The sequence below is a fragment of the Chryseobacterium sp. Y16C genome (genome assembly GCF_022488405.1).
In the GTDB taxonomy this organism is placed as follows: Bacteria; Bacteroidota; Bacteroidia; order Flavobacteriales; family Weeksellaceae; genus Chryseobacterium; species Chryseobacterium geocarposphaerae.
In genome coordinates this window covers 1,383,035-1,498,377 of the sequence record NZ_CP092711.1, presented here as the reverse complement: position 1 = coordinate 1,498,377, position 115,343 = coordinate 1,383,035, and the positions used below count along the sequence as shown (strand labels likewise).

Here is a 115,343-nt window from a genome sequence, read left to right as displayed (position 1 = left end):
ATTAAAGAAGGCGAAGTATTAATAAAAGTAAAAGCCATCAGCATCAATCCGGTAGATGTGAAAAGCCGCGCAGGAAAAGGTGTTTATGGAAGAATCAAAACAGAAAATCCATTGATTTTAGGATGGGATATTTCAGGAATTATAGAAGAAACTAAAAGTTCAGACTTTAAAGTAGACGATGAGGTTTTCGGAATGGTTAATTTCCCCGGACACGGAAAAGCATATGCAGAATATGTCGCAGCTCCGGCCAATCAACTGGCTTTAAAACCTAAAAATATCTCTTTTGAAGACGCTGCAGCTTCCACTTTGGTTGCGCTTACGGCCTATCAGGCTTTGGTTCACAATGCGAAAATTCAGGAAGGGCAGAACGTTTTGGTTCACGCGGCTTCAGGTGGAGTGGGACATATCGCTGTACAGATAGCCAAACATTTGGGAGCGAAAGTAACGGGAACTTCTTCCGCAAAAAATAAGGATTTTGTCCTGAGTTTAGGCGCAGATTCACATATCGATTATCACGGTTTCGACTGGAAATCAGCAGGCAGAACTTTTGATTTTGTGTTGGATACGATTGGCGGCGACAACATCGACCATTCTCTTGAAGTGACGAGAGAAGGCGGTTCCATCATCAGTATTCCGACAGGTTTGAATGAGCAGGTGACATCAAAAGCAGAATCTAAAGGCGTAAAAGGTTATTTCATTCTCGTGCAATCCAGCGGTGAAGATATGAAACATATTGCTTCTTTACTGGAAAGCGGTGCTGTAAAACCTCACGTTTCAAAGGTTTTTCCTTTCGAGCAAATGAGAGAAGCACATCTGGAACAGGAAACGGGCAGAACAGTTGGTAAAATCGTGGTGACTTTGTAAGGTCATAATTTTTATTTGACTACGTTGAACCACTTTGTTAGGTTTGGGCAACTAATCCGCCTTCCACTCCCGCTTTTTTCTTTTTTCAAAAGAAAAAGAGCTCCGTTCAAGTCAGGTTGCTGCAATTCTACGTTTTAAAAACTAACAATAAAATCATCAAAAATGAACTTAAAAAATATAGCAGTACTGGCAATGGTATTGGTTTCCTTGGCCGCCTGCAAAAAATCTCCGAATCAGGCTAATACAAAGTATGAGAATGAAATTTCAAAAGAAAAAAATGCACAGTTAGAAGAGGTTTTCTCAGACAGCACATATCAGTTAACGGGTGTTGCGGTGGCAAAAAATAACAGGGTCTTTGTGAATTATCCTTATTGGCTGGACACACATTCTTATTCCGTGATTGAGGTTAAAGACGGAAAACCGGTTCCTTATCCTGATGCGGAATGGAACAGCTTCAAAAAAGGCGAAGACGGACAAAACAAATTTGTAACGGTACAGTCTGTAGTTGCCGATGACAAAGGATTTCTTTGGGTGGTAGACGCCGCAGGAATCGGACTTGGAAAAGTTTACCAACACAGCAGTAAAGTGGTTAAAATCAATTTAGCCAACAATAAAATTGAGAAAATCTACAGATTTCCTGAAAATGTGGTGAGCGAAGATGTTTACATCAATGATATCCGCGTGGATAATGAAAATGGTTTTGCGTATTTAAGCAATTCAAATACAGGCGGAATCGTGGTTTTGAATATTAATACAGGAGATTCAAGATTGGTTTTAACCAATTCTCCATCCGTGAAATCTGACCCGAACTACCATTTCTCACCTTTAGGTACAGAACTTAAAAAAGGCGACGGTTCTTTGCTGAAAGTGAATTCAGATGGTATTGCGCTGACTCCCGATAATCAATATCTATACTACAAACCGCTTACAGATAACCGTTTGTACAGAATTAAAACCGATTTGTTGAGAGATTTTAAAACTAATGAAGCTGTTTTAAACAAAAGTGTAGAAGATTTAGGGAAATTTATCACCACAGACGGGATGATTTTCGATAAAAAAGGAAACCTGTATTTGGGAGATTTGGAGAAAAATTCAATCGTGAAAATTACTCCGGATCTGAAAATGCAGACGATTATAAAAGATGATGAAAAACTGATCTGGCCGGACAGTTACAGTATTTCTGATGATGGATATTTATACATTTCCAATTCTCAGATTCAGCTGATGCCTTGGTTTCACAATGGGAAAGAACAGTTTAAAAAGCCTTTTAAAGTGTTTAGAATTAAAATTTAAAATCCAATCAATTCAATTACAAAAATGAAGAATCTATTATTAATGATGACTATGCTGTTTGCCAAAAACTTTAAAAATTGATCTGTTTGAAATATAGTTTCTTGCACTAAAGTATATCATTATCTTATTTTGTATCTTTAAAAAATTCAGGCAAACCATTTGGATTTTGCAGTTACATATAACCTAAAAGAAACGAAATAATAATGATACAACAGGAATTTGCGTACAATGCAAAGAAAATCTTAGAGTCAGATGACAATGTTATTGGCTTAGCTGTAGTAGGTTCCTGGCTTACTGATGAAATAGACCAATTTTCGGATTTAGACCTTATTCTTGTCACCGAACAGAAAATTTCTAACGATAAAAATGTAATGCTTGAATATGCAAAAAAATTGGGAAACTTTTTGTCGGGGTTTACAGGAGAGCATGTCGGTGAGCCAAGATTACTGATATGCCTGTATGATGATCCTCTTTTACATGTGGATATAAAGTTTTTAACCCTTGAAGAATTTGAAAGCCGTATTGAATCTCCGGTTCTTCTCATTGACAAAGGTGAAAAACTTGCGAACATCATTCATCATACGGAAGCCAGGTTTCCCTATCCGGATTATCAGTGGATCGAAGATCGTTTTTGGACATGGATCCATTATGTACTGTTGAAAATTGGGCGTGGAGAATATTTTGAAGCTTACGATTTTATGGGATTTCTGCGCAGTATTGTTTTCGGACCATTACTCCATATCAAGAATGGGAATTTACCTCGCGGTGTGAGAAAAGTGGAAACTACTTTAGAAACTTCAGACTTTGAAAAATTAAAGCTTACCATTCCAAGTTATGAAAGACAGTCATTATTGCAAAGCCTTAGAGACGGAGTGTTATTATATAAACATTTAAGAACAGAACTTTTTGACAGTAAGGTAAATTTGCAAATCAACACTGAAGAAAAAGTGATGAGGTATTTTGAAGAATTGGAAAATGAACATAGGTAGTCAAAAACACCTTATAAAACCATGCATTACAAAAAGATAAAACCTCACAGAGAATTAGAGCCTTTTATCCATTTTTATTGGGAATTGAAAGGAAATGAGATAGAAAAACAGTGGGAGCGGGTTTTTCCGGATGGCTGTGCAGGTGTACTCATAAATTTAGGAAATACATGCTTGACGGATAACGGTTCATTTTCAATGGAATTTGGAAAAACCTATGTCGTAGGTGCCATGAATTCTTTCAAAGACAGCATTATTGACAGGGATACTCATTTACTGGGCGTGTGTCTAAAACCTGCAACTTTTGCCAATTTCTATTATTATGCTTCACAAAATGAATTAACAAACGATACTGTTGAATTTGAAAAATCCAATTCTTTTAATATCGATAAAACATTGGATAATCCATTCAATTATTTTGATTTGTTCTTTGCTGAGAGACTAAAGAGTAAAAATATCCGGCTGAAGTCAACACTTGAAGATATACATTCAGCAAACGGAAAGTTAAGCATTGATGAGGTAGCCAAAAGAAATTTTACAACAGTAAGACAGCTTGAACGGAATTTTAAAAAGCTGATCGGATTATCACCCAAAGAATATTCAAATATTATCCGCTTTCAGCATGCATTGCAGTTGATTAAAAATTCAGGTCAAAACCGCAACTTATTGGATATTGCATTTGAATGCGGCTATTATGATCATTCGCATCTTAGTAATGACATCAAGCGAAATACCGGACTTACACCATCCTTGCTTTAATTTGTCGCATTTTTACAAAGTACGGGTAGTTGTGTAAAAGTAAATTTGCAGAAATATTAAAATTAAAATCATGCGAAAATTATCACTTTTCATTGCTATGAGTTTAGATGGCTACATAGCAAAACCAAATGATGACCTAAGCTTTTTGAAAATTGTAGAAAAAGAAGGCGAAGATTACGGTTACGCGGACTTCAATTCCCAAATTGATACAATAATTATCGGCAGAAAAACCTATGATTATGTACTTAAGGAAATCGGCTCGTCTCACTATGACAATGGTCAAAGGGATGTTTACGTTATCACAGGAACCGAAAGACCAAAAGTAGGCAGAACGACTTTCTATACAGGAGATATAACAGAATTAATCAACCATCTAAAGTCCGGAAAAGGAAAAAATATATATTGTGACGGTGGTGCCCAAATTATAAATGAACTACTGAAACATCAACTGATCGACGAGTTTACAATTTCGGTGATCCCGATTTTATTAGGTGGCGGAACAAGGCTTTTTAAAGACGGAAGACCGGAACAGGCGCTTGAATTCATTACGGCAAAAACATTTGAAACAGGATTGGTGCAGCTGAAATATAAACGAAGAAAATAATTAATTTTCTAAGAGGGAAAATTCCGCAGAAGTGTAAAATTTTTAAGAATTTAATCTATATTTAAGTATCTAAATTTAGTACATGCTTAAAAACTTTGAATTTTATCTTTTCTTGGTTTTCTTAATTACCATGCTCATCATGCTGGCCAATAAGATTAAAGTTGCATATCCGGTTTTACTGGTGTTGGCAGGGCTTGTTATAAGTTTTATTCCCGGAGTACCACTCATTAAGATAGAACCCGAATTATTATTTATCATTTTTTTGCCCCCGTTACTGTATGAAGCGGCATGGTCGACCTCTTGGAAGGAGCTTTGGCGATGGCGCAGGATTATTTTCAGCTTTGCTTTCGTAGTGGTTTTCTTTACCGCACTTTCAGTTGCTGTTTTTGCCAATTATTTTATTCCGGGATTTTCTCTTGCTCTTGGTTTTTTGTTGGGAGGTATTGTTTCGCCACCGGATGCAGTGAGCGCCGGAGCAATTTTAAAGTTTGTAAAAGTTCCGAAAAGGCTGGCTTCCATCCTGGAAGGCGAAAGTTTACTGAATGATGCTTCTTCTTTGATCATTTTCCGGTTTGCGATGATTGCTGCTGCAACCGGACAGTTTGTCTGGCATGAAGCGACCGGAAGCTTTGTATGGATGTGCTTCGGAGGTTTGGGAATCGGACTTGGGATTGCATATGTTTTTTTGAAAATGCATAAAATATTGCCTACTGATCCCAATATAGATATACTGCTGACCTTTATTGCACCATTCTCCATGTATCTGGCGGCAGAACAGCTTCATGCATCCGGAGTTCTGGCAGTGGTCACTGGCGGACTATTTCTTTCTTACCGCAGTCATGATTTTTTAAGCAGTGCGTCGCGAATACGTACGGTAACCGTTTGGGAAAGTTTTTGTTTCCTGTTGAACGGTATTGTTTTCATGCTCATCGGTTTAGACCTGCCGGAAATTGTTTCAGGCTTGGGCGACACAGATATTTATACTGCCATTGGTTACGGAATTGCAGTTACCGTAGTGCTTATTATTGTCAGGATTTTAGCAGGGTACGGAGCGCTGATTACAACCTTAATTATGAGAAATTTCATTACCGTTGCCGATCCGCAATCACCTGGGTGGCAAACGCCTTTAATTATTGGATGGACCGGAATGAGAGGGGTGGTTTCTTTAGCAGCGGCGCTTTCCATTCCCCTGACTTTAGATGATGGCTCTCCGTTCCCACAAAGAAATATGATTCTTTTTATTACGTTTATCGTGATTCTGTTAACGCTGCTTTTACAGGGGCTTACTCTTCCTTTTTTACTTAAAAGATTTCCGCCGGTAGACAGGGATTTCAGAAGAAGTGCAAAAGAGATAGATTATGACATTCTAAACAATCTGGCAAAAGTAGCCATTGATAAAATCCGAAGTGACTATGCTGATAAAGTAGAAAGTTTTCCGGCGTTAAAAGATCAATTACAAAAATATGAGAATCAATTGAGCAGTTCTGAAATTATTCTGAATTATGAGGAATACAGACGTATTTATATTGACATTCTCGACACTCAAAGAAGCTGGCTTATTAACAAAAACCGTGAAGAACTCTTACTGGATGAAAATATCATCAGGAAGCATCTGAGACTATTGGATTTGCAGGAGGAAAGACTGAATATGAAAGGTTGATACTGTTGAAATATTATTTTAAGTTTTGAATTAAAAGGAGTCCGTCTCACAACTCGTGATAACGGACTTTTTTTGATTTTATTAATCCTCATTTCAGAGAAAAGTTTTCTAATAAACGATTCTCAGACTGAACCATCAGATTTTAGAAATACATTTTTGTGTATTTTATTCTGTCACTTTTAGGTGCTGTATTTTTCCGTCAGTAATTTCAAAATGAAATTTTAAAATAATTGGACTGCCCGGAAATGTTCCTGAAATTTTTGCTGACAAAATATTTTCTTTCTCATCATAATCTACCGGCTCCATTGTGGCTTTATAATCTTTATTGGATTTGTCAATCCATTGTTCGATTTCTTTTCTCCCTGTATGGGTTTTACCTTCATCAAAAACTACGGCTGTTTCTGCAAAACATTGTGCATAAGCAGCACTATCAAAATTATTCTGTGTTTTTACTAACTCGTTGATCACATTTGGTAAGTTCATATTTTCTATTTTTTAAATGATTATTAAATGGTTGGTACTGTTCCGCCATCGATTACATATTCTGTTCCTGTTAAATAACTGGCTCTTGGTGAAACCAGGAAGCCTACAAATTCGGCTACTTCGGCAGGTTCAGCAGGTCTTCCGAAAGGAATTCCTCCCAATGCATCCATTACACCTTGTTGCGCTTCTTCTACTGTACTGTTCGAATTTCTTGCAATTTCGCCCAGCCAGGCTTCCGATGCTGTCGTATTGATCCAGCCCGGCGAAACCGTCAGTACACGAACACCTTTAGGAGTAACTTCGTTCGATAAGCTTTTGCTGTAGTTTCTCAATGCTGCTTTTGCAGCTGCGTAAGGCAAAGTGGAATCATATAAAGGAAGTTTACCTTGGATAGAAGCGATGTGAATAATAACACCCGTTTTTCGCTCGATCATTTGCGGTAAAAATCCCCTGTCCAGCCGAACCGGAGCCAAAAGATTAGCCTGTAGTGTTGATTCCCAATCTTCATCATTAAGTGCGGCAAACCCGCCTGCCGGAGTAGATGATCCTCCAAGGTTGTTAACCAGGATATCCAGTTTTCCGTAGCTTGAAAGCACTTCGCTGATTACTTTTTGGGTGCCTTCTGCTGTACTCAGATCAGCTGAAATGAAATGCAGATTACTGTTTTCTTGTTCAGGGGTATTTCTTGCGGTAATAATAACCGTTGCGCCAGCTTGTAGCAGTCTATCTGCAATGGCTTTACCTGCTCCTTTTGTACCTCCTGTCACCAATGCAATTTTGCCAGATAGTTCATTGTTGTAATTAAATTGTTCCATTTTTTAGATTTGTTTTATAGGACAAAATTGGGGTATAAAAACAGTTCATACAAGTACGGAATTACGATTCAGATAGGGATAAATTATTCCCCTATTGTACAAATCGGAACATACGCTTACTTTTACATTATGTATGAGAGAAAAATAATTCCGAATCTGAATTGTGGTCTTGACCTGATTGGTGAAGTGCTGTACGGCAAATGGAAAATCCGTCTTCTTTGGTTTATTTATCAGGGACATAAAAGACCGAGCGAATTGCAGCGTAAAATTCCGGATGCATCGCGAAGGGTTTTAAATATCCAGCTAAAAGAGTTGGAAGACCATGAGCTGGTTACGAAGAAAATTTATCCTGTCGTACCGCCAAAAGTAGAATATAGCTTGACTGAGTTTGGTGAAAGTCTGATTCCTGTTGTAGGTGCTTTGGGACAGTGGGGAGATCAGCATGAAGAACGGTTAAGACGGGTAATTTTACAAAGAATAGGTGGAGAATAGGATGATTCCAATTAGTAATATGGCTGGAAATAGTAAATTTGCGTATATAAACTGAATATATGCCTACACCACAAGAAATTCAAAATGTTTTTTCTCCATTTTATAATGCTGAGACCAATATATGGGAGCGTTTTTCAGAAAAAATAGAGGTCAGAGAATTTCAGAAAAATGAGGTCATAAAAGATTATCAGAGTGTAGAAAAATATTTGAATATTGTAGCCAAAGGTTCTGTCGGCTTATTCGTTTGGAACGGGAAAAAAGATATCTGCATCAATTTGCTGTATGAAAACAGTTTTATGAGCGATTATTTTTCTTTCCTCAAACAACAACCTTCAGGTATTAAAACACAGGCATTGGAAGACTGTACTTTATGGTCGATCAGCTATCCAGACCTTAATGAGCTCTATTCTCGTAATGAAACAGGATTAAGGATTGGCAAAGCGATCCCCGAAATATTGTTCCTGCGAAAACAACAGGATCAGATCAACCTTCTGACCCTTAGTCCGGAAGAACGTTACCTCAATCTCATCAGCCAGCGCCCCGAAATTTTCCAGCGTACACCTCTCAAAATAATAGCTTCTTACCTGGGATTAACTGCGGAAAGTCTTAGCCGCCTCAGAAAAAGAATTACCGGGAAGTAAAACTTACCCATCGTCAAGTGGATTTATCTTTCTTATAATTAATTTTGGATGATTCTAATTCAAAAACTATGAAAGAAAGAAAACGACTTGGAAGCATTATCGTTTTTTATGCTATTGCCATTCTGTTTCGCTTTTTGGCGGTGAAAACCAATCTGCTCGATTTTACCGATAACGAATTTATAAAAATTTTACTCCGTGGGATTGGTCCTGCTATTGGTGCTTTTGTTTCGGTTAAGTTGTTTAATATTACCTTAAAGCTTTCCCTGAAAGGAAATTATCGAAACATATTTTTGCCTTTTCTTGTTTTCTGGATTGTTCCGGTCTTGCTGATTGGAACAGTCAGCTATATTCAGCAGGGACAATTTCCTTTTGTGCTGCTTTCCACAGTTTTGGTGTATGGTTTATTGGAAGAGATCGGTTGGCGCGGATTTTTGCAGGAACAATTAAAAGATCTGCCGAAACTTCAAAGCATCATCTTTATCGCCGTTTTATGGTTTATCTGGCATCTGAATTTTGAATTTACTACTCCCAATATGATTTTTCTTGGTGTATTGTTTTTAGGTACATGGGGAATCGGCAAAGTATATAGTAAAACCTATTCATTACTGGCTGTAGCCGGATTTCATTCGCTGAATAATTTTTTCAGAAATGGCCTTCATGAGACTGAATTGATCTTAATTGTAATTTTACTTGCCATTTGGATAGGCTTTATTATTAGATATGAGTCTTATAAGAAATATCAGGATATACAATAATATAAATACTGTGGATATGCATAAAAAACTGCTTTTAACCAGCGTTCTTCTTTTATTATTGGTCAAAATTTCCGGGCAATCAAAAGAAAAGATAATCGATGATTATTTCAATGCATTGGTTAAAAATCAACAATTCAGTGGCAATGTTTTAGTGGTTGATAACAATAAGATTGCGTACGAAAGATCTTTCGGGTTTTCAGATTACGTAACCAAAAAACCCAATACACCTGATATTACCTTTCCCATTGCCAGTATCTCAAAAATATTTACAGCAACTGCTATTTTGCAGCTCAAGGAAAAGGGTTTACTGAAAATAACAGATCCTGTTACGGAGTATCTGTCGGGATTTCCTTACCCGGAAATAAAGATCAGACATTTGCTTTCACATACCTCCGGATTGCCGCCTTACAATGCTTTTTTTGACAAAGAACAAAAAGAAAATCCGGATAAAGTTTTCACCAACGAAGATTTTCTTCCGGGAGTTATTGCAAACAAACAACCACTCGTTTATCAACCGGGCGAAAAAGGAAATTATGATAATATCAACTATCTTATTCTGGCTTTGATTGTTGAAAAAGTCTCGGGAATATCTTATGAAAAATACATTAAAAGAAATATTCTTAGACCGGCAAAGATGAAAGAAACTGTGCTTTTCCCTTTACCTGAGCAATTCAACAGAGCTGAAATAAAAAATTTTGCATTTCCTCACATCTATCTTCATTTGTATGATGATAATCCTGTTAAATCCAATTCAATTCCTTATGTGAAAGGATACTGGCATTCTTATGCTTTCAGAGGGTTCGCCGATTATATAAGTACGATCCGGGATTTATGGAAATTTGACAAAGCACTTTATAATAACACTTTGCTAAAACAAGAGACTCTGGAAGAAGCATTTGTCCCGGTAAAATTAAACAACGGGAAAAATAATCCCGATGAATTCGGATTAGGCTGGGAAATTGAAAAAGATTCTACAATGGGAAAATTGGTGTACCACAGTGGGGCAGCAATGGGACTGAGCTCCAATATTCTCAGAAACGTCACCAAACATCAAACCGTCATCCTGTTTGACAATGCTCATTTCAATGCCCACGAAAATGCTACAAAAGTTATGATGCTTCTGAACCGCAAAAAAGTGGATACACCCAAAAAAAATATTGCCAAGATCTATGGAAATATTTTACTTAACAAAGGGGCAACAGAAGCGAGAGAAACATTGGAAAGTTTAAGAAAAGATACGCTTAATTATTACCTCATTGAGAATGAAATGAATACACTAGGATATGATTTTATGGGGAATAGTAATCCTTATCATTTGCCGGAAAAACATTTCTACAAACAAGCTGTTGAAACATTAAAAACAAATGTTGATCTCTTCCCCAACAGCTGGAATGCCTATGATAGTTATGCGGAAGCACTTCTGGAAGACGGACAAAAAGAAGAAGCTATCAAAATGTATCAAAAGTCTGTTGAACTCAATCCCGATAACGAAAACGGGAAAAAAGTATTGGAAGGACTTTTGAGAAAGAAAAATTAACTCATATTAAACTTAAATCTTTTTGTAGAGCCTGACAATGATACATCTATCAAAACAAGGAAATTATTTTGTCAAACCGGCATTAATAATTATGCTATTGATAATTATGCTATTGATAATTTCAACGCTAAATTTATTTGGACAGACAAAGGAATTTAAACCTGAGCGAAAATATCCGGCAGATAGCTTACGTCAATGGACAACAGGATTAATGGATGAGATCAGCAAAAAACATCCCGGATTCTACAGATATACAGACAAGGAAAAATTTGGATTTTTAATTGATTCCACTCGACAGAGCATTCAGGATTCTTTGACCCAACTGCAATATTACAGAAAATTGAAACCTTTGTTTGCTAAGATCGGGTGCCTCCATACCGGAATTGAGCTGCCGGAAGAATCCAAGACTTCTATTAATGCTTCCAATACTTTGTTGCCGTTAGAAATTTTCGTAAATGCCAAGAATCAGAAGGTATTAATCTCAAAGAATTACTCTGAAAATAAAGATATTAAACGGGGTGTAGAATTGGTTTCAATTAATGGAACTCCGATTTCAGCGATATTAAATAAATTGCTCGATGCTATTCCATCAGACGGATATAACCAAACGGAAAAAATTCTTTTGCTGAATTACAGATTTCCATTTTGGTATCAGGAAATAATAGATGAGCCAAAAGTTTTTAAAGTGGTTGTGAGATCAGAAGGCATTGATCAGACCTTTGAGCTAAATGGAGCTTTCAAAGATGTTTTTCCTCCTTTAGAACAGCTTGAAAAGAACTATGATTTGCCACTTGAGTTTGAGGTGAAAAATGGTATAGCTATTTTAAAAATTCATTCCTTTGCCGATACTTCAATAAAGCAAAGCGGGCAGAATTTTAAGAAATTTATCAAGGAAGTATTCCAGACCTTACAACAGCAGAATATTAAGGATCTTATCATTGATGTACGCAACAATACTGGAGGGACAGATGATAATGCTGCTTTGCTAACCTCTTTCTTCTTCGACAAGACGTTCAGATACTGGGATAAGATTGAAGTTACAGAAGCTGTCGCAAAAGAGATTAAAGGTGTCAATAAGATGTTCTACAAAAAACCTGAAGAAAATAACGGATTGTATCTCTGGAAAAAATCATGGATCACAAAAGAATTCGATTACTACGAACCACAAGAACCTGCCAAGATGAATTTTAAAGGGAATAACTATCTTTTAACCAACGGTCTTTGCCTTTCATCCTGTGCTGATTTTACGGCAGTAATGTCACATAACAAAAAAGCTTTAGTGATCGGGCAGGAAACGGGTGGTGGTTATCAGGGAAATACAAGCGGAATGCTGAGCAGGGCTAAAATTCCTACCGGGCTGGTTATTACTATACCTTTGCAGAAATACACCAATGCAGTTGATCTGAATAAAAACTTCGGCCGCGGCACAATACCGGATCACGAAACAGCAACTACATTCGGAAATTGGATCAATAAGGAAGATGTGGAACTGGATTATACCATTCAATTAATTAATAGAAATTGATTGAATTTAGATCAGGCAAAACATATACGGGCAAACCGAAATGTAATAGTTCTAAAATAATAATTGTCTTAATTATAAACTAAAATTCACACAATCAATTTCTTATTCTGAGGCGGTAAAATGTTGAAAGATTTATATAAGTGAAATTAATTAATCAAAAAAAAATAATATGAAACAATTAACAAACATTCTACTTATTGGGTTCTTCTTACTGACAGTAATATTAATGCAGGCTCAGAAAAAACCGAGTCGGCTAATCAATGATTTTATGAAGGTTGAAGGAAACTGGACAGGTCGATTAATCTATCTGGATTACAGCTCCGGAAAACCTTATACGATGTCTGCGGATCTTGAGATAAAAAGAATTTCCAACACCAATGAATTCCTTTTCGATCACACTTATCCCAAAGAAAAAAGTGCGAATAAGACCGATACTCTTTCTATTTCAAAAGATGGGCAATACATCGGTAAAGAAAAGCTGGTTTCCAGGACAAAACTTTCCAACGGCGATATAAGAATCATAACTGAAAAAGAAGGCAAGGATGGAAACGATGGTAAGAAAGCAACCATAAGACAGACTTACATATTAGGCAATACGTCTTTATCCACACAGAAAGATGTCCTTTTTTCCGGAGAAACTGCATGGATTAAAAGACATGAATATGTTTACAAAAAACAGCGTAATTAACCTAAGCTCAGAAAGTTTATCAATGGTTTTAAAAACGGACAGTAAATGATACAGAAAAACATTTTGAATGGCTTATTCATTTTCATTGGACAACTTTTTTTTTGCTCAAAATAATGAGCCGCCAAAGATTGACAGTTTAAAGAAAATAGAAGTTGTAAACAGCATTTGTAATTCGCTGATCAATAATTATGTTTTCCCTGACAAGGCAAAAATGATGACAGACTTTTGAAGCAACAAACTCAAAACAATATATTTAGGTCTGTCACAAACCCCAACCAATTCGCCAATGAGATTCAAAAAGCACTTCGTTCAGTAAATGAAGACAATCATTTGCGAATTGAATATAATCCCCGATTAGAAAAAGACATCATAAAATTTCTTGCAAATAAAAAAGGGTCAAATGCAATTTTAGCAGACCAAATTAAAAAAGATGAAAAACAAAATTTCTATTTTAAAAAGTTAGAAATTATGCCTTCAAATATGGGCTACATAGAATTTACAAACTTCGCTGTTCTCAGTCCTTCTGCAAGAAAAACAGTACATTCAGCAATGCAGTTTATTTCCCATACTGACGGATTGATCATTGATCTAAGAAATAATTTCGGAGGTAACGGTGAAATGTTAGGTGAAATTCTAAGTTACTTTTTTCCTACAAAAACTTACACAGGGAAAACCTATAACAGAATCGAAAATAAATGGACAGATTCTTATATTGAAAATAAAAAGGAAATAACAAATGGTTTAAAATTAGGAATGCCTTTATATATTCTAACAAGCAGGAGAACCTTTTCGGCTGCTGAAAGTTTTGCTTACACTTTACAAAGTATGAAAAAGGCTGTTATCATTGGAAATACATCAAGAGGCGGTGCTCATGCAACAAGAAGTTTCAGCATGGGAAATGGCTTTGTAGCATTTATTCCATATTCACGTGAAGAAAATGTTATCACTAAAACCGATTGGGAAGGTGTTGGCGTAATTCCGGACATTGAAACAGAAGAGCAAAATTGTATTTTGACCGCTCAAAATCACTTCCTGAATCAAAAATTACTGACCGAAAAAGATGAAAATGAGAAAAGGAAAATTAACTGGTAAATCAATTTTAATAAATCAAAATCTTCAAATGTAATCATCAATCCAACAGAATTAACAAAGTTAATCGGGCGATTTCAGGAATTTGAAATTACTCTTTCGGAGAATCAATTGATGTTTAGAGACACCAATCAAAAAAGTAACGAACCAAGAAAAGCAATAGCTATAACAGCTAATTTATTCCAGATAGACACTGATTATCAAGTAGAGTTTATAACGAATAGCAACAATGTATGTAATGCTATTAAAATGTATTGGGATGATGGGTATGAAGAAACGATCAATAGGACAAAATAAAATGAAACCAGCTATTATTACATCCAGTACAAATCTTTAAGCTAAGAAATTCTTACATCTATAAATAATACAGTCTAGGGTTTATATGAAACATTTTTATTTTATCTTCTGTTTAATAGTAATGGGGTGTCAGAGTACGAGTCAGACTCCGGATGAAGTGATTAATAACTATTACCGGAAAGGAAAGTTCAATGGAAGCATATTAATCGCTCAAAATGATAAAGTCATTATAGATACCGTTTTCGGCTACCGGGATTTGGATCAAAAAGTGGAGCTGACAAAAGAAACCCCGTTTTATATTGCCTCATTAAGTAAACCCTTCACTGCCATTGCAATTTTTCAACTGGCGGAAAAAAGACTTCTTTCACTCGATGATGATGCCGTAAAGTTTGTTGACGATATTCCTTCCTATGCCCATCATATTACCATAAAGCAATTGCTGAATCATACCTCAGGAATAAGAGATTATGAAAATAGACTTACAAAAAAAGATTTGATCAATAATGAGGTTATCCATTGGCTTCAAAATCAGGACGGATTAGCCTTCAAACCCGGAACAAAATTTCAATATAGCAATTCCGGTTACATTATCCTGTCTTTAATTATCGAAAAGATTTCCGGAGTTTCCTATGCCCGATTTTTGAAAGAAAATATCTTTGATCTCCTACAAATGCATCATACCACAGTTTTTGAATCAAATACAGTCATTCCCGATAAAGCTATAGGATATAACAAGGATAAAAAAGTGGATGACTATTCCATTCTTACCACAGGAGACGGGGGTATTTATGCTACGGCGGAAGACCTTTACGAATTGGACAAGGCACTAAGAACCAATCAACTATTATCAGAAGAAAGCACTAAATTACTTTATCAGACTCCTCCCATTCTGGAAGACGGTACCCATTCTGAATATGGATCGGGCTGGTTTATCGAGAAATCTGACGGTTCGATGATTGCTCAACATACGGGTGGATTGGCCGGTTTCAGAAGCCTGTTCTGGAGAGATCTGAAAAACGGGAATACGATCATTGCATTGACCAATCAAGGGCATGTCTTTCCTGTATTTGATTTTCTGAACGATATAAAAAAGACTTTGAAATAATGGAACCGAAGTAAGAATAGTCCCTTCTGATATAAAAAATGGCGTCAACTGAAGGTAGTTGACGCCAACATGGTTATTTTATATAACCTAAATCTTGAAGTTCTTTAAAACAATGTTTATTCTCGTCCATGTGTTTAATTCATTGCTATAAACTTGAACTTAAATAATTGACAGGATGTCCCGTAGTAATCCCAAAGCTGTAGGTTTGAATTACCATCCATGGTACAGTTGGGAATATCCCAACCACGTGTGGCATCTACCTTTGACAGGATTTTGTAATAACCATTGGAGACAGCAACTACCTGCCACGCCTGCGCATCATTAGTATAGTTCTGCCAAAGCCGGATTGATGTTCCCAGTGTATTGCTATTACTAGTCAGGTCAATGCAACGATTGGAAGCACTCGCTTTAGATACAAAACGCCAGTAGCCATTGCCGGCATCAATAGCAACCCAGCGCTGTGCATTAGCCCCATTTCTTGTCCATGGTCTTAGTACTGCGCCATTGGCGTCTTCTCCATTTTTTAGATCGAGTACTTTGTTGGCATCGGTCTGGAACTCGATCTCGTAAATACCATTATTGACCAGACTGCTGGTGGTATTACAGTTTCCAACAGGATAGTTAGAGGACGCGTATTGCTGAAACCATTGTTTGACCGGGGCGGCACAAGCTTCCCAATCATTGTTGAAGGCTGTTCCGGCATTGGGGTCACCTTTGTGGAGCAGATCATCCGGGGCAAGGACATTCCAGCTCACATTGCCTGATTGATCCACGATATATTTTAAATTTGCGCCAAATCCGTTTCCTCCCGCAGTACCGGTTGTACCAATACCGAAAGTGCCATATCCCTGCGGAGCCCAGTCAGTCTCTGTAATGGCGATTGGTGCAATGTCTGCGATTGGTTTAACATTGATATTCCATGCATTTTGAAAGGATTGATAATTGTTGACACCACCCCAGTAACCAGGATAAATGTGAACAGCATAGCCTATATTTCCCCCTGTGATCTGATTATTGACATAGCCCTGATAGTGTGATTGCCATCCCGTACCTGGTATCCAGCAAACATTATTCGCTCCGTTGTTACGAATAATGTTAACTAAAGGCTGGAAGAAGTTTTTAAGTGCTGCAAAATGTTCGTTACCCGTAGATCCCCATGTGCCGTTTGTTCCCAGGATTTCAACAGGTTCATTAGCTAATTCGAACATTACATTGTCAGCGTTCTTTAGACCCGGATGTTGTGACAAAAAGGTCCATACGGTTTTAAGGTAGCTATGATAAGCATCGTTCACAGCAATACGATTTGGACATACGCCTGGCGGACGCAGGATGACATACATTCCCAGACTGCGGGCATGGTTGATCAGTGGAATGATCACCTGATCCGTATAGGTGACCAGACGGTTATAATTGAATCTTGAGATATCGTTCTCAGGAATAGCCGGTCCGGGATCATTGGTCCAATACGGATCGATATGAAGACGGATGTAATTGAGATACCAGCCATCGGTAGGGTTGCTGAGTTTGTCCATGACAGCTTTGTTATAATTCAAAGCCCCCTGAACATTATAATTATCCCAGGTACAGTAGCCGGAATTGGCGCCATATTGACACCCGTTAAACCAAGGGCTAGGTGTTATGGCAACCCCATGTAAGACAACGTTATTGCCGCACGGATCTTTGAGGTATCTGCCTCCGACATGCAGAGTTGGTGTTGCCGCCAATGCTCTTGCACCGGTACCTAGATTTGTTTCAGGTTCTTCCATTAAACTTTTTTCTTCCAGCGTAGAGCAGCTGGAAAGAATGATTAACAGAAAGGCTAGGAGCCACATTTTGTTTGTTCTCATAATTAAATATTTAAAGGTGATTAATGATGTCGTTTTTAGCTATCAGTTTCCTGGCTTTTATCCTTGTGAACATGATAATAATTGATTACCCGTTTTATAAAAAAGTATAATCCTTAAGATTTTCTTGGGGCAACTGTGATGTAGAATATAAATATCTTTCTGTGAGATTACTTTCGGAGTAAATATTTTTGAAAATGTAAACAAATGATATGTTTGTTGAATTTTTAATTTTCATTTGATTTATCTATTAGTTTTGCATAAATATATGTAAATTATTAAATATAAATTAAATTTTTGTTAAAAATTAACAAATGGAATCAATATCATAAATGGAGTAATTAACAAATGGTTGTAATGCTATGTACTAAAAAGAAAATAGGAGAATCTTATCATATTTTTACTTTGTCTGAAGTTTTCCGTCATTGGCTCAAAAAATCATAAAAATAGCTTTGATTAAAAAAAAGAAGCTTCAAAAATTTCATGCAATTAGATACGAACAGAGATTCTGTTACATATTTCGGGAATTGAGATACTTTTTCTTGTGTGCGTTGTTGGAAATTTGCATTATAAAAATCCAGCATTATGTCACTGATCAAATCAAATCTTTGAATCTATTTTAGATTTTGCGCTTTCTACTAAAAACAACGCCAATACAAAAAGTATTGGCGTTGTCAAACAATGAAATATTAAATATCCCTAATTCCTGAATATCATTTCTCGCAATACAGTCAAATTAGGTCGTTCTGATAATTGAAATGATGTATTAGTTTTTAGGCTTTAGATCTTCAAACTTTTCATCCGCAGGTAGAATGTGCTGAACTTTTTCAACCACTAATTCTTTCGGAACAGAGAATTCTGCTGTTTGTTTGATGTCTAAAGAAGAAGCTCCGACAAATACTTTGTAATTTCCGGCTTCTGCAACCCACGCAGATTTTGCGGTTTCAAATGATGCTAAATCTTTCGGATTTAATACCAAAGTAATGGTTTGGGATTCTCCAGGTTTCAGATCTTTGGTTTTAGCATAAGCTTTCAATTCAGATTTTGGTTTGTCGATATTTTTCCCCGGAGCTGAAAGATACAATTCAACGACTTCTTTTCCGGTAACTTTTCCGGTATTTTTTACATCAAAAGTTATTTCTAATTGGTTATTAAAAGTCTTTGAGTTCGTTTTAATATTTGAATACGCAAAATCCGTGTAAGATTTCCCAAAACCGAATTCATACGAAGGTTTTACGCCAAACGTGTTAAAATAACGGTAACCAACATACACCCCTTCCTGATACGTCACATCTTTCGGATTATCTGCAGGAACTCCCGGGAAATTCTTTGCCGAAGCGTGATCTGCGTAATTCACAGGGAAAGTCATCGTTAGTTTTCCGGAAGGATTTACCTTTCCTGAAATCACATCTGCAACGGAATGTCCGCCTTCCTGACCCGGTTGCCAAGCTAATAAAATAGCATCGACTTTATCCTTCCACGAAGCGGTTTCGATAACCCCGCCGATATTTAAAATCACAACCACTTTTTTCCCTTTGGCGTGGAAAGCTTTCGAGATTTTATCCAGCATTTCGATTTCTTCCGTCGCCAGATTGAAATCATTATCAACAACTCTGTCACCGCCTTCTCCTGAGTTTCTTCCCAACGTCACGAAAGCGATTTCCGAAGTTTCTGCTTTTTTAGCATAGAACGCATCATCCAGTTTCATTTCGGGAAGTCTTTCTGGTAAAGCCAAAATTCCTTTTGCTTTTCTTCTTTCTTTTTCGGCGGCTACTTCTTTTTCAGCGTGTGGTTGGTATAAATCAACCAATTCTTTGTCTAATTTGTAACCTGCCGCATTCAAACCTTCCAAAAGAGAAACCGTGTGCTTGTTATTTACGCTTCCGCTTCCTGTTCCGCCCGTAATCCACGCATAGGAAGTCACTCCGAATAATGAAACTTCTTTCTGCTTGTTATCAAAAGGCAAAGTATTTTGTTCGTTTTTAAGCAAAACCATTCCTTCTGTTGCAGCGTTTCTGGTTACTTCCGCATGTTCTGCAAGATTAGGTTTGTCGCTGTATTGGTGTCGGGCAAAAGTTGGTGTTTTGAATACATATTCCAGGATTCTTTTCACATTAAGGTTGGCAACTTCCTGAGATACTTTCCCTGACTCTAAAGCCGCCAATAAAACTTTTTTCTGCGCTGGAATTCCCGGCATCAGAAGGTCGTTTCCTGCGTTCATCTGCTTGACAACATCAGAAATTCCGCCGCTTCTGATGGATTCAAATCCCGGGAAACCACCGAACCAGTCGGTCATTACAATGCCTTTGAAACCCCATTCGTTTCTCAAAACCTGAGTTAATAAATCTTTTGAATCTGATGTGTAAACGCCGTTCACTTTGTTGTAAGATGACATTACGGTCCAGGGCTGAGATTCTTTAACAGCGATTTCGAAATTTCTCAAATACAATTCTCTCATCGCTCTTTCAGAAACGTGGGCATTGATTGTTAAACGGTTGGTTTCTTCATTATTCGCAGCGAAATGTTTGATGGAAGTTCCCACACCCTGAGACTGGATTCCGTTTACAATAGAGGCAGCCGTTTTTCCTGAAATCAAAGGGTCTTCAGAATAATATTCGAAGTTTCTGCCGTTCAATGGATTTCTTTGAATGTTTAAAGCCGGCGCTAAAAGTACGTCCACACCATATTCTTTCACCTCATTTCCCATTGCTTTTCCAACCTGCTCCAAAAGTGTTTTATTCCAGGTCGAAGCCAACGCTGTTCCCACAGGAAAAGCGGTTGCATAATACGTTTTTGAATCATTCGGTCTTGTTGGCGCAATTCTCAAACCGGCAGGTCCGTCTGCAACCACCGTCGCAGGAATTCCGAAACGGTCGAAATTCGCTGTTCCACCCGCCGCTCCGGGAACCAAACCCTGCTTTGAATCTCCGACAGGTCCGGTCAGAACTTCAATTCCGGGCATTCCTGTTCCGATCAGAAGATTTACTTTTTCTTCGTTGGTCATTTGCTTGATGATGGCATCAATTCTTTTGTCAACGGATAATCTTGTATCTTCCCAGATATCGAGTTTACCGTTTTTGTTGAGGTCTTTGAATATCTTTCCGCCAACGGTAACCGTCGGATTATTTTGGGCCTTTGCAAAAGGCGAAGCTGCTAATAAAGCCAGGAACAATCCTGCGAACTTTGCTTTTTTCGAAAGCATCAGCAAAGTAGTTTCGTTCTTGTTCATAATATGTTTTACTTTTTGTTATTATTGAGGATTTCTGAAATTACGGCAGAAAGCTGTGCAGGCACAACTACTGCCGTAAAAAGAAACTATATGATTGATTTTTTGATTAAAATGTTATAAAAACTTATGAAACCGTAACCAATCCAAATACACATCCGACCATTTATCAACAGGAAGGTTCTGTTTTCCCATTCCGAAACCGTGACCGCCCTTTTCATAAATGTGAAGTTCAGCAGGCTGCTTTGCATCGTGCCATTTGGTGTACAGTAAAATAGATTTCGGAGCCAGTTTTAATTGGTCATCGTCTGCTGCGCAAATGAACAAAGGCAATTTTTGTTCAGGAACCTGATAACCTAAAACCACGTCACTAGGACCGCCGTAGATGGAAGCTGCAAAATTTGGAATGGTAGAAGCATCTTCGCTGTGAAGTACACTTTCCAGAATCACACTTGCACCCGCTGAAAAGCCGATAACACCCAATTTTTCTGGATTTACATTGAGTTGAGCTGCGTTTTTTCTGATGTAAGAAATGGCAGTTTTAATATCATTTCCTGCCATCACTTTGATCGGAGCTGTTTTGGCATCAAAAGCTGGTCTGTCTTTGATGTTTTCCATCATTTCACGAGCCGGATCGCCGGTTTTGGTTTCGAGCAAACGATATTTTAAAACAACTGCCGTAATTCCTTTTTCCTGAAGAATTTTGGCTAAATCTCTTCCTTCTTTATTAATGGAAAGACTCTGAAATCCGCCACCGGGAGCGATTACGATTACTGTTCCGTTGGCTTTTGCCTTTGGCGCTTCGTAGATTTCTATTGCCGGAGCGGAAACATTGTACACCAGATGAGTTTTGAATAAATCTGAGTCCATTTCTTTTTCAGAATACGTCCAGTTTTCTGATCCCGGAGCTTTTCCCTGGTACAATGGAATTGATTTTTGTGCGTTAATGGTAGTTAAACCAAAAATTAATGCACTTGATATAATAAATTTTTTCATTTTTAAATTGTTTGATTTGTAAAAATTTTAACGCAAAGAGCGCAAAGTTTTTTTGATTATTAAACTGTTTTCAAGTTCGCAAAGGCGTTAGCACTCAGCTAAGACGATAGTAATTTCACAGTTAGTTTGTCATTCCGTAGGAATCTCAATAATGATTGTAAAATTCTATGCTTAGATTCCTACGGAATGACAAAACCGTGTTTTTTTATATTGTCACGTTTTTTATGCTGAATCCGCAGCCCGACTTGAGCGGAAATCCTTTTTTGCTTATACAAAAGTTCTATTTAATCTGAAATCGTCCTGCAAAAAAGATTGGGAGCGGAAGGCAGAAATAGCTGCCCAAACCTAACATAATGGTTCGACGTAGTCAAATATTTATTTTATTTAAATAATTGCGGAACAAATTCATTTAAATACGTTCTCCAATTGCTCCACGTGTGACCGCCTTCGGACTCTACGTATTGATATCTGAAATTCATTTTATCGAGCTTCTGACGGTATTCTGCTACATTTTTGTATAGAAAATCGGTCTTTCCGATGGCAATCCAGTACAGTTTGTACGAGTTACTTTGCTGAGTTTTTAGTTTTTGATCTAAATTCTGATAAACCGGGCTTTTCTTTTCGTCTGGCGGAAGAATTGCAGGAGAAAAAAGCCCTACATAATCGAAGGTTTTCGGCTGATTGGCAGAGATGTATAACGAGTGGAAACCGCCCATCGAAAGTCCTGCAATTGCACGGTTTTTGGCATCAGCTTTTACGTGGTAATTGGATTCTGTGAAATTTATAATCTCTTTAAAATACGTTTCCATATCGCCACTGAAAATATCCGGTGTCCTCATATCGATTTTATAAAAACCTTTCGAAGATTCGCCCGGCGCTGCAGAATTGCTTGTATGACCGTTTGGCATTACAACAATCATGGGTTTTGCTTTTCCCTGGGCAATTAAATTATCTAAAATCTGAGAAGCTCTACCTAAAGTCATCCACGCTTCTTCGTCGCCACCCATTCCGTGAAGCAAATACAAAACAGGGAATTTTTCTTTCGAGTTTTCGTAACCTGGAGGTGTATAAACTGTTAATCTGCGATCTTCTTTCAGTCCGTCTGATTTGTACCATCTTTTGGAAACCGTTCCGTGCGGCACATTCTGAACTTTATAATTTTCGGATTGTTTTCCGTCAACTAAAAACATACTCATCACCGAGGAAACATCCCGAACCTGATAAGAATTGTTCGGGTCGCTGGCTTTCACGCCATCCACAACGAATGAATACGTGTATAAATCGGGTGTGAAATCATTTTTAGTAAACGACCAAACACCGTCTTTGTCTTTCTGCAAATCCACGGAACCCGGATCCATTCCTTGTGAAGGAAACCAGTTTCCCTGAAGCTTTACGCTCTTCACATTAGGTGCCAATAATCGAAACGTAATATTTTTTCCATTGATTTCGGGAGAAATTAAATTTTTCTTTCCGCTGAAATCAAGGCTTTCCTGGGCAAACATTAATGAACCAAGCATCATTGAATAAATTGTGTATCTGATTTTCATATTATATTGTTTTTTTATTTTTTTAGCCACAAAAGTTTTTTAACACATTAGATTTAAGTTTAAAATGTTGAAAATATTGGAACACAAAAGTTTTGAGAATCTTTGATTTGCAGTTTTGTGAACTTTTTCGGAGTATTAATTATAGCTTTAAATCTTTTGTGACTTTATGGTTATTAAAAGACAGTTGTTAATTCAAAAATAAAATTCTGAGCCTGTACAATACAGACTCAGAATTATCAATTATTTTTTATATTTCTCAGTTCTCGCATCTTTAATGACGCCAGACCAGTTCATTCCGTATCCGAAATCATAGTTGTGACCTTCGGAATCTTTATGCGTTTCCATATCGTAAGGCACGTCTTCTTTCTGCTTTTCAACGGTCGCCATATTCGCAGGCATCTGAAGCGGAAGCAATCCTGAAGGTTCGTATTTTCCGGTTACAATATCCACAACGGCTTGATTCGATACATTAAAATTCATTAAAATCGCATCAGCGTGCTTTTCAAATTCATTGAAAACCATCGGTTTTGAAGCCGTTACAGAAACAATCACAGGTTTTCCCTTCATTGCTTTGTATGCATTTTCTATGGCTAATAAATCTGTGAAATTGGTTGCTGTCGAAGTTTTGTTTTTAAATGTTCTGTCGTGTACATTGGGTGCAACAACAGGATCTCCCGCTGCAATACTTTTTTCACGGGCTTCCGTTGCTGTATAAGTTTGATATTGAAGAGAAATCGGAACATAGCCGTTTCCGCCTTCTGCCGCATCAATATCGCTGTAACCACCTTCTTCACTGTGCGGACTTTTCACAAAAACTAAGGCAAAATCAGCTTTTGAAGGATCTTCGGTTACGTTATAATGTTTCTTCACTTTTTCGATATCAACAGGATACTCTAAAGACGGAGCCGTGTAAACTCCCCACCAGTTGAACGTCGCCGGAGAATATCTCTTCGGAATGTAAACCGTTTTTCTTTCTTTAATCGGAAGAATGTTGGCTTTGTTTTTCAACAGTACGATAGATTTTACCTGAGCTTCGTAGCCTGCTTTCATAAATTCAGGATTACCAACGATTTTCTTGGTTTCTTCAACATTGACATAAGGATTTTCAAACAATCCTGTTCTGAAGAAATTTCTCAGCAAACGGACTGCAGACTGCTCAAATTTAGCGCGATATGCTTTTTCGCCATGCTCTTTCACGCCCATTTGATAGGCTTCCAAAACAGGCCCTTTATCATTATTTCCTCCGAATTGGTCAACTCCGGCTTCCAACACCTTATAATGACGTTCCGCAATGGAAAGTTTTTCAGCACCCCAAGGTTTTCCGGCAAATCCGCCTGGCGTTTTTGGTTCGTCTGCTGTAATCAACCAGTCGGTACAAACTACACCATCATATTTATATTTTCCACGAAGTAAGTCTGTGATTAAATATTTGCTGTAACCGTTTCCAACATTTTCGCCGTTCTTAGTATCCTGATTAAAGCTAATCGTGTAATAAGGCATCACTGCAGAAGCTTCTTTAGTTCCGCCAGCTAATTTGAAAGCACCTTCTGTAAAAGGTTTTATGTGATTTTGGAAATTATTTCCCGGATAAACCGCGAATTTTCCCATTGCCCAGTGACCATCACGACCACCTTCTTCAGGTCCGCCTCCCGGCCAGTGTTTTACCATTGCATTTACACTTTTGTTTCCCCAACCATTTTTATTTCCGATGGTCGTTTGGAAACCGTCGATGTAACCTCTTGCCATATCTGCCGTCAATTCAGGACTTTCGGAAAAAACGTAAGCGATTCTGTACCAACGCGGTTCTGTTCCTAAGTCGATTTGAGGTGATAAAGCCGTTGAAATTCCTAATGCTCTGTATTCCTGAGCGGCAATATTTCCGAATTTTTTAACCAATTCCGGGTCGAATGTTGCGCCCATTGCCAAACCATCCGGCCAAAGAGAAATCTGTCCGCCGGCTCCTTCATTAAATTCGGCTGTTACGGTTGCGGAATGTCTCGGGTCTGTACTGTTGTTCGCAGGAATTCCCAATCCCAAACCTTCAATATAAGCCTGAATATTGTTACTCCATTGTGCTGCAATTGCAGGAGATTCAACCGTTGTTACCAAAACGTGACGAAGGTTGTCTTCTTTTAAAAATTTCTTTTGTTGGTCTGTTAAATCAGAGGCTTTTGCGCCGCTTTCTTTATAAAATTTGCCGTTATATTTTCCTGCTCTTATGCCATCTGGAGGTGCAGGAACCGATTGATGACCACTATACAACATCAAACCTGCAATCTGCTCGACCGTCATTTTTGAAGCTAAATCTTTTGCTCTTTCGTCAACCGGAAGTCTCCAGTCTTCGTATTTGTCGAGTTTTCCGTTTTTATTTAAATCCTTGAATTTATTTCCGCCAACTGTCAGAATCTTCACTCCTGAATCTGAGGAATATCCCAAAACAGGACCTTTAGAATTTGTAACTGTCTGAATGTTTTGCGAAAATGCTGTTATTCCCAAAAATAATGCAGCAACATTTAAAACCGTTCTTTTCATTGTTTATATTTTAGAAATTAAAGCTTACTGAGAATTGTCCCGTTAAAGGCATAATGTATGTCCCTGTTAACAGTTTTCCGTAATATGGACTTGCGTCGGTAATTAATTCAGCACCGTTGATGGTTCCGCTGGCTCCTCTTTGGTTCAGGAAGTTGATGACCGTTGCACCAATGTTGATATTTTTGTTAACTGTATAACTTACCCCTCCGAATGTTTCCCATCTTGGAGCGAAGTATAAGGCATTCGTAAGGTTCGCATATTGTTTTGAGAAATACCTGAAACTTGCCCAGAACCTCCATTTGTCAATAGAATAACTAGGGTCGATTTCCATCAATACTTTAGCAACGCCTAACACATTGTTATCACTGTAATTATAGTCTTTTCCGAAGGCATTGAAATTAAATTTCTTATAAACCGGATTTTGGAACGTCACGAGATAATGTAAATTAAATCCTTTGAATGGTTTTAAAACAAAATCCGTCGTCCAGCCCAAAGTCTGAATATCGTAATAAACCGTTGTAGTCTGTGCCTGAGAACTGTTGGCAGGATTTACAAGGTTGTACCGGTTCAGGTTGTTGTTCTTTTTAAGATAAGTTGCCTGGGAAATCAATTGAATCCAGTTGGTATTCCAGAAAACCCCGAATGCTCCCAACGGACTTTTAATTTTATTAGTGTTCGGTTCAAAAGCTTGTGAATAACTCTCCAACCTTCTGTTTTCTTCAGTATACAAGAAGTTGGCTAAAACTCCAAAGTTCTTAGTAATGTTATATGTGGCATTCAAACTTCCTGCGATCTGGAAGAAACTTTGACTGATATGGTTGAACTGACTCGGGTCTGTAAAGCTGAAACCAACAGTTCTCGGCGTCAAAGAATATTCTCCGTCAAGGATGTGGTTTCTCAAATGTAAACCATAACTCAGATTAAAGTTGTCGGTAACTTTCCATTCATCCGTACCATACAGTGAAAGTTTGTTTTCTGTTCCACTATGGTATTCTCCACCTGCATTGTAGTTGTAGAATCCATCAGCATCCGTATTTGGACCAATTAGTCTCTGAGGCTGTGGTTCAACACTCTGGAAGAAAAAAGTACGGTTGGATGTGAATTTGTCAACATGATAGTATTGTTCCAATACTCCCAATGTCACGTTATGATTCCCTAGCTGTTTATTCAAAGAAAAACGACCGGCAACACTGGTAATCGGAGTTTCTGGTGTGTACATCCCCAAAATAGTTCCTACTTGTCCAGTATAAGGTTGCCCGTTTGAAGCCAGAGTATATCCTGCTGTAGAATTAGCATTGAAAATACTTAAAGGAATCATATTGGCCATCTTCACTTTTGAAAAATGAGCCCTCGTAGAGAATTTGAAATTCCATCCGTTGTCTAAAAGATAATTACCGAAAACATCAATATTGTGAGATGTTGACCTGTTATCTTTGCCACTCATGGACGCCCAATAAGATTCTCCCGTAAGAATATCTTTAATTTTCATCTGCCCGTCTCTTACCACATAGGAATCTCTACCAATTTTGAAATTATCAAGTTCTGTTACTTTCCCATTTTCGCCGTATTGGAAAACTGCATAATTGGTTATGCTGTAAGAATCCGCATATTTGTATAAAACTGAGATTTTACCTTTATCATTATTGAAATATTTGGTGACACCTGCCCTGAAAATCTTTGTTTCATCAGCATTTCTTGCAAAGCCTAGTTTGTACGTACTTGGGTCAAAGTTGGCAAAAGCACCCACTGTATAAGTCCAGCCGTTTTTGGAAATCGGTCCGGAAGCATTAACATCTCCCTGCAGCCACCCAAAAGTACTTGTTGTGAATTTTCCTTTTAATTTGAAATCCTTGGTTCCAGTTTGGGAATAAGAATTCACCGCAAAACCAAGGTCGCCCATTGTATTAGCCAGCTGGTCCATTTTCAACAATCCGGTTTTCTCTAAACCTACACTTTGTCTCCATGTTTTATTGGGTAACTCAGGCCAGAAAAAATAAACCACGGGAAGGTCGTTTTCAAGGATCGTTATTCCTCCAACGGTTGATGGCAGACCGATATTCACGTCTCTTGGACTTGTATTGTTGGCCGCATTTAACATTACATTTCTGTTATTATCTTCTTTGGTGGTAACAGTCTTTACGCCTTCTCCACCTTTTGTAGCAGTATTCACAGCATTTTTCACTGCCAGGCTATCGACCTGTTGCCCGAACGCCCCACTGAACGAAAGCAGCAGTCCCAATGCGGAAATTTTCAGTTTTGGATTTTTCATAATTATCAATCAATCTATTATTAAAGTTTAATTTTTACAAGGAGATATAGAATTACATATGCAGTATCTTAAATAATTGATTTTTAGCATCATAAATAATGGTTTCTACAAGGATTATATCTGGTAGGGGAGTGATATTTTCATATAAATATTGGTTGCTTCATTAGGAAGCAACCAATATTACATTCTTTTTTTGATACGGCCAAAAAAAATGTTAGGAAAAATTAACAATCGTGTATTTTATTGATTATTAGTTTTTTATATGCTGTTTTTGTTGCGAATACTGTTGGAAAGCTTTGGAAATATTAAAAAATCGTAAACTGAACATTACCCAAAAATAGAATCTGGAGGCGCAAATTTTGGTTCTTGCTAAATATGATCTTAAATTTGTTCCAGTCAAACAATAGAAAATAGATGAATCCCCATAAGCAGATCTTAGAGAAATCAGTTGAGTCCTATGAGCTATATTTACCACATATTTCCATCGATACAGTTATTTTCGGCTTTAGCGAAAATGAGCTTAAGGTACTTGCGATTAAGATGAAATTTAACCAGCAATGGTTTCTTCCCGGTGGTTATCTTCAAAAGAAAGAGCATATAGATGATGCTGCTGTGAGAATTCTTTCCCAGCGTGCTGGGGTAACCAATATATTTCTGGAGGAGTTTGCGGTATTCGGAAAGTATGGACGAAGCGAAGATTTTTTTGCGGATTATGAAGACAGTTTGTGGCATAAGCAAAGATTTGTTTCCATTGGGTATTATGCACTGGTCAACTATCATAATGTTTCTCCCAAAGCAGATGAAATGAGTGAAGAATTTGACTGGCTGGATGTTAACAATCTGGACCAATATAGTATTACCATGGACCATAAGGAAATTATCCAAAAAGCGCTCTTGACTCTGAGAGAGCGTATCACTTATAAACCTATAGGGTACAATCTGTTGCCAGAGAAATTTACGATGACGGAACTGCAAAAGTTGTATGAAACGATATTGGGAAGGAGTCTTAACCGGGGTAATTTTTATAGAAAGATCAAAAATATGGGAATCTTAACAAAATTAAACGAACTGCGTACGGGTGGTGCTCATAAAGCACAGGAGCTATATTCTTTTGATAAGGAAAATTATGAAAAGGCACTGCAGGACGGGGTCAATAGCTGGTAACTAAAATAAGTACAAAAAAATTAAGATTTTCATAGAAGTTCCATGAGGTTCTATAATTGATTGTACATCCTTTTACTTTATTTTTAACTCACTGGGTCTCATATTTGTCAGTTGCTGAAAATTATTACTGAACGCTGATATGTTTGAATAACCAACTTCATATGCGATTTCGGTAATATTCAGATCCGTATCTTTTATTAATTCCATGGCGCGGATTATCCGGAGCATTTTTAATATTTTGCTATTTATCTAACCAAGTTTTCGATAACAATAGCAGAGGCGCCACCACCACCATTGCATATGGCAGCTACTCCATATTTCCCTTTTTCTTGCTGTAGTACATTTAGAAGTGTCACAATAATCCTTGCGCCGGAAGCTCCTATTGGATGGCCTAAAGCAACGGCCCCTCCGTAAACATTAATTTTTTCTATATCTAATCCTAAAATTTTTTGATTGGAAAGAATAACAGAAGCATAAGCTTCATTGATTTCAAAATAACTGATATCCGCAATATTTAAGTTTGCTTGTTTCAAAGCTTTGGGAATCGCAATGGACGGTGTGGTCGTAAACCACTCTGGAGCTTGGGCTGCATCGGCATATGATACAATTTTAGCCAATGGTTGTAAATTATATTTCAATACGGCATCTTCAGAAGCAAGTAATAAAGCTGCCGCACCATCATTCAAATTGCTCGAATTAGCGGCAGTAAGTAGTCCGTCTTCTTCAAAAACAGGTTTTAGCTGAGCTACTTTTTCTGGAATTAACTTATAAATATCTTCATCTTTATCTATGATAACAGTTTCTTTCTTTTCCTGAATAGTTACTATAGCAAGCTCATTCTTGAGCTTACCCTGTTCTGTGGCTTTTTGTGCATTTTCATAAGAGCGTAATGCATACGCATCAATTTCTTGTCTGGTATGTCCATACTTTTTAATTCCTAATTCAGCTGCACTTCCCATATGAAAATCATTATACACGTCCCATAATCCATCTTTGGTCATACCATCGATAAGACTAACATTCCCTAACTTTGTACCTTTCCGCAAAAATGCATAATGGGGTACATTACTCATGCTTTCCATACCGCCTGTCACTACAATGTTCTCCAGTCCGGTTTGGATTTGTTGCGCTCCCAGCATTGTTGCCTTCATTCCTGATGCACACACTTTATTTACAGTGGTAGCGTCTTTTTCATAAGGGATTTTTGAAAAAATTGCAGCTTGTCTGGCCGGGGACTGTCCAACTCCTGCGCTCAACACATTTCCCATATAAATACTGTCAATCCATTCAGGATGGAATGCAATACTCTTCAGCGCATTTTCGATGGCGATACTTCCTAATTGCGTAGCGGTATATCCTGATAAATTACCTAATAGGCTGCCTATAGGAGTTCGTTTAGCGGATACGATAAATACATCTTTCATAAATTTTATATTTTGGAATATACTGATCAGTATATTGATATTTATAATTTTCTATCCAGTTTATTTTGAAGTGAATCTAATATGTACAAATATAGCAAAAATATACCAATCGGTATTTTATTTTATTTATATTTGCAAGCAATTAAAGTTTTATTTTTAGAAATCAGGAGAAACAATGAGTTTAAAAAGATATAGTTGTTGGGAAATATATTGCTCTTATTAACAGTGTTTTAGAGGAATGTATTACTTTTAAAATTAAATAATCCAAATATTTACAAATAGATGCATCAAGAATTAACATATTGTTAAACAAGAATTACAAGGGGTATTTTTTTTAATATTAATATACTGATCGGTATATTTTAAAATTGCTAAAAAATGAAAAAAAGATATATAGATAGTAGTTAATGAGTTTAACGCGTTACTTAAAGTCACCGAAACCTTCAATAATACATAAATAAATTATTGAGGGCCACAACAATTAAAAACCTTATACTGAAGATGACCGCTATTTTATACTAATTATAGCCTGTTTTATATATCATCAACAGTATAACCAAGAATAACTATAAAAATAATTTATGAATGATCTCTTAAAATTAACGATCGAGGCACATGGTGGTCTTGAAAACTGGAACAAATTTAATAACATATCGGCACATCTAAAAGTTGATGGGCTAACCTGGATCAGGAAACAACAACCGGGAATCATAAATGATACGTATGTTTCTGTAAGTACCAAAAAGCAATCAGTATCTTTTCAGCCGGTTTATGCGGATTGGAAAACATCGTTTGAACCAGACCATGTCGCTGCTTTAACACTGAATAATGAAATAATTGAGGAACTTTCAAATCCCAGACAGTCATTTATTAATCACAAGAGGGAAACACCTTGGACGCGCTTACAGGCATTTTATTTTGCAAGCTATGCCATATGGATTTACTTCAACGCACCGTTTTGCTTTGCAAATCCTGCTTTTGAGGTAACAGAAATTGATCCTTGGGAAGAAGATGGCGAAGCATTCCGTAGACTGAGGGTTATTTTTCCTGAAGCAGTCGAAAGCCACAGCCGTATTCAGACATTTTATATCGACAAAAATGGTCTAATACGTAGGCATGATTATAATGTGGAAATTTCTGAGAATGTGGCAAGTGCTCACTATCTGTATGATTATATAGAGGTACAGGGGATAAAATTTCCGAGCAAAAGACAGGTATTTATTCGTAATTATGATAATACAAGTCTTCAGCCTGAGCCGGTTCTGGTAGTTGTAAATGTGGTGGATGTTGCTCTTGAGTAGTTCGCAAAAAGCTTCTTCACAACTACATACAATAATAAAAATCATAACTATTTTCAAGGATTTTTTTTAAGATTAAATATACCGATCGGTATATTTAATCTTAAAAAGGAAAAATATAAAAAATGAATCGAATACTCTTGATTATTACCGTAATATCGGCAGCTATTATGGAATTGATTGATACATCCATTGTCAACGTGGCCATCAATCATATGAGCGGAAGTCTGGGAGCAACCTTGGAAGATACTTCGTGGGTTGTGACTTCTTATGGCATCGCAAATGTTATCATTATCCCGATGACAGGTTTTCTTGTAAATAATCTGGGACGCAGAAATTACTATATTGGTTCTCTTGTGCTGTTTACATTTTGTTCTTTTATGTGTGGGAATGCTTCCGGTATATGGGAACTGGTAGCTTTTCGCTTTTTCCAGGGTATCGGTGGAGGTGCATTACTCTCTGTTTCTGCAACAGTTGTTTACGAATGCTTTCCGAAAGAAAAACAAAATATAGCGAGCGCCCTATTTGGTATCGGTGTTTTTATCGGACCAACGATTGGACCAACGCTTGGCGGAAACATAATTGATAACTATTCCTGGGAATGGATTTTTTATATTAATATTCCTATCGGTATTATCACTGCTGTTATCTGTTATCGGATACTTCCTGAATCTCCAACAAGAAAAAAGATAAAAGAAATAGATTGGATGGGAATCATATTACTGATCATAGGAGTCGGTTCTTTACAGACCATTCTGGAACGTGGAGAAACAGAAGATTGGTTTGAAACCCGCTATATTACGATACTTGCGGTTACTGCATTTATTTCACTTCTTCTTTTTGTTTACAGGGAGCTTACAACTGCATACCCTGTCGTCAAGTTATCAATTTTAAAATCCCCTTCATTAAGTATTTCCGCATTGCTCACCTTTATTACCGGTATGGGGATGTTTACTTCTATTTATCTTACTCCTGTATTTGCTCAGAGGCTCTTACAGTTTACACCATCAATGGCTGGTTTAATGCTCCTTCCCGGATCTATTATTGCCGTATTTGCCTTAATTATTACAGGGCGCGTGCTACAGAAAGGTGTGCCACCTGCAATAATTGTACTTATTGGTTTCTGTTGCTTCATCTACTTCAATTGGTCAATGTCCAAGGTAACTTTAGAGGTTTCATTCGCTACAATTTCTGTTAATTTAATTTTCAGGGCACTGGGAATGGCATTACTGACTGTTCCTCTTTCTACGCTTGCTATTTCTTCATTAAGACCCGAAGATATACCGCAGGGAACAGCAATAAATAATATGATGAGACAGCTGGGAGGATCTTTTGGCATTTCTATTATCAATACTTTTATTGTCAGAAGAATGGCTCAACACAGGTCAGATCTGGTTTCAAACATTACATACACCAACAATTCAGTGGTAGAAAGACTGAATAAGTATACATCCCTTTTTCAAAGTAAAGGTTTTAGCCTAGGTGATGCGCACCATAGAGCCATCGGACTAATGGATGCGATTGTTCAGAAACAAGTTTTCATTTTAAGTTATATCGATGCTTATCTTTTTATCGGGGCGGCATTTGGTTTGGCATTACCGCTATTGTTATTTTTCTCCAGGAAGAATGGTAATAAAAAATTAGTGATTGCATCAACAGACCATTAATGAAATTTAATCTTAAAAAAATAAAATTATAAACAAAAATAACATAGTCATAGTCCCAAAAAGTACAAGAAGAAATGCTTACAAATTACTTATCTATTATCTGATTAAATGAAAATTTTTGTCCTCAGGATAAAAGAATCAGCAATTATAAATGTTTCTTCTTGTTACTTTTAAATCAAATTAAATAAGAATTGCAAAGCTTATTTTTATAAAGCAATTTCTTGTAGACTAAATTTTTTCAATATAATTTTTAGTATTTAGGTCCTTTAGATTAAATCGTAAAATAATTATTTATCTTTTGCGTTCTCGATTTTTTCTATCATTCTTTCAGCATTACCGTTGGTTCCGCCAAGACTGATTGCTTTCTTATAACTTTCTAAGGCCAAATCATATTGCTTATTGGTAAAATAAGCCTCTCCCAAACTATCGAAAAGATTAGCATCTTTAGGAAACTCGTTGATAGCCAATTTAAATATGGTTATGGATTCATTAATTTTTCCAACTCTTAATAATTCATATCCTAACTTATTAAGTTCTCCCGGATTTTCAAAGCTATATTCATTTTTAGCATTTTTCTTGAGTAAAAAGTAGGTTTCCATCGCTTTATTTACATCGTTGAGTGATTCCTTTCTTATCGTTTGATAAATAGATTTTTTAGGAATTTCGTACTCCTTTCCTAACATCAGATTATAAATAATATGTCCTAAATCCCAAACTCTATTCAGATTATTGGACACTAGAATTATTGTGATATTGTTTTTTAAATCGTTTAAAAAAATGGATTCAAATTTATACGATACACCATTGTGCCTTTGTAGCTCTTCTTTTTCAAAGTATCTGCCAAGCGATCCACCTTCGTCTTTTGCATATGGATTATTCAGTAAAGTCTGAAAGGATTCTTGGGATATTAATCGGTTAGAATTCATTGCTTCAATCCATTTATAAAGATCATTAATATCCACCCAAAGCCATCCGCTTACAAATTGCATTTCAGGGCATTTAACATTGTCAAAATCATAACAAGACGTTCGGTTTTTATATCCCGATTTGGGATCAAAGACCGAATTGGTCATTTTCAAAGGCTCAATTATATTTTTAGAAACAAATTTCTCAAATGACATTCCGGTAACCTTTTCAATGATTCTTCTTTGTAAAAAGACATTGCTATTGTCATACTTGTAACCAGTCCCCGGCTCAAAGAGTAAACTATCATTATTTCTCAAAATATTCCAAGCCTCTTCATCATTCTTAGGTGCAATTGGGTCGATTCGAGGAATGCCGCTCGCATAATTAATAAGATGTCTTACAGTAACTTTTTCAGACCATTTTGGTAACCCTAAATTAAATTTAGAAATAGGATCATCAAGATCAAGTAGTCTACGTTCCACCAAAATCATAATAGCAACCGCATTAAATTCTTTTGCTATAGAACCTATATTAAATATTGATTTGTTGTTTAAAGGCGTTTGTCTAGTTTCGTCAGTAAATCCAAATGATTTTTGATAGATGATTTTATTATTTTTAGCGATAAGCACGTTCCCGTTAAATAATCCCCTTTCGTAGGATTTTGCCATAACAGAATCAATTTGATTGATTAATTTTTTGTTTGTTTTATCAACTTTGATATCTGTTTTTGTTTGCTTAGCGAATCGGATATTTTTTGCACTTTTTTGAGAAAAGGTATGTATTGAAAAAAGACAAAGAATGATTACAAATATATTTTTCATTAGTAATTTTTGAGTTTGATTTTACGATTATTTGCTGCAAAAATGCATCAGAATGCATTAATACGCGACCGATTAAAAAAAATCGAACTCATTTTTTGAAAATAATTTATTTTACAAAGCCTGTTTTCTAAAATCAGTCGGTGTTTTTCCTGTGTATTTTTTAAAAGAAGTATTAAATGAAGATTTGGAATTAAAACCAACTTGGTACAAAATTTCCAAAACAGTCAGTTCTTTTTGAGAGGGATCTTTAAGGATTTGCATTGCTTTTTCAATTCTATATTCATTAACAAAATCAAAAAAATGTTTATCCATATACAAGTTGATCAGAGTAGACAAATCTTTGACAGGCATTTTTACCTGCTCCGACAAATCCTGAATCGTTAATGAAGAATCCAAATAAGGTTCTTTTTCCACCATGAAGCTTTTTAAAAGTTCAATTTCCTTATTTTTTTCATCAACGATTACCGTGCTGGTTTTTTGTTTCGGAACAGCTTCTGTAATTGGTTTTAGGTCTGAATTTACTCCTCGGAAAAACTCAGGATTGTTTAACGCAACAAACAGATACCAACAGGTACAGAATAAAAATGCAAACCCATCAAGCGTTACGATCCAGGCTCGAATCTCACCCGGGCCCAATATAAAAGTAACCAGCCATCTTATAAGGACTATGAAATGTATGACATAATATAGAATTGTTATTTTGTAAAGTGCGTGAAGTGAAGAAATATTGGGGTTTGTATAATTCTCAAGATAGACCGTTTTGGATTTTCTAATCACAAGAAATGAAGCAATAAAATAGGCCTGAAACAGGAATTCGAACAGAAAGTAAAAAAACTGCGTTATAGGCATTTCATAGATGTCATTTATAAAGCGTATTTTCGAGACTCTGTCTACTGAATAAATTCCCCACATTAAGTACAAATTGTAAGCAACAAAAGGAATCACATGCAATAAATGTTTCGGTTTTAATCGAAAATTTGTATAACAAACAGACAACACATAGAGATAAAATGTTGCCGGAACCAGATAGACAATGCTCCAGCGAAAAGCCTCGAGGTTGATATGGTTTATTGGGAAATCTCGCGTCAAAAATTTGACTGCATCTACGGCATTGGCAAAAAGAAAGAAAGCAAGAAGCCAGTTTGAAAGTCTGTGCTTAGATTTTACGGTAATCAAAAACAGGGCAAGCAAAAATACCATGAAAATCCCAATAGCGGAAACGAGATGCAGAAAGTTGAGCTTGTCCATTGTTTTTAATAGAATACAAATTTAATTCTTATCCAATTTAAATATTGGGGGTTTTATCAATTTTTGTTGTCTGGTAGAATATTAACTTTCAAGAGTCTGATTTGTCCCATTGTGAGTATACACTCGGAAAGGAAGCTTTTTGACAGAATAAAAATGGCGCTACTTGTCTTGAAGTAGTGTTATTGGTTTTTTGGTAATCAAGACGAGCATATCTTCAAACACTTGGTTCGATTAAGTCAAATCAAAAATGAATTATATCCCTCAATTTTATTAAACAAATTCTCGTAGCTTATTGTTTAATACAATTTAATTTTCAAAACTGTTAGCATCCAATATTGGATGGAATAGTAAGTTTTTAATTGGCTGTTTCGGTCTTGTACCCATAACCGAAGAAATATCGAAACATTGGGTGCAAGATTTGGAAAGAATTTTAGAAATTAATAATCATTTTTATAATGAAAGGCATTGATGTATAAACTAGTTAAAACAGTAACATATACAGCAACAGTACTCTAAGTAAAACAATAAATTTTATATGAGCCCTCAATACGAGAAAGTGTTGAGGGCTTTCTATTTGAATCGTATGAATATGCCGTGTAGTTATTTTACTACACGAACTTCCATATTCCACTACAAAGAAACTTTTTTCACCGCTGTAGATTTGTAATATCAAAAGAGAACAATTCAACAAGAATAAAAATTAAAAATAATATCATCATGAAAAAACAAATCGTAATTGCAGCCTTAACTTTCTAGCCACCATATTAGGAACTAGCAATGTTCAGGCTCAGAAGACATATACCCAAGCAGTAACTTATACAGCAACAGCTTTATAATTACTGAGTTTTAATAAAATTATTTATTTTTTAAATCAGATATATTATGGAAAAAAATGAAAGTATAGTAACAGAGTGCTTCAAATGTGGAACACGTTATAAGAACTATTTTAAAGCATCACCCTGCTGTAAATCAATTATGTTGAAAGTAGATGAAAATGGAAGCCGTACAAATATAACTTTTCTCAGCTCATTATCATTATCACGTTCAGAATTTATTAAAGTAAGTAGATAATAGAATAGTATATAAAGCATATCTGCTGGGATTAAATAGTATCAAAAGGTTAATTTTATTTGTTAGCAAGCTGTTGGCTTAAAAGATCTGCAGCTTCCACATCCGGAATCAGGATGTCAGCAAAATTTATTTCCTGACTGAAAAGTAAATATTTTTCATATTAATATTTTGTGATTTGGTGTTTCAAAGGTTTCCTATAGGAGGCCTTTGATTTTGTATGTATTGATACCAATATGGAGAAAATTCAAAATCTTAATACATCACACCAAACATTCCTTTATCCAAAACTCCTCAAAAAATACTCTTAAACGGAACACCGGTTTTGGATCGGGGATTGAACGTACAATACACTATACCAGCTGCAGATGCTCAAAGTTTGGTTGGAAAGGAAAATACCACTTACTCTATTAATATTTATTATAGCTTTACCGCAATTTAACGATACTTTTTGAAGATAATATACTCTAAAATCAGTCATAGGAACAGAATTAGAGACCTAATTGATCAGGAAAAAATATTTTCCTGTTTTTAATTTATCAGTTTGTGTGCTGCCAGATAACTAACATAACTTCGCATTGTAAGTACGGCGAAGAATATGCCTATCTTTTTGTTCCAGTAATTAGTCTTTTTTTCAGAAGTATGCTCAGATGTTACCACTTTCTATAGGATAATCAGAGCCGTCCGTCTCTCGGGATCAAATTAAAAAATAGTTTTGGAAAAGACAAGCGAATTACCTATTATTGCATTGATGGCATTAAATCATCTTTATGAGAAAAAAATGTCTCCGAACATGAATATCAGGGATTTTATTAACCTTAATAACCATACTTTAAAAAATAGTAGTTGGTTTTTTAAGCATTAATACTACATTTATGGGTAATTTTGTCAACGAATTGCAAGCAAAAATCGAAAGACTGGAAAACGAAATCAATTTCAAAAACGGACTGATCTCGATATTGTCTCATGATTCAAAAGAAATGTTTGGAACATTTTTGTTGCTTATAGAAGAGCTAGAGCAAAAGAACATAAGTGAGGAAGATTTTTTTAAATTGTTGCCCCAGATAAAAAGAGATGCCCAAAAGAATCTGCAAACTGTTCAGGACAGTGTTACCTGGCTAAAAGCACAGTACGGGGAATTTAAGATTAAACCCGTTAAAATTATGGTGACGGATCTTTTTCACTATTTAGAAGAAAGATATGCAGCTAAATTAAAAGAAAAAAATATTAATTTTTATTTTAAAGGAGAGCACAATGCATTTCTTGCGGGCGATCGAGTGTTACTCGAATATGTTTTAGACAAAATATTTAACAATGCAGTAAAATACTCTCTGCCTGGACAAGATATATATTTACAAGCCATTACGAAAGATGATCAGGTGGAACTTTCTTTGATTGATTTCGGAACGGGAATGAATGAAAAATATTTATCTGAGATTTACACTTATAACATTCCTATATTCCTGGGAACTGCCGGTGAGAAAGGAGTTGGGTTAAGTTTGAAAATTGTAAAAAATTTTATATCCTTGCTGCATGGAGACATCCAAATCATTTCCGCTGAAAGTAAAGGTACTACGGTTTCCCTATTTTTACGTAAATTTATAGAATGATGGATTCAAAAATAAACGTTCATATTGCTGTAGCAGATGATCATGGTATTGTCCGGATGGGTTTGATACAAACAATCAAACGACTCATGCCTAATGCCATAATTTTTGAAGTAGAGGATTATAAATCGTTGTACAAACTCATTCTGAAAGAAGAATTGGATCTGGCCATTATGGACGTTAATATGCCTAATGGTACTGTTCACGAAGCAATAGATTATATAAAAATTCACCGACCTGAACTAAAAATTCTAATATTTTCTTCACAGGATGAAGAATTGTATGGGATACGCTACCTAAAAATGGGTGCTGGTGGTTATCTAAGCAAACAAAGCTCTGCTGAAGTAATTGAAATTGCTCTAACTGCGATGTTCAGTAAGGGTCGATATGTTAGTGATAGTATAAAAGAAGCTATTTTTTTAGAATCATTAATTGGTACTGGTAAAAATTCTCCCTTTGAAGCACTATCAGACCGCGAATTGCAAATTGCCAATAAGCTTGCGGAAGGTCTTCCTCTTAAAGAAATTTCTAATCAATTGAATCTCCATTCATCGACAATCAGTACTTATAAAAATAGGTTGTTTGAGAAGCTGAAAATACGATCCATACCCGAATTGGTAGAGATTCTTAGGCTGTATAATCAGTAGAGATTCTATCAAAAAAAATTGATGTGATTCGATCATATTTATGTACTATGCTGCTTTTTTTTCACCTTTCTGGTCCTGCTACAGAGCTGAAATCAGTTCTAAGTGATGACCCATTGGCATTCGAAACTGAAATTTTTTGAAGTCGTGATGAATATTTGATATAGCTTCCAAAACCTCTGGCTTATTTGGAATCGAGAATAAAAAAATACCTCCAATTTAAATTGGAGGTATTTGACTTTTGTGACCTTAACGAGCGTATCTTCAAACACTTTTATAGATGATTTGGTTAGATTAAGTCAAATTAAAAATGAATTATAGCCCACCATTTTATCAAGCAAATTCTGTTAAACTTTTTGTTTAATGTAATTTAATAAGCGAAAATTTTAGAAATTAGTATTTAAATAGTAAGTGTTTATTTGGCTGTTGCGGTCTTTTAATCATAACCAAATAAATATCGAAATATTTAATGGAAGATTTGGAAAAAGGCTTGAAAAAAGAAAAAAGGTGAATGGCTATCTATCAGTATCCTTATTTATTTTCACTTTCTTCGCACAACCTGTATTTAATATATTTGTTAATTTTATACCATAAAGTAAAATAAATTTTTGCTGTTTATACTATTTAATTAATAACAATGAAAACAAAATTATTCTTATTGTTTCTTATCTTTAGTACTGTTTTTTTTTTATTCTCAGGAAAATCCCACAAAAAAACAAATCGACAGTATAACCACTGCTCTCCGCTAATCAAACTTCTGATTACATGACCGATTGGGCAACTGGAATTTTCGGAAAAGAACACACTACAGAAATTGCAGAGCTAGTATCAAAATATTCAAAATATAATTTGATGAGAAAGCCGGAAGTACAGGATCCGAGTATTTTCAGTTTTGTCAATTACCACGAAGCCGAAAAGGTACAAAAGAGGTGGCAGGATCTTACCGCAAGAGCAGAAGCTTTGGAAAAGGAAATGCCGAAAGAGGCTTTGGATGCTTATTATCAACTAGTGCTTTATCCTGTTAAAGCTTCAGCTGGTGTGGCAGAGATTTATCTGGCAGCAGGACGTAATAATCTTTATGCTAAGCAAGGTCGGGTAAGTGCTAATGATTATGCCAATCGTGCCCGCGAACTTTTTGAGCTGGATAAAAAACTGAGCACCCGTTACAATGATTCTATTGCTGGCGGCAAATGGAAAAATATGATGAGCGACGTACATTTGGGTTACCAACACTGGTCGATGCCGAAGGAGAATAGTTTGCCTCCACTTGATGAGGTTACCCTGTTGGCTTCACCTTCATTGGGTGTTGCAGTGGAAGGTAGTACAAATGCTTGGCCAGGAACAGAAGGAAAAGCAGAGCTGCCCCAATTTGACATTCTTGACAAGCAGCATTATTATATCGACATCTTTAACCGTGGAAAAGGGCTACTAAACTTTACAGCCAAAGCGGATAAACCGTGGATCAGATTAAGTAATGCTAAAGGAAGCACAGAAACCGAACAACGCCTATATGTAGATATCGACTGGAAAAAAGCTCCTGAAGGCAAAGGAAGCGGCTTGATTGAAATTAATCAGAATAATACTAAAGTACCGGTAGTTATAAATACGTTGAAAAAAGTGACACCAGCAGGCAAAACTGATTATTATGGTGGATTTTCCGGTGAGTTTTCTATTCCCGCGAATAAATTCAGTTTAAAGATAGCAGGTGATAATGCAGAATGGATCGTATTGCCTGGCTTGGGAAGAGCTGAAGCCTGTATGGGTATTTATCCTACAACAGCACCAAGCTCAACCCCTGAAAAGACACCTCGATTGGAGTATCAGATTTTTCTGCCTGAGTCCGGTTCCACAACAGTATTGCTTGGAATTCTACCAACTCAGGATATCAACCCGGGCGGCGGATTAAGAATAGCGGTTTCTATTGATAACGGTGACCCTGTTATACTCGATGCCAGAAAGGGATACCACGATGAATTTAAAGAGTATACAGCTGAGAATCTCAGCCGTTCAAAAAACCTCAAACCACTGCCGGATTTCGGTCATAATTACGCTCTAATTTCCCGTGAAAAGCCCCGCCGTACTGAAGTATTTGATAACCAGCGTTGCTGGATGCAGCACTGGATGTGAAAAAAGCGGGTATTCATACTTTGAAAATTTATATGATCGATCCTGAAGTCGTATTGGAGCGTATTATAGTTAACCCTAATGATAAGTACCCAAGTTATCTTGGAGCGCCCGAGAGAAATTGATTAACTGATGGTTTATTCTAATAGTTCAGAAACTTTCTAAGATTTAAGTTAAATGGCGCCATCCTTCTTCACTTGGCGCCGTTTGTCTGTTTGTGCTCCCCATACGAGCATATCTTCCAACACTTTTATTTATGATTTCCTTCGTTTGAGCCAAATCAAAAAGGAATTAGTAATTCCGATTTTAATATTTAAATACTTCTAGTTGTAAAGTTTTTTGCAAATTACTTTTTTAGTAAATGTAATAATCCAATATAAACAAAAAAGATTTTATTGTTATGATTTGTTATATTTAAATACCGTACGGTACTTTTAATCAATTTACTACATTCGGGCTGCTTGAAAATTCTTTGTAAGTATACACATTGTAAGGATAGATTTTCTTTGCCAGTATTTTAGAAATAACACTACTGATGAATAAAGGAAACAGCAATAGATATCCAGACGGTACGATACTGGAAATAATAAACATGGCAGTAAGAGGGGCATGAATAGCTGCGGAAAGCATGGCAGCGGCTCCAAATAACGCAAAGTTAATAACCACAAGATGGGTACCTAAATAATGGTTGCAGAATTGGGCAAAAAATACCCCTAAAAATGCACCTGTAACAATACTCGGGGCAAATACACCGCCGTCACCGCCTGCGCCGAGAGTGAGGGAAGCCGCCAATGGCTTTATGAAGATGAGCAAAACCAGAGGAATTAAATATGCGAGATTAACAATGTCGTACGAACTACATTCGAGGATTTTACCAAGTCCGTGATAACTATCACCATATAAAGCCGGAAGAAAAAATATAAATACCCCAACAGTTATGGCACCTAAATTTACGCGGATGAAATTGTTGTTAATCCCACCAAAAAAAGTTTTTGCGTAGATGACAATTTTTGTAAAATAAAGGGCAAATATACCTCCGATTAAACTTAGTATCACAGCAAAAGGTATGGATTGCCACCGCCAGTCCTGTACCTTAAATGTAAATAGTGGATTTGAGTCATAAAAATGTACAAATAGATGAGCTACAATCATCGAACTTATTCCACTGATCAGTAAGGTTTTATTGTATTTACGTGCAATAACTTCAAATGCAAATAGAAAACCGCCCAACGCACTTCCAAAGAGTACGGTTACACCCGCTATAATACCTGCACATATCAGCTCCGTTTTGTAGGCCCATGCACTATGCAAATGTTTGTAGGCCTGATTACCAACTGTTGCGGTGGCAACTACTGTTGATACTTCGACTCCTGTAGATCCTCCAAAAATCACCGTTAAAAAGCCATTAATGCAATGAGAAGGTATTTTAAAAAAAGGAAGATGATCATTTCTTGTTTCCAGGGTTGTATATATTTCTTTAATTCCTTTATTTTTTCTGTTCTGAAAGAAATATTTACGTAGGAAATAGATTGCTGTAATGCCTACACTTGGTAAAAAGATTAACAATTTGTTTTCCGTGGTTATAATTTCTTCAAAGAGGTATTCCTGTACCTGTCCTGTCAAATGTTTTAAAGTATAAGATATAAGACAACAGATAATACTAACGATAATAGATATCCCGATTAATTTGACATAGCTGGATCTTATTATTTTCTTTCTGTACGCTGTATTGCCTTGCATAACTATTTTAGTTTTAAAGAAGATGTAAAGGTAATGGTTATTTTTTGAAATAGTAAAAGTTGCTTGTTACTATATACTACCTGTTTTTATTATAGTTTAATCATGCTTTTATTTAAACAATCCAAATGAAATTTAAATAATTCATTGATTCATAAACTGAAGGTCCAACCGATCAAGGCAACGATATACTTAATTTTTTGTTTTAGTTATCAATTCTGTCTGTTTGCAACGTTGGAATTTTAGATAACTGTTAAAAATGGATGTTTTTTAATTTTGTGACGGATGAAAAAATTGCACATTTAGTTAGCTTCTTTAATTTTAGTCTTGAATAATACACACTATTAAATAAAGAAAAACTAAATTAGTTGTACAAAGAAATTGTTATGCCTAAAAACGATTCAATTACATTAAATAGAATGGATTACAGCAGTGGGATTGCTGTTGGTATTTGGAATGGATCTACACCAGGTATTATAAAAGCACTTTCACCTCACAGGCACGACCATTATACTTGCATGCTAATCGAAGCTGGTCAGCTTGAAGTTGTATTTGATTTTAAGCATTTAACAATGCCGGTGGGGACACTTTTTATCTCTCCTCCTGGACAAGTTCATCAGATTCTAGAGACTCTTAGCGCAACCGGTTGTTATCTGTCTTTTGAAAGCCGTCATATCGGTAGAACGGCACAAACCAGATTGGATAATTTGTTAGAGGAAACCTTGATTATCGCTCTCTCTAATAATGAGCGTGATTGGTTTAGAACAATCTTTGATTCAATGATGAAATTACAAGATCTGAACGATAGCGCTTACAGGCAAGTTGAAGAACCATTGCTTTCAGCTTTTATTGAACAGGCAGTTTTATGCTACAAACGCCAATCATTCATTAATTCCGAAATTATCAGTCTACGTTCTATCAGTCTCACGAAGGAATTCAGGAATCTTGTAAAATCACATTTCTGGAGTATAAAGCGTCCATCTGAATTTGCAGAAATGCTTAATATAACTGTTGGACATCTAAGCGATACAGTAAAAAAAGTAACTGGTTTATCCGCTTCCGAACATATACAAAAGGAAGTGATGAATGAAGCGCAAAGATTGCTCTACTATACGGAAATAAGCATCAAGGAAATTTCCTATCAGCTAGGATATCAAGATACCAAATATTTCATCAGGCTGTTTAGTAAAAATGCAGGTTTTTCACCAAGTGAATATCGGAAGAAATACGCTAAAAATTCAGACCAAACCTTTCATTAAGATTGTTCCTTATTTTGTCCACCTTTTACCTTAATTTGTGAGTGGCGTTGCATATGCCAATTGCTCAATTTTGTAAGACAAAAAATTACTTCTAAAGAAAATTTAAGTCTTATGATTGGACAGAATTTTGTTGAAAGCTCATTATTCTCATTGTCAAAAACTCCCGAGGGAATAGTCGACTCTTTTCTTGCTCATATGAATTCTTTCCATACGGAGACTATGCTTCGTTTCTATGAGGAAGATGCAATCTTTATTAATGATAACGGTGAGCCTCGGAGAGGAAGATTGGAGATTGCGCGAGAATTGGACTGCTTCTTTAAATTCGGATTGCCAATCAAAATTACAACAAGGAATGTTTATGTAGATGGTAATCTAGCATCACTAATCTTGGACTGGAATATAGCAGGTATTGCGAATAATGGTGAAAAAATATGTATGCGAGGAACATCTAATGATTATGCTAAAAGAGGAACCGATGGATATTGGAGATATTGGTTTGAAAATCCCTTTGGTGTTCAAGTGCGTAGCTTATTTTAAAAACTTTACAATATTAAATAAATCAGATATGAAAATTTTAGTAGTAGGGGGTACAGGTCTAACAGGGAGGCTTGTAACTAACAAATTGGAAAAACTTGGTCATAAAGTAGTAATTGGTTCGTCATCACAAGGTGTAAATATCCTTACTGGTGAAGGGCTTCAGGAAGCATTGACCGGAACTGAAATAGTAATCGATCTATCAAATTCATCTTCTCCCGAAGGAGAAAATGCACTTCAATTTTTTGAGACTGCGGGAAAAAATCTTGTCAAAGCAGAATTGAATGCTAGTGTTAAGCATCATATCGTTCTATCAATTGTAGGAACAGATGATGCATTGGAAATCGGTTATCTTAGAGCAAAAAAACTTCAAGAGGATACTATTAAAAACTCAGGTATACCTTACACTATAATTAGGTCAACACAATTTCACGAACATGTGGAAGCCATCATCCAGGTTCAGGGAGAAGGGGATAAAGTTTTTGTTTCGAACTTAGACTATCAACCAATTGCACTTGATGATGTTGCCGAGTTCATAGTACAATTTTCTTTGGAAGAACCTAAAAATAACACCATTGAAATTGCAGGACCAAGACGAGGCAAAATGGAGGCTTTTGTCTCTGAGTATATTCAAATTACCGGTCAGGATAAAAAAGTGATTATAGACAATGAAAATAAGTATATGCATTTTGTTGTTCCTACTTCACTTTTAGTCCCCGCTGGTCAGTACTCCGTTGGTCAGGTACTTTTTGAGGATTGGGCACTTGAAACATTTAAAAGCTAAACCTTTAAGTATATACTTTAGCTTTCGATAATTCTAAAATTTAAATGCAGATCTAGTTGGTCTGCATTTTTAATTAAAATGGTAAGCTGAACTTTATGGAAAATATTTTCTAGGAAACTTTGATTAAGCTTGAAGAATTGTTTTGAGTTTTTAAGTCAAAAGCAAAGTTTCACCTTTGGAAATCAGGAAATGGTTTAATTAAGATTTTGAAAATTATTTTTGTTTTCGGATACGGCTCAAAGTTTCTTTTGTAATTCCCAGATACGATGCATGCAGGATGAGTTTTAAATAGATTATTGTAACGCTCAACTGCAGGCAGGCTAATTGCATTGTTAACGCGGTTTTGCATTGCAATTCCGTGGTTCATGTCCAGTCGTTTTGTCAATTCATTGAAAGCAGTAACTTTTGTCATTTCTTTAATGCCTTCTTGCGAAATCATCAGTATTTCGGTGTCTTCATAAGCTTCAATGTTATAAATAGTAGGTTTCATGATAAAGCAATAAGTTATTTAAGTTCCGCATATGACCTGCTGCAAAAGGAAAATCCGAAAAGTGAGAAAATATTTTATGCAAAGGCAAACGTCTTGAGCAGTTTTGCCAACATTTACTTAGACAAAAACGAACCCAGAAATGCTGCCAAAAAGGTATTTGAAGAAGTACAGAGTGGAAGCGAGATTAAGAATACTGAAGAGCAAAAGAGATTTCAATATTTAAACTATTCCAATCTCAGCAATATCTATTCTCAGCTGGATGTAGATTCGGCTTATCGTTATGCGATGGCATCGATGCGGTTAAAAGCTAAAAATTTTCTGGACGATCAGTCTATGATGATTAATTACTCAGTCATTGGACTTTATTTTAAGAAAAAGAAAAATTATCAAGCCGCCATTTCTAATTTTCACAAAGCTCTTTATGTCAATAAGATCAATGGTACCGATCTCAATAAGAATGCAGTTTATAAGTTAATATAAGCCGAAACAATTTCTCATTCTTTTATTTAAAATCATTCTTAATGAAATATTTCATAATTTTGATATTGTGAAAAAGCTGATTTCCATATTGTTATTATCATTCTATTTGGTTTCTACAACCGAACTGTATCAGCTTTTGAAAATGCCGCTTCTTATTGAGCATTATATTCAGCATAAAAATCTGAGTCCTGAAATGTCACTTACTGCATTTCTGAAGACTCATTATGATCATCCTGTGAAAGACAGTGACCACGATCAGGACCAGAAATTGCCTTTTGTTTCACATGCAAACCTGTTATCTGTGGTTTTCACTATTAATCCTTCCTTAGATTTTCATTGTATAGGGAAAGTATTTAGCCCTATCGAGATCAAAAAGGTCTTTTATAAGAGTGCTCTTTACAATAAAGAAATCCTCAATTCTATCTGGCAGCCGCCAAGATTCTGTCAATCTTAATCTGTTTTCTCAGTCATTTTTTGATTGGGAAGGTATTCTGTTTCCTTATAGGTGTTTACATGAAATGTAGATACTTGGGGTTACGTTTTAGGATACCAGAATTTCATTACAATAATTAAGATAATCAATCATTATGCTTACAAAAATCATTGAGTTTTCTGTAAAGAATAAACTCATTATTGCATTGTTGATGTTGGGTCTTATCGGAATAGGCTCCTATCAGGTCACCAAACTGCCTATAGATGCTGTTCCGGATATCACTAATAATCAGGTACAGATTATTACAATGGCCCCGTCTTTTGGTGCAACAGATATAGAACGGCTTGTTACTTTTCCTATAGAACAGGCCAACAATAATATTTCAGGATTAAAGGAAATCAGGAGCTTTTCCAGATTTGGACTATCGCTGGTCACCATTGTCTTTGAAGATGATGTTGATATCTACTGGGCCAGGCAGCAGGTTGCTGAAAGGCTCCAGCAGGTACAGGCTGTTATCCCACAGGGAATAGGAAATCCCCAGCTTGGTCCCATTTCTACAGGACTTGGCGAAATTTTCCAATATGTCGTAAGACCTGAAAAGGGATATGAAAAAAAATACAATATCACAGAGCTTCGTACTATCCAGGATTGGGTTGTAAGAAGACAGCTGCTGGGAGTAAAGGGAGTAGCGGAAGTCAGCAGTTTTGGCGGTAAGCTGAAACAGTATGAGATTGCCGTAAATCCAGACAAGCTTAATGCCTATGGAATAACGATCAATGATATATTTGATGCGTTACAGGCAAATAATCAGAATACCGGAGGTGCCTATATTGAAAAAGGGCCTACCGTTTTATACATCAGAAGTGAAGGCTTGGTAGGAAGTATTGAAGAAATCAACAATATTTCTATTGCAACAAAAACAAATACTGTTCCTCTGTTCATAAGAGATATTGCTGAAGTGAAACCAGGTTTTGCCACCCGTTATGGAGCCATGACCTTTAATGACCAGGGAGAAGTTTCAGGAGCTGTGGTGATGATGCTTAAAGGTGAAAACAGTAATCAGGTTATAAAAAATGTAAAAGAAAAAATTACCCAGATTCAGAAAACACTTCCTAAAGGAGTTGTCATAGAACCCTTTCTGGATCGTACCAAAATGGTAAATAATGCTATTGGAACGGTAGAAAAGAACCTTACTGAAGGAGCCCTGATCGTAGTCTTTGTACTGGTCCTGTTTTTAGGAAATGTCCGCGCCGGGCTTTTGGTAGCCTCAGTAATTCCACTGGCTATGCTGTTTGCGATCTGCATGATGAACCTTTTTGGAGTCAGCGGGAACCTTATGAGCCTTGGGGCTTTGGATTTCGGGCTTATTATTGATGGGGCAGTTATTATTGTGGAATCTGTTCTGCATCAGTTTACCCATAATTCAAAATTCAAAAGAGTATTTTCTGTGGGCAAAACAGAAATGGATGCTTTAGTTACTGATTCTGCCGGAAAGATGATGAACAGTGCTGTTTTTGGACAGATTATTATTCTGATTGTTTATCTGCCAATTCTTACCCTGCAGGGAATTGAAGGGAAAATGTTCAAACCCATGGCACAGACCGTAGCTTTTGCACTGCTTGGAGCATTTTTACTTTCATTGACCTATATTCCGATGATGAGTGCGGTATTGCTGAGAAAAAGAAGCAATAAACCTACTTTATCAGACAGAATGATGAAAAAGGTAGAGAAGATCTATCTTGCAGTTTTGCTCAAACTTCTCAGAGTACCTAAAATAGTTTTTGGGGTAGTGGCAGTCTTATTTATAACAGCCGTTTTCATTTTATCCAAAATGGGAGGTGAATTTATTCCTTCCCTTGAAGAAGGAGATTTTGCCGTAGACACAAGAGTGCTTCCGGGAAGTAATTTGACCACAACAATTGAGAGTACCCAAAAAGCGGCACACATTCTCAAATCCCGATTTCCTGAGGTGCAGAAGGTCGTTACAAAGATCGGAAGCGGGGAAGTGCCTACAGACCCAATGCCGATGGATGCTTCGGATATGATGGTTATCCTGAAAGATAAAAAAGAATGGACCTCTGCCTCTACTTTTCCCGAATTAGCGGATAAAATGGGGAAACAGCTTCAGGAAGTACCCGGAATTACAGCCAGCTTTCAATATCCTGTGCAGATGCGTTTTAATGAATTGATGACCGGAGCAAGACAGGATGTAGTAGTGAAAATTTTTGGTGATGATCTGGATGTTCTTGCCCAGAATGCTCAGAAACTTGGTGAAATTATAGAAACTGTTGAAGGAACACAGAATCTTTACATCGAACCTATTTCCGGGATGCCTCAAGTAATTATAGAATACAACCGCCCTTTAATTGCCCAGTACCACCTATCTGTTGCAGATATTAACAGAATTGTCAATACGGCATTTGCCGGACAAAGTACAGGGCTGGTGTTTGAAGGTGAAAAACGCTTCGAAATGGTAGTACGCCTGGATACCAAAGACCGGAAAAATGTTACCGATATTAAGAATCTTTTGGTTCCCACACCTTTTGGAAATCAGATTCCGCTGTCTCAGCTTGCCAAAGTGGAAGTGAAGAATGGTCCCAACCAGATTCAGAGAGAAAATGCCCAAAGAAGAATTGTTGTAGGTTTTAATATAAAGGACAGGGATGTACAAAGCATTGTTGAAGAGCTGCAGGGAAAAGTAGATCAGAAAATGAAGCTCCCTACGGGTTACTATATGACCTATGGAGGATCTTTTGAGAACCTCAACAATGCCAAACAGCGCCTCATGATTGCGGTTCCTATTGCACTTGCACTTATTTTTGTAATGCTGTTTTTTGCATTTAAATCTGTAAAGGAAAGCTTACTTATTTATACTGCAATTCCTCTTTCCATCATTGGAGGAGTATTTTTTCTGGCTCTGAGAGGAATGCCTTTCAGTATCAGTGCCGGAGTAGGATTTATTGCGCTTTTCGGAGTAGCTGTACTGAACGGAATTGTTTTAATATCTGAGTTTAACCGTCTTTACAAAAGCGGAATGAGAAATATTGTAAGAATTGTTATTGACGGAGGAGAATCACGTCTCCGCCCGGTCCTTATGACTGCCTTTGTTGCTTCGCTGGGCTTTATCCCGATGGCATTGAGTAACGGGGCCGGAGCCGAAGTACAGCGGCCACTGGCTACAGTTGTTATCGGAGGATTAATAGTGGCAACTTTCCTTACTCTGTTTGTTTTACCATTGCTTTATGTAAATATTGAAAAAGGAATCAAAATGAAAAAAATGAAAAACAGAAATATAGCTTCCGTATTGGTATTTTTATTCTGTTTTATTGGACTTGAAGTAAAATCCCAAACCCCTGTTACTTTGGAGGAAGCCGTTGATGTAGCTTTGAAAAATAACCGGATTATTAAAAATGAAAAATTAAAATCTGAGTATTCAAAGGAACTTATCAGATCATCATCAGATATTCCTCAGACAGGAGTTACGATGGATTATGGCCAAATCAACAGTGCCCTGACAGATATGAAATTCGGTATTTCTCAGAATATAGCATTTCCTACTGTATATAAAAAACAAAAGAATCTTTATACGGAAGAATGGAAAAAGTCTCTGCTGAATGTTTCCCTTAAAGAATATGAGCTAAAGAAAGCCGTAAGCCTTACTTTTTATAATATTCTCTACTGGAAAGAAAAAGAAAAGCTTCTGCAGGAAACATTAAAGCTGTATACCGACTTTCTGGATAAAGCAAGCATTCGTCTGAAAGCAGGAGAAAGTAATATTTTAGAAAAAACAACTGCTTCCAACCAGAAATCTGCTATTGAAATCCAGCTGACGCAATTGAATCAGGAGCTTTCAGTTTTGAAATATCAGCTGCAATGGCTTTTGAATACTGAAACAGATTTTGTTCCTGAAGATAAAAAGTTATTTAGCGGAGGACTTAAAGAAGAGCTTAATTCACATCCTGTAATCCAGGTATTGCAGCAGCAGAAAAAAGTTTCCGAACAGCAGACAGCTCTTGAAAAAGCTAAGCTGCTTCCGGGGTTGCAGCTTGCTTACAATCTTAACAGTTTTAAAGGAACGGGGGCGGATGACAAAGTGTACGGCTCTGCACCACAATTTCATTCCGTACAGCTGGGTGTTTCGGTTCCTGTTTTTTCAGGCGGACAGAAAGCCAGAATTCAGGCTGCTAAAATTGCAGAATCTGTTGCTGAAAATGATATTTCCAATATGGAATTCAACCTGCAGAATCAGCGTAAAAAAGCATCCGGGATTTATCAGGCTAATCTTGACATTGTTTCCCGCTATGAAAGCGCAGAACTTAAAAACGCTGATGTTATCACTGAAACAGCTAAAAAACAGTTTCTTGCCGGAGAGATCAACTACCTCGAATTTGTAATATTGGTCAACCAGGCAGTCACCTTAAAAAACAGTTATACCGATGCAGTCTGGAAACTGAATCAGAGTGCTATAGAATTGGAATATCTTACTTTAAACCCATAATAATGAAACGTAAATTTAAAATCATATCATATTCTCTGCCAATAATAGGACTGCTCATGTTTTATGAGTGTAAAGACCATGGAAAAACGGAGCCGGTACCAGCAGCAGTCTCTTCCAAAGATGAAAACGTAGTAACGCTTACTGAAGCCCAATTAAAAAATGCTCCTATAGCAACTACAACCCTTTCTTTACAGAAGATATCTTCGCTTTTAAAGCTTAATGGAATGATTGATGTTCCTCCGCAAAACCTGGTTTCAGTAAGTATTCCACTGGGCGGATATCTCAAATCCAGCAGTCTGTTGCCAGGAAAGCCGGTTTCAAAAGGACAGGTGATTGCCGTTATTGAAAACCCGCAGTTTATCCAGCTTCAGCAGGATTATTTAATGGCAAGGTCTAAAATGCATTTTGCCGAACTGGACTACAACCGTCAGAAGACCCTTAATCAAAGTCAGGCTACCAGTGATAAAGTTATGCAACAAGCCCAGTCTGAAATGAACAGCCAGAAAATCCTGATGAACTCCCTGGCACAGCAGCTCCGCCTTATCAATATTAACCCAGCATCGCTGAATTCCGGGAATATTAAAAAAAGCGTTCCGGTTTACAGCAGCATCAATGGGTTTGTGAGTAAAGTAAATGTGAATATCGGAAAATATGTAAATCCTTCGGATGTCCTTTTTGAACTCATCAATCCGGATGATATACATCTTAACCTTAAAGTATATGAAAAAGATCTTGGAAACCTCAAAATGGGACAACGGTTTACGGCCTACACGAATGCAGCTCCTGATAAGAAATATTACGGAGAGATTATTCTGATCAGTAAGGATGTTAACCCGGGAGGTATGGCTGAAGTACACTGTCATTTTGAAAAATATGACCAGAGCCTTGTACCGGGAATGTATATGAATGCAGAAATAGAAACAAGTACCTCTTTTTCCAATGCGGTTCCTGAAGAAAGCATTGTCAATTTTGAAGGAAAAAGCTTTGTTTTTGTGGAAGAGAAAACACGTACCTACCGCCTGACACCTGTAACATTGGGTGAAACAGAGAACGGGTTCATACAGATACTTAATACCGATGATTTTAAAAATAAGAAAATTGTCACCAAGAATGCTTATACCCTTCTTATGAAACTTAAGAACACTGCAGATGAATAATAAAAGAACTTATAGATAAATACAAATTATGAAAACATCATCTTTAATAAAAATAGGAGCAGGCTTTATAGTTCTGTTTCTCATCGTTATCCAATTTTTTGATACTGATAAGAATATATCAGCCACTCCTTCTGAAAATGCAATTGAAAAACATTATCAGGTGTCATCCCACGTACAGGGCTTATTAAAAACAAGCTGTTACGATTGTCATTCTAATAATACGGCATATCCCTGGTATAGTAATATACAGCCGGTAAAATGGTGGTTGGCAGATCACGTCAATTCAGGGAAGAGGCATTTGAATTTTGATGAATTTAATACCTATACTAAAGAAAGAAAATTGAAGAAATTAGATGAAATTGTCGAAACCGTTAAAGAGGGAGAAATGCCGCTTAGCTCGTATACAATAATCCATCATAATGCAAAATTATCTTCTACGGATAAATCGGAAATAGAAAAATGGGTGGTTCAGGTTAAAAAGGAGATCAATTAATAATTAAAATCATCAATATTATTCTGTTATGACAAAAACATTCAGTAATTTTAATACTACATCCATTTCACATGAATTATAATATCCCTGAAAATCTCAAAGGTCTTACAGAAGCGGAAGTGGAAGCTTCCCGAAAAAAATACGGATATAACCGGCTGGAAGCGGTTAAAAAAGAAACATGGGCAGATATGCTTATTGATATTCTGAAAGAACCCATGCTTATTTTATTGATATGTGTTTCACTTATCTATGTAATCATAGGTGACTATGGTGAGGCTTTATTTATGTTGGTTGCGATAATAGGAGTAACGGCTATCTCTTTCTATCAGGATAACCGAAGTAAAAAGGCCCTGGAAGAACTTGAAAAATTGAACGAGCCTTTAAGTACGGTTATAAGAAATTCAAAGATTATTAAAGTACCCACTTTTGAAATTGCTGTGGGAGATCTCTGTATTACCGAAGAAGGAAATTTGATCAATGCAGATGGTACCATTGTACATAGCAATGATTTTTCCGTTAATCAGTCTTCACTTACAGGGGAGAGCTTTTCTGTTTTTAAAGACAGCAAATCAGAAGATAATAAAGTATACAGCGGAACAATTACTGTTTCCGGTCTTGCCGTTTTTGAGGTAGAACAAATAGGAAAAGAAACCAAAGTAGGAAAAATAGGGCAGTCTATACTAGGAATAAAAGAAGAAATATCTCCTTTACAGCTCCAGATCCGGAATTTTGTAAAAGGTATGGCCATTATTGGACTGATAATTTTTTTGGCGGTATGTATTTTCAGCTATATTAAAACGGAAGACTTTGTGACCAGCTTATTAAGTGGTTTGACTTTGGCGATGTCTGTACTTCCTGAGGAAATTCCTGTAGCTTTTACCACCTTTATGGCTTTGGGTGCCTGGAAGCTGATGCGGGAAGGAATTATTATTAAACGAAGCAGTATTGTCGAAACGTTGGGAAGTGTTACAGTGATATGTACAGATAAAACGGGAACAATTACGGAAAACTCAATGCAGCTAAAGCATCTTTATGATTATAAGTCTGATACGATTTATGAACAGGAGAATTTCAAGACAAAAGAGCTGGATGAACTTATTGATTATGCGATGTGGAGCAGTGAGCCAGTTCCGTTTGATCCGATGGAAATAACCTTACATAAGGTGTATGAGCAGACTCAGGATTCTGACGACAGAAAAAATTATCAGTTATTTCATGAATATCCGTTGGAAGGAAAACCTCCTATGATGACCCATCTTTTTGAAAATGAACAAAAAGAGAGAATTATTGCGGCAAAAGGTGCTCCTGAAGCAATTCTTACTGTTTCTGAACTTTCAGAAGAGGAAAAGAATAAAATCAGAAATATTGTAAAAGAATTTGGTGAAAAGGGATATCGGGTTCTTGGAGTTGCCAAATCTCATTTCGAAGGAAATAATTTCCCTGAAAACCAGCAGGATTTTAGTTTTGAATTTTTAGGACTGACCGCATTTTATGATCCTCCAAAAAAAGAAATAAAAGAAGTTCTTCAGCATATTTATAACGCAGGGATTAAGGTAAAGGTAATTACAGGGGATAATGCGGATACCACAAAGGCCATTGCATTGCAGGCCGGGATTATCAATAATGCTCCGGCTGTTAATGGGAGTGAGGTCACCGCAAGTTCAGAAGATGATTTAATGAAGCTTTCTGAAAAAACGACTCTGTTTACAAGAATGTTTCCTGAAGCAAAGCTTGAAGTGGTGAATGCGCTGAAAGCACAAGGTAACGTAGTGGCCATGTTGGGAGATGGTGTGAACGACGGACCTGCATTAAAAGCTGCCCATATAGGAGTCGCAATGGGAAATAAAGGAACCGAAATTGCCAAATCAGCAGCAGCACTCGTCATTACGAATGATGATCTTGAAAAGCTGGTAGTAGGAATTGCTGCGGGGCGGAGAATTTATGCCAATATCAAAAAAGCTGTTCAGTATATTATTTCTATTCATATTCCCATTATCCTTACAGTTTCTTTGCCTTTATTCCTGGGATGGGTATTCCCTCACATATTTACTCCGGTTCATGTTATTTTTCTTGAACTGGTAATGGGACCTACCTGTTCCATTGTGTATGAAAATGAGCCTATTGAAAAAGATGCAATGCAAAGGCCTCCAAGAGTGCTTACAGATACATTTCTGAACTGGGGAGAGCTTATGGTAAGTATTATTCAGGGACTGGTTATCACAGCAGGAATACTATGGATATATCAACATTCTGTCCACCTGGGGAATGATGAGCCTACAACAAGAGCTTGGGTGTTCAGTACTTTAATATTTGCGAATATTTTACTGAGTTTGGTAAATCGATCTTTCCATTACAGTATTTTTGAAAGTTTTAAAAATCGCAATTATTTATTAGTAGGTATTTCCGCGTTGGTTCTTGTATTATTGTTTGTTATTCTATATGTGAAGCCGGTATCAGGATTCTTTAGTGTAGCGCCTCTTACAGTAAAAGAATTAGGATTAACATTCCTTACTGCTGCAGTTTCTGTGCTTTGGTTTGAGATTTATAAGCTTCTAAAAAGGCTTTTGGAAAGGAAATAAAAAATAATGATTCCTAATAAAATATTTTATAATTTTGATTTGTGAAAAAATTGATTTCCATACTGTTATTGTCACTGTATTTAATTTCAACAACTGAAGTATATCAGCTGTTGAAAATTCCGACTTTGATAGAACATTATTGGGAACACAAAAAGTTGAATCCGGAAATGTCTCTTACAGCGTTTCTGAAAACCCATTATGAAAATCCCGTTAAAGACGGAGACTATGGCAAAGATCAGAAACTGCCGTTTGTAATTCATTCAGCACCATTAACTTTGATATTCACGATTCACCCAGGCTTTTGTTTTGAAGCAAAGGCTGAAAGTTTCAGACCATTACAATCTCATAAAATTCCTTCAAAAGATGAAGATTTTTGTTACAAAGGATTTACAGGATCGGTCTGGGAACCACCGAAATCTTTGTCCATATAATCTATTTAATTTGATTGATCTACAATCAAACAACATCTTATTCTCTAAAATCATTATAAAAATTAAATAATGAAAACACTATTTTCAGCCATATTAATGGTTGTATTCGCTGTTGGCATTCAAGCGCAGAGTCGTTGGGAAAGTGCCAAAAAACTGGCGTCCCAAAATAAAGAACTTATTTTACTGAACTTTTCAGGTTCAGATTGGTGTATTCCATGCATCAAACTTCATAAGAATATCATTGAAACCGATGAATTTAAAAAGCTGGAAACAGAAAATATCGCTGTTTACATCAATGCAGATTTTCCAAGAAACAAAAAGAATCAGCTTTCTCCGGAATTGAAAAAAGAAAATGCATCGCTTGCTGATCAATATAATCCGAAAGGACTTTTTCCTTACACCCTTTTATTGAATTCGGAGGGAAAGGTTTTGAAAAGCTGGGAAGGGCTTCCATCTGAAAATGCTTTAGCTTTCACCAAAGAAGTACGGGATATTAAAGAAAACCAAAATAAATAAGATCATATGTTGAGAGAATTCAAAAGACCTCAGAAATTAATGGGGAACGCTTTTGAAATTACCGTTGTAAGTGACAATGAAAATTTGGCTAATCAGCATATTGATGCAGCTATTGACGAAATTCGGAGGATTGAAAGACTTTTAACTACTTTCAACGACGAAAGCCAAACCCATCTTATCAATAAAAATGCAGGCATAAAGCCTGTGAAAGTAGATGGGGAAATCTTTGGTTTAATTGAAAGAAGTTTGAGAATCAGTAAAATTACAGACGGATATTTTGATATTTCTTACGGTGGAATCGACAAAAGCTTCTGGAATTTTGACCGGCAGATGCAACAACTTCCTGATCCTGAACTGATCAAAAAACATCTGAAATTGGTTAATTATCATAACATCATTCTTGACCATCACAATCAAACAGTTTTCCTGAAAGAAAAAGGAATGAGAATAGGTTTTGGGGGAATTGGGAAAGGTTATGCAGCGGAGATGGCAAAAAGACTTCTTCAGAATAGAGGTGTAGAATCAGGAATTGTAAATGCATCAGGGGATTTAACAGCCTGGGGAAATCAGGCAGACGGAAAACCATGGACGGTTGGAATTGCTGATCCTGATAACGCCGGAAAACCATTTTCTTACATGAATATTACTGATATGGCGGTAGCAACATCTGGGAATTACGAAAAATTCGTGGTCATCAACGGGAAAAAATATTCTCATACCATTAATCCAAAAACAGGAATGCCTGTTTCGGGGGTGAAAAGTGTTACAATCTTTTGTCCTAATGCAGAAATTGCTGATGCAATGGCAACTCCTGTAAGCATTATGGGAATTGATGCGTCACTTAATATGGTAAACCAGATCAATCATCTGGAATGCATCATTATCGATGATCAGGACAATATATATTCCTCTCAAAATATTAATTTAAAATGAAGTTTTAGATTTCATTTTATAACTAAAACAAATTCAATTCAAATGAAAAATTTTATAAAAATAATAATAACAGGCTTTTTTATTTTCCTGGTTGGTTCAATGCATTCTTGCACAACCGTAAAAGAATATGAAAAAAATAAACTTAATGATGCTGAAATGGTGTTGGGAAACAGAACCATTGAAAAAACAGAACTCAGCTTTCAATCCTACAGAGAAGGTTCTTCGGGAGCCAATGCAGGGAAAGTGGGAGGCGGATGCGGTTGTAATTAAAGTAAAATTTAAGTGTGATTTAAAATGAAAAAAATTATAATAAGCATTTTTGCTCTTTTCGGAATTTTCAACGCAAAAGCACAGGAAAACTCAAATAATGAACAGCCTAAAAAGCTTAGTTTTGATGAAGCTAATTTGGTGTCCAGTTATTATAAGCAGGATGGAAATAACTCGGCGGTTACGGGCGGAATAGGAACCGAAAAATTAACTGACATTTCTAATACCATTGATGTAACAATGGTAAAATATGATAAAAATGCCAGAAAAAATAAATTCAATTTCAGCGTGGGGATAGATCATTATACTTCCGCCTCTTCCGATATGATAGATTTAAAGGCCAATTCATCCGCTTCCCATGCAGACAATAGAATTTATCCTGCTCTTAGCTGGAGTCGGGAAAATGATACGAAGGGAACCACTTTAATGGCTGGAGTTTCGTTTTCAACAGAGTTTGATTATCAGTCTTATGGCGCCAATATCGGCTTTTCGCAAAAAACAAAAAATAGAATGGGGGAGTTTACAGCGAAATTTCAGGCTTATCTCGATCAGGTAAAACTGATTGCCCCGATTGAGCTTAGAACAAATGGAAGCACAGGAGGGGAACACGAAAACTACGGAACCAGCGGAAGAAATACTTTTGCACTGTCCCTATCTTATTCACAGATCATCAACCAGAATTTTCAGGTTGAATTTTTGGCGGATGGAGTTCAGCAGACAGGATATTTAAGTTTGCCTTTCCATCGTGTTTACTTTACGGACAATTCAGTTCATCAGGAAGCTTTGCCTGATAAACGATTTAAAATTCCTTTGGGGATAAGAGCGAATTATTTCCTGGGGGATAAAGTTATTTTGAGAGCGTATTATCGTTATTATACCGACGATTGGGGGTTGAAGTCCAATACATTCAGTCTGGAAACACCGGTGAAAATTTCGCCTTTTGTTTCGGTAAGTCCGTTTTACAGATATTATTCTCAGACAGCAGCTAAATATTTTGCACCTTATCAGCAGCATACTGCTTTTGATGACTTTTATACGAGTAATTATGACCTTTCGAAATTTAACAGTAACTTTTATGGAGCAGGAATCAGAATCAGTCCGAAAAATGGTTTATTTGGAGTGGAAAGGCTGAATATGCTGGAAATCAGATATGGGCATTATACAAAATCTGTTGGAATGAAATCAGATATTATTTCATTAAACCTGAGATTCAAATAAAATCTTTTCTGGTTATAATAATCAAGATTAAACTCCTATTAAGATGTGTATTGAAAAAGGCGCTACTTAAAACAAGTGGCGCCTTTTGGCTATTTGTTACCTTGACTAGGCGATTGGGTAAAAAAATGTAAAGTAAAATCTATATAGTTACCAAATTTTATTTCAAAAATAGGGTAAATCTCTTTTCGTTGATGGCTTAAATAATACTAAAAGCAGATAGTCTTTTAAAAATTGGCAATACGGACTAATTGTTCAATATTGATTAAACGAATTTTACGTCCTTCAATTTTGATTAGTTTTTCCTGCTTGAAATCATTGAGAATACGGGCTAATGTTTCTCTTGCAGTTCCCACCATATTGGCTAGATCAATTCGGGATAGCGTGATAAAAACATTTTCCTTGGACTCGTTAGATGTATATTTATCATGAAGGATCAATAAGCTGAGAGCGGCCCGTTCTCTAACGGTTCGATGTGATAATACAGCCATGAGGTTGGCCATGACACTAAACTCGTGACTAAGGGACTTTAGTAATAGTCTTGAAAAAACTGATGACTGATCAAGGATGTGTAAGAAATCCTCTTTTGAAATAAATGAGATTACAGAATTTTCAAGGGTTAATGTGGTATCTCCATAAGTCTCATTACTTAAAATAGCAGAATATCCGAAAAATTCCCCCGAACTGTAAATGTAAATAATTTGCTCTCTGCCATCATTATCTACCTTGTACTTCTTTATTTTACCTTCATTTAAATAGTAAATACCGGTGGGTTTTGTACCGTCTGTAAATATAGCTTCATGATTACGGTAGTTTTTACTTTTCATCGCAGTGACGAGTAAATTTTTATCATACTCAGGAAGCTCGTTAAAAAGATATTGATTATTAAAAATAAATTTTGAAATCATAATTTTTTACTTCTTAAATATTGAAAAAGAACTCAAAATTTAACCTAAATCACATTTTAAGCCTACTTAAATCACCAAGTTTTCTTTCTAAACAGATTATTTTTGCAAAAGTAAGAAAATTGCTCTTGAAATGGGAAAGAAAGTCTTTTTTAAGAAATGAACCAAATATAATGAAGAATCTAGAGATAAATTATTATATAACGACTTTTCAAATATACTGGATAAATAATAAACATGTACTCTTCATATACATACTGATATAGCTAAATTTTTTTAATCTTTTATTTATCCAGTTGTTTTTTATTGAAAATAACAAATAATGAGTAATGTTTACGATAATATCCTTGGCCTAATAGGAAACACTCCTATGGTGAAGCTTAATACTGTTACAAAAGATATTCCTGCAACCGTTTATGCCAAGTTAGAATCATATAATCCTGGACATTCCACTAAAGATAGAATTGCACTTCACATTATAGAAAACGCTGAGAAAAAAGGCTTATTAAAAGAAGATTCTGTAGTTGTAGAAACTACTTCCGGAAATACAGGTTTTTCTATTGCAATGGTCTGCATCATTAAAGGATATAAATGTATACTTGCTGTAAGTGATAAGACAAAGCCGGAAAAAATAGCTTATCTGAAAGCACTTGGAGCTACAGTTTATATATGTCCTGCTAATGTTCCAGCAGATGATCCAAGATCTTATTATGAAGTTGCTAAAAGAATCGCTTCAGAAACACCAAATTCAGTTTACATCAATCAGTATTTTAATGAGCTAAATATTGATGCCCATTACCAAACTACCGGACCTGAAATTTGGGAGCAGACAGGAGGTAAGATCACTCACCTTTTTGCCTGCACTGGAACTGGTGGAACTTTATCGGGATCAGCAAAATTCTTGAAAGAGAAAAACCCTGATATCAAGGTGATCGGTGTTGATGCCGATGGTTCTATTCTCAAAAGCTATCATGAGACAGGTGAGATTCATAAAGAAGATGTTCACCCTTATCAGATCGAAGGAATGGGAAAAAATTTAATCCCTTCTGCCCTGCTTTTTGATAAAATAGATGAATTTGTAAGAGTAAACGATGAAATGTCTGCTTACAGAACCCGTGAAATAGCTTTAAAAGAGGCAATTATGGGAGGTTATACTACAGGAGCAGTTACTCAGGCATTAATGCAATATGCACAATCTCATGAGTTTTCTGAAAACGATATCGTTGTTTTAATATATCCTGATCATGGTTCAAGATACATTACCAAAGTGTATAGCGACAAATGGATGGCAGAACAGGGATTCGTCAACAACTGTGTTCATAATTATAACGAAGTATCGAAAATAGAATTCATTAAATAAAAGGAAAGTTTACGATTTTTTGAGAGAATCCTGTAACAGATATTGAAGTATTTATTGTAACTGTTAAAATTAGGGTAGATATGTTTAGACATAGAGGAAAAAACAGAACTTATTTTCATAATCTTAAATTAGCATCACTTCTTTCATTTGTTGCAGGGACAGTTAATATTGTTGGAGTATTATCAATTAAAGTATTAACAACGAATATTACTGGGCATTTTGCTTTTTTTTCTGAAGAAGTAGTGCTGAAAGATTATTATGCAGCTGTTGTCTACCTATTATTTATTGCATGTTTTTTGCTAGGAGCTTTCTGTTCGAGCCTTCTGGTAGAATTTGTATCCGGGTTCAGAAAAATACGATCTCATCTTATTCCTTTACTGATAGAAATTTTTATTTTGTGCTTCATTGGACTATCAGCTGATTTAAAAATAGCAATCAGTCCGAATACAATTGCTTGTCTTTTACTTTTTGCAATGGGATTGCAGAATTCTTTAGTTACAAGAGTATCTCAATCAGTTGTAAGAACGACACATCTTACAGGTATTTTCACTGACTTAGGGATTGAAATGTCGAAATTGTTTTTTTACCGTAAGGGAATTGTATACAACCACCTAAAAAAAAGTATTATGTTAAAAATTGTAATTGTACTATGTTTCTTTTCAGGAGGTGTAACAGGAGGTTTTATTTACGAAGCCTTTCGTTTAAAAACATTATTGTTTTCTGTAGGCGTACTTTTTTTCGTCATCTGGTACGATAGAATATTATATAGATATTATGTGCTAAAAAGAAAATTAAGATGAATGAGCTCCTTTGAAAGCTAGTTTTGGCTAATTTTCATATTGAAAGAAGTTAATATATCAGTACTGTTTTCTGAGGTTTCAGCTGTATTTTTTATTCTATTATTGAGAGCTAATGATGCATCAAGAATTAAGGATTCAATTGTTGTATAAACTGCAGAAATAAAGAGTTTTTTATTTTTACTTTGAAAATTGAAAAGTCGGTCTATCAATGAATATCTTATCATATTTTTGGGTGCATGAGCATATGGGAAAATAAAAATATTGCTTCTTGAATTGAAAAATAAGATCGAATATAAACAAACAGGGTTATTAGAATAATGTTCATAAAAAAGAGAGGAAAAAGAAACCATATAAATTTCTTGTCTTTTATAATCATTAAATGAGAGCGTCTTATGAGGTCCCATAAAAACAACACTGTTTCCTTTTACATAATAAGTTTGATCTTCAATAGTAATGGTAAGGTCATCAAGTACAAATAAAATACAAAAATATTCTAATGTATTAAAATCTGATTTTCCTTGTTTCTTTTTAATAATATGGCTTAACGGATTAATACTGAATCCTGTTTGTGCAAGTTCTTCTTTTATATGTATCATTGATCTTAATTCGAGATTAATCTAGTGAAAAATTCTTATTAAAGTACGTTATTTTGATTATCTGAAAGTTTGACTTAAATCAAATTTTGGAAAGATGTAGATCATTAAATTTTGTTCACAAAGAGACTACTTTTGCCTGAAAGTAAAAAGGTGATCTTGAAATGAATCATTTGGAAAGTTTAAAGGAAATCGGAATTTTATACTCAAAAGAGATCTTTTGGAATCTATCAGAAGCCCAGTTAATTTCGCAAACCTTAAGAAAAGGGCAGGGTATTACAACAGAATCAGGGGCACTGGCTTGTGATACTGGTGAGTTTACGGGGCGTTCCCCAAAAGATAAATATGTAGTCTTAGATGAAAATACCCAAAACTCGATTTGGTGGGGAGAAGTAAATCATCCGTTTTTGCCTGAAGATTTCGACCGATTATATAATCGTGTAGTTGCTCATCTTTCAGAAAGTGAAATTTATGTTAAAGATGTTTATGCTTGTGCAAAACCTGAATATCGTTTAAATATCAGGGTTATTACTGAAAATCCATGGCAAAGCTTATTTGCCAACAACTTATTTTTAAGGCTTAATGAAAAAGAGCTTGAAGTATTTAAACACGAATGGCTCATCCTTGCAGTACCAAGTTTCAAAGCTGTTCCTGAAACTGATAAAACCCGTCAGCATAATTTTACGATTATCAATTTCACAAAAAAAATCATTCTTATCGGAGGAAGTGCATACACCGGTGAAATTAAAAAAGGCATTTTTACGGTATTGAATTATATTCTTCCACATGAGAAACAAGTCTTATCAATGCACTGTTCAGCCAATGTTGGCCAGGATGGAGATACCTCTGTGTTTTTTGGACTTTCCGGAACAGGAAAAACGACACTTTCAGCAGATCCGGCCAGAAAATTAATAGGAGATGATGAGCATGGATGGGATAACGACAATGTTTTTAATTTTGAAGGGGGATGTTATGCTAAATGTGTGAATTTAAGTCAAGAGAAAGAACCTCAGATTTTCGCTGCGATTCGTCCAGGTACTTTGCTTGAAAATGTACGGTTTTTTGAGGGAACAGACATTGTTAATTATGATGATACTTCTGTCACTGAAAACACCAGAGCTGCTTATCCGATCGACTTTATTGATAATGCAATCCATCCTTCTGTTGGAGGTATTCCCAATAATATTTTCTTTTTGACCTGTGATGCTTTTGGTGTACTGCCTCCGATTTCAAAACTAACAACTCGGCAGGCGATGTATCATTTTATTTCGGGATATACGGCAAAAGTAGCCGGAACCGAAGATGGAATTACTGAACCACAGACCACATTTTCAGCATGCTTCGGAAAACCTTTTCTTCCCCTTCATCCTACAAAATACGCTGAACTTTTAGGGAAAAAGCTGAATGAAAATAATGTAAACGTTTGGTTGATTAATACAGGTTGGTCAGGAGGCTCTTACGGAGTAGGAGAACGTATAAAACTGTCTTACACGAGAGCTATGATTACTGCTGCATTAGAAAACAAATTCGAAAATGTAAGTTTTATAAGTGATGCTGTTTTTGGTCTTCAAATGCCTGTACAGTGTGAAGGTGTTCCTTCTGAAATCCTGAATCCTAAAAATACTTGGGCAGACCCATCTCAATATGATAAAAAAGCCCTACATCTAGCTAATCAATTTACGGAGAACTTTAAAGAGTTTGAATCTTTTGCCAGTAATAAAATTATAGAAGGGGGGCCTATTCAAAAAAAAATCAATTAAAATAAAGAGCAAATAGAAATGGAAATTCCTAAAAACCTTTTGTATACTGAAGACCATGAATGGGTGAAAATAGAAAATGATATTGCATATATTGGAATAACTGATTTTGCACAACGTGAATTGGGGGATATTGTATATGTTGAAATTGAAACTCTTGGAGAGAATTTACAACAACATGCTATATTTGGGACAGTTGAAGCAGTGAAAACAGTATCAGATCTTTTTTTGCCGCTCGCAGGTGAAGTACTAGAAATCAATCCGAAATTGGAATCAAATCCTGAATTTGTAAATTCTGACCCTTATGGAGAGGGATGGATGATTAAAATAAAGATTAATAATATGTCTGATTCAGAGGGACTCTTGAAAGCTGAATCATATGTTTCCTTAATTGGTTTATAACAGGATGGAAACAGTAAAAATTAAGAAAACAGCATTTAATGCAACGCATCATCTGCTTGGAGCAAAAATGGTCGATTTTGCAGGCTATGAAATGCCTGTTCAATACAGGGGTATAAACCATGAACATGAAATTGTAAGAAATAATGTGGGAGTATTTGATGTCTCTCATATGGGGGAAATTCTGATACAGGGAAAAGAAGCCTTGTCATTAATCCAGAAAATTACTTCCAATGATGCAGCAAAACTTTTTCCGGGAAAAGTACAGTACAGTTGTATGCCTAATGATACCGGAGGAATAATTGATGATCTTTTAGTATATATGATCAGTAAGAATGACTACTTATTGGTCGTTAATGCATCAAATATAAAAAAAGACCTGAACTGGATTCATGGACAGAATTCCTTTGATGCACAAGTTAGCAATATTTCAGATTCTATTTCATTATTGGCGGTTCAGGGACCAAAAGCAGAGAAGGTTTTACAAAAATTGACAGATATCAGTTTAAAAGACATGGAATATTATACCTTTACCATCGGTGAACTGGCTCGTGTTCCTAATGCTTTAGTATCTTCCACAGGATATACAGGGTCAGGAGGATTTGAAATATACATGGAAAATAAATATGCTGCCCATGTATGGGGAGCTCTTTTTGAAGCTGGAAAAGAAGAAGGAATAGAACCTATAGGTTTAGGAGCCAGAGATACATTACGTTTGGAAATGGGCTACTGTTTGTATGGGAATGATATTGATGATTATACTTCTCCTTTAGAAGCTGGACTAGGCTGGATTACTAAATTTAATAAAGACTTTGTTCATAGTGGATTTTTAAAAATCCAAAAAGAAAAAGGAGTATCCAAAAAGTTGGTAGGGTTTGAAATGGCTGATAAAGGAATTCCTCGTCATGGCTACGAAATTTGGAATGAGAGCCATGAGATCATAGGAACAGTTACTTCCGGAACAATGTCACCAACCCTTAAGAAAGCAATTGGGATGGGATACATCTCCGTTGAAAATTCAGCTGCAGGAAATGAAATTTTTATTAATATTAGAAATAAACCGACTAAAGCAATAATAGTGGCTCTTCCTTTTATTAATGTAAAATAGCTTAATCCGATTGTATCAATTTTTTTAATTGTTGGATTTTGTTTTATTTACCCGTGATTGGTAAAAATAAATTCTTAACCTGTGAAGAGTATAACGAAATGATAGGATGATTTTTGAATACCTTAAATTAAATATGGATATTGATGATAATACTTTTAATGAGATCTATCCAGAACATATAAAAGCTTTGTCACAACGTCATTGGACTCCTGTTGATGTTGCTAAGATGGCTGCTAAATACTTAGTTGATGATACCGATAGAAAAGTTTTGGATATAGGATCCGGAGCAGGTAAATTTTGTCTCGTAGGGGCAGCTTCTACAGATGGGATATTCTACGGAGTTGAACAAAGGGCATCCCTAACTAAAATATCAAAAAAAATAGCCGATAAACATAATATATCTAATGTTGATTTTATTAATTTAAACATAAAAGAAATCTCCTTTTTAGAGTACGAAGCATTCTATTTTTTTAATTCTTTTTATGAAAATATAGATACGTCATGCTCAATTGATGATACAATTATTCATGATAGAGATTTATACTACGATTATTCAGCATATGTGAGAGAACAGCTTGATGCAACACCCATAGGAACTCGGTTGGTTACCTATTGGAGTAAGTGGGATGAAATTCCCAATAGCTTTAATTTAATCGATACCGCCTGTGATAAATTATTGAATTTTTGGGAAAAAGTAATGTAAAAATGAAATACTCCTGAACAATATTTAGTGTATCAAAGAAAAATAAAATGGCAATATTGAGAAATCTTATTTGCCGGCAGAATACATAGGTCTGAATATTATGTATTTTTTTTAGTATTACTGTAATCTTTTGCAGTAATACTTTTTCCAGTTTGTATAGTTACGGTATTATATTCCTTCGTATAAGTGCTAGAAGCTATATTTAAATATATCAGTTGGAAGGCAAAAAAACTATTATCCTGACAGTAGATGAAGTACTTTTCGTTCCGACACGAAAAAATCATTTCGCAAAAAATATTGGCAAGGTTAGAGCTTCCGAACTTGCTACCTATATTGTAAAAAAAGATAAACCATTACTTGTATGCAAAAGGTAATAGTATCTGGTCAATGGTGTGTAAATGAGCAATGTTACAGTGAAATAATCTATTTAATGTCCATTAATTGGCTGGATGTAAACTAAAACATCTTGCATTGTTGAGTAAACACGAAATACTATCGCATTTTTGATATTTTATTATCTATTTTTACAGCAGAGTTTTTGACTAAAGATATCTACATAATAATCTTTTAAATCATTAAATGATAAAAGAATTTTCATATAAGAAATTTGGTAAGCTGGAATTCAGCAAAACCTCGGCTCAGAACGATTCCCTGAATAAAATACACGAGCATATTAAAGTCCTGTTTATCCCAAAAAATGCAATCATCCAGGTCGACTTTCAGGAGATAGCCATGAAAACCGATGCCTTATTGTTTATTAATCCACATGTGATTTTAAAGCCCTGTGAAACTATAGGTGGACAGCTGATGCATTTTAACAAAGATTTTTATTGTGTAGAAATTCACGATCATGAAGTTGCCTGCGATGGTATTTTATACAATAATGTATTTGAGATTCCTTTTATCAGTTTAAACGAAGAGCAGTCTGTTGAGATCCAAAAGATCATAAGCGATATTCAGTCCGAACTGGGGAACGAAGATTCTAGTACTGAAGAGATGCTGAGAACATTGTTAAAACTGATTATATTAAAATCGACAAGGATCTGGAAGCAACAGCACCAATTATCTGACAGCGTGCAACAGGCTGACGTACAGTTTTTGCGGAAATTCAGCAAATTGGTTGAACAGCATTTTAAAACGCATCACACTGTGGCCGACTATGCTGACATGCTCTGTATTACACCAAAGAACCTCAGCAAAAAAATAAGCATGGTCAGTAAAGAAACGCCAAATGATATTATAAAAAACCGGATAATTCTGGAAAGCAAGCGCCTTTTAGCACATACCACCATGAATGTGAAAGAAGTTGCCTACAGCCTGAATTATGAGGACGATGCGTACTTTGTCCGTTTTTTCACAAAACATACCGGAATATCACCAACGAACTTTAGAAAACAGTTTAAATAGAGCGTTATCAAATAATGCAAAAAGCACAACCTGTTGGGTTGTGCTTTTTGCATTATTATACCCTTTCGAACTGTAGATAATGCTATCTAACACCAAATAACCTTCGTCGGGGGAAAAAGTGCAATTCAAAGCGAAAACCATCCATTGATAGGCCCCTGAATTTACCCCAACTTTGCAATGTCAAAATAAAACAACATTAAATAATAAAGACATGAACAAGTTTACAGTAAAAGACGGAACAGAAATTTATTTCAAAGATTTAGGTGAAGGACAGCCGATATTTTTTCACCATGGATGGCCATTATCATCCGATGACTGGGATGCTCAGATGATGTTTTTCCTTGAAAAAGGATTTAGAGTAATCTCCCATGATAGAAGAGGTCACGGAAGATCCACTCAAACCTATAAGGGAAATGACATGGATACTTATGCAGCTGATGTTGCAGAACTGGTAGAGTTCCTGGATCTAAGGGATGTTATCCATGTAGGGCATTCAACAGGTGGTGGCGAGGCGATCAGGTATGCCGCCCAAAACGGAAAAGACCGGGTATCCAAAGTGGTTTTGATCAGCGCAATTACACCTTATATGATTGCTGATACCAATAATCCGGAAGGGGTGCCACTTGCAGTTTTTGACGATATTCGCCATAATACACGTCATAACAGACAACAGTTCTACCAGGATCTTACAGTTCCGTTCTATGGTTACAATAGGGAAGATGCGGTTATTAAAAAAGGAATACAGGACAACTGGTGGAGACAGGGAATGATGGGTGGTATCAAGGCGCAGTATGATTGTATCAAAGTATTTTCGGAGACCGATTTTACTGAAGATCTAAAAAGTGTAGAAATACCTGTGTTGGTATTGCATGGTGACGATGATCAAATTGTGCCTTATGCAACCACAGCTGTTAAAGCCGCTGAGCTTTTGAAAAACAGCAAGCTGATCATATATCCGGGCTTTTCCCACGGAATGCCCACTATTAATGCCGATGTCATCAACGAGGATATCCTATCATTTATAAAAGGATAGAAATCAAGAGAGGCAAAAAGTACAATTCAAAGCGAAAGCCGTCCATTGGAAGGCCTGAGGAATAAGAGCAACTTTGTAGTGTCAAAATAACAACAATAATAAATATTTAAAGAAACATGAAAAATTTAATTTTAGCAGTCGTATTATTTACAACATTAATTTCAAATACAGTTTTATCACAAACGAAGAGAACGCCTGCATCTTATGGCAGAGAAGAATATATTGAAGTAGAGAAAAATGTGAAACTACATGTGACCGACCTTGGTGAGGGAGAACCTATTGTCTTGATCCACGGATGGCCCTTGAGTGATGCCATGTACGAATATCAGTATGCCGATTTTATTCAAAAAGGATATCGTGTGATTGGTATCACCTTAAGAGGATTCGGGTTATCTGATAAGCCGGGAGGCAAATATAATTATGATGTATTTGCAGATGATATCAAGGTTGTTTTGGACAAATTGAATATTAAAAATGCGACTATCGGCGGATTTTCCATGGGTGGCGCTACAGTGATTCACTATGTGGCCAAATACAATGCTGCCCACGTTTCCAAGATGGCATTATTTGGAGCGGCAGCACCGATCTGGACAAAACGTGCAGACTTTAATTATGGCCTGTGGACTAAAGAAGATGTTAATGGTTTGATCAATCTGAACAACACTAACCGTCCAGAATTATTTGCTACATTCGGTAAGATATTTCCAGCCAATGAGACCAGCGTTTCTCAAGGTCATGGCGCTTGGTTGGGAGGCATTCAGGCTCAGGCATCACCTTATGCAATGGCTGAAGGATTAAAAACTCTGAGAGATAGCGATTTGCGTAATGATTTGAAGAAAATAACAATTCCTACTTTAATCTTACACGGTAAGTTAGATAAAATCTGTTCTTATGATCTTGCGGAACAAATGAATATTTTGCTTAAAAACTCAACTTTAGTTCCTTTTGAAAAAAGCGGTCATGCCTTGTTCATCGAAGAGTTGGATAAATTTAATACCGAATTATTAAACTTCATCAAAAAATAGGATAATTATAGTATGAGGTTAGTCTAAAAAGCTAACCTCTTTTTTAATATTAAATGAATTAAAATGCACAGATTTATATTACTTTTCTTAGCCCTGACATTGTTGTCATGCAGTACAAATAAACAGATTGTAGCAGTAAAACATACGGATTTACCAAAAGCCATAGGTCCCTACAGCCATTCAACCAGCTATGAAAATTTAGTGTTTGTATCGGGCCAGATAGGAATAGATCCAAAAACAAACCGCTTAAAAGAAGGTTTTGAAGAACAAATAGTACAGATTTTTGAAAACTTAAAAACTATTCTCAAGGACAATCATTCCGATTTTGATCATATTGTCAAAACCACCATATTCATTACTGATATGAAACAGTTTGAAACAGTAAATAAGATATATAATCATTATTTCAAAAACCGCTTTCCGGCACGCAGTACAGTTGAGATAAAGTCATTACCAAGAAATGCAAGCATCGAAATAGAATGCATTGCCACTCAGAAAAACTAATTGTTTTGATAGATTTATGAGATTTATATTAAGATTATGTTTATAGTTATAAAATAACTAGTGAACCCCCGACAATAAGATGTTAATGGAAAAAAATAATATCGTCATATCAGAAGATAATTACTTGTTTAAAGGTGGGTTTTGATAAAAGCTTCTTCCGATCCAGACTTTGGGTCAGAAAGAATAATAATTGCTGTCTTTTTCATTGTATAAAAATTTAATTTACACTGCAAAGATGTGGGAATAAAGTACGCTAAAGAATGGATCATTTCTACTTTGTAATGGAGATTTTTTTTAGTTGGTCCTTTAATATTCATAGAAAAGCGAACTTTAGTTAAAAAGTTCGCTCAAAGTAAAATTCAAATTTATTATGATCCGGGTTTTACAAAAGTTTGCCAGCCTCGCATCGTTTCAATAAAACGTTCACTCAGTCCGCCTTCACGAAGAAAATCGGCTGTTACAGGCAACTGTGGACTGTCATACAACGGATTCGCTTTTACCTGAAGCGGAAAATCCCTCTGAAGGATTCCAGCTCTGGCAATCAGCACAAAATCACAACCTTCATCCAGTAATTCTCCGGCCCGCTGTGCGCTCATAATTTTTCCGGCTGCACCCAGGCGAACGCCTTTTCTTGGAAGCTCTGTAAAAACACTCAACATCGTTTTGCCTTTAAAACTTCCTTCCCTTACAAGCTGAGCCGAATCCCAAAGTGCCAAATCCAGATAATCAATCAATTCTTTATCAAAAATTTCGGTGGTAATTTCACGTAATTCTTCCAAACGAAGTCCGTATCGTTCAATCGACAAGCGCCATCCAATCTGAAAATCATTTCCACAAGCTTTGCGAATTCCTTCAATCACTTCAATGGTGAATCGTGCCCGGTTTTCTATACTTCCTCCATATTTATCGGTTCGGTCATTCAGGTTTGGTGAGAGAAATTCAGACAAAATCCAACCAAAAGCACCGTGAACAGAAACGCCATCAAAACCAGATAATTGCGCCCTTTTTGCCGCTTCAATAAAACTGTCACGAATTTTTTCCACGTCTTCGGTTGAGATTGCTTTAATATCTTTCAATGTTTTGCTTGATGCAGGAGCCGGAATTCCTCCAAACTCTGGTTTGGCTCGGTGTCCAGCGTGATGAAGCTGTACAGCCGATAAAGCTCCCCCTCCACGAATAGCTGTTGCCATTTTCGTTAATCCAGGTAAATGTTTATCACTGTGAATTCCCAACTGCCGTTCAAATGCAATGGCTCCGGCTTCTACTGTAGATGCGCTGGTTTGGATTAATCCGTAGCCGCCCTTGGCCAATTGTTCCATCCATATTTGGTCGTATTTGGAGGCTGTACCATCAAAATGACTTTGCTGACTGGTCAGGGGAGCCAACATAAAACGGTTTCTCATCGGCGAACCGTGCAGAAAAGTGAGGGGTTTAAATAAATCAGAAACAGACATTTTGTATAAATTTTATGGTTTTATTTATCAATTTTATCTGTTACAAAGTTGGATCTTTACAAGGTCTTTAAAAATGGATTATTTTTACGTTGTAATGGATGTTTCTATAAGATTGGTTTATTAACACACTAGTTATACTTTAAATTAAATTCTTTAAATTAAATTCTTTTAATAATAATATCTACAGATCGAATCTAAAGGATGCAAATTTTACTAAATTATCTAATGAAAATAGTTGTGTTTATAAAGAGTATGTAAACTATTTTATATTTTTGTCAGCAGATATTTTGGAAGCCTGTTTCATTTGTACTGGATTTTCCTGTTTGGCAATGTAACTTTCTTCTATCTAAATAAAAGACATTAACATCTTTATATCTTATTAAATGAATATTATGAAAAACAAATTCACAAGACTTACAGAACAACAGTTGGCCAGCAAATGCAATTTCATTGAAAACTATTTGGCATCTCAAAATGCCGCAAGTGGAGCAATATTTGACTCGAACGCGAATGTTTCCACCAAAAATATTGCAACCATGGAAGCAGAATTGAACAAAGATATCAACATCCAGATCAATCGCAATCTTATTGGTAATAAGATAGAAGAACTCTTTGGAGCAAGCCTTGCCAAAGAATATATAAGACAGTTGGAAGAACATGAAATCTATGTTCATGATGAAACAAGTCTAAAACCATACTGTGTAAGTGTATCCATGTATCCGTTGCTTTTGGACGGATTGACAAAGCTTGGTGGCGAGTCTAAAGCCCCCAAACATTTGGGCAGTTTCTGTGGCTCCTTTGTGAATTTTCTTTTTTCAGTATCTTCACAATTCGCAGGTGCTGTGGCGACCGTGGAATTTCTGCTGTATTTCGATCACTTTGCAAGAAAAGATTTTGGTGAAAATTATATTCAAACACATGCCGAAATGATTGAAAATGAGCTTCAACACGTTGTATACGCTATCAATCAGCCGGCTGCAGCCCGCGGTTACCAGTCCGTTTTCTGGAATATTTCCTTGTACGACAGACCTTACTTCGATTCAATGTTCGGAACATTCTTTTTTCCTGATGGAAGCAAGCCTGATTATTTCTTTTTGGACAGACTTCAGCAATTTTTCATGCAATGGTTCAATAAAGAACGTTGCAAAGCAGTACTCACATTCCCTGTAATTACGGCAGCAATGCTCACTAGGGACAAAAAAGTCTATGATGAGGCCTTTGCAGATTTCTGTTCAAAAGAGTTGAGCGAAGGAAATTCATTCTTCATTTATCAGTCCGAAAACGCTGATTCTCTGGCAAGTTGTTGCAGACTGAGAAACGAAATATCAGACAATACATTCAGCTATTCTTTGGGGGCAGGAGGAGTATCTACAGGAAGCATCAATGTAATCACCATCAATATGAATCGTCTTTATCAGAAAGAAATTCCGTTAGAGACAATGATTGATAATATTCATAAATATCAAGTGGCTTTCAGAAGTCTTATTCAGGATTATAAGAATGCGGGAATGCTTCCGGTATACGATGCGGGTTTCATTTCTCTTGACAAACAGTTCCTTACCATTGGGATCAACGGAATGGTGGAAGCTGCAGAATTTCTGGGCATTGAAATTTCAGATAATGAGCGCTACAAAAACTTCATCAATGAAAATCTTAAACTGATTTTTACGAAAAATAAAGAAGCCAAAGAAAAATATGGATATATGTTCAATACAGAATTTGTTCCTGCCGAAAACCTGGGTGTAAAAAATGCCAAATGGGATAAAGAAGACTGGCTGTACGTTCCGAGAGACTGCTACAATTCTTACTTCTATATTGTTGAAGATGAAAGCCAAAACCTAATCGATAAATTCTTCCTTCACGGAAACGAGTATATACAGTATCTTGACGGAGGCTCTGCTTATCATTGCAATCTTGAAGAATATCCTACCCAGGAAGGTTTTAAAAAACTATTGAATGTGGCTGCGTATACAGGATGTAATTATTTCTGCTTCAATATAAAAGTGACGGTTTGCAATAGTTGCGGTTATATCAACAAAAAAACGATGGATCACTGTACAGAATGTCAGTCTGATGATATTGATTACGCTACACGTGTGATCGGTTATCTGAAAAAAGTCACCAACTTCTCTAAAGATCGCCAGAAAGAAGAAAAAAGAAGATATTACGGGAATGCTGAAGTATGATAGCTATGATATTGTTCTGCAGGAAATTCCTGATGAGGTTTCACTATGTCTTACCATTACAGGCTGTCAATTAGCGTGTGAAGGTTGCCATTCAGAACATCTGTGGAATCCTGAAAACGGAACAGAGCTTACTCATGATATTTTTCGGAATTTAATCACGAAATATAAAAAAACGATTACCTGTGTTCTTTTTATGGGAGGGGAATGGGCAGATTCTGAACTCATTGCTCTGATTTCCATGACAAAAAGAGAAAAGCTAAAAGTCGGTCTTTATACCGGATTGAACGAAAAACAAATGAAAAGGAAACATCCGATTTTACTGGAAAATCTGGATTACTTAAAAACAGGGAAGTGGATCGCAGACTTGGGAGGACTTAACAGCATAAGCACCAATCAGGTATTAAAAGATCTCACCACGGGAAGGATTTTGAATGGCTATTTCCTTAACAATAAATAAATCGAAAAAGTACTGTTTTACAGTACTTTTTTATGGATCTAGATTGGATTTTAGATCTATGATGTAAATCATGTTTGTATTAAATATTTGATTTTCAGTTGAATACGGTGTGTATTCTTCAAAAATTATTTTGAATGAATTAAAATAAGATATTTTTATCTTATTTTAATATCTGATTACTGTATCTTTGTTACAGAGATTAATTCTGCATGCAACTAAGTGAATGACCATTAAAAACTTATACAGATGTTCAGCATTTTCACAAAGATCAATAAAAAAGCATTTATTAATGCCATCATTGCCACATTAGTGGTCATTGCCGTTACGGTAATAGGATCGGTAAATCTACAGAATTTTGATGCCGCTTTGATCATTTATTTCTTCGGAACGATCAGCATGACTTTCGGAGTTGTCTATCATCATTCGGTATGGAAACAGCGTCCGGCAACACAGAAATACTGGAAGCGTACCTGGGAATTTATTTTCAGTAAAGATTACCCGGTTTATGTAAAAGAAGTGATCCGTTTATCTGTTCGTAACATCATTTTTCAGAAATTCATCGCTCCAAGAGGTAAAACGCGTTGGTTAGGACATTTCCTTTTAGCTACAGGATGTCTCATCTCATTTATGGTCACATTCGGACTTACATTTGGATGGCTGCACTTCACCTTAAAACCAGGAACCATAGATCAGTATGAAACCCATATGATGGGCTTTATTGTGATGACATTTCCTCTCGATACTGCCATAGCCGTTTTCTTTTTCCATATTCTGGTTTGGACCTCGATCATGGTTATCGTGGGTTGTCTCATTATGATGCACAGAAGATTCGTAGATGAAGGTCTTATCGCTACCCAATGGTTTGAAAGAGACTGGCTTCCTTTGATCTTATTGGTAGCTGTTTCTGTGACAGGATTGGGAATTTGGTTTGATTATACCTATCTCGAAGGAAAAATGAGTCAGTTTATGGCTATTACCCATGCCATTACGGTAGCTATGTTCCTTATGTGGATCCCTTTTGGAAAGTTCTTTCACATCTTTCAGCGACCAGCACAAGTGGGAGCAAATATCTATAAAATTGAAGGAAAACGAAGGGGAATGCAGGTTTGTCCGCATACAGGCGACGAATACACCACAAAAATGCATATTGATGACCTGAAGGAAATCACAAAAAAAATGGGCTTTGATTTAGTACGCGAAGATGGCAAAAGCTATTTGGATTACAGCCCCGAAGGAAAAAGAGCAATGCTAGCCAAAGCGCACCTTAAAGCAAGACAAGAATCAGGAAAATATTTTGGTTAAAATAGAATAAAATGGCAAAATTACCCGTATCAGCTGACGAGATCATCAATATATTTGGCCCACATCAACACTATCCTAACAAAGGAACTGTACGATCAAATCCACAAAATCCCGATGCATTGATAAAAACGCATTGTTGTTTTTGCGGTTTGCAGTGTGGAATTCAACTAAAAGTAAAAGACAAAAAAGTTGTTGGCTTTGAACCCTGGAATGATTTTCCGTTCAATGAAGGAAGACTTTGTCCGAAAGGAGTTCAGCGATATATGCAGGACAATCACCCCGATCGTTTGCTTTCACCTTACAAAAGAGTGGATGGAAAAGGTTTTGTTCCGATCGAATGGGATGAAGCGTATGACGTAGTGGTGAAAGAGATTAGAAGAATCCAGGAACAATACGGAAAAAATTCTTTTGCTATGCTTTCCGGGGTATCCCTTACCAACGAGAAAAGCTATATGATAGGGAAATTTGCCCGTGTCGCTCTGAAAACTGCCAACCTTGACTATAATGGCCGCCTTTGTATGGTGAGTGCCGGAGCAGGAAATAAAAAAGCTTTTGGGATGGATAGATCTTCCAACAGTTGGGCTGATCTGGCTCATGCAGAAGTAATCATCATTACTGGAGCCAATGTAAGCGAATGTTTTCCTGTTTTAACACATAAAATCTGGGAAGCCCGCGATAACGGAGCAAAATTAATAGTGATAGATCCGCGTCAGATCCCGATTGCAAGAACTGCAGATATCCATTTGCCAATTAAACCGGGAACAGATTCAGCACTTACCAATACTATGCTGAAAGTTTTAATTGATAACAATTGGCTCGACCATGATTTTATCAATAATCACACTTCAGGATTTGAAGAAGCTGCCGAAGCCGTGAAAGACTGTACTCTGGAATGGGGAGAAGAAGTAACCGGTGTTCCTGCAGAACTGATCTACAAAGCTGCAGAAATGTGGGGAAAAGCTAAAACCAGTTTTTTGATGCATGCCCGTGGGATAGAACATCACTCTAAAGGTGTTCAGAATGTTTCCAGCTGTATCAATCTGGTGTTGGCAACCGGAAGGATCGGGAAACCGTATTGCGGTTACGGAACGATTACAGGACAGGGAAATGGGCAGGGCGGAAGAGAGCATGGTCATAAATGTGATCAGCTTCCCGGAAACAGAGACATTGAAAATCCAGAACACAGAAGATTTGTTGCTGATATTTGGGGCATCAAAGAAGAAGATATGCCGGGAAAAGGCCTGAGTGCTTATGAGATCATTGAAGCCATCAATCGTGGAGAGATCAAAGGTTTATTATCGATATGTTTCAATCCATTGGTTTCCTTACCGAATAACAATAACGTTCGTGCAGCACTGGAAAAACTGGAATTCTATGCAGGAATCGATTTCTTTTTATCAGAAACCTTACGTCACGCCAATATAATTCTTGCAGGCTCCTTGCAGGAAGAAGAAGAAGGAACCACTACATCGGCAGAAGGAAGAGTGATTAGAATTAGAGCTGTGGTAGCTCCTCCGGGAAAAGCTAAGCGTGACAGCGAAATCATTATGGAACTGGCACGAAGATTAGGTGAAGGCGATAAATTCAGCTATAAAAACAGCGAAGAAACCTTCAATGAACTTAGAAGAGCTTCCAAAGGCAGTGCGGCAGACTATTACGGAATCACGTATGGAAGAATAGAAAGAAATCTGGGGATTTTCTGGCCTTGCCCTAGTGAAGAACATCCCGGAACTCCAAGACTTTGGGAAGATAGACAATTCAATACAAATGATAAAAAAGCACATTTTAATCCGACTCCATACAAAAAACCAATGGAGGAGCCGGATGAAGAATATCCGATTGTATTGACAACAGGAAGAGTAGTAAGTCAGTATTTAAGTGGTTCACAGACAAGAAGAATTGGAAAGCTGGTAGATATTTATCCAGAACCATTACTTGAGATCCATCCTAAATTGGCTGCACAATATGGCATTCAGGAAAATGACCTGATCAAAGTGTCTACCCGAAGAGGAAGTGCCTTGTTCCCTGCAAATGTGGTGGAAACAATCAGGGAAGATACTGTTTTCATCCCCTATCACTGGGGCGGTGTGAATTCTGTCAATCAGTTGACCATTGATGCTTTAGATCCTGTTTCAAAGATACCGGAATTTAAAGTTTGTGCCTGCAAATTGGAGAAAACAGGGCGTAAAAAAGGAGAAAATTCAAAAGAATTGGCTAACCAAAGTAGAGATATTCAATATTAAATTTTAAAAAGATTATGGCGGAACAGTTTGAAAAATTTAATGATATGGAATTCTTCGTTGATATGCAGCGCTGCATCGGCTGTCACTCGTGTGAGATGGCTTGTGCAGAATGTGAGACTAACGGAGAAACCTCGATGATTCATATTCATTATGTAGACAGGGCAGAAACTGTTCAGACCACCGTGCAGGTGTGTATGCATTGTGAAGATCCCATTTGTGCGAATGTATGTCCCGCAGATGCTATTACAAAAGATGAATATGGTATTGTGCATACCGCAGATACATCAAAATGTATCGGATGTGCGAATTGTGTTATTGGTTGTCCGTTCGGAGTTCCGCAGATTCCGGATCAAAGTGCGATGCTAATGATGAAGTGCAATATGTGCTACGACAGGACCAGTACGGGTCTTAAACCTATGTGTGCAACAGTTTGTCCCAGTGGGGCCTTAACCTTTGATACCAGAGAGAATGTAGCGAAGAAAAGACCGAACAGCACACCTGTGAACCGCTTTATTTTCGGGAAAGAAGTCGTAAATACAAAAGTAAATATAATGATGCCGAAAGGCAGCGAAGAATTAAAAGTTTTTTAATCATACTAACATGTCAGAAAATCATAAAAAAATCCCCACCTGGAAAGCCGATTTTCCTATTAAAAAACGTGAGGCAGCATATGTTTCCAGAAAAGAATTCATCAAACTGATCACTTTTTTCTCAGGCACTTTGGCATTTGCCAATGTAGCCGTTCCATTGTTTAATTTTTTCAGAAAAGAGAAAGAAATAAAACCCTATTTTATAGGATTAACGACCGATCTACAGGTGGGAGGAATGAGAACGTTCTATATCAATGAAGATCATCGTAATCCCTATATGCTTATCCGTCTCGCAGAAGATACATGGAAAGTTTTTGAACAAAAATGTACCCATTTGTCATGTTCTGTGCTATACAATCATAATGAACAGCTGATCGAATGCCCTTGTCACCACGGGTTTTTCAATCCGGATGACGGATCTGTTATTCAGGGACCGCCACCGAGACCGCTTCCGCAGTTAAAGGTCGTGATCAAAGAGGATAAAATATATGTGACGGATTTTGAAAAAGAAACCGAAGAAAGCCACGGATAAGTTCAACACAAAAAATTACCGAGATGTCAGTACGAAAGAAACCTATTAAAAAAGTAACATTCAGAATCAATGAAATGCTTGTTGCCATTATCAGCGTCTATATTCTGCTGGTAAGTCTGCAAATGTGGCTTTTGTTTGGAACGATCAACAAGGCTTTGGATAAAGAAAACCTGGACTTTGCAGCCTATTCGGCAATTGGATCAGTGATTATATTTCTGTGTACACTTTTCTTTTTGAGATATGTACCGGATATTCCTACAGGACAGATTAAAAAATCAGAAGAGGAGAATGACAATGCCTATTGATTTGCTTGATTCTTTTGGCAGAAAACACGATTACTTGAGGCTTTCCATTACGGACAACTGTAATTTCAGATGTCTATACTGTATGCCCGATGAACCGTTCAAAAGTACATCATCCGTAGAACTGATGAGCAGCCGCGAAATTTTCGAAATTGCAAGGGTTTTTGTTCATCATTATGGGATTAACAAGATCAGAATCACAGGGGGAGAACCTTTGGTAAGACATGATTTTGAAAATATCATCCGACAGATTTCCAAGTTAAATGTCAATACAGGAGTTACAACCAATGGGGTTTTGCTTCATAAGTATTTTGATGCGCTGGAAGAATGTAACGTTAAAAATCTCAATATCAGTATTGATTCTCTGGATCGCGAAAAGTTTAAATACATTACCAAAAGAGACCTGTTTCAACCCGTTTGGGACAATATCAAAGAAAGCATCAGAAGAGGGTTTAATGTAAAACTGAATATGGTGGTAATGCGGGGTTTCAATGATGATGAGATCCCGGAATTCATTGCCTTATCCCATCATTATCCGATAGAGTTGAGGTTTATAGAATTTATGCCATTCACCGGAAATTCTTGGGAAAAAGCAAAAGTGATTCCGGTCGCGGAAATGCTTGATTTGGTTTCACAGCACTTTACGTTTGAAAAAATAACGGATCAGAAAAATGATACATCCAGAAAATATCGGATTAGTGAAGAAAGCAAAGGAGTTTTCGGACTGATCTCTACCATGAGCAATGCTTTCTGTGCTGACTGTAACCGAATCAGGATCACTTCAGATGGGAAAATGAAAAACTGTCTTTTCGGAGCGGATGAATTTGATTTGCTGAAGGCTTTCAGAAACGAAGAAGACCTTCTGGAACTGATTCAATTAGGCATCACCAGAAAGCATAAAGAGAAAGGTGGACAGTTTTCTGAAATGGGAAGTGTAAAAAATCAATCAATTGTTAATCGGAGTATGATAAAAATCGGCGGGTAGTTTTATATTTGGAAAAAAATAAAAACAAAAATTAATAATAACTAAAAAACTGTAATCATTTTAAACACTAATAAATCAAACCGTGAGAAAATTTTTAAAATTCATTTGGGTGGTAGCGATGACCTACCCAATGTTGCAATGCAGTAAATCTGAAGCAGCAAAACCTGAAGTGCAAAGTATGGCTCATATTTCAGAAAACATTTCGGAAAAAGAAAATCATAAGCACGATGATGATGACTGGATCTATGTAAACAAAGAGATAACCGTAATGGGAGATGTCGTTAAGCCCTTGACACTCACTGTAGATTCTTTGAAAAAAATGAATGTAAAGAAAATTAAAGATTTTGATATTGTCTGTCAGTCGGGGATATCCAAAAGTCATATAGAATCTACTAAAGGTGTTCTGCTTACAGAAATTGTGGAAAAGGCAAAAATTGCACAGAAGGATCACACAGACAGGAATTTCTACATTGTTGCAAGAGCTTCAGATGATTACAAAGCTACCTTTTCATGGGCAGAATTGTTCAATAACCCTACTGGAGATAAAGTGTATGTAGTATTTGAACAGAACGGAAACCCCCTGAAAGAAAAAGGCGAAATGATCCTCGTGAGTCTGTCTGATACCAAAACGGGTCCTCGTCACGTAAAATGGCTGAAAAACATAGAAGTAACAAGAGTGCAATAGCAAGGCATAATCAGAATGAATCAATACATAAGTGTTTCTGAAGCCAGAGAAATCATAGAGAACCATATTTTCCCGACAGAGAATATGATATTGCCTCTGTTGGAAGCTTTGGGTTTTTATACGGCAGAACCTATCATGGCGACCTTAGATGTGCCGTCTTTCGATAATTCTGCGATGGATGGGTATGGATTTCGTTTTGATGATTTGAAAGATTCTACCAAATTAAAAGTTACCAATACAATTCCTGCAGGAATTTCAACAAATGACCCTATTTTAGGTAAAGGAGAAGCTGTACGGGTCTTTACTGGGGCAAAGGTTCCGGAAAGTATAGATACTGTGGTGATGCAGGAAAAAGTAGTCCGCAACGGAGATTATATCCAATGTAATACAGATGAAATTAAAAAAGGGGACCATATCCGTCTCAAAGCTTCACAAACCGAGAAAGGAACTGTGATTGTGGAAAAGAACACATTTATCAATCATTCAGTGATCGGATTTCTGGCAGGATTTGGAATAGAAAAAGTTAAGGTTTATAAACGGTTAAAGATCGGTCTTGTTTTTACCGGCAATGAACTGGTGGAAGTTGGGAAAACTTTATCCGATGGAGAAATTTACAATTCCAATACATACACTTTACAGGCTGCTTTAGCGGAGATCAATCATCAATTTTCCTTCATAAAACATGCCGAAGACAGACAAGAAACAACTTTTTCTGCGATTAAAGAAGCCTTTGAAAATGCAGATATTGTACTGATTACAGGCGGAATTTCCGTGGGAGATTATGATTATGTAAAACCTGCTCTGGAAAAACTGGGTGTTACGGAATTGTTTTATAAAGTAAGACAAAAGCCAGGAAAACCTTTATTCTTCGGGAAATTTAACGAAAAATTTGTTTTTGCGTTACCGGGAAATCCAGCATCTGTATTTTCCTGTTACCATCAGTATGTAAAACCGTTTGTACTGGGATGTTTCGGAAGAAAGAACCTTAATGAAAGTCAGGATGTGGCGGTTTCAGAATCTTTCGTAATGAAAAAAAGCAGTGAGCAGACACAGTTTTTAAAAGCTTGGTATTCCCAGGGAAAAGTGCATATCCTCAATGGTCAGGAATCATACAAAATGAATTCTGTGGCACAGGCAAACTGTCTGGTTGAATTTCCTGAAAATATAACCAAAATAAATCCTGGTGAAAAAATAAAGATCTGGAGGATTTGAAAATGATCAGAAATGAAAGCAGTTGTTTTAGCGGGTGGTAAAAGTTCCCGAATGGGACAGGATAAAGCCCTCATGAAGATGAGTGGAAAAACGATGATACAACATGTTGTGGATAATTTGGCGAAAGTATTCGATGAGGTTTTTATTTCCGGAAACCGTTCAGGTGATCCTGTTCCAATGAATGTGATTAAGGATCGATATGAGCAAAAAGGTCCTATGGAAGGAATTCGGTCTGCTTTAGAGCACTGTCAGGAAGATATTTTCGTATGTAGCTGCGATATGCCTTTTGTTTCTACGGAATTGATGAAAGATATTCTTCAAAGAAGAGCAGAAAATAAGATCAGTATCGCGGAATGTGAAGGTAAAGTATATCCGGTTTTAGGCATTTATCCTTATGTGGTTCTTGATGTTTTAGCAAATTCAATTAAGAATGACCGCCTGAGAATGACCCGATTTCTGGAACAGCAAGATGCTCATTATATTCAGTATGATGAATCCTTTAGACCACAGTTTTTGAATATCAATACACCGGAAAGCTTTTGGGAGGCAGAACGTATGATAAATAAATTAGAATTACTTAAAATCAGGACAGATGAAACTTAAAATATTTGGCAAACTCACAGACATCTTTAAAGTAGAAGAATATGATCTTCCATTGCACAATACAGCCAGTGTTGCTGAACTCAGATCGCAATTGTTCGAAAAATTTCCTGAATTGGGGAAAACTACTTTTTTAGTCGTTGTGAATGGAGTGAAAGCAGAAAACCAGCACTTGATTTCAGGTGAAGCAGAAATTGCATTATTACCTCCCTACTCAGGAGGTTAAAAAAATACATTACCATGAATATAAACAGATATAGCAGACAGATTATACTTCCGAATTTTGGGGTTGAAGCACAGGAAAAGCTTGCCCGTTCATCAGTTTTAGTGGTTGGAGCAGGCGGATTGGGATGCCCTGTTCTCCAGATTTTGGTCTCTTCAGGAATCGGAGTGATAGGAATAGCAGATTCTGATAAAGTAGATCTGCACAATCTTCACCGTCAGCTTTTATATGACGAGCAAGATGTGGGAACTCCAAAAGTCGTTGCAGCCCTCGAACATTTGAATACCATGAATTCTGAAACCGAAATAGTCGCTTTTCAGGAGCTGGTCACCACACAAAATGTTCTTTCATTGATCCATAATTTTGATGTGATCGTAGATTGTACCGATAATTTTACGACAAGATACTTATTGAATGATGCCTGTTTTCTTTTGAAAAAACCTTTGGTGTATGCTTCTATCTTCAGATATGAAGGTCAAGTGGCGGTTTTCAATGTTGAAAAAGTAAATTCGGTGACACAATACCGGGATCTTTTTCCGATACCGCCAAATCCTAATGAAGTTCCGAACTGTAATGAAGCAGGAGTTTTGCCGTCCCATTCATCCGTTATTGGTACTTTTCAGGCTAATGAAGTCATCAAATTGCTGATCGGCTCAGATGAGGTTTTGGTACATGAGTTACTGATCTTTAATACCAAAAATTACCAGTCTCTGAAAATGACTTTTACTGAAAATAAAGAAAGATCAGGACCGAAAACCATAGAGGAATTCAAAAATTTCAATTATGATGTATTCTGTAATATCCATAAAGGTGATGACATCAGCTCGCATTCAGCTTTAGAAGAATTTCTGAATCAGAAAAACAGTGTTCTTATTGATGTAAGAGAAACTGAAGAACAACCGAGATTGAAAGCTTTAAACGCTCTGGAAATTCCATTGGCATCACTTGAACAACATTTACAATCATTAAAATCCTATCAAAACATCTGTTTCATTTGCGCCTCAGGAATCCGAAGCAAAAAAGCGGTGGAGATCACAAAAACTTATTTTCCGGAAAAAGAGATCAGGCATTTTCCGACCGGAGCAAAATCAGTTTATCATGAAAAAAATTAAGAATATATTTATAGAAGGTCCTATTGATCCTGCATTCGTTGCCGAAAGTATTGCTAAACACACGGTAAAAACAAGTATTGGTGCTCATAGCATATTCCTGGGTCAGGTTCGGGAAGACAAAATCAATGATAAGAAAGTTGAATCTATAGAATTCACAGCTTATCAGGAGATGGCAGTGGAAAAAGCCCATGAAATCCGTGAAGAGATCATAACCAAATACGGACTTACCTGCACTCACATCTATCATTCATTGGGAAACATCAAAGTGGGGGAGATCTGTCTTTTTGTGTTTACTTCAGCTCCACATCGTAAGGAAGCCATCAATGCATGTGACGAAATGGTGGACAGGATCAAAAAGGAAGTTCCGTTGTGGGGAAAAGAAATTTTGGAGGATAAATCTCACTCCTGGAAAGAAAATAAACAATAAAGTATGGTTAATATCACACATAAAACAAATACACTCAGGAAAGCTATTGCAGAAGCCGTTGTCAGCGTCAGTTCACAGGTGACGATCGATGCTATTGTGAATCAAAAAGTTCCGAAAGGAAATGTTTTTGAAATGTCCAAAACAGCAGGCTTATTCGCAGCCAAAAAAACGAGTGATGTTATTCCGGACTGTCATCCGCTTCCTATAGAATATACCTCTATTCAGTTTGAGATTATGGATTTGGATATTCATATCACTTCAGAAATTCATACGATCTATAAAACCGGGGTAGAAGTGGAGGCGATGCATTCCGCTTCAATCGTTGCCCTTACCATGTATGATATGCTGAAACCGATCGATAAAAACATTGAGATCAAAAACATCAGGCTGCTTGAGAAAAAAGGCGGAAAATCCGATATCAAAGATTCCGGTGAAGGGATCATAGCATCTGTAATTGTGTGTTCGGACAGTATTTTTGAAGGTAAAAAAGAAGATAAAGCAGGAAAAGCCATTATTTCATCCCTTGAGAAAAATAAGGTAAACATTAATGATTATGTGGTTATTCCTGATGAAATTGCTGAGATCCAGAGCAAGATCAGGCTGTATGCAGAAGACGGAATCTCGTTGGTAATGATTACAGGCGGAACCGGGCTTTCGAAACGAGATGTCACTCCCGAAGCTGTTCGTCCGTTGTTGGACAGAGAAATTCCCGGAGTTGCCGAAGCGATCAGAAATTATGGTCAGCAAAGAACTCCTTATTCGATGTTATCGAGAAGTCTTGCCGGGATGATCGGTGATACTCTGGTGATCGCACTTCCAGGCTCAACAAAAGGAGCCGAAGAGTCGATGGATTCTATATTCCCGGGGATTCTGCACATCTATAAAATACTGAACGGCGGAAAGCATTAAAGATTGCTGATAAAAATCAGTATAATAAAAGATAAAAAACTCTTTTAATTGAAGTTGAAATCTTACCTTTGTTCTATAAAAGATAAAAAGGTATTAATATTCTATTAAAACTAAAATGGATAAAAATCAATTAAAAGCAGGACATCCCGTTCACACTTATCTGGTGGAAGAGGAGCTGATCGATACATTACTGGAAGAATTGCTTCAAACAGATCCGAAGGAAGAATTTCAGAAATTTTATAACCTTTTCAACCACTTGTCAACCGTTGAGAGGAGATTTGAGCGAAAAGAAAATCAACTGTTTCCTTTTCTGGAGCAAAAAAGGTGGACCGGACCTTCCAGAAATATGTGGTCTTTCCATGATACGATCCGGGATATTTTCAGGATCATCAGAAAAAATATTGAAGAAAAAGATCTGGATTCCGCAAAACAAAACATAGAATATGCGGGTCAGAACTTAAGAAATCTGATGCAGGTGGAAAAAATGGTTCTCTTCCCGAATGCAATGGAGATCCTTACCGATGAAGAATGGATAAAAATGAGAGAAGGCGAAGATGAAATCGGCTGGATGCTGAGTCAGCCACCCGCAAAATATCCGGAAGAAGAGCAGTATGTACATCCTTCCGAAGATAAAACCATAAGAACCGATGTTAGTTTTGATGAAAATGCATCACACTTTGATGAAGGATATATGACAGTGGAACAGGTGAATCTTTTATTCAGAACATTGCCGCTGGATCTTACCTATGTGGATGAAAACGACAGAGTGATTTTCTATAACCGTGGAGACATTCGTGTTTTCCCGAGAAGTGCAGGAATTATCGGAAGAGAAGTGCGTTTTTGCCATCCTCCGAAAAGTGTGGATACCGTTCTGAAAATATTGGAAGCTTTCAGAAAAGGAGAGCAAAATGAAGCATCGTTCTGGTTCAATTATCGTGACAAGCTAATCTATGTACGATATTTTGCCGTAAGAGACGCACAGAAGAACTATCGAGGGGTTATCGAAATGTCTCAGGATATTTCGGGGATCAAAAAGATCGAGGGAGAAAGAAGACTTTTGGAATGGGAGTGATAATTATCATGAAAAATAAAATACCAAAAACTCTTTTATATAAATTCGAATATATATCTTTGTAATATAAAAATAACAAATGTTTTCTAAAACCTGTGAATACGCCATTCGTGCACTGATCTTCATCGCGCAGAAGTCCAAGGACGGAAGCAGAGTAGGGATCAAAGATATTTCATCAGGAATAGATTCCCCGGAGTATTTCATTGCCAAAATACTACAGGAACTCAGCAGAAAAGGTTTTGTACAATCTGCAAAAGGACCCAACGGTGGTTTTTATATGGATGAAAATAACCTCGAGCAATCTATAGCAGATATTGTAAGAGAGATAGACGGAGACAAACTTTTTTCAGGTTGTGGTTTAGGACTCAGAGAATGCTCGGAAGATCATCCTTGTCCTATCCATAATGATTTCAAACATATCCGTAAAGAAATAAGAGATATGCTGGAAAACTCCAAGATCAGAATGTTTGTCAAGAACTTAGATTTGAAACTGACTTTTTTAAAAAAATAAAATATTTATCAGAATCAATTAAAATCAAGTTTTAAGCAGTGACAAATAAAACACTAAAAGGTATTTATATCTTGTTAAATTGAATAAAATTATTTTAAGCCAAAAAACGTAAACCAATCAAAATGAAAAAATCCATCTTCATCACTGCCGTTTTGTCTGCGTTCATCAGTATGAATTCATGCAAACAAAATCCATCCGCTGCCACAGATAAAACAGCGGATGCCGAAAAAATAGCTACAGACGGTTCATCAGAAGAACAAAAACTGGTTGCTCCGCCTTATGTACCTGCTCCTGTAGGAGAGAGAGCTGCCAAAAAAGTCATTGTAAGACTGGAAATTATTGAAAAAGTCGGTGAATTGGCAGATGGAACGCAATATAACTTCTGGACATTCAACGGAACAGTTCCCGGTAGTTTTATCCGCGCAAGAGTAGGAGATGAGATCGAGCTTCACCTTAAAAACAATGAAAACAGCAATTTTCCTCATAACATAGACCTTCATGCCGTGAACGGTCCCGGAGGAGGAGCAGAAGCCACATTTGTAGCACCAGGAACAGAGAAAGTATTCAATTTTAAAGCCTTGAATCCCGGACTGTATGTCTATCATTGTGCAACAGCACCTGTAGGAATGCATATCGCCAACGGAATGTACGGTTTGATCCTTATCGAACCGGAAGGAGGTTTACCGAAAGTAGACAAGGAGTTTTACATCATGCAAGGAGATTTCTACACCAAAGGAAAATTCGGGGATAAAGGATTACAGGAATTTGATATGGACAAAGCCATTGCAGAACATCCTGAATATGTAGTGTTCAACGGACATACAGGTGCTTTGCTAGGTAAAGGGGAACTTCAGGCTAAAGTTGGAGAAACAGTTCGTTTTTATGTAGGAAACGGAGGACCCAACCTTACCTCTTCTTTCCACGTTATCGGTGAGATCTTTGACAAAGTATACATAGAAGGAGGAAGCAAGATCAATGAAGATGTACAAACTACTTTGATTCCACCGGGAGGAGCTACAATCGTAGAATTTAAAGCAACCGTTCCGGGAGAATATGTGATCGTAGACCATGCCATTTTCAGAGCATTCAATAAAGGAGCTTTGGGAAAAATAAAAGTGACGGGTCCTGAAAATCCGGCCATTTATAAGAAAAATTAAATTAAAGTAAATATATAGTTGAAAGGGTGTTATTACTTAGGTCTCATTGGGGATTATAAAAAGGGAAATCATGAAAGGTGTATTAGTAATATTTTTTATAATTGTTATCAGTCAGGTTTCCTGTTCCGGTCACCGCGATGTTTCTGATACGAAGCCCCACGTTCAACACCATCCGAACAAAGTCTCCAGCTCAAAAAAAATGGTAAAAATAGATGGGGGAACGTATAAAGCCTTTATTGGTAAAGATTCAGGGAGAATCGTAAAAGTTAAAACATTTTATCTTGACGAAAGTCCTGTTACCAATGGAGAATATCTCGAATTCCTGAAGAAAAATCCCCAATGGGCCAAAAGTAAGATCCTAAGACTATATGCAGATACAACCTATCTGAAAAACTGGAAGAGCGATTTTGAAATTCCTGAAAACTTAGGTCCGGAAACGCCTGTCACCAATGTTTCCTGGTATGCCGCAAAAGCGTATGCCGAAAGTGTAGGGAAAAGACTTCCGACAATAGATGAATGGGAATATACAGCACTTGCGGACAGAGATTCCAAAGATGCTTCCCAAAAGCCGGAGTTTACAGAATTTATATTGAAATCCTATCAGAAAAAAGAAAAAAGCAAACAGCCTGTAAAGCATTCACAACCTAATTATTACGGTGTTTATGATATGTACGGAATGGTGTGGGAATGGACCTATGATTTCAATTCGGTGATGATGAGCGGGGAATCCAGAAAAGATAATACCACCAACGAATCTATGTTCTGTGCAGGCGCGGCAGTTACATCAGCGGATCTCAGAAATTATGCGGCATTTGTCCGGTATGCACTCAGAGGAAGCTTGAAAGCCGATTACTGTCTCAACAACCTTGGATTTAGATGTGCGAAAGATTAATTAAAGTTTAAATAAAATGAAAAGTCTATTATATTTTTTGTTGGCACTGGTTTTATTCTCCTGCAGCAAAAAAAACGAACCTTTGAAACCTGATTCCATATACAATCTGGCTTCTGAATGGGAAAAACAGGACGGAAGTAAAATAACCTTCTCCGACTTCCAGGGAAAAGTAATTGTTACCACCATGATCTTTACCTCATGCAAAACGGCTTGCCCCAGACTGGCTGATGAAATGAGAAACATTTCTAAAATGGTAGGAAAAGTAGACAGTGATGACATCCAATATGTTTTGATCTCTATCGATCCTGAAACAGACACGCCGGAAGTTATGAAAGCCTATATGGAAATCAATAAATTTAAGGATGATGAATGGACTTTCATCCGAAGTACAGAAGCAGAAACAAGGGAATTGGCTAATATCATGGCTGTGAAGTATAAAGAAATTTCACCGATAGAATTTTCTCACTCCAATATCATCAGTGTCTATTCTAAAGAAGGAATACTCGCTTTCCAGAAAGAGGGCTTAGGAAATGATAATGAAGCCCTTGTAAAAGAAATCAAAAAACAATTAGAATTATAATCCGAAAAGTATTTAACAATGAAAAAATTATTATTAGCAGCATTACTGTTATCACTTAGCATCACCGCTTGTTCAGACAAAAAAGAAACAGTAGCAACAGATACAACAAACGCTACAGAATCCAATATAATGCTTGATGAACCTAAACCGGCAGACTCTTCAGAGATTACATCCACAGCTGCAGCAAGCGGTCCTGAAGCTGAAATTGCAGAAGGAAAATCATTGGTGGAAGGTACAGACTGCCTTGGTTGTCATAAGCTAGACTCAAAGTTAGTAGGTCCTGCTTATCAGGAAGTGGCTGCTAAATATACAGAAGCAGATATTGATCGGCTTGCACAGAAAATCATTGACGGAGGTAAAGGCGTTTGGGGAGATATTCCTATGACACCACATGCCGGAATGAGTAAAGAAAATGCACAGAAAATGGTAAAATATATTCTTTCATTAAAAAAATCATAAGAATATAAATCCTTAAAAAAAACAAAAAAATTTTAAAACAATAAAAGATAAAAAAGTATTAAATTATGAATATAAAGACAGATTTTATAGGCGAAATAGTGGCGGAAGATTTTAGAACTGCTGCAATATTCAAAAAGTACGGAATCGATTTCTGCTGCAAAGGAGGCAGAACCATCGAAGAAGCCTGCGAAAACAGAAAGATCGATACAGAACCCATCTACGAAGAAATAGAAAACCTTTCAAAAAGAGATGACAATTCTATTGATTTCAACAGTTGGCCATTAGATTTACTCGCAGATTATGTAGAGAAGACACATCACCGCTACGTGGAAGAGAAAACACCTGTTCTTCAGGCATTTTTAGACAAGCTTTGTAAGGTACATGGTGGAAGTCATCCCGAACTGTTTGAGATCAGAGAGCTGTTTGATGCTTCTGCACAGGATCTGGGAGCACACATGAAGAAAGAAGAACTTATGCTTTTCCCATTCATTAAAAACATGGTTAAAGCACAGATTGACGGAAGTGCAATTCCACAGCCGCCATTCGGAACAGTGGAAAATCCGGTGAACATGATGAAGCATGAACACACCGTAGAAGGGGAAAGACTGAGAAAGATTGCAGAACTTACTGATGAATACACTCCTCCGGCTGATGCCTGCAACACATATAGAGTAACTTTCTCAATGCTTCAGGATTTTGAAAATGATCTTCACAAGCACATTCATCTGGAAAATAACATCCTTTTCCCGAAAGCAATTAAACTGGAAAAAGAATTTCAGTAAAGTACAACATTAAAAATTGAGTATATGACACCTAAAAAATTATGGATCTGGCTCACGGCGGTCATTCTGGGTTCCTTTGCGGTACTTATTTTCTATGGCGTGGAGATCTACAGAAAGATTCCGCCGGTTCCCGACAAAATTGTAACTACAGATGGTACCATTATAGCAACCGGACAGGACATCAAAGACGGACAAAATGTTTGGCAATCTATCGGGGGACAGACCGTTGGAAGTATATGGGGACACGGAGCATACATCGCGCCTGACTGGAGTGCCGACTATCTTCACCGCGAATCACTTCTTCTTCTGGAAGAACTGGCTAAAAAAGATGGAAAAGTTTATAAAGATTTATCCGACGATGAACAGGCGAAATACAAGGTTCTTCTGAAAAAAGAAATCCGCAAAAATACGTTGGACGAAGCCACAAACACCATTGTGATCAGTCCGGAACGTGCTAAAGTACAGGCAGAACTGGCTAAGTATTATGCAAAAATATTCATGGATGATCCGGAAATGGCAAAGCTGAGAGATCAATACGCTATTCCGAAAAATACAGTGAAGACTCCCGAAAGAATGGCAAAAATGAATGCCTTCTTCTCATGGGCAGCGTGGGTTTGTATCACAGATCGTCCCGGCGATGAGGTTTCATATACCAATAACTGGCCTCATGATGAGATGATCGGTAATATTCCGCCGCCTTCATTGCACTTATGGTCAGGTTTCAGTGTCCTGATGCTGTTGGGTTGTGTAGGTTTACTTGTATTTTATCATGCCCGTCATAAAGAAGAAGAACTCAGCGAGAAACTTCCGTTGGAAGATCCTTTAAGAAATATGAAGCCAACTCCTTCCATGAGGGCTACGTTAAAATATATCTGGGTTGTTGCTCTTCTGATCCTGGTTCAGATGCTTGCAGGGGTAGTTACCGCACATTACGGGGTAGAAGGAAGTGCTTTCTATGGATTTCCGCTGGATGAGATCCTGCCACAATCCATTTCCCGAAGCTGGCATGTTCAGCTGGCTATTTTCTGGATTGCAACCTCATGGTTGGCAACAGGATTATATATTGCACCTGCCGTTTCAGGATACGAACCAAAATATCAGGTACTTGGGGTGAATGTTTTATTCGGGGCATTGCTGATCGTGGTTTTAGGTTCATTGGCAGGACAATGGTTCGGAGTAATGCAGAAATTAGGTTATGTTGATAATTTCCTTTGGGGACATTCCGGATACGAATATGTAGAATTGGGTAGAGTATGGCAGATTTTACTATTGGTTGGGCTTATTTTGTGGTTGGTATTGATGATCAGAGCCTTATTACCTGCCTTGAAGAAAAAAGATGCCAACAGACATTTACTACTTTTATTCACGCTTTCTGCAGTAGCGATCGCATTGTTCTATGGAGCAGGATTAATGTACGGAAGACAAACACACATGGCAATTGCCGAATATTGGAGATGGTGGGTCGTACACCTTTGGGTAGAAGGTTTCTTTGAAGTATTTGCAACCGTTGTAGCAGCATTCTTATTTACAAGATTGGGATTATTAGGATTAAAATCCGCTACCAATGCCGTATTGTTCTCTACCATTATTTTCCTTGCAGGGGGTATCTTAGGAACATTCCACCACTTGTATTTCAGTGCTACACCTACCGCAGTATTGGCTTTAGGAGCTACATTCAGTGCATTGGAAATTGTTCCGTTGGTATTGATTGGGTTTGAAGCATGGCAAAATTATAAGATCAGTAAATCCACAAAATGGATCAGAGCTTACAAATGGCCGATCTACTGCTTCATTGCTATGTGTTTCTGGAATTTCTTAGGAGCAGGGATCTTTGGATTTGCGATTAATCCGCCGATTGCGCTATACTATATTCAGGGCTTGAATACAACAGCTGTACATGGTCATGCTGCATTATTCGGAGTGTACGGAATTTTAGGAATCGGATTGATGATGTTTGTATTGCGTGGATTGTATCCGGACAGGCACTGGAATGATAAACTCATTGGATGGGCATTCTGGCTTACCAACATCGGCTTATTGGTCATGGTTACCATCAGTTTACTTCCTATCGGCATCATGCAGTCTGTTGCATCTATTAAAGAAGGATATTGGTATGCCCGTTCCGCAGAATTCATGCAAACCGATATGATGCATACCTTACGCTGGCTGCGCGTTCCCGGGGATGTGTTGCTTGCTGTGGGAGAACTGTTGATCGTCATTTTCATTATCGGACTTAAAACAGGATGGTCATTAAAAGAAAAGAGATAATATAATCAACTTGAGCTGCTGCTGAAAGGCGGCAGTTCTTTTTAAAATTTGAAGATATGAAAAGGAATGAAAATTTAGTACCACTATCAAGAGATCATCATTTCGGATTGTTGTGCAGCTGGAAGATCCGTGAAGGGGTTAGAAAGAATATTACTTACGACAGGATCAAAAAATATATCAACTATTTTTGGCAGGAAAGCCTGAGCAAACATTTTGAAATAGAGGATACCGTATTGCCGGAACCGGAAAATGAAAGCCTTCAGTTTCAGATGCAGAAAGAACATTCTGAAATAAGAAAGCTGATTAATACTGTGAATCAATCTCAGAATCCCAGACTTTTAGAAGATTTTGCAGATGCTTTGAGCGGGCATATACGTTTTGAAGAACGAATGTATTTTCCACATCTGGAAAACCATTTATCAGATGATGAAATGACGGAAATAGGAAACAAACTGAGCCTTATCCATCAGAAAGAGCAGGACAACTATCCGGATCAGTTCTGGAAATGATTTTTATCATTAATTTTAAACAGTATGACTACTTATAAACAGGCAGGAATAGGCGAGTACCTCTATTTGGCAATGGGGATCTGCAACGGCCATAAAGTGGTGATGGGAGTAGGGTATACCTACGAATATGCTGATAAAAAGGCAAAAGAGTTTGAATTGGCAAGCAAACGATTGGTAAAATATGTTGACATTTCTGTGATAAAAACAGGAGAAAAAGAAAAATGCATGACCCTGAAAAAACTGGATTAATCTTCATTTTTCACGAAATGTTATTTGAATAATTCAACTTATACCCTTATCTTTGAAAAGAGATAAGAAAATCTTATTATAAATCTTTCTTTTCGTGCTACTTATGGACAGATTGATTCGATTCGGACATTTATTTTTTACCATTTTCACTTTGTTACTTTTTTTTGGCTGTAAAAAAGAATCTGGCCATCAGAAAAATAGCACACAAAATTCATTTGTTTCTGTTGCAGCAGCGGCTAACCTCAGAGATGTTCTGGAAGAATTAAAAAAACTTTATATAACGGAAAATCCCGGTAAAAAAATAGAACTTACCTTCGGATCTTCAGGATTATTGACTCAGCAGATCGTCAATGGAGCACCCTTTGATCTCTTTCTCTCCGCAGATTCCTCTTTCATAGAGAAAATTAAAAACGAAAACAGGAATTTCGGTAAAGCCGAAATATATGCATTAGGAAAAGTAGCGATGTGGAGCTCGGCATTTGATCTTTCAGAAGGTTTGCAAACATCATTGAACCCCGAAATAAAAAAAATCGCAATTGCTGATCCTGAATTGGCTCCATATGGGAAAAATACCGTTCAGGCTTTGAAAAATACAGGAATCTATCCAAAGATCGAACACAAAATAGTCTGGGCGGAAAACATTGGTCAGGCTGCACAATTTGCCGCTACAGGGAATGCTGATCTCGCTTTTATAGCCCTTTCTACAGCTATGAGCAAAGAAATGAAAGCTAAAGGGAATTATTATCTCTTGTCGGAGAACGAAGCAGCTTCAATCCCACAAAGCGGCATCCTGCTGAAAGGAAAAAAACAGACAGAAGCCAAGCAGTTCTTTGATTTTATAAGAAGCCGAAAAACAGCACAGATCTGGCAAAAATACGGATACCAAACTGAAATACGACACTAAATGCTAGATCAGGAATTTATCTACACATTATTCCTAACAGGAAAATTAGCATTGGTGACCACTTTGATACTGATCATCATAGGAATTCCTGTGGCATATTGGCTCACCTATTCCCGTTTCAAGCTGAAATTTGTTCTGGAAACTCTTATTTGTATGCCAATGGTACTGCCTCCTACCGTAATGGGATATTATCTTTTGGTGGCTTTCAGTCCGGAAAATGCGTTCGGGAAATATCTTCAGGAATGTTTCGATGTCCGGTTGGCTTTTTCGTTCAATGGAATTGTTGTGTCGAGTATTATTGCTAACCTTCCGTTTATGATCCAGCCTTTACAGAATGGATTTTCAGCGTTGCCTGATGAACTTAGACAAGCTTCCTACACGATGGGAAAATCAAAATTGGTTACCCTTTTCCGCGTGCTTATCCCCAATATAAAGACTTCCGTTATTACAGCTATTGCGCTCACTTTTGCGCATTGTATAGGGGAATTCGGGATTGTGATCATGGTGGGAGGAAATATTCCGAAGGAAACAAGAATTGCCTCAGTGGCTATTTACGATCAGGTTCAGGCACTTAATTTTGAAGCAGCCAATAAGTATGCATTTGTCCTTTTCATACTGTCTTTTTTAATCTTGCTTCTGATTTACAGTATTAACCGCAAAATTAACTTTACAACTTTCCGATGATTGAGATCCACCTAAAACATCAGATTTTTACCTCTTCGGGAAGTAAAATGTTAGAGGTTAATGAACAGCTGGAAACAGGTGGGATTATACACGTTTCCGGAGATTCGGGGATTGGAAAGACTGTGTTTTTTAAGATCATGGCAGGATTGCTTACTCCGAATTTTGGGGTGATTAACATCAACAACGAAACGGTATTGGATACTGAAAACCGGATTTTTCTTCCTCCGCAAAAACGTAATACAGCATTGATGTTTCAGAATTATGCTTTGTTTCCGAATATGACGGTAAGACAGAATATTACTTTTGCACAGAAGGAAAAAAACACTGAAAAAATCGATCGTTTACTGGAAAAATTTAACCTTAAAAACTTTGAAAATGTTTTCCCATCAAAACTTTCAGGAGGGCAACAGCAGAGGATTGCATTGGCAAGAGCTTTGGTTCAGGATGCTGAGATCATTCTCCTTGATGAACCGCTTTCCGCAGTGGATCCTTTAATGAGAAAAATAATGATGACGGAGATCGTTGAACATCAAAATAATGGAGCGACGGTTTTTATGACCAATCATAGCGAAGAGGAACTCAGTGCTTTTCCGTGTAGAAAATTGATGATTAAATGAAAATAATGTAGTAATGAAAAACTTTAATTTCTGGCTGAAGTTTTGCCTGTTCAATTTCTTCATAGTATCGGTGGTCGGTGTTATGATGAGGTATAATCTCGCATTTTCACTTCCGGGATTTTCTCATAAATTCATGCAGGAATCGCATTCTCATTTTGCATTTTACGGATGGGTTTCGGCAGCGATTTATCTTTTTGTTACGAAATACCTGACTGAAAGTGATGCTGGAATTGCCGTTTCAAAGTATCAGTTTTTGCAGATTTTTAATCAGATCGGTTCATACGGAATGCTGATTACTTTTCTTTATGGAGGGTATTTCTGGCTTTCCATCGTGTTTTCTTCAGTAGCTTTATTTACCGGTTTTGCTTATTATCTATTTTTACTGATTGATCTTAGGAAAAATAAGAATCCTGAAACCATTTGGCTGAAGTCAGGAGCATTCTTTGCTACATTGTCGGCGATCGGAATTTTCGGGTTGGGATATTTTTCGGCAAGGAAAGACGAGTTCGATGTGCTGTTCAGAGCTTCTACCTATTTTTATCTTCATTTTCAGTATAACGGATTTTTCCTGTTTTCCTCCATAGGTTTGTTTTTGATCTCCCTGAAAAAATACGGCGTTCAAATTCAGGAAAAACTGAATAAAACCATTTTCCGCTTATTGGCTGTTGGATGTTTTTTCGGATATGGACTTTCCATTTTATGGATAGATATGCCGGAGCTCCTTCACATCTTTTTCGGTGTGATTTCTATCCTTCAGATTATAGGAGCAATTAAACTTTGGAGATGGTTCGAGCAAACCAAACTATTCAAAAAACAGCATGTCATACAAAAATGGCTTCTTGTGGTTGTAGGCTTTGCATTTTTAGGAAAATTCATTCTTCAGATCTTATCGGCAATTCCTGAACTGGGAATTTACGCTTTCAGCAATATCAATATCGTGATCGGGTATTTGCACTTGGTTTTACTGATGGGAGTGAGTCTTTTCCTGATCTGGAAAATGCTGCATCTGGAAAATATCAAGATCAACAAATTCCTTCAGACCAGTATTGTGATCATGATCTTCGGGATCATATGTAATGAGGTTATTTTGGGACTTTCGGGATTCTTTTCCATCGTTTACATTCCATTTTTAAGTGCAAAATACTGGCTGCTTTTTGCTTCGGTGGTCATTATGATCTCGATCGGGATGTTTATCAGAGCTTTAAGAATAAAGAATTACATCAATAAAGAATTTAAAAATATCAATCTAAACCAATTTAATAAATAATGAACAAAAAACCAGTACACAATTTTCATATTCCTGTAATGGGACTGGCTTATACCATAGACAGTCCGATCCGTGTTGCCCAGTTTGGAATTTCTTCCGTAGTGTCTATTATCGATGATGAGATCGTGGAAAGAATGAGAGATTTTTACAGTAAGAAATTCAATTTTGATTATTCTGCCATTTCCATAAAATCGGAAGATCACAGAGCGAGAAGAATCACGGCATATCTGGATATGATGGATGATATTGTTACGAAAAAATGTAAAGATTTTAAAGAAGAAATTACCAAAAACACAGAAAGCTTAAAACAGTTTGTCGGAATGTTGCCGAGTACTTCCGATTTCAAAAAAGGATTACAGAACATTCTCGATAAGAAAAACGATCTCGCAGCAGACATTAAAAAATTCATTGATGAAAACCTTTTTCCGGGCGAAATTGATGTCAACATCATGACCAAAGTAGATAAGGACAACTTCGTGAAGGATGTACAGCTTCCTACGATTTATAATGATGCCCATGCTTCTCTGCGTGGTTTTGCGAAGAGTAAACTGTCCTCATCTGTAGTGTTTTCAGCAGGGATGAATCCCAGATTATACAGCTATCTGGAGGAATTTGAACACTTTTTTCCTAATGAAAACGGAGAACTGAAAAAGAAGATCATCATCAAGGTAAGTGATTTCCGTTCAGCGATGATCCAGGGAAATTTTCTTGCAAAAAAAGGACTTTGGGTTTCGGAATACAGAATAGAATCCGGTTTGAATTGTGGTGGTCATGCTTTTGCTACGGACGGACTTTTGATGGGTCCAATCATGGAGGAATTCAAACAAAAAAAGAGTGAACTCCAGTCTTCGGCATATTCTTTATGGAGCGAAGCATTGAAACAAAAGGGTAAAACGGCTCCTTCCGAGCCTTTAGACATTAAAATTTCTGTACAAGGCGGTGTAGGAACTTCTGAAGAACACGAATTTCTTCTCTCAAATTATAATGCAGACAGTGTAGGATGGGGTTCTCCGTTTTTGTTGGTTCCGGAAGCTACTTCTCTCGATCAGGAAACAAGAGATCTTCTGGTGAAAGGAAAAGAAGAAGACTTCTATCTGAGCAACATATCACCATTGGGAGTTCCGTTCAATACAATCAAAGGAACAAGCAATGAGATCATCAAGGAAAAAAATATAGCAAAAAGTAAGTTCGGGAGTTCATGTCCTAAAAAACTTTTGGCTTTAAGCAAAGAATTTGATCCGAAAGGAACCTGTACCGCTTCAAAAAAATATCAGGATATCAAAATGGATGAGCTGGAAAATAACAGAGCAAATCTTACAGATAAACAATACGAAAAAAGCAGAAAAAATATCACCGATAAATCCTGCCTTTGTGTAGGTCTTGTCAATTCCGCTTATCTGGAACACGGATTGCCGACAAAAGGTGAGAAACAGGGAGTTGTTATTTGCCCGGGACCTAATCTTAGCTTTTTCGACAGAGAACTTTCACTTTCGGAAATGGTTCGCCATATTTACGGATACGAAAATGTTTTGCGGGATGAACGCCGTCCAAATGTCTTTATCAACGAATTGAAACTGTATGTGGATCATCTTAAAAACGAAATAGCCGATTTTTCTGAAGAGATCACCAAATCTCAGGTGAAAAAATGGGAGAGCTTCAAAGCTAATTTACTGAAAGGAATTGCTTATTATGAAGATCTTTTTGCCCATACAAACTATTTCAGATCAAAAGTAGACCGTATTTTTTCTGAACTGAAATCATACAGATCAAAAATTGATCAGATCCAGATTCCGCAGTTATAAGCTGTAGAATTTAAAATACTCCTGGTTCATTCATCAGCTTCATTACACTTCCAAGATCTTTCAGATCTTTGATCTTATATTGGAACATGATCATCACTTTTTCCTTTACAGCAACAGCAAGGTGATGAATGGGACAGGGATTTTCCCCATTACATAAGGATAACCCTAAAAGACATGAGGTAAGAACTTCCTTACCTTCAAAATTTTCATAGATGTCTTTGATTGTCAGATTCTCAAATTGTTCATCATCGAGATAAAAACCACCACCTTTTCCTTTTCCTGAAGAAATCAGTTTTTTTCTGGTCATATGCTGTAAAATTTTAGAAGTGAAAGGGGTAGGGGTGCCTATTTTTTCCGAAATATCTGCGATCCCAATCTTCCGCCTTTCAATGGCAAGTATAATACATGCTTTTATTGCATACTGACATGTATTCGAAAATATCAACATTTATTCTTATTAATGATTAAACTACTAACTTGGTTGTAAAAATACAAAAACCTCGCCGAAACCATAGATTTTAGGAGATTCATATTTGGTATAAAGTTGAAGTGAAGCTTAAAAAAATGAAAGCCACTAAAATTCTAATGACTTTCATCGATCAAGACAAATTATTTCAGTTTGAAATTAGGCGCAATTTTCAGAGCAAGCCACGTCCACGTTTGCAGATCTTTTGGTTCTGAAACATTTTTAAGGACTTTCATACTGTCACTTGCAAACATAAAGGAATGACCTAGGTTTACCGTGATCACTTTCCAGAATTTTTGGATGAGAACCAGATCCAGTTCGCTTCCTAAATAAGATGAATATTTTTTTTCCAGATTATTCTCACCCAGTTTTCCGTTTGTAGTGAAAATGTGCAGGTTACCCGTAATTATGGAGTTAGAATTAAACTTAAAAGTAGATTTAAGATAATAATCATTCAACCCGAAACCGTTAAAATGGCTCGTTCCAAAATAAAAATAATCCATAAACCCATTATGCAGGTGATTGGTTCCATACAAAGGGCTGAACGATCTGTTTTCTCCGGAATAAGTATCATAACTCCTACCGGAAAGCCATTCCGTCCCGGCAACAATATTAATCTTTGGATGAATCAGAAAATCTGAATTGATTGAAAACTGATAAGCAGACTTGGTCTGAGCGCTTGTGTTTTTACCCGTTTGATAATATGCTGAACCGAAAAAACCGATGTTTTCGAAATATTTTTTCGCATTGATTCCCATTGTCAACATATCATAATGGGTACCTGATGGATTTTGCAAAATATTATTTAGAGCGATGGCCGAGAATTGGAATTTGTTGTTTCCGGTAAATTGATAATGCAAAACCTGAAGTGATTTTGTGATTTCTCCACCCTCCGAAATGCTGTAAATCTCTTTTTCGGACAAATCATTGGTATCATTATCATCATTGTTGTAGGTGATTGCAGCTTCGATTTTAGAATTCGGACTTAGGGTATAAATACCTTTCAAAGTTTCAAAACTTCGTCCCTGCATCATCCAATCCAATGTCCCAAGTAAACGTTCGTTGTCGTAGGAAAGAATCTGTTTCCCTAGTTTCAAAGAAAATTGGCCTGAAAACTGATATTTTGCCCAGGCTTCATGAATGGTGAAGTTCTGATTTTTTCCTGTATTGGAAGCTGTTTCTCCCCATGTTCTTACATCCTGTGCACTGAGGTAAACTTCCAGGTTTTTATAATAATAATCTATTCCGACTCGAGCACGGGAAAGAACAGTTGTCTCTGCAGATTTCCCTTTTGGAATGAGGGTTCTTGCTCCATTATCCAGTTCTGCTCGTGTTCGCAGATCAATGTTCATTTTCAGACTATCCATTTGTGCATTGGCCAATCCGAAAGCGAGGCTTAAAATGCCTAAAGTAATTTTGTTCTTAAACATTTCATTAAGGTTCAGCGGTTATTTTATAAGTTTGATGACAAGCAACACAGTTGTTGAGAAGTTCATTCATTTTCACCTGAATTTCCTGTCTGTCGTATTTTTGCTTGGCCATTTTTGACATTACATCAAAAAGTTCATGGGTATGAAAGCCCATTTGTTTGAACTCATAGGGTAAAGATCTTACCAATCCCTGAGGAATGGTATTTATCTTACAGGCTCCGGATTGCTGACCAACACCGGCGACCATATTGGGATCGTTTTTAGCAATTCCGTCATTGATCTTTTGTACACTTTCCAAGAAACCCCGCATTTCTGCCATCACATATTCACGGTTTTCTTTGGTCATTTTTATCTCGGATCTGCTGTCTTTTTTAATGATCACTTTTTCGCCCTGATAAAAGAATTTATAGACCAGAACAACATTCAGAATGATGGATATCATCATCATCAGTAACATGAGGTTTTTTTTCATTTTTTTTAAGTTTTTATTATTAACAAGGTCTTTCACATCCCGATTTGGTATAGAAATGCCAGTTGACAGCTGTAGCCATTACGCAACCCACTACCAAAAACCAGAAAAAGAGCCTTGAATCACCTGTCATCATTCTGGATTGTGTGATCAAAACATTGAACACAAAAGGTCCGAAAGCGGCCACTGCTGCAGTCCAGCCTATAACTCCGGCTGCTTTTCTCGGAGAATCTGAGAAAATGACTGGGAATTGCTTGAACGTTGCTGCATTTCCAATTCCTGTGAAGAAAAAGATGGCTAAAACGATAAATAGGAAACCCTCGAACTGATCGGGAGAAGTAGGTGTTAAATATCCTCCGAGAATCAATCTGCAAATCAGGATGATCAATGCTATTCCGGTAACCTGTGTAAGTAATGCACCTCCGATCTTATCAGCAACTTTTCCAAAGATCACTCTGGATGCTGAACCAATAAGCGGTCCGTAAAATGCAAACTGTAGCGGATCAAGGTTTTTGTCTAAAGGAACATACAGGTTTTTGATCATCATAGGGAAGGATGCCGAAAATCCTGCAAAAATCCCGAAGGTCATGATATAGGTCATTGTACAGTACAGGGTATGTTTATCCTTGAAGATGTCCAATTGCTCTTTGAAAGATGCTTTTACCGGAATACTTTTTAATGAGAACCATGCCCAGATTCCAATGATAAATAGTGGAATAACATAGATGAACGCAATATTTTCCAAGTAGATGGTTTTACCTGTTTCCACAATGATCTCGCCACCTCCCATGAATGAAAAGATACTTAAACTGATCACAAGTGGTGAAAGCAACTGTACCAGGCTTACTCCAAAATTACCGATTCCAGCCTGAATACCGAGTGCGGTTCCGGCTTCTTTTTTCGGGAAAAATAAGGATGTTGAAGGCATAAAAGATGAAAAGTCTCCACCACCGATTCCCAACAAGAATCCAATCACCATAAAATAAGTAAAGGATGTCTCAGGATTCATAACGGCAAATCCAAGCATGACCACAGGAATGATCTTGATGAGTGAACTGACAGAAACTACCTTTCTGGTACCATAGATAGGAATTAGAAATGTATTGACAATTCTTAGAAGCCCTCCCGCTAATCCGGGCATTGCTCCCATCCAGAATAGCTGGTCATCTGTGAACTGAAAGCCAATGTGAGGAAGTTTGATAACGATGACGCTGTATAAAAACCAGGTCGCGAAAGATAAGGTGAGAGCCGCAGTTGTAATGGTCAATGTTTTCCATGCTGTTTTTTTGCCGCTGCGTTTCCAGAATTCTTCGTTGGAAGAGTCATAGTTGGTGAGCCAATGTGAATCATTCATCTTTTTAGTTGTTTATTTTTGGGTTTAATGTTAATCTTTGTTGCAATTGACATGTTCAATTCTATCCTTGATGTGTGGTGCTTCTTTATGTGTCATTTTTTTGATTATTGTATTCATCCAGAAAAGAGATATGGCTGAAACCAGGAACACGAAAATCCATGAGCTGGTCCATAATCCTGAAAAATCTAGGAGATAACCAAATAAAATAGGTCCAATGAAGCCTCCTAAACCACCGATAAGCCCTACCATTCCACCAACAACACCCACTTCATTCGGAAAGTATTCAGGGATATGTTTGTAGACGGCCGCTTTACCGATTCCCCACATAATGCCAATAAGAATGACAAGAATGGAGAAAACCCATATATGTGCTTCAAATTTGATGAGGGTAACGCCCTGTGCTAAAAGTTGTTTTTTCTGTACTTTTTCATTGTGTTTTACCAAAACTTCCTGCCATGAAAATGATTTGGGTAATACAGAGGTTTGCTGAGGTATTTCAGGTTTTGAACTGATGCTGAATTCTCCGTTATCAAGAATAATCTTATCTTTTTCAATGGATTGAACTGTTCCTGTTTTTTTTGCAGTGATTCCTTTTCCCGGTGTCAAAATCTCCATTTTAGGAAGCATCAATAATCCGCTTAAGACCAGAGAAGAATAGAGTACCCAGTACATGACTTTTCTGGCCCCGAATTTATCTGAGAGATAGCCTCCAAATGCACGGATCACACCGCTCGGTAAACTGAATGCGGAAGTAAGAAGTCCTGCTAAAACCAATGAAGTTTGGTAAACACTTACATAATAAGGCAATAACCATTGTGAGAAAGCAACAAACAGGCCGAATACCAGAAAATAATACAGACCGAATCGCCAAACCCTGATTTTGCTTAAAGGATTAAGAAGCTGTTTTATTGATTTGTTCTGAACTGCTGCTTTTTTATTTTCAACAAAAAACAGGAATATAAATCCGATGATCGTTAACGTAATTCCGTAGATGATGGGAAGCATTCTCCATCCGTTTTCCGGATCATCAGCAGATAGATAATTGAGCAGAGTAGGAGCAAAAAATGTAGTAAGAGCAGCTCCTGCATTTCCCATTCCGAATATTCCCAATGCACGTCCCTGCCATTCTTTCGGGTACCAAGCAGAAGTGAAGGCAATACCTACGGCAAATGCTGTGCCCACCATTCCGAATAGGACACTTAATAACAAATAGATCCAATAAGAATCTGCAAAATATAATAAAAATAAAGGTATGCTGCAAAGTAAAAGTAAAGTTGAGAATACAGGTTTTCCTCCATATTTATCTGTTAAAATCCCTAAGGGAAGTCTCATGATAGAGCCTGAAAGAATAGGGATTCCCAAAAGCCAGCCTGTTTCTACCACAGACCAGTTGAAAATATTGTTGTCAACAAGATAAGTAACTAAAACACCGTTTAAAGTCCAACAGGCAAAACAGATCGTAAATGCCAAAGTATTCAGAAACAGAATTCTGTGGGCGGAAGATAAATTTGCGTTCATTGTTTCGGTTTTTTTTAATAATCTAGTTTACTTGCACAAAGATATTATAAATAAGACATTTTTGTCTTATTATAGATTTTTTTTCTATTTTTGTGTCATAAATCATGTTATTCTATACATAAAGCGATCAATGGAGTATATGATTCGAGGTTGTATTATCATCATTTCAAGTAATTAAAATATTCATTATGAGGAGTATTACGCGGATGGAAATTATCCTATATGTTCAGAAGCAGAAAAAAAGTACACATTTTTACTCAGCCTTATTCCGGCAGATCCCGGTACCTAACGTCCCCAATAGGAAGAATGTTTTATTTGGAGATCACTACAGACTTAGATTCATACAACATAATATCAATGAAGATGAATAAATACTACGCGGGCATCTTTCTTTTCATGGTTTTCATCTACGCATTCTACAATAGAGAAATTTATACTGAAAAGGCAGATTACGGTGATTTTAAGCTTTCAGAAAAAGCCTTGAACGGTGAGAGACTGTGGCTGGAAAATAATTGTAATGCTTGTCATCAACTGTATGGTCTGGGGGGATATTTAGGCCCGGATCTTACTAATGTTACGTCCAGGCCTGATAAAAGTGATGAATATCTAAAGGTAATGATGATCAGCGGGATCAAATCCATGCCCAAATTCGATTTTTCGCCTGATCAGCAGGACCAGATCCTACAATTTTTAAAAGAAGTTGATAGAACGGGGTATTATCCAACACAGAATGCTGTGATCAATTATGGCGGATGGGTAGACTATCCACAAAAAGTAAAAAATGAAAAATAACGCTTATCCTTTCTATTATATACTGATCGGGCTGCTGAGCCTGGTACTGTGTCTTTTAGTTGGTTTTTTATCTGGTGTACAGTATGCGGTTCCGGATTTTGCTAAAACCATATTTCCATTTACTGTTCTTCGGCCGTTACATACTCTTTTTGCCCTTTCATGGATCTTTATGACAGCTATTGGCGGGATTATGTGGTATATCCAGAATGATAAGACAAGCTCAGGGATTATGAAGTGGCAATTTTGGGTCTTTACATTTACGGGTATATTGATAGCGGCTTGTTATATATTCAAGAAATTTGAAGGAAAAGAATACCTTGAATTTCCTCATGGTTTCTATGTACCTATTCTTTTAGGATGGATCTTGTTCGGAATTTATTATTTTCGTGTGATGTGGCGTACTTTTTCCCGTTGGCCTGTATATTACTGGATGTGGGGAACGGGAATCGTATTGATGATTTTTCATTTTACAGAAGCTCACCTCTGGATCCTGCCTTACTTCAGAGAACACTATACTCAAAACCTTACGATGCAGTGGAAAGCAGGCGGTGCCTATGTAGGGGCATGGAATATGTTGGTATACGGTACCTCTATGTATGTAATGGAAAGAAACAGTGGAAAGTCAGGTTACAGCCATTCAAAAACGGGATTCTTTTTTTTCTTCCTCGGTCTTATTAATGTGATGTTCAATTGGGCACATCACATTTATCCCGTTCCGAATGCAGAATGGATCCGTTATTTAGCATATATCATCAGTATGACGGAATGGATCATCCTGCTAAGAATCATCTATCTTTGGAAAAAAGATATTCCGGCACAAAGTAAGAAACAGTTTTCAGTATCTTACCGTATGCTGATGTTATCAGAGTTATGGATCTTTCTGAACCTGTTTTTAGCATTGTTGATTTCCATTCCTGCCATTAATCTTTTTACACATGGAACACACATTACGGTGGCTCATTCTATGGGAACTATCATCGGGATTAATACCACTATTCTGTTGTCTTCTGTAAGTTTTATCCTGGAAATTGTAAAAGGAATGAGACCAAAAGTTAAAAAGACTATTTTTCTGGGAAGCCGGATCTTTAATGCTTCATTCTTAGGATTTTGGCTTATATTGCTGGTGATGGGAGTTAAACGTTCAAAATGGATTTACTTTTCAGATCAGATCTCTTTTGGTATGTTTCAGGATTCTATGCAAGTTTTACATATTATATTTGGCTTATTTGGAACTGGCTTAATCATAGGGATTTGTATTATAATCTATCCAATGATCGGCCACATCATTGTCATACTAGCTAGAAAACTGTATGGCAAACAATTTGAAAATAAATACATTAAATAGACATTTATTAAAATTAGTCAGGTGTGTATTTAGATTAAGTTTAGTTTTATTTTGTTCAGATTTCTTTTGAATGGAAAAAATTATATATTGGATCATTATAACAGCTGTTATTGGGGAAACAGTTCTAGTAATCGCGTGTGGAATAATTTCGCAAAATATTACTGATTGAGATTGTCCTCCTCATTTGAAAATAGCTGTTTCAATCCTCTTTCTTGCTTTAGATTTTGTTTTAGAAAACTTTAGAAATCATACTAATTTTTTCTTATATTATTAGAGGTAGGTTTAAATCGTGAAGAAAGGAGTTTCCTACGGATATAATGCTATTTTATACAGGCCTCTAAAAAAATACTGTAAAAGCTGCTATGAGCGATTTTGTCCAAAATTTTGAATCAACATAATCATATATTAAATACAGGCGGATAATTGAGACGAGATGATTACGTGGCGGAAAAAACAACAAAGAATTGATCTTCAAATGTCGGTTCTTTGACCCTAAAGAGTTCATCTTCAAACACTTTTATCGATGATTTGGTTCTTTTGAGCCAAATTAAACAAGAATTAGGAAAAGAGCTAAAGAATGCCCCAAAAAGTCGAATTTGATAGAGAAAGTTTTCAAACACCTAAAATGAATATTGTAGCTCAGTGTATCTACCAGTATAACAACGGATTATGAAATAAAAAAACCGACATCGAAGAGTGAAATCTTCAAATATTGGTCTTGTGAACTTGACAGGACTCTATGCAAACCATTTGTTGGAAGATATAGATAATACTTTGAAGGTATTAAGTGATATCTAAGTATATTATTAACTAAAATTCATCCGAAAATTTTAACAATCATATTAATATCAGCGCTTTTATAGTCAGCATAGATATGCGAATGAAATTCATTTAGTTTTTTCAAAATCCTCAGAAGTTCATTCTTTTCATCTTTTTCAAGCTTTCCGGATAAAATTTTTGAAGTTAAATTCACATCTGATACCGAGGCGTGGAAAATTTCTTCGCCTTTTTTAGTCAAATTAAGTCGTTTGCTGCGCTTATCGTCTTTATCATTTTTCTCCTCCAAAAATCCTGCTTCCAAAAGTCTTTTGATGATTTGAGTTCCGGTCTGCTTCTCGTGACCGTTTTTTTCGATCAACTGAATTTTCGTTAAAAAAGGTTCGTCTTTCAATCGGTACAGATAAGTAAATTCTTCATTCGCTAACTCAGGAAAATCTCCCAAACCTTTTCTTATCAGTAATTTAGAATATCGTCCTAATAAGAGAACCTGTTTGCAAATTTCATTTTCGGTAAATGAAACCTGATGTTTTTCATTCTTAAAAAGCTTGGTCGGACTCTCGTCGTAATATTTTTTATCATTCATCCAAATGCGGAAATCATCAACGGTAGAGTTGGGTTTGCAAGCATCAGAATTTTCAAATTCTTTGACTTGATGAAGTAATTCTATGATAAAATCAGTTTGCATCGCTGTAATTTATGGTAAAGATATTAGTTTTTGGGAATGGTTACAATTTGATGCTACTAATTCCGCCGTCAATCCCGATGATCTGTCCTGTGATCCACGATGAATTTTCATCTAATAAAAACTCTACCATTTTTGCGATTTCGTCGGCAGTCCCCACTCTTTGTAACGGATGTCTCTTTCCGGATGCTTCCCGTTTTTCAGGTGTTGAAAGAAGTGTTGAAGCGAGATTGGTATCCGTTAAAGAAAGTGCAATTGCATTCACTCTTACTTTCTGAGCAGACAATTCTGCGGCCAGACTTTTCGTTAAGCCTTCAACAGCACTTTTACTTGCAGAAATCGAGGCGTGAAAAGGCATTCCCAGCTTTGCAGCCACTGAACTGAACAATACAACAGAAGCACTTTCCGACTTCTTCAAATTAGGCAACAGTTTCTGAATCGTTTTCACTGCACCCAAAACATTGACTTCGAAATCGTTCTCAAAATCTTCAATCGAAAGACGGTTAAATGGTTTTAAATTAATGCTTCCCGGCGCATAGACCAATCCGTCAATAACTTCAGGGAATATAATTTCATTCAGATTCCCCGAAAGGATATCCATTGGATGAAATTGAATATTTAAATTTTTAATTTCAGGATTTTCTGTTCTTGAAATGCCGATCACATTGTGATTTTCCGACAGTATTTTTGCAGCAGCAAACCCAATTCCCTGTCCGCAACCGATAATGACTATGTTTTTCATTTTTGTAATATTTTACCGTTTTGAAATCTTATTATGACTGATTGCCTTTTGTCTCGTACATTTAAACCTGCTAATCTCAGGATTTCTCTTCATCAGATGTTTCTGGCTAATTCCCGAATTCACTCTCTTTCTCCAGAGCCGAAAACTTGATGGTTTCAGTTCTGTCCTCATCATTTCAATCACTTGAGATTCAGAAATACCAAACTGAAATTCTATCGCTTCAAACGGCGTTCGGTCTTCCCAAGCCATTTCAATAATACGGTCTGTCTGTATTAAATTAAATTCTTTCACCATTATTTTAAATTTTTAATCGTACGTTTCGCAATTTTAAAATATTCTGATTTTTTCTGATCCGTCATTTTGTCTAAAGTTCGCAACATCATTCCCAATCTCAGATTTGTTTTGAAAAATTCCTGTTTGTCATTCACAAAATTCCAAAAGAGGGCATCCCATTTTTCCGTCCAGTCGCGATCGGTGTAATCGCTCATTTTTTTAATGTAATTGCTTCCGCTGATGTACGGTTTTGTACTCATTTTTCCCCCGTCAGAAAAACTGCTCATTCCATAAACGTTCGGAACCATTACCCAATCGTAAGAATCGATGAACATTTCCATAAACCATTGATAAACGTCGTTGGGATTAAGATTCAACAAGTTCATAAAGTTGGCGAAAATCATTAAACGTTCGATGTGATGCGCATAACCGGTCTCCAAAACCTTTTTAATTGTGCTGTCAATCGGTTTAATTTCTGTCTTTCCAGTATAAAAAGATTCGGGTAGTGGATTATGATGTTTCCAATAATTTTTATTCCGCTGAAAAGTTCCCTGATAGAGATAAATTCCCCTCACGAATTCTCTCCAGCCCAAAATCTGCCGCACAAAACCTTCAAGAGAATTGACGGGAGTGTTATATTCTCCTGCATAATCAATCGCTTCTTTTAGAACGTTTTCGGCAGTCAAAAGTCCAATGTTTAACAATGGAGAAAGCACGCTGTGATGCAGAAAATGTTCACGCTCCACGATGCTGTCTTCGTAGATTCCAAAATCAGCAAACCGCAGTTCCAGAAATTGATTCAGCCAATTTTCTGCTTCTTTAAAAGTGACAGGATAGAGTTGGTGTGATGTCAAATTGCCATAATTTCCACTGAAGTTTTTCTCGGTGTAAATTTTCGCTTCCTCATAATATTTGCTGTTTTCAAGAAAGTGAACGGATGGCGCTTTTTTATTTTTAGGATATTTTTTACGGTTTTTTTTATCGAAAGTCCATTTTCCACCGATTGGTTTTCCGGCTTTCATCAGAATGTTTCGGGAAATTCTTTGCTGCTTGTAAAAATCAGTTTGATGATACGATTTTTTATCTTCAAAATAATCTTTTAAATCTTCCCGGGTATTGATAAACAGTGGACTTTCAAGAATTTCTAATTCTAGTTTCGTTTCCTTGATTCTTTTTTCAAGCCAATTGTCGCAAACATCTGTAATGAAGATTTTTTTAAATTTTTCTTTTTCTAAATGTTTAATTAAATTTCGTACATCAGAAAGTGGGGAAGTACTTTCAATATATCCAACTTTGAATTTTTTTTTGGTCAAGTATTCCTCATAAAATTTCATACTCGCCCTATGTAAGGCAATTTTCTGTTTGTGAAATTTGTATTGTTTAAAAAACAGAAATTCTTCCACCAGGAAAACCGGTTGATTTTTATCCAGATAATCCGTATCCTTAAAAAGCTGATGCGGAAATATCAATTGTGCCGTTGAAAATTTTACTTTAGCCATAAATTTCTGAATTTATATTCCGAATCGTATTGTTCAGCCTGTTTTGCAGCGTTAAAAGTTCTGCTTCTCGGGTCATTTCCAACTCCGGCGAGGTACATCCAGTTTCCGTAATTACTGTGAACATCGTAATCGATGAGCATTTCTTCAAAATAAGCAGCGCCGATTCTCCAATCCTGCTTCAGTATCTTGCAAAAATAGGAAGCTACATTTTGTCGTCCGCGGTTGCTCATCCAGCCTGTATTTTTAATTTCCAGCATATTCGCATTGATGAAATCGGAATCTGTCTCGCCGTTGATCCATTGATTGATTAAATTTTGGTCAGATTTCCACTCATAATCCCGATCTAAAATTCCGTTTTTCTGAAATATTTTCTCCCGAAACTGCATCGAAGTATATTTAAAAAAATCCCGCCAAAGTAATTCAAAAACAAGCCAGTACGTTGATTCATTCTCTCCAAATTCCGCTTCATATCTCTTGATTTCGTGGAAAACAGGTACTGCAGACAAACTTCCATTGGCAAGCCACACAGAAAATTTGCTGCTGTAGTCTTTATCAATTAAACCATTTCTTGTCTCTTTATAACAGCCTAAATTTTGAGTTTCAAAAAAGTAATGATTCAACCGTTCCCATCCTTCAGTTTCTCCACCTGAAAATGGAAAAGCCGTGGATTGATGCATTTCAAATTCATCAAAACCTAAAGTCTGTAATGAAATATTGTCGCTGTTTATTTTTAAATCTAATATGGATTTATTATAAACCAGATGTTCAGAATCAAACTCATTTCTGATTTTAAAATCTTTCTCTGTTTTTTGTCTGAATGTTGTAAACAACAAAGGAATTTCATCTAATTTTACCTTTACGAATTGTGGTTGAAGCAAAAGTTGAGAATAAGATTTCACCCATTTTACAGCAGGCAAAAATGCCTTAATTTGATTCACAACTTCAAGTTCTTCCTTCGTCCACTCTCTCTGACAGAATATTTTTTCAACCTCAAAATCTTCGGAAATCTGCTTAAAAATATCTTGAACTTGACCAAATTTTTTTAGAAACGGAATCTTTTTTTTCTTTAAATTATTTTCCAAATCCGAAACCGTCTCCAGCAAAAATTTAGCCCGAAATTTCCCAATTTTCCTAAAACTGAATTGTGTCGAATTGAAAAAAGTTGCGTCAAAAATATATACCGCAAGGAAAGGCAAATCTTCTCGCATTATTTTGAAAAGCGATTCGTTGTCTCTGATTCTTAAATTGTTCCCGAACCAGAGGATGTTGATTTTTTGTTTTTCCGGCATTTTTCGCTGCAATATTTTACTTCGTCCCAGTTTTTCCTCCACTTTTTCCTCCAATTGAAAGGCAGTCCGCAGACCTCACAAATCTTTGAAGGTAAGTTGGCCGGCATTTATTGGATAAAATTTTTATATTGACTGATCACAATATTTTTCGCTTTCAAATCGTGCATCATATTGTACAAACCAAAAAATGTACGGTTCAGATAAATGAAATGTTTCGAACCTCTGTTGGTATTCATTCCTTTCATATCGCTGATTTTGGCATATTTCTGACCCAGATCAGCAATTTCCTGAAAGAACGATTCATCAGAGAAATCAAAAATTTCTTTGTTGAAAGGTCTTGTGAACAGTTCCAATAGTTCGTAGAATAACTTGATGAAAAATTCCTGTTCCTTTGCAGAGTCATTAGCACTCAAAATCTCGAGCTCAAATAATTTTTCTTTGTAAAATTCAGGATTATTCAGATTTTCAAGTTGAGCCAATTCAAAATAGGGTTTGTAAAAGTCAATTGGAATTTCTTTGATACATCCGAAATCAATCACGAGCAGTTTTTTATCTTCTGAAACCAGGAAATTACCTGGATGTGGGTCTGCGTGAACCAGTTTCAAAACGTGCATTTGGTACATATAGAAATCCCAGAGTGTCTGTCCGATTTTGTTCAAATCTTCCTTAGAATTGTCCAATTTTGTGAATTCCGAGAAATGTTTTCCGTTCATCCAATCCATCGTGATGATTCTTTCACACGAAAATTCAGGGTAATATTTTGGGAAATCGAGATTCGGAAGATGAGCACATTTTTCAGAAATTTCTTTGCTTCTTTTCAGTTCCAGATCGTAATCCGTCTCTTCAAACAGTTTATTTTCCACTTCCTGAAAATAAGATTCTGAACCTTCTTTTTTGATGTTAAACATTTTCATCGCAATCGGTTTTACCATTTTTAAATCGCTTGAAATGCTTTCTCTCACGCCGGGATATTGAATTTTCACGGCAAAGTTTTGACCGTCTTTTTTCGCTTTATGAACCTGTCCGATACTTGCCGCGTTGACGGATTCATTCGTAAATTCATCAAATAAATCTTCCGGATTTTTTCCAAAATATTTTCTGAAAGTCTTTTTTACCAAAGCGCCGGAAAGCGGCGGAACCGAAAATTGCGACAAAGAAAATTTCTCAACATAAGCTTGCGGAAGAATGTTTTTCTCCATACTTAACATCTGGGCAACTTTCAGGGCTGAACCTTTCAGTTCTTTCAGAGAATCATAAATGTCGGTGGCGTTGTCTTCATTCAAAGTCTTTCTTGCTTCGTCCTCATTTTTATCCTTCGTGATTTTATTTCCGTAGTATTTGATATAATTAACACCGACTTTTGCTCCCGCTTTCAGCAAACTGCTGGTTCTTTCTAATTTTCCGGTTGGTATTTTACTGAGTGTTTTCATCTACTATTTTTTAAATTTTTCTTTAAATAAAAACTTTCCGAGATCAACTACTTTTCGCAAAGGTTCATTATCCATCAGTTCAAATCCTGTATCAATTGTTTTTTCAATGAAAATATCTGTCTTTTCAAATGAGGGAGATGTGTCTTTTTTCCAAAATTCGATGGCGGAGACCAAATGCAACCACAAAGCTTCTTCACGAGCTTTTTGATGGAAATTTTTCACATCATCTTTTGCTTTTTGAATCATTTCCCAATCATTAAAACCGAGAGTTCTGATGAATTGCCGATGTGTTTCCTTAAGCTGATTTGACATTTTTGCCGAATGTAATTTGTTATTTCCTAAAATCATCAAAACCAAAGAACGGTTCATCGCCATATTTTCAAAAAAGATGAAATAAACATTCAACAGTTTTTCTTTGGAAGTAATTTCATCAGAACTGTTAACTTCCGAAGCCAGCTCTACAGACTTATCGAAGAGATTGGCCAACATTGATTTTTCTATCTGTTCAAAGCTTGAAAAGTAATCGTAGAAGTCTTTTTCTTCGAACTCATTGTCTTTTGCGAAGCAGTAAATGCTTTTTGGTCTTTCGCCGTGATTCAAGATATAATCGCCGTACAATTCAAATATTTTGTGTTCTGTAATTATATTTTCTTGTTCCATTATTGATATTATTTATCAACAAATTTAGTAATTAATTTTACTAATTAAATAAAGTATAAATTTGTACTATTATAACGATCTAAAATATAACTAATGCTTACAATACAGGCTCAATCTAATGTACCAACCGATTTTGGAATGTTTACCGTCTATGCATTTTCAGAAAATGAAAATGACTGGAGTCCACATTTGGTTTGGGTTGCTGAAAAAACAGATTTTAACGAAGTTGTTAACGTACGTTTCCATTCAGAGTGCATTACCGGA

Annotated in this window: 109 protein-coding genes (2 of these 109 running past the window's edge); 79 read left to right on the top strand and 30 right to left on the bottom strand. The window is 36.6% G+C overall.

Going from position 1 to position 115,343, the window contains the following annotated elements; all coding sequences use genetic code 11:
* The 6 genes from MKS83_RS06575 to MKS83_RS06550 all read left to right on the top strand — a co-directional run.
* Positions 1-864: the 3' portion of an NADP-dependent oxidoreductase gene (locus MKS83_RS06575; protein WP_240582475.1), read on the top strand. Its footprint begins 72 nt before the window's first position; only the last 864 of its 936 coding nucleotides appear in the window; its start codon lies off the left edge, out of view; it ends in the stop codon at positions 862-864.
* 162 nt (positions 865-1,026) lie between these two features.
* Positions 1,027-2,157 (top strand): major royal jelly family protein, encoded by a 1,131-nt coding sequence (locus tag MKS83_RS06570; RefSeq protein ID WP_240582474.1) that lies wholly within the window; start codon positions 1,027-1,029, stop codon positions 2,155-2,157.
* A gap of 203 nt (positions 2,158-2,360) precedes the next feature.
* A complete protein-coding gene (locus MKS83_RS06565; RefSeq protein WP_240582473.1) occupies positions 2,361-3,146 on the top strand; it encodes a hypothetical protein in 786 nt (261 codons plus the stop codon).
* A gap of 21 nt (positions 3,147-3,167) precedes the next feature.
* Positions 3,168-3,902, top strand: a complete 735-nt coding sequence (locus tag MKS83_RS06560) for a helix-turn-helix transcriptional regulator (protein ID WP_240582472.1) — start codon at positions 3,168-3,170, stop codon at positions 3,900-3,902.
* 70 nt (positions 3,903-3,972) lie between these two features.
* Positions 3,973-4,506: a dihydrofolate reductase family protein gene (locus tag MKS83_RS06555; protein WP_240582471.1), complete on the top strand. Its 534-nt coding sequence runs from the start codon at positions 3,973-3,975 to the stop codon at positions 4,504-4,506.
* An 82-nt stretch (positions 4,507-4,588) separates the two neighbouring features.
* Complete coding sequence (locus MKS83_RS06550) at positions 4,589-6,166, top strand: Na+/H+ antiporter (protein ID WP_240582470.1); 1,578 nt, start codon at positions 4,589-4,591, stop codon at positions 6,164-6,166.
* Positions 6,167-6,331: 165 nt separating this feature from the next.
* Here the strand turns inward: MKS83_RS06550 and MKS83_RS06545 are convergent, their stop codons facing one another.
* Positions 6,332-6,649, bottom strand: coding sequence for a nuclear transport factor 2 family protein (locus MKS83_RS06545; protein WP_240582469.1), 318 nt, complete (start codon positions 6,647-6,649; stop codon positions 6,332-6,334).
* A gap of 23 nt (positions 6,650-6,672) precedes the next feature.
* Entirely contained in the window at positions 6,673-7,464 is a 792-nt protein-coding gene (locus MKS83_RS06540) for an SDR family oxidoreductase (RefSeq protein WP_240582468.1), read from the bottom strand.
* A 27-nt stretch (positions 7,465-7,491) separates the two neighbouring features.
* Here MKS83_RS06540 and MKS83_RS06535 point away from each other — a divergent pair, with 27 nt between their 5' ends.
* The 9 genes from MKS83_RS06535 to MKS83_RS06495 all read left to right on the top strand — a co-directional run bounded on the left by MKS83_RS06535 (position 7,492) and on the right by MKS83_RS06495 (position 15,593).
* Positions 7,492-7,956 carry a winged helix-turn-helix transcriptional regulator gene (locus tag MKS83_RS06535; protein WP_240582467.1) on the top strand — a complete coding sequence of 155 codons (465 nt, stop codon included), beginning with the start codon at positions 7,492-7,494 and terminating at the stop codon, positions 7,954-7,956.
* Between the two features lie 59 nt (positions 7,957-8,015).
* Positions 8,016-8,597 (top strand): Crp/Fnr family transcriptional regulator, encoded by a 582-nt coding sequence (locus MKS83_RS06530; RefSeq protein WP_240582466.1) that lies wholly within the window; start codon positions 8,016-8,018, stop codon positions 8,595-8,597.
* A gap of 68 nt (positions 8,598-8,665) precedes the next feature.
* Positions 8,666-9,352 (top strand): CPBP family intramembrane glutamic endopeptidase, encoded by a 687-nt coding sequence (locus tag MKS83_RS06525; RefSeq protein WP_240582465.1) that lies wholly within the window; start codon positions 8,666-8,668, stop codon positions 9,350-9,352.
* A 16-nt stretch (positions 9,353-9,368) separates the two neighbouring features.
* The gene (locus tag MKS83_RS06520) at positions 9,369-10,889 is read left to right on the top strand and encodes a serine hydrolase (protein WP_240582464.1); all 1,521 of its coding nucleotides are present in this window, start codon (positions 9,369-9,371) and stop codon (positions 10,887-10,889) included.
* A 106-nt stretch (positions 10,890-10,995) separates the two neighbouring features.
* Positions 10,996-12,414, top strand: a complete 1,419-nt coding sequence (locus tag MKS83_RS06515) for a S41 family peptidase (protein WP_240582463.1) — start codon at positions 10,996-10,998, stop codon at positions 12,412-12,414.
* 169 nt (positions 12,415-12,583) lie between these two features.
* The gene (locus MKS83_RS06510) at positions 12,584-13,102 is read left to right on the top strand and encodes a hypothetical protein (RefSeq protein WP_240582462.1); all 519 of its coding nucleotides are present in this window, start codon (positions 12,584-12,586) and stop codon (positions 13,100-13,102) included.
* A 67-nt stretch (positions 13,103-13,169) separates the two neighbouring features.
* Entirely contained in the window at positions 13,170-13,331 is a 162-nt protein-coding gene (locus MKS83_RS06505; RefSeq protein WP_240582461.1) for a hypothetical protein, read from the top strand.
* The gene (locus MKS83_RS06500) at positions 13,328-14,194 is read left to right on the top strand and encodes a S41 family peptidase (protein WP_240582460.1); all 867 of its coding nucleotides are present in this window, start codon (positions 13,328-13,330) and stop codon (positions 14,192-14,194) included. The genes MKS83_RS06505 and MKS83_RS06500 overlap by 4 nt, the downstream gene beginning before the upstream one ends.
* Positions 14,195-14,609: 415 nt before the next feature.
* Positions 14,610-15,593 carry a serine hydrolase domain-containing protein gene (locus MKS83_RS06495; protein ID WP_240582459.1) on the top strand — a complete coding sequence of 328 codons (984 nt, stop codon included), beginning with the start codon at positions 14,610-14,612 and terminating at the stop codon, positions 15,591-15,593.
* Between the two features lie 134 nt (positions 15,594-15,727).
* Here MKS83_RS06495 and MKS83_RS06490 read toward each other — a convergent pair whose 3' ends face one another.
* The 6 genes from MKS83_RS06490 to MKS83_RS06465 all read right to left on the bottom strand — a co-directional run bounded on the left by MKS83_RS06490 (position 15,728) and on the right by MKS83_RS06465 (position 28,007).
* A complete protein-coding gene (locus MKS83_RS06490) occupies positions 15,728-17,440 on the bottom strand; it encodes an RICIN domain-containing protein (RefSeq protein ID WP_240582458.1) in 1,713 nt (570 codons plus the stop codon).
* 763 nt (positions 17,441-18,203) lie between these two features.
* Positions 18,204-20,666, bottom strand: coding sequence for a glycoside hydrolase family 3 C-terminal domain-containing protein (locus tag MKS83_RS06485; protein WP_240582457.1), 2,463 nt, complete (start codon positions 20,664-20,666; stop codon positions 18,204-18,206).
* A gap of 114 nt (positions 20,667-20,780) precedes the next feature.
* Positions 20,781-21,659 carry an alpha/beta hydrolase gene (locus MKS83_RS06480; RefSeq protein ID WP_240582456.1) on the bottom strand — a complete coding sequence of 293 codons (879 nt, stop codon included), beginning with the start codon at positions 21,657-21,659 and terminating at the stop codon, positions 20,781-20,783.
* A 380-nt stretch (positions 21,660-22,039) separates the two neighbouring features.
* Positions 22,040-23,206 (bottom strand): esterase, encoded by a 1,167-nt coding sequence (locus MKS83_RS06475; protein ID WP_240582455.1) that lies wholly within the window; start codon positions 23,204-23,206, stop codon positions 22,040-22,042.
* 240 nt (positions 23,207-23,446) lie between these two features.
* Positions 23,447-25,738, bottom strand: a complete 2,292-nt coding sequence (locus tag MKS83_RS06470) for a glycoside hydrolase family 3 protein (protein WP_240582454.1) — start codon at positions 25,736-25,738, stop codon at positions 23,447-23,449.
* Positions 25,739-25,748: 10 nt separating this feature from the next.
* The gene (locus MKS83_RS06465) at positions 25,749-28,007 is read right to left on the bottom strand and encodes a TonB-dependent receptor (RefSeq protein WP_240582453.1); all 2,259 of its coding nucleotides are present in this window, start codon (positions 28,005-28,007) and stop codon (positions 25,749-25,751) included.
* A 414-nt stretch (positions 28,008-28,421) separates the two neighbouring features.
* On the opposite strand from MKS83_RS06465, the gene MKS83_RS06460 reads away from it, so the two are divergent.
* Positions 28,422-29,171 (top strand): NUDIX hydrolase, encoded by a 750-nt coding sequence (locus tag MKS83_RS06460; RefSeq protein WP_240582452.1) that lies wholly within the window; start codon positions 28,422-28,424, stop codon positions 29,169-29,171.
* 72 nt (positions 29,172-29,243) lie between these two features.
* Here the strand turns inward: MKS83_RS06460 and MKS83_RS06455 are convergent, their stop codons facing one another.
* A complete protein-coding gene (locus tag MKS83_RS06455; protein ID WP_410679445.1) occupies positions 29,244-29,399 on the bottom strand; it encodes a helix-turn-helix domain-containing protein in 156 nt (51 codons plus the stop codon).
* A 17-nt stretch (positions 29,400-29,416) separates the two neighbouring features.
* Positions 29,417-30,595, bottom strand: a complete 1,179-nt coding sequence (locus MKS83_RS06450; RefSeq protein WP_240582451.1) for an acetyl-CoA C-acyltransferase — start codon at positions 30,593-30,595, stop codon at positions 29,417-29,419.
* A 581-nt stretch (positions 30,596-31,176) separates the two neighbouring features.
* Between MKS83_RS06450 and MKS83_RS06445 the strand changes: the two genes are divergently transcribed.
* The gene (locus tag MKS83_RS06445) at positions 31,177-31,896 is read left to right on the top strand and encodes a hypothetical protein (protein ID WP_240582450.1); all 720 of its coding nucleotides are present in this window, start codon (positions 31,177-31,179) and stop codon (positions 31,894-31,896) included.
* Positions 31,897-32,018: 122 nt separating this feature from the next.
* Positions 32,019-33,560: a DHA2 family efflux MFS transporter permease subunit gene (locus MKS83_RS06440; RefSeq protein WP_100376067.1), complete on the top strand. Its 1,542-nt coding sequence runs from the start codon at positions 32,019-32,021 to the stop codon at positions 33,558-33,560.
* Between the two features lie 287 nt (positions 33,561-33,847).
* On the opposite strand, the gene MKS83_RS06435 is transcribed toward MKS83_RS06440, so the two are convergent.
* Both MKS83_RS06435 and MKS83_RS06430 read right to left on the bottom strand, forming a co-directional pair.
* On the bottom strand, positions 33,848-35,134 hold the full coding sequence (locus MKS83_RS06435; protein ID WP_240582449.1) for a serine hydrolase domain-containing protein: 1,287 nt from the start codon (positions 35,132-35,134) through the stop codon (positions 33,848-33,850).
* 264 nt (positions 35,135-35,398) lie between these two features.
* A complete protein-coding gene (locus tag MKS83_RS06430; RefSeq protein ID WP_240582448.1) occupies positions 35,399-36,535 on the bottom strand; it encodes a helix-turn-helix domain-containing protein in 1,137 nt (378 codons plus the stop codon).
* A 2,048-nt stretch (positions 36,536-38,583) separates the two neighbouring features.
* Between MKS83_RS06430 and MKS83_RS06425 the strand changes: the two genes are divergently transcribed.
* The 4 genes from MKS83_RS06425 (at position 38,584) to MKS83_RS22295 (ending at position 42,103) form a co-directional block, all read left to right on the top strand.
* Complete coding sequence (locus tag MKS83_RS06425; RefSeq protein ID WP_240582447.1) at positions 38,584-39,213, top strand: sensor histidine kinase; 630 nt, start codon at positions 38,584-38,586, stop codon at positions 39,211-39,213.
* Positions 39,210-39,857: a response regulator transcription factor gene (locus MKS83_RS06420; protein ID WP_240582446.1), complete on the top strand. Its 648-nt coding sequence runs from the start codon at positions 39,210-39,212 to the stop codon at positions 39,855-39,857. The genes MKS83_RS06425 and MKS83_RS06420 overlap by 4 nt, the downstream gene beginning before the upstream one ends.
* A gap of 762 nt (positions 39,858-40,619) precedes the next feature.
* The gene (locus MKS83_RS06415; RefSeq protein WP_240582445.1) at positions 40,620-41,981 is read left to right on the top strand and encodes a hypothetical protein; all 1,362 of its coding nucleotides are present in this window, start codon (positions 40,620-40,622) and stop codon (positions 41,979-41,981) included.
* A gap of 32 nt (positions 41,982-42,013) precedes the next feature.
* A complete protein-coding gene (locus MKS83_RS22295; protein ID WP_368811048.1) occupies positions 42,014-42,103 on the top strand; it encodes a hypothetical protein in 90 nt (29 codons plus the stop codon).
* Between the two features lie 313 nt (positions 42,104-42,416).
* On the opposite strand, the gene MKS83_RS06410 is transcribed toward MKS83_RS22295, so the two are convergent.
* Complete coding sequence (locus tag MKS83_RS06410) at positions 42,417-43,718, bottom strand: chloride channel protein (protein WP_240582444.1); 1,302 nt, start codon at positions 43,716-43,718, stop codon at positions 42,417-42,419.
* Positions 43,719-44,101: 383 nt separating this feature from the next.
* Here MKS83_RS06410 and MKS83_RS06405 point away from each other — a divergent pair, with 383 nt between their 5' ends.
* The 3 genes from MKS83_RS06405 (at position 44,102) to MKS83_RS06395 (ending at position 46,292) form a co-directional block, all read left to right on the top strand.
* Positions 44,102-44,974, top strand: a complete 873-nt coding sequence (locus tag MKS83_RS06405) for an AraC family transcriptional regulator (protein ID WP_240582443.1) — start codon at positions 44,102-44,104, stop codon at positions 44,972-44,974.
* Between the two features lie 111 nt (positions 44,975-45,085).
* On the top strand, positions 45,086-45,511 hold the full coding sequence (locus MKS83_RS06400; RefSeq protein ID WP_050009546.1) for a YybH family protein: 426 nt from the start codon (positions 45,086-45,088) through the stop codon (positions 45,509-45,511).
* Complete coding sequence (locus tag MKS83_RS06395; protein ID WP_240582442.1) at positions 45,450-46,292, top strand: SDR family oxidoreductase; 843 nt, start codon at positions 45,450-45,452, stop codon at positions 46,290-46,292. The genes MKS83_RS06400 and MKS83_RS06395 overlap by 62 nt, the downstream gene beginning before the upstream one ends.
* A gap of 169 nt (positions 46,293-46,461) precedes the next feature.
* On the opposite strand, the gene MKS83_RS06390 is transcribed toward MKS83_RS06395, so the two are convergent.
* Positions 46,462-46,782 (bottom strand): hypothetical protein, encoded by a 321-nt coding sequence (locus tag MKS83_RS06390; protein ID WP_153394629.1) that lies wholly within the window; start codon positions 46,780-46,782, stop codon positions 46,462-46,464.
* A 93-nt stretch (positions 46,783-46,875) separates the two neighbouring features.
* Here MKS83_RS06390 and MKS83_RS06385 point away from each other — a divergent pair, with 93 nt between their 5' ends.
* The 11 genes from MKS83_RS06385 to MKS83_RS06335 all read left to right on the top strand — a co-directional run bounded on the left by MKS83_RS06385 (position 46,876) and on the right by MKS83_RS06335 (position 59,787).
* A complete protein-coding gene (locus MKS83_RS06385; RefSeq protein WP_153394627.1) occupies positions 46,876-47,262 on the top strand; it encodes a hypothetical protein in 387 nt (128 codons plus the stop codon).
* A gap of 67 nt (positions 47,263-47,329) precedes the next feature.
* Complete coding sequence (locus MKS83_RS06380; protein ID WP_185151955.1) at positions 47,330-47,716, top strand: hypothetical protein; 387 nt, start codon at positions 47,330-47,332, stop codon at positions 47,714-47,716.
* Positions 47,717-47,849: 133 nt separating this feature from the next.
* Positions 47,850-52,193 carry a CusA/CzcA family heavy metal efflux RND transporter gene (locus MKS83_RS06375; RefSeq protein ID WP_240582441.1) on the top strand — a complete coding sequence of 1,448 codons (4,344 nt, stop codon included), beginning with the start codon at positions 47,850-47,852 and terminating at the stop codon, positions 52,191-52,193.
* A gap of 2 nt (positions 52,194-52,195) precedes the next feature.
* Positions 52,196-53,350 carry an efflux RND transporter periplasmic adaptor subunit gene (locus tag MKS83_RS06370; protein WP_153394621.1) on the top strand — a complete coding sequence of 385 codons (1,155 nt, stop codon included), beginning with the start codon at positions 52,196-52,198 and terminating at the stop codon, positions 53,348-53,350.
* Between the two features lie 28 nt (positions 53,351-53,378).
* Positions 53,379-53,843, top strand: a complete 465-nt coding sequence (locus tag MKS83_RS06365; protein WP_240582440.1) for a heme-binding domain-containing protein — start codon at positions 53,379-53,381, stop codon at positions 53,841-53,843.
* 71 nt (positions 53,844-53,914) lie between these two features.
* Complete coding sequence (locus tag MKS83_RS06360; protein WP_240581665.1) at positions 53,915-56,422, top strand: cation-translocating P-type ATPase; 2,508 nt, start codon at positions 53,915-53,917, stop codon at positions 56,420-56,422.
* 41 nt (positions 56,423-56,463) lie between these two features.
* Positions 56,464-56,853, top strand: a complete 390-nt coding sequence (locus MKS83_RS06355; RefSeq protein ID WP_240581666.1) for a hypothetical protein — start codon at positions 56,464-56,466, stop codon at positions 56,851-56,853.
* 69 nt (positions 56,854-56,922) lie between these two features.
* Positions 56,923-57,369 carry a thioredoxin family protein gene (locus MKS83_RS06350; RefSeq protein WP_240581667.1) on the top strand — a complete coding sequence of 149 codons (447 nt, stop codon included), beginning with the start codon at positions 56,923-56,925 and terminating at the stop codon, positions 57,367-57,369.
* A 6-nt stretch (positions 57,370-57,375) separates the two neighbouring features.
* The gene (locus MKS83_RS06345; protein WP_240581668.1) at positions 57,376-58,302 is read left to right on the top strand and encodes an FAD:protein FMN transferase; all 927 of its coding nucleotides are present in this window, start codon (positions 57,376-57,378) and stop codon (positions 58,300-58,302) included.
* A 42-nt stretch (positions 58,303-58,344) separates the two neighbouring features.
* Positions 58,345-58,572, top strand: coding sequence for a DUF4266 domain-containing protein (locus tag MKS83_RS06340; RefSeq protein WP_153394610.1), 228 nt, complete (start codon positions 58,345-58,347; stop codon positions 58,570-58,572).
* A 24-nt stretch (positions 58,573-58,596) separates the two neighbouring features.
* Positions 58,597-59,787, top strand: coding sequence for a DUF3570 domain-containing protein (locus MKS83_RS06335; RefSeq protein WP_240582439.1), 1,191 nt, complete (start codon positions 58,597-58,599; stop codon positions 59,785-59,787).
* A 224-nt stretch (positions 59,788-60,011) separates the two neighbouring features.
* Here the strand turns inward: MKS83_RS06335 and MKS83_RS06330 are convergent, their stop codons facing one another.
* A complete protein-coding gene (locus MKS83_RS06330) occupies positions 60,012-60,692 on the bottom strand; it encodes a Crp/Fnr family transcriptional regulator (RefSeq protein WP_153394606.1) in 681 nt (226 codons plus the stop codon).
* Between the two features lie 319 nt (positions 60,693-61,011).
* Between MKS83_RS06330 and MKS83_RS06325 the strand changes: the two genes are divergently transcribed.
* A complete protein-coding gene (locus MKS83_RS06325; protein WP_240582438.1) occupies positions 61,012-62,049 on the top strand; it encodes a PLP-dependent cysteine synthase family protein in 1,038 nt (345 codons plus the stop codon).
* A gap of 80 nt (positions 62,050-62,129) precedes the next feature.
* Positions 62,130-62,849: a YoaK family protein gene (locus tag MKS83_RS06320; protein ID WP_240582437.1), complete on the top strand. Its 720-nt coding sequence runs from the start codon at positions 62,130-62,132 to the stop codon at positions 62,847-62,849.
* 17 nt (positions 62,850-62,866) lie between these two features.
* Here MKS83_RS06320 and MKS83_RS06315 read toward each other — a convergent pair whose 3' ends face one another.
* Entirely contained in the window at positions 62,867-63,445 is a 579-nt protein-coding gene (locus MKS83_RS06315) for a hypothetical protein (protein WP_153394600.1), read from the bottom strand.
* A 161-nt stretch (positions 63,446-63,606) separates the two neighbouring features.
* Here MKS83_RS06315 and pckA point away from each other — a divergent pair, with 161 nt between their 5' ends.
* The 8 genes from pckA (at position 63,607) to MKS83_RS06275 (ending at position 71,378) form a co-directional block, all read left to right on the top strand.
* Positions 63,607-65,202 (top strand): phosphoenolpyruvate carboxykinase (ATP), encoded by a 1,596-nt coding sequence (gene pckA, locus MKS83_RS06310; protein ID WP_240582436.1) that lies wholly within the window; start codon positions 63,607-63,609, stop codon positions 65,200-65,202.
* 18 nt (positions 65,203-65,220) lie between these two features.
* Complete coding sequence (gene gcvH, locus MKS83_RS06305; protein WP_153394596.1) at positions 65,221-65,601, top strand: glycine cleavage system protein GcvH; 381 nt, start codon at positions 65,221-65,223, stop codon at positions 65,599-65,601.
* A 4-nt stretch (positions 65,602-65,605) separates the two neighbouring features.
* Positions 65,606-66,706, top strand: coding sequence for a glycine cleavage system aminomethyltransferase GcvT (gene gcvT / locus MKS83_RS06300; protein ID WP_240582435.1), 1,101 nt, complete (start codon positions 65,606-65,608; stop codon positions 66,704-66,706).
* Between the two features lie 133 nt (positions 66,707-66,839).
* Complete coding sequence (locus MKS83_RS06295; RefSeq protein WP_231128661.1) at positions 66,840-67,409, top strand: class I SAM-dependent methyltransferase; 570 nt, start codon at positions 66,840-66,842, stop codon at positions 67,407-67,409.
* Positions 67,410-67,988: 579 nt separating this feature from the next.
* Positions 67,989-68,816 (top strand): helix-turn-helix domain-containing protein, encoded by an 828-nt coding sequence (locus tag MKS83_RS06290; protein ID WP_120231280.1) that lies wholly within the window; start codon positions 67,989-67,991, stop codon positions 68,814-68,816.
* 211 nt (positions 68,817-69,027) lie between these two features.
* Complete coding sequence (locus tag MKS83_RS06285; protein WP_240582434.1) at positions 69,028-69,849, top strand: alpha/beta fold hydrolase; 822 nt, start codon at positions 69,028-69,030, stop codon at positions 69,847-69,849.
* Between the two features lie 116 nt (positions 69,850-69,965).
* Complete coding sequence (locus MKS83_RS06280; RefSeq protein ID WP_120231279.1) at positions 69,966-70,874, top strand: alpha/beta fold hydrolase; 909 nt, start codon at positions 69,966-69,968, stop codon at positions 70,872-70,874.
* A 63-nt stretch (positions 70,875-70,937) separates the two neighbouring features.
* Positions 70,938-71,378: a Rid family detoxifying hydrolase gene (locus tag MKS83_RS06275; protein WP_120231278.1), complete on the top strand. Its 441-nt coding sequence runs from the start codon at positions 70,938-70,940 to the stop codon at positions 71,376-71,378.
* Positions 71,379-71,746: 368 nt separating this feature from the next.
* Here MKS83_RS06275 and MKS83_RS06270 read toward each other — a convergent pair whose 3' ends face one another.
* A complete protein-coding gene (locus MKS83_RS06270) occupies positions 71,747-72,832 on the bottom strand; it encodes an NADH:flavin oxidoreductase (protein ID WP_240582433.1) in 1,086 nt (361 codons plus the stop codon).
* A gap of 392 nt (positions 72,833-73,224) precedes the next feature.
* Here MKS83_RS06270 and nrdD point away from each other — a divergent pair, with 392 nt between their 5' ends.
* The 30 genes from nrdD to MKS83_RS06120 all read left to right on the top strand — a co-directional run bounded on the left by nrdD (position 73,225) and on the right by MKS83_RS06120 (position 100,350).
* Positions 73,225-75,018, top strand: coding sequence for an anaerobic ribonucleoside-triphosphate reductase (nrdD, locus tag MKS83_RS06265; protein WP_120232205.1), 1,794 nt, complete (start codon positions 73,225-73,227; stop codon positions 75,016-75,018).
* Positions 75,005-75,475 (top strand): anaerobic ribonucleoside-triphosphate reductase activating protein, encoded by a 471-nt coding sequence (nrdG, locus tag MKS83_RS06260; protein ID WP_042721859.1) that lies wholly within the window; start codon positions 75,005-75,007, stop codon positions 75,473-75,475. The genes nrdD and nrdG overlap by 14 nt, the downstream gene beginning before the upstream one ends.
* A 246-nt stretch (positions 75,476-75,721) precedes the next feature.
* The gene (locus tag MKS83_RS06255) at positions 75,722-76,777 is read left to right on the top strand and encodes a hypothetical protein (protein WP_042721860.1); all 1,056 of its coding nucleotides are present in this window, start codon (positions 75,722-75,724) and stop codon (positions 76,775-76,777) included.
* Between the two features lie 11 nt (positions 76,778-76,788).
* Positions 76,789-79,020 carry a molybdopterin oxidoreductase family protein gene (locus tag MKS83_RS06250; protein WP_240582432.1) on the top strand — a complete coding sequence of 744 codons (2,232 nt, stop codon included), beginning with the start codon at positions 76,789-76,791 and terminating at the stop codon, positions 79,018-79,020.
* 14 nt (positions 79,021-79,034) lie between these two features.
* On the top strand, positions 79,035-79,610 hold the full coding sequence (locus tag MKS83_RS06245) for a 4Fe-4S dicluster domain-containing protein (RefSeq protein ID WP_042721862.1): 576 nt from the start codon (positions 79,035-79,037) through the stop codon (positions 79,608-79,610).
* 10 nt (positions 79,611-79,620) lie between these two features.
* Complete coding sequence (locus MKS83_RS06240; RefSeq protein ID WP_240582431.1) at positions 79,621-80,142, top strand: ubiquinol-cytochrome c reductase iron-sulfur subunit; 522 nt, start codon at positions 79,621-79,623, stop codon at positions 80,140-80,142.
* 23 nt (positions 80,143-80,165) lie between these two features.
* The gene (locus tag MKS83_RS06235; protein ID WP_042721864.1) at positions 80,166-80,447 is read left to right on the top strand and encodes a DUF6755 family protein; all 282 of its coding nucleotides are present in this window, start codon (positions 80,166-80,168) and stop codon (positions 80,445-80,447) included.
* The gene (moaA, locus tag MKS83_RS06230; protein ID WP_240582430.1) at positions 80,431-81,429 is read left to right on the top strand and encodes a GTP 3',8-cyclase MoaA; all 999 of its coding nucleotides are present in this window, start codon (positions 80,431-80,433) and stop codon (positions 81,427-81,429) included. The genes MKS83_RS06235 and moaA overlap by 17 nt, the downstream gene beginning before the upstream one ends.
* A gap of 82 nt (positions 81,430-81,511) precedes the next feature.
* The gene (locus tag MKS83_RS06225) at positions 81,512-82,114 is read left to right on the top strand and encodes a molybdopterin-dependent oxidoreductase (protein ID WP_240582429.1); all 603 of its coding nucleotides are present in this window, start codon (positions 81,512-81,514) and stop codon (positions 82,112-82,114) included.
* 15 nt (positions 82,115-82,129) lie between these two features.
* On the top strand, positions 82,130-83,326 hold the full coding sequence (gene glp, locus MKS83_RS06220) for a gephyrin-like molybdotransferase Glp (RefSeq protein WP_240582428.1): 1,197 nt from the start codon (positions 82,130-82,132) through the stop codon (positions 83,324-83,326).
* A gap of 12 nt (positions 83,327-83,338) precedes the next feature.
* Entirely contained in the window at positions 83,339-83,929 is a 591-nt protein-coding gene (locus tag MKS83_RS06215; protein WP_120231272.1) for a molybdenum cofactor guanylyltransferase, read from the top strand.
* Positions 83,919-84,152, top strand: a complete 234-nt coding sequence (locus MKS83_RS06210) for a MoaD/ThiS family protein (RefSeq protein WP_042721872.1) — start codon at positions 83,919-83,921, stop codon at positions 84,150-84,152. Before MKS83_RS06215 ends, MKS83_RS06210 begins: the two co-directional genes overlap by 11 nt.
* Positions 84,153-84,166: 14 nt before the next feature.
* Positions 84,167-85,261, top strand: a complete 1,095-nt coding sequence (locus MKS83_RS06205; RefSeq protein ID WP_123263083.1) for a ThiF family adenylyltransferase — start codon at positions 84,167-84,169, stop codon at positions 85,259-85,261.
* The gene (locus tag MKS83_RS06200; RefSeq protein WP_240582427.1) at positions 85,248-85,688 is read left to right on the top strand and encodes a molybdenum cofactor biosynthesis protein MoaE; all 441 of its coding nucleotides are present in this window, start codon (positions 85,248-85,250) and stop codon (positions 85,686-85,688) included. Before MKS83_RS06205 ends, MKS83_RS06200 begins: the two co-directional genes overlap by 14 nt.
* Positions 85,689-85,691: 3 nt before the next feature.
* Positions 85,692-86,597: a bifunctional molybdenum cofactor biosynthesis protein MoaC/MoaB gene (moaCB, locus tag MKS83_RS06195; protein ID WP_042721875.1), complete on the top strand. Its 906-nt coding sequence runs from the start codon at positions 85,692-85,694 to the stop codon at positions 86,595-86,597.
* A 115-nt stretch (positions 86,598-86,712) separates the two neighbouring features.
* Positions 86,713-87,669, top strand: coding sequence for a DUF438 domain-containing protein (locus MKS83_RS06190; RefSeq protein ID WP_042721876.1), 957 nt, complete (start codon positions 86,713-86,715; stop codon positions 87,667-87,669).
* A gap of 79 nt (positions 87,670-87,748) precedes the next feature.
* Entirely contained in the window at positions 87,749-88,180 is a 432-nt protein-coding gene (locus MKS83_RS06185) for an RrF2 family transcriptional regulator (protein WP_042721877.1), read from the top strand.
* A gap of 122 nt (positions 88,181-88,302) precedes the next feature.
* The gene (gene nirK, locus MKS83_RS06180) at positions 88,303-89,337 is read left to right on the top strand and encodes a copper-containing nitrite reductase (protein WP_042721878.1); all 1,035 of its coding nucleotides are present in this window, start codon (positions 88,303-88,305) and stop codon (positions 89,335-89,337) included.
* A 70-nt stretch (positions 89,338-89,407) separates the two neighbouring features.
* Positions 89,408-90,229, top strand: coding sequence for a formylglycine-generating enzyme family protein (locus tag MKS83_RS06175; protein WP_042721879.1), 822 nt, complete (start codon positions 89,408-89,410; stop codon positions 90,227-90,229).
* A 16-nt stretch (positions 90,230-90,245) separates the two neighbouring features.
* Complete coding sequence (locus MKS83_RS06170) at positions 90,246-90,809, top strand: SCO family protein (RefSeq protein ID WP_042721880.1); 564 nt, start codon at positions 90,246-90,248, stop codon at positions 90,807-90,809.
* An 18-nt stretch (positions 90,810-90,827) separates the two neighbouring features.
* Positions 90,828-91,268 (top strand): c-type cytochrome, encoded by a 441-nt coding sequence (locus MKS83_RS06165; protein WP_042721881.1) that lies wholly within the window; start codon positions 90,828-90,830, stop codon positions 91,266-91,268.
* A 65-nt stretch (positions 91,269-91,333) separates the two neighbouring features.
* Positions 91,334-92,050: an iron-sulfur cluster repair di-iron protein gene (ric, locus tag MKS83_RS06160; RefSeq protein WP_042721882.1), complete on the top strand. Its 717-nt coding sequence runs from the start codon at positions 91,334-91,336 to the stop codon at positions 92,048-92,050.
* Between the two features lie 24 nt (positions 92,051-92,074).
* A complete protein-coding gene (locus MKS83_RS06155) occupies positions 92,075-94,318 on the top strand; it encodes a nitric-oxide reductase large subunit (RefSeq protein ID WP_042721883.1) in 2,244 nt (747 codons plus the stop codon).
* Positions 94,319-94,374: 56 nt separating this feature from the next.
* A complete protein-coding gene (locus MKS83_RS06150; protein ID WP_042721884.1) occupies positions 94,375-94,827 on the top strand; it encodes a hemerythrin domain-containing protein in 453 nt (150 codons plus the stop codon).
* A 24-nt stretch (positions 94,828-94,851) separates the two neighbouring features.
* Entirely contained in the window at positions 94,852-95,076 is a 225-nt protein-coding gene (locus tag MKS83_RS06145; RefSeq protein WP_042721885.1) for a hypothetical protein, read from the top strand.
* A 151-nt stretch (positions 95,077-95,227) separates the two neighbouring features.
* Complete coding sequence (gene modA, locus MKS83_RS06140) at positions 95,228-95,980, top strand: molybdate ABC transporter substrate-binding protein (protein ID WP_240582426.1); 753 nt, start codon at positions 95,228-95,230, stop codon at positions 95,978-95,980.
* Positions 95,981-96,664, top strand: a complete 684-nt coding sequence (modB, locus tag MKS83_RS06135) for a molybdate ABC transporter permease subunit (protein WP_042721886.1) — start codon at positions 95,981-95,983, stop codon at positions 96,662-96,664.
* Positions 96,661-97,281, top strand: a complete 621-nt coding sequence (locus MKS83_RS06130; protein WP_042721887.1) for an ATP-binding cassette domain-containing protein — start codon at positions 96,661-96,663, stop codon at positions 97,279-97,281. The genes modB and MKS83_RS06130 overlap by 4 nt, the downstream gene beginning before the upstream one ends.
* 13 nt (positions 97,282-97,294) lie before the next feature.
* Positions 97,295-98,548, top strand: coding sequence for a hypothetical protein (locus tag MKS83_RS06125; RefSeq protein WP_240582425.1), 1,254 nt, complete (start codon positions 97,295-97,297; stop codon positions 98,546-98,548).
* Positions 98,548-100,350, top strand: coding sequence for a hypothetical protein (locus MKS83_RS06120; RefSeq protein ID WP_240582424.1), 1,803 nt, complete (start codon positions 98,548-98,550; stop codon positions 100,348-100,350). The genes MKS83_RS06125 and MKS83_RS06120 overlap by 1 nt, the downstream gene beginning before the upstream one ends.
* 10 nt (positions 100,351-100,360) lie before the next feature.
* Here the strand turns inward: MKS83_RS06120 and MKS83_RS06115 are convergent, their stop codons facing one another.
* The 5 genes from MKS83_RS06115 to MKS83_RS06095 all read right to left on the bottom strand — a co-directional run bounded on the left by MKS83_RS06115 (position 100,361) and on the right by MKS83_RS06095 (position 105,587).
* On the bottom strand, positions 100,361-100,798 hold the full coding sequence (locus MKS83_RS06115; RefSeq protein WP_050009576.1) for an RrF2 family transcriptional regulator: 438 nt from the start codon (positions 100,796-100,798) through the stop codon (positions 100,361-100,363).
* A 161-nt stretch (positions 100,799-100,959) separates the two neighbouring features.
* Positions 100,960-102,246 carry an alginate export family protein gene (locus MKS83_RS06110; RefSeq protein ID WP_240582423.1) on the bottom strand — a complete coding sequence of 429 codons (1,287 nt, stop codon included), beginning with the start codon at positions 102,244-102,246 and terminating at the stop codon, positions 100,960-100,962.
* Between the two features lie 4 nt (positions 102,247-102,250).
* Positions 102,251-102,718 (bottom strand): hypothetical protein, encoded by a 468-nt coding sequence (locus MKS83_RS06105; RefSeq protein ID WP_042721898.1) that lies wholly within the window; start codon positions 102,716-102,718, stop codon positions 102,251-102,253.
* Positions 102,719-102,737: 19 nt separating this feature from the next.
* Entirely contained in the window at positions 102,738-104,069 is a 1,332-nt protein-coding gene (locus tag MKS83_RS06100; RefSeq protein ID WP_123263096.1) for an MFS transporter, read from the bottom strand.
* Between the two features lie 30 nt (positions 104,070-104,099).
* Positions 104,100-105,587 (bottom strand): MFS transporter, encoded by a 1,488-nt coding sequence (locus tag MKS83_RS06095; protein WP_240582422.1) that lies wholly within the window; start codon positions 105,585-105,587, stop codon positions 104,100-104,102.
* A gap of 363 nt (positions 105,588-105,950) precedes the next feature.
* Between MKS83_RS06095 and MKS83_RS06090 the strand changes: the two genes are divergently transcribed.
* Positions 105,951-106,379 (top strand): c-type cytochrome, encoded by a 429-nt coding sequence (locus tag MKS83_RS06090; RefSeq protein WP_166668339.1) that lies wholly within the window; start codon positions 105,951-105,953, stop codon positions 106,377-106,379.
* Complete coding sequence (locus MKS83_RS06085) at positions 106,369-107,724, top strand: cbb3-type cytochrome c oxidase subunit I (RefSeq protein WP_050009579.1); 1,356 nt, start codon at positions 106,369-106,371, stop codon at positions 107,722-107,724. The genes MKS83_RS06090 and MKS83_RS06085 overlap by 11 nt, the downstream gene beginning before the upstream one ends.
* 817 nt (positions 107,725-108,541) lie before the next feature.
* On the opposite strand, the gene MKS83_RS06080 is transcribed toward MKS83_RS06085, so the two are convergent.
* The 8 genes from MKS83_RS06080 to MKS83_RS06045 are packed head-to-tail and all read right to left on the bottom strand — an operon-like array spanning position 108,542 to position 115,079.
* On the bottom strand, positions 108,542-109,189 hold the full coding sequence (locus MKS83_RS06080) for a MarR family winged helix-turn-helix transcriptional regulator (protein ID WP_123865286.1): 648 nt from the start codon (positions 109,187-109,189) through the stop codon (positions 108,542-108,544).
* Between the two features lie 40 nt (positions 109,190-109,229).
* Positions 109,230-109,928, bottom strand: coding sequence for an SDR family NAD(P)-dependent oxidoreductase (locus tag MKS83_RS06075; RefSeq protein ID WP_123865287.1), 699 nt, complete (start codon positions 109,926-109,928; stop codon positions 109,230-109,232).
* Between the two features lie 12 nt (positions 109,929-109,940).
* Positions 109,941-110,222 carry a TIGR03643 family protein gene (locus MKS83_RS06070; protein ID WP_123865288.1) on the bottom strand — a complete coding sequence of 94 codons (282 nt, stop codon included), beginning with the start codon at positions 110,220-110,222 and terminating at the stop codon, positions 109,941-109,943.
* Positions 110,222-111,700: a cryptochrome/photolyase family protein gene (locus MKS83_RS06065; protein ID WP_123865289.1), complete on the bottom strand. Its 1,479-nt coding sequence runs from the start codon at positions 111,698-111,700 to the stop codon at positions 110,222-110,224. The genes MKS83_RS06070 and MKS83_RS06065 overlap by 1 nt, the downstream gene beginning before the upstream one ends.
* Entirely contained in the window at positions 111,688-112,989 is a 1,302-nt protein-coding gene (locus MKS83_RS06060) for a DASH family cryptochrome (protein ID WP_240582421.1), read from the bottom strand. The genes MKS83_RS06065 and MKS83_RS06060 overlap by 13 nt, the downstream gene beginning before the upstream one ends.
* Positions 112,941-113,096 (bottom strand): DUF2256 domain-containing protein, encoded by a 156-nt coding sequence (locus MKS83_RS06055; RefSeq protein WP_123865290.1) that lies wholly within the window; start codon positions 113,094-113,096, stop codon positions 112,941-112,943. Before MKS83_RS06055 ends, MKS83_RS06060 begins: the two co-directional genes overlap by 49 nt.
* On the bottom strand, positions 113,097-114,419 hold the full coding sequence (locus MKS83_RS06050) for an ABC1 kinase family protein (protein ID WP_123865291.1): 1,323 nt from the start codon (positions 114,417-114,419) through the stop codon (positions 113,097-113,099).
* 3 nt (positions 114,420-114,422) lie between these two features.
* Positions 114,423-115,079 (bottom strand): TetR/AcrR family transcriptional regulator, encoded by a 657-nt coding sequence (locus MKS83_RS06045; RefSeq protein WP_123865292.1) that lies wholly within the window; start codon positions 115,077-115,079, stop codon positions 114,423-114,425.
* Between the two features lie 93 nt (positions 115,080-115,172).
* On the opposite strand from MKS83_RS06045, the gene ribA reads away from it, so the two are divergent.
* A protein-coding gene (gene ribA, locus MKS83_RS06040) for a GTP cyclohydrolase II (protein WP_240582420.1) crosses the window boundary here: on the top strand, positions 115,173-115,343 show its 5' portion. It continues 420 nt past the right edge of the window; 171 of the gene's 591 nt are visible here — the first part of the coding sequence; the start codon lies at positions 115,173-115,175; its stop codon lies beyond the right edge, outside the window.

What these genes read in the sequence shown, in the direction of transcription:
- MKS83_RS06430 (WP_240582448.1), bottom strand. Translation starts at nt 36,535, where the DNA reads ATGGACAAGCTCAACTTTCTGCATCTCGTTTCCGCTATTGGGATTTTC.
- MKS83_RS06485 (WP_240582457.1), bottom strand. Translation starts at nt 20,666, where the DNA reads ATGAACAAGAACGAAACTACTTTGCTGATGCTTTCGAAAAAAGCAAAG.
- MKS83_RS06425 (WP_240582447.1), top strand. Translation starts at nt 38,584, where the DNA reads ATGTTTGGAACATTTTTGTTGCTTATAGAAGAGCTAGAGCAAAAGAAC.
- MKS83_RS06330 (WP_153394606.1), bottom strand. Translation starts at nt 60,692, where the DNA reads ATGATTTCAAAATTTATTTTTAATAATCAATATCTTTTTAACGAGCTT.
- MKS83_RS06060 (WP_240582421.1), bottom strand. Translation starts at nt 112,989, where the DNA reads ATGCCGGAAAAACAAAAAATCAACATCCTCTGGTTCGGGAACAATTTA.
- MKS83_RS06505 (WP_240582461.1), top strand. Translation starts at nt 13,170, where the DNA reads ATGGCTTATTCATTTTCATTGGACAACTTTTTTTTTGCTCAAAATAAT.
- MKS83_RS06045 (WP_123865292.1), bottom strand. Translation starts at nt 115,079, where the DNA reads ATGGAACAAGAAAATATAATTACAGAACACAAAATATTTGAATTGTAC.
- MKS83_RS06275 (WP_120231278.1), top strand. Translation starts at nt 70,938, where the DNA reads ATGCACAGATTTATATTACTTTTCTTAGCCCTGACATTGTTGTCATGC.
- MKS83_RS06240 (WP_240582431.1), top strand. Translation starts at nt 79,621, where the DNA reads ATGTCAGAAAATCATAAAAAAATCCCCACCTGGAAAGCCGATTTTCCT.
- MKS83_RS06410 (WP_240582444.1), bottom strand. Translation starts at nt 43,718, where the DNA reads ATGCAAGGCAATACAGCGTACAGAAAGAAAATAATAAGATCCAGCTAT.
- MKS83_RS06560 (WP_240582472.1), top strand. Translation starts at nt 3,168, where the DNA reads ATGCATTACAAAAAGATAAAACCTCACAGAGAATTAGAGCCTTTTATC.
- MKS83_RS06445 (WP_240582450.1), top strand. Translation starts at nt 31,177, where the DNA reads ATGAATGATCTCTTAAAATTAACGATCGAGGCACATGGTGGTCTTGAA.
- MKS83_RS06170 (WP_042721880.1), top strand. Translation starts at nt 90,246, where the DNA reads ATGAAAAGTCTATTATATTTTTTGTTGGCACTGGTTTTATTCTCCTGC.
- MKS83_RS06370 (WP_153394621.1), top strand. Translation starts at nt 52,196, where the DNA reads ATGAAACGTAAATTTAAAATCATATCATATTCTCTGCCAATAATAGGA.
- MKS83_RS06200 (WP_240582427.1), top strand. Translation starts at nt 85,248, where the DNA reads ATGAAAAAAATTAAGAATATATTTATAGAAGGTCCTATTGATCCTGCA.
- MKS83_RS06075 (WP_123865287.1), bottom strand. Translation starts at nt 109,928, where the DNA reads ATGAAAAACATAGTCATTATCGGTTGCGGACAGGGAATTGGGTTTGCT.
- MKS83_RS06490 (WP_240582458.1), bottom strand. Translation starts at nt 17,440, where the DNA reads ATGAGAACAAACAAAATGTGGCTCCTAGCCTTTCTGTTAATCATTCTT.
- MKS83_RS06565 (WP_240582473.1), top strand. Translation starts at nt 2,361, where the DNA reads ATGATACAACAGGAATTTGCGTACAATGCAAAGAAAATCTTAGAGTCA.
- MKS83_RS06350 (WP_240581667.1), top strand. Translation starts at nt 56,923, where the DNA reads ATGAAAACACTATTTTCAGCCATATTAATGGTTGTATTCGCTGTTGGC.
- MKS83_RS06295 (WP_231128661.1), top strand. Translation starts at nt 66,840, where the DNA reads ATGGATATTGATGATAATACTTTTAATGAGATCTATCCAGAACATATA.
- MKS83_RS06405 (WP_240582443.1), top strand. Translation starts at nt 44,102, where the DNA reads ATGCCTAAAAACGATTCAATTACATTAAATAGAATGGATTACAGCAGT.
- gcvT (WP_240582435.1), top strand. Translation starts at nt 65,606, where the DNA reads ATGGAAACAGTAAAAATTAAGAAAACAGCATTTAATGCAACGCATCAT.
- MKS83_RS06110 (WP_240582423.1), bottom strand. Translation starts at nt 102,246, where the DNA reads ATGTTTAAGAACAAAATTACTTTAGGCATTTTAAGCCTCGCTTTCGGA.
- MKS83_RS06550 (WP_240582470.1), top strand. Translation starts at nt 4,589, where the DNA reads ATGCTTAAAAACTTTGAATTTTATCTTTTCTTGGTTTTCTTAATTACC.
- MKS83_RS06480 (WP_240582456.1), bottom strand. Translation starts at nt 21,659, where the DNA reads ATGAAAAAATTTATTATATCAAGTGCATTAATTTTTGGTTTAACTACC.
- ric (WP_042721882.1), top strand. Translation starts at nt 91,334, where the DNA reads ATGAATATAAAGACAGATTTTATAGGCGAAATAGTGGCGGAAGATTTT.
- MKS83_RS06205 (WP_123263083.1), top strand. Translation starts at nt 84,167, where the DNA reads ATGAATATAAACAGATATAGCAGACAGATTATACTTCCGAATTTTGGG.
- MKS83_RS06190 (WP_042721876.1), top strand. Translation starts at nt 86,713, where the DNA reads ATGGATAAAAATCAATTAAAAGCAGGACATCCCGTTCACACTTATCTG.
- MKS83_RS06105 (WP_042721898.1), bottom strand. Translation starts at nt 102,718, where the DNA reads ATGAAAAAAAACCTCATGTTACTGATGATGATGATATCCATCATTCTG.
- MKS83_RS06245 (WP_042721862.1), top strand. Translation starts at nt 79,035, where the DNA reads ATGGCGGAACAGTTTGAAAAATTTAATGATATGGAATTCTTCGTTGAT.
- MKS83_RS06360 (WP_240581665.1), top strand. Translation starts at nt 53,915, where the DNA reads ATGAATTATAATATCCCTGAAAATCTCAAAGGTCTTACAGAAGCGGAA.
- MKS83_RS22295 (WP_368811048.1), top strand. Translation starts at nt 42,014, where the DNA reads ATGATCGATCCTGAAGTCGTATTGGAGCGTATTATAGTTAACCCTAAT.
- MKS83_RS06455 (WP_410679445.1), bottom strand. Translation starts at nt 29,399, where the DNA reads ATGCTCCGGATAATCCGCGCCATGGAATTAATAAAAGATACGGATCTG.
- MKS83_RS06540 (WP_240582468.1), bottom strand. Translation starts at nt 7,464, where the DNA reads ATGGAACAATTTAATTACAACAATGAACTATCTGGCAAAATTGCATTG.
- MKS83_RS06440 (WP_100376067.1), top strand. Translation starts at nt 32,019, where the DNA reads ATGAATCGAATACTCTTGATTATTACCGTAATATCGGCAGCTATTATG.
- MKS83_RS06515 (WP_240582463.1), top strand. Translation starts at nt 10,996, where the DNA reads ATGCTATTGATAATTTCAACGCTAAATTTATTTGGACAGACAAAGGAA.
- MKS83_RS06340 (WP_153394610.1), top strand. Translation starts at nt 58,345, where the DNA reads ATGAAAAATTTTATAAAAATAATAATAACAGGCTTTTTTATTTTCCTG.
- MKS83_RS06150 (WP_042721884.1), top strand. Translation starts at nt 94,375, where the DNA reads ATGAAAAGGAATGAAAATTTAGTACCACTATCAAGAGATCATCATTTC.
- MKS83_RS06210 (WP_042721872.1), top strand. Translation starts at nt 83,919, where the DNA reads ATGAAACTTAAAATATTTGGCAAACTCACAGACATCTTTAAAGTAGAA.
- MKS83_RS06255 (WP_042721860.1), top strand. Translation starts at nt 75,722, where the DNA reads ATGTTCAGCATTTTCACAAAGATCAATAAAAAAGCATTTATTAATGCC.
- MKS83_RS06460 (WP_240582452.1), top strand. Translation starts at nt 28,422, where the DNA reads ATGAATCCCCATAAGCAGATCTTAGAGAAATCAGTTGAGTCCTATGAG.
- MKS83_RS06070 (WP_123865288.1), bottom strand. Translation starts at nt 110,222, where the DNA reads ATGGTGAAAGAATTTAATTTAATACAGACAGACCGTATTATTGAAATG.
- MKS83_RS06345 (WP_240581668.1), top strand. Translation starts at nt 57,376, where the DNA reads ATGTTGAGAGAATTCAAAAGACCTCAGAAATTAATGGGGAACGCTTTT.
- MKS83_RS06270 (WP_240582433.1), bottom strand. Translation starts at nt 72,832, where the DNA reads ATGTCTGTTTCTGATTTATTTAAACCCCTCACTTTTCTGCACGGTTCG.
- MKS83_RS06465 (WP_240582453.1), bottom strand. Translation starts at nt 28,007, where the DNA reads ATGAAAAATCCAAAACTGAAAATTTCCGCATTGGGACTGCTGCTTTCG.
- MKS83_RS06125 (WP_240582425.1), top strand. Translation starts at nt 97,295, where the DNA reads ATGAAAAACTTTAATTTCTGGCTGAAGTTTTGCCTGTTCAATTTCTTC.
- MKS83_RS06420 (WP_240582446.1), top strand. Translation starts at nt 39,210, where the DNA reads ATGATGGATTCAAAAATAAACGTTCATATTGCTGTAGCAGATGATCAT.
- MKS83_RS06470 (WP_240582454.1), bottom strand. Translation starts at nt 25,738, where the DNA reads ATGAAAAGAACGGTTTTAAATGTTGCTGCATTATTTTTGGGAATAACA.
- MKS83_RS06570 (WP_240582474.1), top strand. Translation starts at nt 1,027, where the DNA reads ATGAACTTAAAAAATATAGCAGTACTGGCAATGGTATTGGTTTCCTTG.
- MKS83_RS06235 (WP_042721864.1), top strand. Translation starts at nt 80,166, where the DNA reads ATGTCAGTACGAAAGAAACCTATTAAAAAAGTAACATTCAGAATCAAT.
- MKS83_RS06065 (WP_123865289.1), bottom strand. Translation starts at nt 111,700, where the DNA reads ATGGCTAAAGTAAAATTTTCAACGGCACAATTGATATTTCCGCATCAG.
- MKS83_RS06055 (WP_123865290.1), bottom strand. Translation starts at nt 113,096, where the DNA reads ATGCCGGCCAACTTACCTTCAAAGATTTGTGAGGTCTGCGGACTGCCT.
- moaA (WP_240582430.1), top strand. Translation starts at nt 80,431, where the DNA reads ATGACAATGCCTATTGATTTGCTTGATTCTTTTGGCAGAAAACACGAT.
- MKS83_RS06175 (WP_042721879.1), top strand. Translation starts at nt 89,408, where the DNA reads ATGAAAGGTGTATTAGTAATATTTTTTATAATTGTTATCAGTCAGGTT.
- MKS83_RS06290 (WP_120231280.1), top strand. Translation starts at nt 67,989, where the DNA reads ATGATAAAAGAATTTTCATATAAGAAATTTGGTAAGCTGGAATTCAGC.
- MKS83_RS06080 (WP_123865286.1), bottom strand. Translation starts at nt 109,189, where the DNA reads ATGCAAACTGATTTTATCATAGAATTACTTCATCAAGTCAAAGAATTT.
- MKS83_RS06525 (WP_240582465.1), top strand. Translation starts at nt 8,666, where the DNA reads ATGAAAGAAAGAAAACGACTTGGAAGCATTATCGTTTTTTATGCTATT.
- MKS83_RS06095 (WP_240582422.1), bottom strand. Translation starts at nt 105,587, where the DNA reads ATGAACGCAAATTTATCTTCCGCCCACAGAATTCTGTTTCTGAATACT.
- pckA (WP_240582436.1), top strand. Translation starts at nt 63,607, where the DNA reads ATGAATCATTTGGAAAGTTTAAAGGAAATCGGAATTTTATACTCAAAA.
- MKS83_RS06215 (WP_120231272.1), top strand. Translation starts at nt 83,339, where the DNA reads ATGAAAGCAGTTGTTTTAGCGGGTGGTAAAAGTTCCCGAATGGGACAG.
- MKS83_RS06250 (WP_240582432.1), top strand. Translation starts at nt 76,789, where the DNA reads ATGGCAAAATTACCCGTATCAGCTGACGAGATCATCAATATATTTGGC.
- MKS83_RS06325 (WP_240582438.1), top strand. Translation starts at nt 61,012, where the DNA reads ATGAGTAATGTTTACGATAATATCCTTGGCCTAATAGGAAACACTCCT.
- MKS83_RS06510 (WP_240582462.1), top strand. Translation starts at nt 12,584, where the DNA reads ATGAAACAATTAACAAACATTCTACTTATTGGGTTCTTCTTACTGACA.
- MKS83_RS06335 (WP_240582439.1), top strand. Translation starts at nt 58,597, where the DNA reads ATGAAAAAAATTATAATAAGCATTTTTGCTCTTTTCGGAATTTTCAAC.
- MKS83_RS06395 (WP_240582442.1), top strand. Translation starts at nt 45,450, where the DNA reads ATGGATATTGGAGATATTGGTTTGAAAATCCCTTTGGTGTTCAAGTGC.
- MKS83_RS06115 (WP_050009576.1), bottom strand. Translation starts at nt 100,798, where the DNA reads ATGTTGATATTTTCGAATACATGTCAGTATGCAATAAAAGCATGTATT.
- MKS83_RS06090 (WP_166668339.1), top strand. Translation starts at nt 105,951, where the DNA reads ATGAATAAATACTACGCGGGCATCTTTCTTTTCATGGTTTTCATCTAC.
- MKS83_RS06375 (WP_240582441.1), top strand. Translation starts at nt 47,850, where the DNA reads ATGCTTACAAAAATCATTGAGTTTTCTGTAAAGAATAAACTCATTATT.
- MKS83_RS06415 (WP_240582445.1), top strand. Translation starts at nt 40,620, where the DNA reads ATGACCGATTGGGCAACTGGAATTTTCGGAAAAGAACACACTACAGAA.
- MKS83_RS06450 (WP_240582451.1), bottom strand. Translation starts at nt 30,595, where the DNA reads ATGAAAGATGTATTTATCGTATCCGCTAAACGAACTCCTATAGGCAGC.
- MKS83_RS06315 (WP_153394600.1), bottom strand. Translation starts at nt 63,445, where the DNA reads ATGATACATATAAAAGAAGAACTTGCACAAACAGGATTCAGTATTAAT.
- MKS83_RS06530 (WP_240582466.1), top strand. Translation starts at nt 8,016, where the DNA reads ATGCCTACACCACAAGAAATTCAAAATGTTTTTTCTCCATTTTATAAT.
- MKS83_RS06085 (WP_050009579.1), top strand. Translation starts at nt 106,369, where the DNA reads ATGAAAAATAACGCTTATCCTTTCTATTATATACTGATCGGGCTGCTG.
- MKS83_RS06145 (WP_042721885.1), top strand. Translation starts at nt 94,852, where the DNA reads ATGACTACTTATAAACAGGCAGGAATAGGCGAGTACCTCTATTTGGCA.
- MKS83_RS06520 (WP_240582464.1), top strand. Translation starts at nt 9,369, where the DNA reads ATGCATAAAAAACTGCTTTTAACCAGCGTTCTTCTTTTATTATTGGTC.
- MKS83_RS06165 (WP_042721881.1), top strand. Translation starts at nt 90,828, where the DNA reads ATGAAAAAATTATTATTAGCAGCATTACTGTTATCACTTAGCATCACC.
- nrdD (WP_120232205.1), top strand. Translation starts at nt 73,225, where the DNA reads ATGAAAAACAAATTCACAAGACTTACAGAACAACAGTTGGCCAGCAAA.
- MKS83_RS06320 (WP_240582437.1), top strand. Translation starts at nt 62,130, where the DNA reads ATGTTTAGACATAGAGGAAAAAACAGAACTTATTTTCATAATCTTAAA.
- MKS83_RS06120 (WP_240582424.1), top strand. Translation starts at nt 98,548, where the DNA reads ATGAACAAAAAACCAGTACACAATTTTCATATTCCTGTAATGGGACTG.
- MKS83_RS06555 (WP_240582471.1), top strand. Translation starts at nt 3,973, where the DNA reads ATGCGAAAATTATCACTTTTCATTGCTATGAGTTTAGATGGCTACATA.
- MKS83_RS06545 (WP_240582469.1), bottom strand. Translation starts at nt 6,649, where the DNA reads ATGAACTTACCAAATGTGATCAACGAGTTAGTAAAAACACAGAATAAT.
- glp (WP_240582428.1), top strand. Translation starts at nt 82,130, where the DNA reads ATGAATCAATACATAAGTGTTTCTGAAGCCAGAGAAATCATAGAGAAC.
- MKS83_RS06400 (WP_050009546.1), top strand. Translation starts at nt 45,086, where the DNA reads ATGATTGGACAGAATTTTGTTGAAAGCTCATTATTCTCATTGTCAAAA.
- modB (WP_042721886.1), top strand. Translation starts at nt 95,981, where the DNA reads ATGCTAGATCAGGAATTTATCTACACATTATTCCTAACAGGAAAATTA.
- MKS83_RS06435 (WP_240582449.1), bottom strand. Translation starts at nt 35,134, where the DNA reads ATGGCAAAATCCTACGAAAGGGGATTATTTAACGGGAACGTGCTTATC.
- MKS83_RS06050 (WP_123865291.1), bottom strand. Translation starts at nt 114,419, where the DNA reads ATGAAAACACTCAGTAAAATACCAACCGGAAAATTAGAAAGAACCAGC.
- gcvH (WP_153394596.1), top strand. Translation starts at nt 65,221, where the DNA reads ATGGAAATTCCTAAAAACCTTTTGTATACTGAAGACCATGAATGGGTG.
- MKS83_RS06130 (WP_042721887.1), top strand. Translation starts at nt 96,661, where the DNA reads ATGATTGAGATCCACCTAAAACATCAGATTTTTACCTCTTCGGGAAGT.
- nirK (WP_042721878.1), top strand. Translation starts at nt 88,303, where the DNA reads ATGAAAAAATCCATCTTCATCACTGCCGTTTTGTCTGCGTTCATCAGT.
- MKS83_RS06365 (WP_240582440.1), top strand. Translation starts at nt 53,379, where the DNA reads ATGAAAACATCATCTTTAATAAAAATAGGAGCAGGCTTTATAGTTCTG.
- nrdG (WP_042721859.1), top strand. Translation starts at nt 75,005, where the DNA reads ATGCTGAAGTATGATAGCTATGATATTGTTCTGCAGGAAATTCCTGAT.
- MKS83_RS06475 (WP_240582455.1), bottom strand. Translation starts at nt 23,206, where the DNA reads ATGAAAATCAGATACACAATTTATTCAATGATGCTTGGTTCATTAATG.
- MKS83_RS06100 (WP_123263096.1), bottom strand. Translation starts at nt 104,069, where the DNA reads ATGAATGATTCACATTGGCTCACCAACTATGACTCTTCCAACGAAGAA.
- MKS83_RS06155 (WP_042721883.1), top strand. Translation starts at nt 92,075, where the DNA reads ATGACACCTAAAAAATTATGGATCTGGCTCACGGCGGTCATTCTGGGT.
- moaCB (WP_042721875.1), top strand. Translation starts at nt 85,692, where the DNA reads ATGGTTAATATCACACATAAAACAAATACACTCAGGAAAGCTATTGCA.
- MKS83_RS06390 (WP_153394629.1), bottom strand. Translation starts at nt 46,782, where the DNA reads ATGAAACCTACTATTTATAACATTGAAGCTTATGAAGACACCGAAATA.
- MKS83_RS06495 (WP_240582459.1), top strand. Translation starts at nt 14,610, where the DNA reads ATGGGGTGTCAGAGTACGAGTCAGACTCCGGATGAAGTGATTAATAAC.
- MKS83_RS06280 (WP_120231279.1), top strand. Translation starts at nt 69,966, where the DNA reads ATGAAAAATTTAATTTTAGCAGTCGTATTATTTACAACATTAATTTCA.
- MKS83_RS06285 (WP_240582434.1), top strand. Translation starts at nt 69,028, where the DNA reads ATGAACAAGTTTACAGTAAAAGACGGAACAGAAATTTATTTCAAAGAT.
- MKS83_RS06185 (WP_042721877.1), top strand. Translation starts at nt 87,749, where the DNA reads ATGTTTTCTAAAACCTGTGAATACGCCATTCGTGCACTGATCTTCATC.